103 protein-coding genes, 5 tRNA genes and 7 pseudogenes (1 of these 115 running past the window's edge) are annotated in these 111,175 nt (G+C 66.0%); 69 read left to right on the plus strand and 46 right to left on the minus strand.

Annotated features, from left to right (window positions below; genetic code table 11):
- Window positions 1-36 precede the first annotated feature (36 nt).
- Window positions 37-1,446, plus strand: a complete 1,410-nt coding sequence (locus GCU53_RS19465; RefSeq protein WP_152389074.1) for a circularly permuted type 2 ATP-grasp protein — start codon at window positions 37-39, stop codon at window positions 1,444-1,446.
- A gap of 14 nt (window positions 1,447-1,460) precedes the next feature.
- A complete protein-coding gene (locus GCU53_RS19470; protein ID WP_152389075.1) occupies window positions 1,461-2,411 on the plus strand; it encodes an alpha-E domain-containing protein in 951 nt (316 codons plus the stop codon).
- A 132-nt stretch (window positions 2,412-2,543) separates the two neighbouring features.
- Here GCU53_RS19470 and GCU53_RS19475 read toward each other — a convergent pair whose 3' ends face one another.
- The 3 genes from GCU53_RS19475 to GCU53_RS19485 form a co-directional block, all read right to left on the minus strand.
- Window positions 2,544-2,918 (minus strand): hypothetical protein, encoded by a 375-nt coding sequence (locus GCU53_RS19475; RefSeq protein ID WP_244306858.1) that lies wholly within the window; start codon window positions 2,916-2,918, stop codon window positions 2,544-2,546.
- Between the two features lie 154 nt (window positions 2,919-3,072).
- Window positions 3,073-4,398 carry a 30S ribosomal protein S12 methylthiotransferase RimO gene (gene rimO, locus GCU53_RS19480; RefSeq protein WP_152389076.1) on the minus strand — a complete coding sequence of 442 codons (1,326 nt, stop codon included), beginning with the start codon at window positions 4,396-4,398 and terminating at the stop codon, window positions 3,073-3,075.
- A gap of 152 nt (window positions 4,399-4,550) precedes the next feature.
- Window positions 4,551-5,468 (minus strand): substrate-binding domain-containing protein, encoded by a 918-nt coding sequence (locus GCU53_RS19485; protein ID WP_152389077.1) that lies wholly within the window; start codon window positions 5,466-5,468, stop codon window positions 4,551-4,553.
- A gap of 593 nt (window positions 5,469-6,061) precedes the next feature.
- Between GCU53_RS19485 and GCU53_RS19490 the strand changes: the two genes are divergently transcribed.
- Window positions 6,062-6,487: a LysB family phage lysis regulatory protein gene (locus tag GCU53_RS19490; RefSeq protein ID WP_244306860.1), complete on the plus strand. Its 426-nt coding sequence runs from the start codon at window positions 6,062-6,064 to the stop codon at window positions 6,485-6,487.
- 136 nt (window positions 6,488-6,623) lie between these two features.
- Here GCU53_RS19490 and GCU53_RS19495 read toward each other — a convergent pair.
- Window positions 6,624-6,700, minus strand: a tRNA-Met gene (locus GCU53_RS19495).
- A 103-nt stretch (window positions 6,701-6,803) separates the two neighbouring features.
- Window positions 6,804-7,013, minus strand: a complete 210-nt coding sequence (locus tag GCU53_RS19500) for a hypothetical protein (protein ID WP_152389078.1) — start codon at window positions 7,011-7,013, stop codon at window positions 6,804-6,806.
- A 192-nt stretch (window positions 7,014-7,205) separates the two neighbouring features.
- On the opposite strand from GCU53_RS19500, the gene GCU53_RS19505 reads away from it, so the two are divergent.
- Together GCU53_RS19505 and dinB are read left to right on the plus strand one after the other, a co-directional pair.
- The gene (locus GCU53_RS19505; protein ID WP_244306862.1) at window positions 7,206-7,553 is read left to right on the plus strand and encodes an FxLYD domain-containing protein; all 348 of its coding nucleotides are present in this window, start codon (window positions 7,206-7,208) and stop codon (window positions 7,551-7,553) included.
- 36 nt (window positions 7,554-7,589) lie between these two features.
- Window positions 7,590-8,651, plus strand: coding sequence for a DNA polymerase IV (gene dinB / locus GCU53_RS19510; RefSeq protein WP_152389079.1), 1,062 nt, complete (start codon window positions 7,590-7,592; stop codon window positions 8,649-8,651).
- A 55-nt stretch (window positions 8,652-8,706) separates the two neighbouring features.
- On the opposite strand, the gene GCU53_RS19515 is transcribed toward dinB, so the two are convergent.
- The gene (locus GCU53_RS19515; RefSeq protein WP_208845328.1) at window positions 8,707-11,457 is read right to left on the minus strand and encodes a response regulator; all 2,751 of its coding nucleotides are present in this window, start codon (window positions 11,455-11,457) and stop codon (window positions 8,707-8,709) included.
- A 320-nt stretch (window positions 11,458-11,777) separates the two neighbouring features.
- Between GCU53_RS19515 and cysM the strand changes: the two genes are divergently transcribed.
- The 13 genes and pseudogenes from cysM to mazG all read left to right on the plus strand — a co-directional run bounded on the left by cysM (window position 11,778) and on the right by mazG (window position 25,439).
- The gene (gene cysM / locus GCU53_RS19520; RefSeq protein ID WP_152389080.1) at window positions 11,778-12,677 is read left to right on the plus strand and encodes a cysteine synthase CysM; all 900 of its coding nucleotides are present in this window, start codon (window positions 11,778-11,780) and stop codon (window positions 12,675-12,677) included.
- A gap of 32 nt (window positions 12,678-12,709) precedes the next feature.
- Window positions 12,710-14,074, plus strand: a complete 1,365-nt coding sequence (rlmD, locus tag GCU53_RS19525; RefSeq protein WP_152389081.1) for a 23S rRNA (uracil(1939)-C(5))-methyltransferase RlmD — start codon at window positions 12,710-12,712, stop codon at window positions 14,072-14,074.
- Window positions 14,075-14,187: 113 nt separating this feature from the next.
- A complete protein-coding gene (gene relA / locus GCU53_RS19530; protein ID WP_152389082.1) occupies window positions 14,188-16,437 on the plus strand; it encodes a GTP diphosphokinase in 2,250 nt (749 codons plus the stop codon).
- 89 nt (window positions 16,438-16,526) lie between these two features.
- A pseudogene (locus tag GCU53_RS19535) lies at window positions 16,527-17,233 on the plus strand (response regulator transcription factor).
- Window positions 17,234-18,565 carry a sensor histidine kinase gene (locus GCU53_RS19540; RefSeq protein WP_152389083.1) on the plus strand — a complete coding sequence of 444 codons (1,332 nt, stop codon included), beginning with the start codon at window positions 17,234-17,236 and terminating at the stop codon, window positions 18,563-18,565.
- Window positions 18,566-18,738: 173 nt separating this feature from the next.
- A pseudogene (locus GCU53_RS19545) lies at window positions 18,739-20,777 on the plus strand (FepA family TonB-dependent siderophore receptor).
- A 53-nt stretch (window positions 20,778-20,830) separates the two neighbouring features.
- Window positions 20,831-21,934 carry a class I SAM-dependent methyltransferase gene (locus GCU53_RS19550; protein ID WP_244306864.1) on the plus strand — a complete coding sequence of 368 codons (1,104 nt, stop codon included), beginning with the start codon at window positions 20,831-20,833 and terminating at the stop codon, window positions 21,932-21,934.
- Between the two features lie 169 nt (window positions 21,935-22,103).
- The gene (locus GCU53_RS26255; RefSeq protein WP_244306866.1) at window positions 22,104-22,283 is read left to right on the plus strand and encodes a hypothetical protein; all 180 of its coding nucleotides are present in this window, start codon (window positions 22,104-22,106) and stop codon (window positions 22,281-22,283) included.
- Window positions 22,284-22,371: 88 nt separating this feature from the next.
- On the plus strand, window positions 22,372-22,680 hold the full coding sequence (locus GCU53_RS19555) for an iron transporter (RefSeq protein ID WP_244306868.1): 309 nt from the start codon (window positions 22,372-22,374) through the stop codon (window positions 22,678-22,680).
- Window positions 22,681-22,709: 29 nt separating this feature from the next.
- Window positions 22,710-23,369, plus strand: a pseudogene (locus tag GCU53_RS26600) (PepSY-associated TM helix domain-containing protein); the annotation flags it as partial.
- A 73-nt stretch (window positions 23,370-23,442) separates the two neighbouring features.
- Window positions 23,443-23,679 (plus strand): annotated as a pseudogene (locus tag GCU53_RS26605) (PepSY-associated TM helix domain-containing protein); the annotation flags it as partial.
- A gap of 496 nt (window positions 23,680-24,175) precedes the next feature.
- The gene (locus GCU53_RS19565) at window positions 24,176-24,532 is read left to right on the plus strand and encodes a DUF3325 domain-containing protein (protein WP_152389084.1); all 357 of its coding nucleotides are present in this window, start codon (window positions 24,176-24,178) and stop codon (window positions 24,530-24,532) included.
- 73 nt (window positions 24,533-24,605) lie between these two features.
- Window positions 24,606-25,439 carry a nucleoside triphosphate pyrophosphohydrolase gene (mazG, locus tag GCU53_RS19570; protein ID WP_152389085.1) on the plus strand — a complete coding sequence of 278 codons (834 nt, stop codon included), beginning with the start codon at window positions 24,606-24,608 and terminating at the stop codon, window positions 25,437-25,439.
- A gap of 8 nt (window positions 25,440-25,447) precedes the next feature.
- Here the strand turns inward: mazG and GCU53_RS19575 are convergent, their stop codons facing one another.
- A complete protein-coding gene (locus GCU53_RS19575; RefSeq protein ID WP_244306873.1) occupies window positions 25,448-26,380 on the minus strand; it encodes an aspartyl/asparaginyl beta-hydroxylase domain-containing protein in 933 nt (310 codons plus the stop codon).
- Between the two features lie 316 nt (window positions 26,381-26,696).
- On the opposite strand from GCU53_RS19575, the gene GCU53_RS19580 reads away from it, so the two are divergent.
- A complete protein-coding gene (locus tag GCU53_RS19580) occupies window positions 26,697-27,236 on the plus strand; it encodes a DUF2058 domain-containing protein (protein WP_152389087.1) in 540 nt (179 codons plus the stop codon).
- Between the two features lie 55 nt (window positions 27,237-27,291).
- Here GCU53_RS19580 and GCU53_RS19585 read toward each other — a convergent pair whose 3' ends face one another.
- From GCU53_RS19585 to purM, 3 genes are read right to left on the minus strand one after another with little or no spacing between them, the layout of a single operon-like run.
- Window positions 27,292-28,008 carry a DUF3108 domain-containing protein gene (locus GCU53_RS19585; protein ID WP_152389088.1) on the minus strand — a complete coding sequence of 239 codons (717 nt, stop codon included), beginning with the start codon at window positions 28,006-28,008 and terminating at the stop codon, window positions 27,292-27,294.
- A 13-nt stretch (window positions 28,009-28,021) separates the two neighbouring features.
- A complete protein-coding gene (purN, locus tag GCU53_RS19590) occupies window positions 28,022-28,669 on the minus strand; it encodes a phosphoribosylglycinamide formyltransferase (protein ID WP_152389089.1) in 648 nt (215 codons plus the stop codon).
- Window positions 28,669-29,724, minus strand: a complete 1,056-nt coding sequence (purM, locus tag GCU53_RS19595; RefSeq protein WP_152389090.1) for a phosphoribosylformylglycinamidine cyclo-ligase — start codon at window positions 29,722-29,724, stop codon at window positions 28,669-28,671. Before purM ends, purN begins: the two co-directional genes overlap by 1 nt.
- A 232-nt stretch (window positions 29,725-29,956) precedes the next feature.
- On the opposite strand from purM, the gene GCU53_RS19600 reads away from it, so the two are divergent.
- Genes GCU53_RS19600 through hda form a run of 4 tightly spaced genes read left to right on the plus strand, consistent with a single transcriptional unit; the run spans window position 29,957 to window position 33,359 of the window.
- Window positions 29,957-30,961: a DUF2066 domain-containing protein gene (locus tag GCU53_RS19600; RefSeq protein WP_152389091.1), complete on the plus strand. Its 1,005-nt coding sequence runs from the start codon at window positions 29,957-29,959 to the stop codon at window positions 30,959-30,961.
- Between the two features lie 45 nt (window positions 30,962-31,006).
- Complete coding sequence (locus tag GCU53_RS19605) at window positions 31,007-31,555, plus strand: CDP-alcohol phosphatidyltransferase family protein (protein ID WP_152389092.1); 549 nt, start codon at window positions 31,007-31,009, stop codon at window positions 31,553-31,555.
- Entirely contained in the window at window positions 31,552-32,658 is a 1,107-nt protein-coding gene (locus GCU53_RS19610; protein WP_152389093.1) for an AI-2E family transporter, read from the plus strand. The genes GCU53_RS19605 and GCU53_RS19610 overlap by 4 nt, the downstream gene beginning before the upstream one ends.
- Window positions 32,655-33,359, plus strand: coding sequence for a DnaA regulatory inactivator Hda (gene hda, locus GCU53_RS19615; protein ID WP_152389094.1), 705 nt, complete (start codon window positions 32,655-32,657; stop codon window positions 33,357-33,359). Before GCU53_RS19610 ends, hda begins: the two co-directional genes overlap by 4 nt.
- A gap of 31 nt (window positions 33,360-33,390) precedes the next feature.
- Here hda and GCU53_RS19620 read toward each other — a convergent pair whose 3' ends face one another.
- Genes GCU53_RS19620 through arsC form a run of 3 tightly spaced genes read right to left on the minus strand, consistent with a single transcriptional unit; the run spans window position 33,391 to window position 34,749 of the window.
- Complete coding sequence (locus tag GCU53_RS19620) at window positions 33,391-33,801, minus strand: DUF2069 domain-containing protein (RefSeq protein ID WP_244306874.1); 411 nt, start codon at window positions 33,799-33,801, stop codon at window positions 33,391-33,393.
- Entirely contained in the window at window positions 33,791-34,399 is a 609-nt protein-coding gene (gene wrbA / locus GCU53_RS19625) for an NAD(P)H:quinone oxidoreductase (RefSeq protein WP_152389096.1), read from the minus strand. The genes GCU53_RS19620 and wrbA overlap by 11 nt, the downstream gene beginning before the upstream one ends.
- Entirely contained in the window at window positions 34,396-34,749 is a 354-nt protein-coding gene (gene arsC, locus GCU53_RS19630; protein WP_152389097.1) for an arsenate reductase (glutaredoxin), read from the minus strand. The genes wrbA and arsC overlap by 4 nt, the downstream gene beginning before the upstream one ends.
- A 95-nt stretch (window positions 34,750-34,844) precedes the next feature.
- Here arsC and GCU53_RS19635 point away from each other — a divergent pair, with 95 nt between their 5' ends.
- The 3 genes from GCU53_RS19635 (at window position 34,845) to GCU53_RS19645 (ending at window position 36,927) form a co-directional block, all read left to right on the plus strand.
- The gene (locus tag GCU53_RS19635) at window positions 34,845-36,071 is read left to right on the plus strand and encodes a YihY family inner membrane protein (RefSeq protein ID WP_152389098.1); all 1,227 of its coding nucleotides are present in this window, start codon (window positions 34,845-34,847) and stop codon (window positions 36,069-36,071) included.
- Between the two features lie 108 nt (window positions 36,072-36,179).
- Window positions 36,180-36,650 carry a TlpA disulfide reductase family protein gene (locus GCU53_RS19640; RefSeq protein WP_152389099.1) on the plus strand — a complete coding sequence of 157 codons (471 nt, stop codon included), beginning with the start codon at window positions 36,180-36,182 and terminating at the stop codon, window positions 36,648-36,650.
- 1 nt (window position 36,651) lies between these two features.
- Entirely contained in the window at window positions 36,652-36,927 is a 276-nt protein-coding gene (locus GCU53_RS19645; RefSeq protein ID WP_152389100.1) for an acylphosphatase, read from the plus strand.
- 14 nt (window positions 36,928-36,941) lie between these two features.
- Here GCU53_RS19645 and GCU53_RS19650 read toward each other — a convergent pair whose 3' ends face one another.
- The 3 genes from GCU53_RS19650 to GCU53_RS19660 are packed head-to-tail and all read right to left on the minus strand — an operon-like array spanning window position 36,942 to window position 40,194.
- Window positions 36,942-37,511 (minus strand): lytic transglycosylase domain-containing protein, encoded by a 570-nt coding sequence (locus tag GCU53_RS19650; RefSeq protein WP_152389101.1) that lies wholly within the window; start codon window positions 37,509-37,511, stop codon window positions 36,942-36,944.
- Window positions 37,512-37,521: 10 nt separating this feature from the next.
- Window positions 37,522-38,469 (minus strand): hypothetical protein, encoded by a 948-nt coding sequence (locus tag GCU53_RS19655; RefSeq protein ID WP_152389102.1) that lies wholly within the window; start codon window positions 38,467-38,469, stop codon window positions 37,522-37,524.
- A 9-nt stretch (window positions 38,470-38,478) separates the two neighbouring features.
- On the minus strand, window positions 38,479-40,194 hold the full coding sequence (locus GCU53_RS19660) for a proline--tRNA ligase (RefSeq protein ID WP_152389103.1): 1,716 nt from the start codon (window positions 40,192-40,194) through the stop codon (window positions 38,479-38,481).
- A gap of 138 nt (window positions 40,195-40,332) precedes the next feature.
- On the opposite strand from GCU53_RS19660, the pseudogene GCU53_RS19665 reads away from it, so the two are divergent.
- From GCU53_RS19665 to nadA, 18 genes and pseudogenes are all read left to right on the plus strand, one after another.
- Window positions 40,333-40,455: pseudogene (locus GCU53_RS19665) on the plus strand (FmdB family zinc ribbon protein); the annotation flags it as partial.
- Between the two features lie 43 nt (window positions 40,456-40,498).
- A complete protein-coding gene (aspS, locus tag GCU53_RS19670; protein ID WP_152389104.1) occupies window positions 40,499-42,274 on the plus strand; it encodes an aspartate--tRNA ligase in 1,776 nt (591 codons plus the stop codon).
- Window positions 42,275-42,359: 85 nt separating this feature from the next.
- Complete coding sequence (locus tag GCU53_RS19675; protein WP_152389105.1) at window positions 42,360-43,109, plus strand: YebC/PmpR family DNA-binding transcriptional regulator; 750 nt, start codon at window positions 42,360-42,362, stop codon at window positions 43,107-43,109.
- Between the two features lie 58 nt (window positions 43,110-43,167).
- Window positions 43,168-43,692, plus strand: coding sequence for a crossover junction endodeoxyribonuclease RuvC (gene ruvC / locus GCU53_RS19680; protein WP_152389106.1), 525 nt, complete (start codon window positions 43,168-43,170; stop codon window positions 43,690-43,692).
- A gap of 16 nt (window positions 43,693-43,708) precedes the next feature.
- Window positions 43,709-44,314 carry a Holliday junction branch migration protein RuvA gene (gene ruvA / locus GCU53_RS19685; RefSeq protein WP_152389107.1) on the plus strand — a complete coding sequence of 202 codons (606 nt, stop codon included), beginning with the start codon at window positions 43,709-43,711 and terminating at the stop codon, window positions 44,312-44,314.
- Window positions 44,315-45,373 (plus strand): Holliday junction branch migration DNA helicase RuvB, encoded by a 1,059-nt coding sequence (gene ruvB, locus GCU53_RS19690; protein ID WP_152389108.1) that lies wholly within the window; start codon window positions 44,315-44,317, stop codon window positions 45,371-45,373.
- 52 nt (window positions 45,374-45,425) lie between these two features.
- A complete protein-coding gene (gene ybgC, locus GCU53_RS19695) occupies window positions 45,426-45,869 on the plus strand; it encodes a tol-pal system-associated acyl-CoA thioesterase (protein ID WP_152389109.1) in 444 nt (147 codons plus the stop codon).
- Between the two features lie 2 nt (window positions 45,870-45,871).
- Entirely contained in the window at window positions 45,872-46,567 is a 696-nt protein-coding gene (tolQ, locus tag GCU53_RS19700) for a protein TolQ (protein ID WP_152389110.1), read from the plus strand.
- A gap of 11 nt (window positions 46,568-46,578) precedes the next feature.
- Window positions 46,579-47,031 (plus strand): protein TolR, encoded by a 453-nt coding sequence (gene tolR / locus GCU53_RS19705; protein WP_152389111.1) that lies wholly within the window; start codon window positions 46,579-46,581, stop codon window positions 47,029-47,031.
- A complete protein-coding gene (gene tolA / locus GCU53_RS19710) occupies window positions 47,031-48,353 on the plus strand; it encodes a cell envelope integrity protein TolA (protein ID WP_152389112.1) in 1,323 nt (440 codons plus the stop codon). Before tolR ends, tolA begins: the two co-directional genes overlap by 1 nt.
- A pseudogene (gene tolB, locus GCU53_RS19715) lies at window positions 48,350-49,641 on the plus strand (Tol-Pal system beta propeller repeat protein TolB). Before tolA ends, tolB begins: the two are co-directional and overlap by 4 nt.
- Before the next feature lie 59 nt (window positions 49,642-49,700).
- Window positions 49,701-50,237, plus strand: a complete 537-nt coding sequence (gene pal, locus GCU53_RS19720) for a peptidoglycan-associated lipoprotein Pal (protein WP_152389113.1) — start codon at window positions 49,701-49,703, stop codon at window positions 50,235-50,237.
- Window positions 50,238-50,243: 6 nt separating this feature from the next.
- Window positions 50,244-51,062 carry a tol-pal system protein YbgF gene (ybgF, locus tag GCU53_RS19725; protein ID WP_152389114.1) on the plus strand — a complete coding sequence of 273 codons (819 nt, stop codon included), beginning with the start codon at window positions 50,244-50,246 and terminating at the stop codon, window positions 51,060-51,062.
- Window positions 51,063-51,171: 109 nt separating this feature from the next.
- The gene (gene queE / locus GCU53_RS19730; protein ID WP_208845330.1) at window positions 51,172-51,819 is read left to right on the plus strand and encodes a 7-carboxy-7-deazaguanine synthase QueE; all 648 of its coding nucleotides are present in this window, start codon (window positions 51,172-51,174) and stop codon (window positions 51,817-51,819) included.
- Window positions 51,820-51,865: 46 nt separating this feature from the next.
- Window positions 51,866-52,558: a 7-cyano-7-deazaguanine synthase QueC gene (queC, locus tag GCU53_RS19735; protein ID WP_280115885.1), complete on the plus strand. Its 693-nt coding sequence runs from the start codon at window positions 51,866-51,868 to the stop codon at window positions 52,556-52,558.
- A gap of 63 nt (window positions 52,559-52,621) precedes the next feature.
- Window positions 52,622-52,697: transfer RNA gene (locus tag GCU53_RS19740), tRNA-Lys, on the plus strand.
- 221 nt (window positions 52,698-52,918) lie between these two features.
- On the plus strand, window positions 52,919-53,350 hold the full coding sequence (locus GCU53_RS26260) for a polyhydroxyalkanoate granule-associated phasin (RefSeq protein ID WP_244306875.1): 432 nt from the start codon (window positions 52,919-52,921) through the stop codon (window positions 53,348-53,350).
- A gap of 175 nt (window positions 53,351-53,525) precedes the next feature.
- On the plus strand, window positions 53,526-54,584 hold the full coding sequence (gene nadA / locus GCU53_RS19755; protein WP_152389974.1) for a quinolinate synthase NadA: 1,059 nt from the start codon (window positions 53,526-53,528) through the stop codon (window positions 54,582-54,584).
- Between the two features lie 67 nt (window positions 54,585-54,651).
- Here nadA and GCU53_RS19760 read toward each other — a convergent pair whose 3' ends face one another.
- Window positions 54,652-56,085, minus strand: a complete 1,434-nt coding sequence (locus tag GCU53_RS19760) for a M48 family metalloprotease (RefSeq protein WP_152389118.1) — start codon at window positions 56,083-56,085, stop codon at window positions 54,652-54,654.
- 141 nt (window positions 56,086-56,226) lie between these two features.
- Here GCU53_RS19760 and GCU53_RS19765 point away from each other — a divergent pair, with 141 nt between their 5' ends.
- Window positions 56,227-56,478 carry a sulfurtransferase TusA family protein gene (locus GCU53_RS19765; RefSeq protein WP_152389119.1) on the plus strand — a complete coding sequence of 84 codons (252 nt, stop codon included), beginning with the start codon at window positions 56,227-56,229 and terminating at the stop codon, window positions 56,476-56,478.
- Between the two features lie 26 nt (window positions 56,479-56,504).
- Here GCU53_RS19765 and GCU53_RS19770 read toward each other — a convergent pair whose 3' ends face one another.
- Both GCU53_RS19770 and GCU53_RS19775 read right to left on the minus strand, forming a co-directional pair.
- Window positions 56,505-56,981, minus strand: coding sequence for a peroxiredoxin (locus GCU53_RS19770; RefSeq protein WP_152389120.1), 477 nt, complete (start codon window positions 56,979-56,981; stop codon window positions 56,505-56,507).
- A gap of 9 nt (window positions 56,982-56,990) precedes the next feature.
- Window positions 56,991-57,548, minus strand: a complete 558-nt coding sequence (locus tag GCU53_RS19775) for a glycine cleavage system transcriptional repressor (protein ID WP_041807322.1) — start codon at window positions 57,546-57,548, stop codon at window positions 56,991-56,993.
- A 165-nt stretch (window positions 57,549-57,713) separates the two neighbouring features.
- On the opposite strand from GCU53_RS19775, the gene dapA reads away from it, so the two are divergent.
- The 4 genes from dapA (at window position 57,714) to GCU53_RS19795 (ending at window position 60,926) form a co-directional block, all read left to right on the plus strand.
- Entirely contained in the window at window positions 57,714-58,592 is an 879-nt protein-coding gene (gene dapA, locus GCU53_RS19780; RefSeq protein WP_152389121.1) for a 4-hydroxy-tetrahydrodipicolinate synthase, read from the plus strand.
- 19 nt (window positions 58,593-58,611) lie between these two features.
- Window positions 58,612-59,724, plus strand: a complete 1,113-nt coding sequence (gene bamC / locus GCU53_RS19785; RefSeq protein ID WP_152389122.1) for an outer membrane protein assembly factor BamC — start codon at window positions 58,612-58,614, stop codon at window positions 59,722-59,724.
- A gap of 114 nt (window positions 59,725-59,838) precedes the next feature.
- Window positions 59,839-60,708: a phosphoribosylaminoimidazolesuccinocarboxamide synthase gene (locus GCU53_RS19790; RefSeq protein ID WP_152389123.1), complete on the plus strand. Its 870-nt coding sequence runs from the start codon at window positions 59,839-59,841 to the stop codon at window positions 60,706-60,708.
- Window positions 60,709-60,836: 128 nt separating this feature from the next.
- Window positions 60,837-60,926, plus strand: a tRNA-Ser gene (locus GCU53_RS19795).
- A 210-nt stretch (window positions 60,927-61,136) separates the two neighbouring features.
- Here GCU53_RS19795 and GCU53_RS19800 read toward each other — a convergent pair.
- The 5 genes from GCU53_RS19800 to GCU53_RS19820 all read right to left on the minus strand — a co-directional run bounded on the left by GCU53_RS19800 (window position 61,137) and on the right by GCU53_RS19820 (window position 65,804).
- Entirely contained in the window at window positions 61,137-61,376 is a 240-nt protein-coding gene (locus tag GCU53_RS19800) for a hypothetical protein (protein ID WP_152389124.1), read from the minus strand.
- Between the two features lie 624 nt (window positions 61,377-62,000).
- Complete coding sequence (locus GCU53_RS19805) at window positions 62,001-62,657, minus strand: class I SAM-dependent methyltransferase (protein ID WP_152389125.1); 657 nt, start codon at window positions 62,655-62,657, stop codon at window positions 62,001-62,003.
- The gene (locus GCU53_RS19810; RefSeq protein WP_152389126.1) at window positions 62,654-62,998 is read right to left on the minus strand and encodes a YdbL family probable chaperone protein; all 345 of its coding nucleotides are present in this window, start codon (window positions 62,996-62,998) and stop codon (window positions 62,654-62,656) included. The genes GCU53_RS19805 and GCU53_RS19810 overlap by 4 nt, the downstream gene beginning before the upstream one ends.
- 10 nt (window positions 62,999-63,008) lie before the next feature.
- Window positions 63,009-63,200, minus strand: a complete 192-nt coding sequence (locus GCU53_RS19815) for a YnbE family lipoprotein (RefSeq protein WP_152389127.1) — start codon at window positions 63,198-63,200, stop codon at window positions 63,009-63,011.
- A 12-nt stretch (window positions 63,201-63,212) separates the two neighbouring features.
- Window positions 63,213-65,804 (minus strand): intermembrane phospholipid transport YdbH family protein, encoded by a 2,592-nt coding sequence (locus GCU53_RS19820; RefSeq protein WP_152389128.1) that lies wholly within the window; start codon window positions 65,802-65,804, stop codon window positions 63,213-63,215.
- A gap of 432 nt (window positions 65,805-66,236) precedes the next feature.
- Here GCU53_RS19820 and GCU53_RS19825 point away from each other — a divergent pair, with 432 nt between their 5' ends.
- Window positions 66,237-66,608, plus strand: a complete 372-nt coding sequence (locus tag GCU53_RS19825; RefSeq protein WP_244306876.1) for a tetratricopeptide repeat protein — start codon at window positions 66,237-66,239, stop codon at window positions 66,606-66,608.
- Between the two features lie 224 nt (window positions 66,609-66,832).
- Here the strand turns inward: GCU53_RS19825 and GCU53_RS19830 are convergent, their stop codons facing one another.
- Together GCU53_RS19830 and GCU53_RS19835 are read right to left on the minus strand one after the other, a co-directional pair.
- A complete protein-coding gene (locus tag GCU53_RS19830; RefSeq protein WP_152389129.1) occupies window positions 66,833-68,092 on the minus strand; it encodes an MgtC/SapB family protein in 1,260 nt (419 codons plus the stop codon).
- Between the two features lie 80 nt (window positions 68,093-68,172).
- Complete coding sequence (locus tag GCU53_RS19835) at window positions 68,173-71,658, minus strand: hybrid sensor histidine kinase/response regulator (RefSeq protein ID WP_152389130.1); 3,486 nt, start codon at window positions 71,656-71,658, stop codon at window positions 68,173-68,175.
- Window positions 71,659-71,943: 285 nt separating this feature from the next.
- On the opposite strand from GCU53_RS19835, the pseudogene GCU53_RS19840 reads away from it, so the two are divergent.
- Window positions 71,944-73,287, plus strand: a pseudogene (locus GCU53_RS19840) (MFS transporter); the annotation flags it as partial.
- An 8-nt stretch (window positions 73,288-73,295) separates the two neighbouring features.
- Here GCU53_RS19840 and rdgC read toward each other — a convergent pair.
- Complete coding sequence (rdgC, locus tag GCU53_RS19845; RefSeq protein WP_152389132.1) at window positions 73,296-74,216, minus strand: recombination-associated protein RdgC; 921 nt, start codon at window positions 74,214-74,216, stop codon at window positions 73,296-73,298.
- 156 nt (window positions 74,217-74,372) lie between these two features.
- Here rdgC and GCU53_RS19850 point away from each other — a divergent pair.
- The 6 genes from GCU53_RS19850 (at window position 74,373) to GCU53_RS19875 (ending at window position 77,076) form a co-directional block, all read left to right on the plus strand.
- Window positions 74,373-74,448 (plus strand) — tRNA-Val (locus GCU53_RS19850).
- Between the two features lie 14 nt (window positions 74,449-74,462).
- A tRNA-Asp gene (locus GCU53_RS19855) sits at window positions 74,463-74,539 on the plus strand.
- 247 nt (window positions 74,540-74,786) lie between these two features.
- Window positions 74,787-75,542, plus strand: a complete 756-nt coding sequence (gene bamJ, locus GCU53_RS19860) for a BamJ family beta-barrel-assembly machinery protein (protein WP_152389133.1) — start codon at window positions 74,787-74,789, stop codon at window positions 75,540-75,542.
- Between the two features lie 309 nt (window positions 75,543-75,851).
- Window positions 75,852-76,286: a YkvA family protein gene (locus GCU53_RS19865; RefSeq protein ID WP_208845334.1), complete on the plus strand. Its 435-nt coding sequence runs from the start codon at window positions 75,852-75,854 to the stop codon at window positions 76,284-76,286.
- A gap of 89 nt (window positions 76,287-76,375) precedes the next feature.
- On the plus strand, window positions 76,376-76,717 hold the full coding sequence (locus GCU53_RS19870; RefSeq protein WP_152389134.1) for a helix-turn-helix domain-containing protein: 342 nt from the start codon (window positions 76,376-76,378) through the stop codon (window positions 76,715-76,717).
- Window positions 76,714-77,076 carry a hypothetical protein gene (locus GCU53_RS19875; protein WP_152389135.1) on the plus strand — a complete coding sequence of 121 codons (363 nt, stop codon included), beginning with the start codon at window positions 76,714-76,716 and terminating at the stop codon, window positions 77,074-77,076. Before GCU53_RS19870 ends, GCU53_RS19875 begins: the two co-directional genes overlap by 4 nt.
- A 113-nt stretch (window positions 77,077-77,189) precedes the next feature.
- Here GCU53_RS19875 and GCU53_RS19880 read toward each other — a convergent pair whose 3' ends face one another.
- A complete protein-coding gene (locus tag GCU53_RS19880; RefSeq protein ID WP_152389136.1) occupies window positions 77,190-79,271 on the minus strand; it encodes a carboxy terminal-processing peptidase in 2,082 nt (693 codons plus the stop codon).
- Window positions 79,272-79,395: 124 nt separating this feature from the next.
- Here GCU53_RS19880 and GCU53_RS19885 point away from each other — a divergent pair, with 124 nt between their 5' ends.
- A complete protein-coding gene (locus GCU53_RS19885) occupies window positions 79,396-80,358 on the plus strand; it encodes an NAD(P)H-quinone oxidoreductase (protein ID WP_152389137.1) in 963 nt (320 codons plus the stop codon).
- An 83-nt stretch (window positions 80,359-80,441) separates the two neighbouring features.
- On the opposite strand, the gene GCU53_RS19890 is transcribed toward GCU53_RS19885, so the two are convergent.
- The 5 genes from GCU53_RS19890 to minC form a co-directional block, all read right to left on the minus strand.
- The gene (locus GCU53_RS19890) at window positions 80,442-81,731 is read right to left on the minus strand and encodes a M18 family aminopeptidase (protein ID WP_152389138.1); all 1,290 of its coding nucleotides are present in this window, start codon (window positions 81,729-81,731) and stop codon (window positions 80,442-80,444) included.
- A 78-nt stretch (window positions 81,732-81,809) separates the two neighbouring features.
- Complete coding sequence (locus tag GCU53_RS19895) at window positions 81,810-82,445, minus strand: RluA family pseudouridine synthase (RefSeq protein ID WP_152389139.1); 636 nt, start codon at window positions 82,443-82,445, stop codon at window positions 81,810-81,812.
- A gap of 98 nt (window positions 82,446-82,543) precedes the next feature.
- Entirely contained in the window at window positions 82,544-82,798 is a 255-nt protein-coding gene (minE, locus tag GCU53_RS19900) for a cell division topological specificity factor MinE (RefSeq protein WP_152389140.1), read from the minus strand.
- Entirely contained in the window at window positions 82,795-83,610 is an 816-nt protein-coding gene (minD, locus tag GCU53_RS19905; protein ID WP_152389141.1) for a septum site-determining protein MinD, read from the minus strand. The genes minE and minD overlap by 4 nt, the downstream gene beginning before the upstream one ends.
- A gap of 97 nt (window positions 83,611-83,707) precedes the next feature.
- On the minus strand, window positions 83,708-84,451 hold the full coding sequence (gene minC / locus GCU53_RS19910) for a septum site-determining protein MinC (RefSeq protein ID WP_152389142.1): 744 nt from the start codon (window positions 84,449-84,451) through the stop codon (window positions 83,708-83,710).
- Between the two features lie 228 nt (window positions 84,452-84,679).
- Between minC and GCU53_RS19915 the strand changes: the two genes are divergently transcribed.
- Entirely contained in the window at window positions 84,680-85,603 is a 924-nt protein-coding gene (locus GCU53_RS19915) for a lipid A biosynthesis lauroyl acyltransferase (protein ID WP_152389143.1), read from the plus strand.
- Between the two features lie 11 nt (window positions 85,604-85,614).
- Here the strand turns inward: GCU53_RS19915 and GCU53_RS19920 are convergent, their stop codons facing one another.
- Together GCU53_RS19920 and GCU53_RS19925 are read right to left on the minus strand one after the other, a co-directional pair.
- The gene (locus tag GCU53_RS19920; RefSeq protein WP_152389144.1) at window positions 85,615-86,385 is read right to left on the minus strand and encodes an MlaA family lipoprotein; all 771 of its coding nucleotides are present in this window, start codon (window positions 86,383-86,385) and stop codon (window positions 85,615-85,617) included.
- The gene (locus GCU53_RS19925; protein ID WP_152389145.1) at window positions 86,378-87,676 is read right to left on the minus strand and encodes an alpha/beta fold hydrolase; all 1,299 of its coding nucleotides are present in this window, start codon (window positions 87,674-87,676) and stop codon (window positions 86,378-86,380) included. Before GCU53_RS19925 ends, GCU53_RS19920 begins: the two co-directional genes overlap by 8 nt.
- Window positions 87,677-87,830: 154 nt before the next feature.
- Here GCU53_RS19925 and GCU53_RS19930 point away from each other — a divergent pair, with 154 nt between their 5' ends.
- Window positions 87,831-88,187, plus strand: coding sequence for a hypothetical protein (locus tag GCU53_RS19930; protein WP_152389146.1), 357 nt, complete (start codon window positions 87,831-87,833; stop codon window positions 88,185-88,187).
- Here GCU53_RS19930 and GCU53_RS19935 read toward each other — a convergent pair.
- Both GCU53_RS19935 and GCU53_RS19940 read right to left on the minus strand, forming a co-directional pair.
- Window positions 88,167-89,768: a glycoside hydrolase family 17 protein gene (locus tag GCU53_RS19935; RefSeq protein ID WP_152389147.1), complete on the minus strand. Its 1,602-nt coding sequence runs from the start codon at window positions 89,766-89,768 to the stop codon at window positions 88,167-88,169. The genes GCU53_RS19930 and GCU53_RS19935 overlap by 21 nt on opposite strands.
- 81 nt (window positions 89,769-89,849) lie before the next feature.
- Window positions 89,850-90,059 (minus strand): DUF2061 domain-containing protein, encoded by a 210-nt coding sequence (locus GCU53_RS19940; RefSeq protein ID WP_152389148.1) that lies wholly within the window; start codon window positions 90,057-90,059, stop codon window positions 89,850-89,852.
- Between the two features lie 316 nt (window positions 90,060-90,375).
- Between GCU53_RS19940 and GCU53_RS19945 the strand changes: the two genes are divergently transcribed.
- From GCU53_RS19945 to GCU53_RS19955, 3 genes are all read left to right on the plus strand, one after another.
- Window positions 90,376-90,690, plus strand: a complete 315-nt coding sequence (locus GCU53_RS19945) for a DUF485 domain-containing protein (protein WP_152389149.1) — start codon at window positions 90,376-90,378, stop codon at window positions 90,688-90,690.
- Window positions 90,687-92,342 carry a cation acetate symporter gene (locus tag GCU53_RS19950; RefSeq protein ID WP_152389150.1) on the plus strand — a complete coding sequence of 552 codons (1,656 nt, stop codon included), beginning with the start codon at window positions 90,687-90,689 and terminating at the stop codon, window positions 92,340-92,342. The genes GCU53_RS19945 and GCU53_RS19950 overlap by 4 nt, the downstream gene beginning before the upstream one ends.
- A 244-nt stretch (window positions 92,343-92,586) precedes the next feature.
- Entirely contained in the window at window positions 92,587-92,949 is a 363-nt protein-coding gene (locus GCU53_RS19955; protein WP_152389977.1) for a DUF2784 domain-containing protein, read from the plus strand.
- On the opposite strand, the gene GCU53_RS19960 is transcribed toward GCU53_RS19955, so the two are convergent.
- From GCU53_RS19960 to GCU53_RS19980, 5 genes are all read right to left on the minus strand, one after another.
- The gene (locus GCU53_RS19960) at window positions 92,946-93,173 is read right to left on the minus strand and encodes a YheU family protein (RefSeq protein WP_152389151.1); all 228 of its coding nucleotides are present in this window, start codon (window positions 93,171-93,173) and stop codon (window positions 92,946-92,948) included. The genes GCU53_RS19955 and GCU53_RS19960 overlap by 4 nt on opposite strands.
- Window positions 93,174-93,210: 37 nt before the next feature.
- A complete protein-coding gene (locus GCU53_RS19965) occupies window positions 93,211-95,955 on the minus strand; it encodes a hybrid sensor histidine kinase/response regulator (protein ID WP_152389152.1) in 2,745 nt (914 codons plus the stop codon).
- A gap of 410 nt (window positions 95,956-96,365) precedes the next feature.
- A complete protein-coding gene (locus GCU53_RS19970; RefSeq protein WP_208845336.1) occupies window positions 96,366-97,556 on the minus strand; it encodes an osmoprotectant NAGGN system M42 family peptidase in 1,191 nt (396 codons plus the stop codon).
- A gap of 190 nt (window positions 97,557-97,746) precedes the next feature.
- Entirely contained in the window at window positions 97,747-99,489 is a 1,743-nt protein-coding gene (ngg, locus tag GCU53_RS19975) for an N-acetylglutaminylglutamine synthetase (protein WP_152389153.1), read from the minus strand.
- A 12-nt stretch (window positions 99,490-99,501) separates the two neighbouring features.
- On the minus strand, window positions 99,502-101,271 hold the full coding sequence (locus GCU53_RS19980; protein ID WP_152389154.1) for an N-acetylglutaminylglutamine amidotransferase: 1,770 nt from the start codon (window positions 101,269-101,271) through the stop codon (window positions 99,502-99,504).
- A 169-nt stretch (window positions 101,272-101,440) separates the two neighbouring features.
- Between GCU53_RS19980 and GCU53_RS19985 the strand changes: the two genes are divergently transcribed.
- Entirely contained in the window at window positions 101,441-101,902 is a 462-nt protein-coding gene (locus GCU53_RS19985) for a MarR family winged helix-turn-helix transcriptional regulator (RefSeq protein WP_152389155.1), read from the plus strand.
- 150 nt (window positions 101,903-102,052) lie between these two features.
- Here the strand turns inward: GCU53_RS19985 and mnmC are convergent, their stop codons facing one another.
- The gene (mnmC, locus tag GCU53_RS19990; RefSeq protein ID WP_152389979.1) at window positions 102,053-104,014 is read right to left on the minus strand and encodes a bifunctional tRNA (5-methylaminomethyl-2-thiouridine)(34)-methyltransferase MnmC2/FAD-dependent 5-carboxymethylaminomethyl-2-thiouridine(34) oxidoreductase MnmC1; all 1,962 of its coding nucleotides are present in this window, start codon (window positions 104,012-104,014) and stop codon (window positions 102,053-102,055) included.
- Window positions 104,015-104,078: 64 nt separating this feature from the next.
- Entirely contained in the window at window positions 104,079-104,825 is a 747-nt protein-coding gene (locus GCU53_RS19995; RefSeq protein ID WP_244306878.1) for an EAL domain-containing protein, read from the minus strand.
- 159 nt (window positions 104,826-104,984) lie between these two features.
- On the opposite strand from GCU53_RS19995, the gene pap reads away from it, so the two are divergent.
- A complete protein-coding gene (gene pap / locus GCU53_RS20000) occupies window positions 104,985-106,469 on the plus strand; it encodes a polyphosphate:AMP phosphotransferase (protein ID WP_152389156.1) in 1,485 nt (494 codons plus the stop codon).
- Window positions 106,470-106,817: 348 nt separating this feature from the next.
- Window positions 106,818-107,936 (plus strand): OmpP1/FadL family transporter, encoded by a 1,119-nt coding sequence (locus tag GCU53_RS20005; RefSeq protein ID WP_152389157.1) that lies wholly within the window; start codon window positions 106,818-106,820, stop codon window positions 107,934-107,936.
- Between the two features lie 83 nt (window positions 107,937-108,019).
- On the opposite strand, the gene GCU53_RS20010 is transcribed toward GCU53_RS20005, so the two are convergent.
- Together GCU53_RS20010 and GCU53_RS20015 are read right to left on the minus strand one after the other, a co-directional pair.
- Complete coding sequence (locus GCU53_RS20010; protein ID WP_152389158.1) at window positions 108,020-108,217, minus strand: DUF6316 family protein; 198 nt, start codon at window positions 108,215-108,217, stop codon at window positions 108,020-108,022.
- Between the two features lie 167 nt (window positions 108,218-108,384).
- Window positions 108,385-109,779 (minus strand): class II fumarate hydratase, encoded by a 1,395-nt coding sequence (locus GCU53_RS20015; protein WP_152389159.1) that lies wholly within the window; start codon window positions 109,777-109,779, stop codon window positions 108,385-108,387.
- A gap of 157 nt (window positions 109,780-109,936) precedes the next feature.
- Here GCU53_RS20015 and GCU53_RS20020 point away from each other — a divergent pair, with 157 nt between their 5' ends.
- From GCU53_RS20020 to GCU53_RS20030, 3 genes are all read left to right on the plus strand, one after another.
- Complete coding sequence (locus GCU53_RS20020) at window positions 109,937-110,437, plus strand: DUF2059 domain-containing protein (RefSeq protein WP_152389160.1); 501 nt, start codon at window positions 109,937-109,939, stop codon at window positions 110,435-110,437.
- Window positions 110,434-110,742 (plus strand): BolA family protein, encoded by a 309-nt coding sequence (locus GCU53_RS20025; RefSeq protein ID WP_152389161.1) that lies wholly within the window; start codon window positions 110,434-110,436, stop codon window positions 110,740-110,742. Before GCU53_RS20020 ends, GCU53_RS20025 begins: the two co-directional genes overlap by 4 nt.
- Window positions 110,743-110,927: 185 nt before the next feature.
- Window positions 110,928-111,175, plus strand: the start of a protein-coding gene (locus GCU53_RS20030; RefSeq protein WP_167520091.1) for a DsbA family protein. The gene runs 385 nt beyond the window's last position; 248 of the gene's 633 nt are visible here — the first part of the coding sequence; the start codon lies at window positions 110,928-110,930; its stop codon lies off the right edge, out of view.

Here is a 111,175-nt window from a genome sequence, read left to right on the forward strand (position 1 = left end):
TTGCGAATTCCTTCTGTGCACAGCCGAGGAGCATGCATGGATCGCCAATTTTTTGACGAAATGTACGATGCGAACGGCGTCTGCCGGCCGCATTACCGGGGCTTCGCCAACTGGCTGGAGAACACTCCCCAGGAACTGCTGGCCCAGCGCCGGCGCGAAGCCGATCTTCTGTTTCACCGAGCGGGTATCACCTTCACCCTGTATGGCGACGCACAGGGCACCGAGCGCCTGATCCCCTTCGACATCATCCCGCGCAGCATCCCCGCCAGCGAGTGGCGCGGGATCGAGGCCGGGTGCATCCAGCGGGTCCAGGCACTGAACCTGTTTCTCGCCGACATCTACCACGATCAGCGCATCCTCAAGGCTGGTATCATTCCGCCGGAGCAGGTGCTGTCCAACAGCGGCTACCAGCAGGTGATGCACGGGCTCGACCTGCATCGCGACATCTACGCGCACATCGCCGGGGTCGACCTGGTGCGCGATGGCGACGGCACCTTCTATGTGCTGGAGGACAACCTGCGCACGCCGAGCGGCGTCAGCTACATGCTGGAAGACCGCAAGATGATGATGCGGCTGTTCCCCGAGCTGTTCGCCGCCCAGCGCATCGCCCCCGTCGACCACTATCCGAATCTGCTGCTGGAGACCCTGAAGAGCTCCAGCCCGCTGGACAATCCCAGCGTGGTGGTGCTGACGCCGGGACGCTACAACAGCGCCTATTTCGAGCACGCCTTCCTGGCCCGCGAGATGGGCGTGGAGCTGGTGGAGGGGGCCGACCTGTTCGTCCGCGACGAGCGGGTGTTCATGCGCACCACCGCCGGCGCCAAGCCGGTGGACGTGATCTACCGCCGGCTGGACGACGCCTTCCTCGATCCGCTGGCCTTCAATCCCGAGTCGGTGCTGGGCGTGCCGGGGCTGCTGTCGGCCTATCGCAGCGGCAACGTGGTGCTGGCCAACGCCATCGGCACCGGGGTGGCCGACGACAAGTCGATCTACCCCTATGTCACCGACATGATCCGTTTCTACCTGGGCGAGGAGCCGATCCTGCAGAATGTGCCGACCTGGCAATGCCGCAAGCCGCAGGATCTGTCCCATGTCCTGGCCCACCTGCCCGAGCTGGTGGTCAAGGAGACCCAGGGCTCCGGCGGCTACGGCATGCTGGTGGGACCGGCGGCCACCAAGGCCGAGATCGAGGCCTTCCGCGAGCGTCTCAAGGCGCGCCCCGAGGCCTACATCGCCCAGCCGACCCTGAGTCTGTCGACCTGTCCGACCTTCGTCGAAAGCGGCATCGCGCCGCGGCACATTGATCTGCGGCCCTTCGTCTTGAGTGGCCGTGAAACCCGTCTGGTGCCCGGTGGGCTCACCCGCGTGGCACTGCGAGAAGGCTCACTGGTGGTCAACTCGTCCCAGGGCGGCGGGACCAAGGACACCTGGGTCGTTGAGGATTAAAGGAATTATCGAGCATGTTAAGTAGAACCGCCGCCGATCTGTACTGGATGTCGCGCTATCTGGAGCGTGCCGAGAATCTCGCGCGGATGCTCGACGTCAGCTACTCGTTGTCCCTGATGCCGCAGGATGGCCGCGGCAACGGCCTCGACGAACTGGCCATGCCGCTGCTGATCACCGGCACCCTCGAGGAGTACCTGCAGCGCCATGGCGAACTGCATGCCGAGCGCATGCTGAATTTCTTCGCCCTCGACGCGACCAACCCGGCCAGTCTGTTCAACTGCCTGGCCGGGGCGCGCAGCAACGCCCATGCGGTGCGCGGGCGGATCACCGCCGACATGTGGGAGAACATCAACGCCACCTGGCTGGCCTTGCTCGACCTCGCCGAACAGGGGCTGAGCGGCTACGGCATCAGCCGTTTCTGCGAGTGGGTCAAGGAGCGTTCGCACCTGTTCCGCGGTGCCACCTACGGAACCCTGATGCGCGGTGACGTGTACAGCTTCATCCGCCTGGGAACCTTCATCGAGCGGGCCGACAACACCCTGCGTCTGCTCGATGCCCGCTACGAGCTGCTCGGCGCGGACAGCGAGGACCCCAACGATCGCTCGGCGCGCGCCTATTACCAGTGGAGCGCACTGCTCCGTGCGCTGACTGCCTTCGAGGCCTTCGCCGAGATCTATCGCGGCTCGCCGCGGGCCGGCAAGGTTGCCGAGCTGCTGCTGCTGCGGGCGGAGGTGCCGCGTTCGCTGCGGGCCTGCCTGACCGAGCTGCAGCAGACGCTCGCCGACCTGCCCGGCGACAACGGCCGTCCGGCGCAGCGCTTGGCTGCCGAGCTGGAGGCGCGGCTGCGCTACACGGTGATCGAAGAGGTGCTGGAAACCGGAATGCACGCCTGGATCACCGAGTACATCGAGCAGGTGCAGTGCCTGGGCGACGCCATCCACAAGTGCTATCTGGAAGTGGCCTGACTGCTTGCCGGCATCCACTGGGTGCCGGTGGATCGCGACCCGGGCCATTGGCGTGACGGTGCCGGGCGGGGGCGGGCCTTGAGCCGTTTCCCGTTCACGGCCAGAAGGGCTGACGGGCAGCCTGCAGGCTGTTCAGCGGCAGTCTCCCGCCTCGGCCTGGCGATACTCGATGATCTCGCTCACCCGGAAGCTGCCCGGAAAGTCCCGGCAGCCCCGACAGTCGAGCTGCGGTCCCGGGGTACCGCGCAGGACCGCGAAGGCTTCCTCGTAGGGCTCGCTGACCAGGCTCGCGTACTGGGCTTCGAGGCGGTGGCCGGTGGCGGCGTCCGTGACCAGCCAGAGGGGCGCCTCCGCGTTGCAGGGCACGAAGATGTGCATCTCCGGGAGCATGACCAGATGGCCCTGGTAACGTGCGGCTGACGACAGGCCGCCGTCCCTGGTTGCGGGGCCGCCGGCGCAGCCGGCGAGCAGCAGGACGCCGGCAAGAAGGAAGGAAATCCGGTGCATAAGCCTCCTTGGAGCTGGGTTGATGCGAGATGGCCTGGATGAAGAGGCTGCTACCCGCTTCAGGAGAGATCAAGAGCCAGGCGGGAAAGGCCGGCGTTATTTCCCCGGGAGCACGCCGGCCCGCAAGGGCGGACCGGTCGTGCAGGCCCGGGCGTCAGAGGGTTTCGGCCCAGAGATCGTACTCGTCGGCGGCGGTGATGCGCACGCGCACCTTGTCGCCGGGCTTGAGTGCCTGCTCGCTGTCGACGTAAACATTGCCGTCGATTTCCGGGGCGTCGGCCCAGGAGCGGCCGATGGCGCCCTGGTCGTCGATCTCGTCGATCAGCACCTCCATCTCCTGGCCGATCCGGCGTTGCAGGCGCGCCGCGCTGATCGCCTGCTGATGGGCCATGAAGCGCTCCCAGCGCTCCTGCTTGACCTCCTCGGGCACCGCCCCTTCGAGCTCGTTGGCCGGCGCGCCGTCCACCGCCGAGTACTGGAAGCAGCCGACGCGGTCCAGCTGGGCTTCGCTCAGCCAGTCGAGCAGGTACTGGAAGTCCTCCTCGGTCTCGCCGGGGAAGCCGACGATGAAGGTCGAGCGGATGGTCAGCTCCGGGCAGGTCTCCCGCCACTTCCTGATGCGGGCGAGGGTCTGGTCCTCGAAGGCCGGGCGTTTCATCGCCTTGAGGATCTTCGGGCTGGCGTGCTGGAAGGGAATGTCCAGGTACGGCAGGAGCTTGCCTGCGGCCATCAGCGGAATCAGGTCGTCGACGTTGGGGTAGGGGTAGACGTAGTGCAGGCGCACCCACACGCCCATCTTGCCGAGTTCCTCGCACAGCTCGAGCATGCGCGTCTTCACCGGCTGGCCGTTCCAGAAGTCGGTTCGGTACTTGAGGTCGACGCCATAGGCGCTGGTGTCCTGGGAGATCACCAGGAGCTCCTTGACGCCGGCCTTGACCAGGCGCTCGGCCTCGCCCAGCACCTCGCCCGCCGGACGGCTGACCAGCCTGCCGCGCATGGAGGGGATGATGCAGAAGGCGCAACTGTGGTTGCAGCCTTCGGAAATCTTCAGATAGGCGTAGTGGCGCGGAGTCAGCTTGATGCCCTGCGGCGGTACCAGGTCGACGAAGGGGTCATGGTCGGCCTTGGGCGGCACCACCTCGTGCACGGCGCTGACCACCTGCTCGTACTGTTGCGGGCCGGTGACCGCCAGCACGCTGGGATGCACGTTGCGGATGGCTTCCTCGGACACGCCCATGCAGCCGGTGACGATCACCTTGCCATTCTCCCCCAGGGCCTCGCCGATGGCATCGAGGGATTCGGCTTTCGCGCTGTCGATGAAGCCGCAGGTATTGACCACCACCACGTCGGCATCCTCGTAGGATGGCACGATCTGGTAGCCCTCCATGCGCAGCTGGGTGAGGATGCGTTCGGAGTCGACGGTGGCCTTTGGGCACCCGAGCGATACGAATCCGACTTTTGGCGTGGAGGATGTGGACATATGGCGGCTACCTCTGGGCGCCTGGATGGCGCGCCTGATCAAAAAGTGCGCAATTCTAGCGATGCGCGGCGCGTCTGAGAAGATATCGAAACAGCGCCGGTTGCCGTATGGCTCTCGGCCAGTTATCGGGTGGCGGAGGGCCTGGGTTCGCTTCATGGCTTTGCGGTCATGGTCGGCGGCGCTTTGGGCAGGTAGACGATGTAGCTGTCGATGAGATGCTTCTCGGCGATGGGCTCGCCGCGTGCCAAGCGCTTGAGCATCCAGTAGCTCTGGCGGCCGATCTCGCGGCTGTTCATGTCCAGATAGGCCTGCACCAGCCCCTCGTCGAGCAATGCGCGCTGTCCTGCATCCGGCTCGCTCGAGGCGATGATGATGGCCGGATGACTGTGCCTGGCATCGAGTCCGGCGAGCAGCGGGCCGATCTGTTGGCGGTAGTTGTCGGCGTGCTGGACCGGCCAGCTGCCGAGGCTGATGATGACATCGAAGTGCCGGGTATTCAGCAGGGTGGAGAGCTGGAGCAATGCGCCTTCCGGGGTTTCGGCACGCTCCAGCGGACAGCGATGCGGCTCGCTCCAGCCATGCTCGCCGTTCAGCCGGTCGACGCCTTGATGGTTCGGGATGCCGCTGAGCTGCTGGCGGATACCTTGCAGGCGTTCCTGTTGGTAGATGTCCTGTAGTTCGCCGGTCAGAACGCACAGTTTGCCGCCCTGTGGCCTGAAGTGCTGGGCAAGCCTGCCCAGATGCCGGCCGAACGCCAGGTTGTCGATCCCGACGTAACCCCGGCGAAGGTGCTGCTCTGCGGGGTTCAGGTCTGCGTCGAAGGTGATCAGCGGTATCTTGCTGACCCGTTGCAGGGCATGCTCGGCCAGCCATTTCGAATGAGTCACTGCCAGGGCGATGCCATCCAGGTCCTTTTCCAGGGCCTGCTCCAGGGCCTTGTTCTGCAAGCGGAAATGCGCCGGCCCGGAGGCGCCCAGCAGCAGGCAGGTATCGCCCTGGGTCTGGGCGGCCTCTGCACATCCTTCTCCGGCCAGGATGAAGAAGCGCTGATCGACGCGCTTGGGGACCATCGCAAACTGCAGGGGCTCGGCGGTAGCGGGGGGGGCGGGCAGCAACCCGCAGAGCAAGCCGAAAGTGGGCAGGAGGCGGAGGGCGGGCGGCTTTTTCAAGGTCGATCCTTGCGGGCCCTGGCATCGCAGGCTGGCATGTTATGGAGTCTGGCTGTAACGGGGCCGTCCTGGACGGCCTCTGCTTCACGGCAGTGGATAGGCGGCGCTTGCAGGAGCTTAGTGAATCCGGATTCCTTTTGTTAACACAGCCGGGCAATCATCCGGCGACAGACGGGGACATGCTGACGAGGCAGCATTACTGCATCTGGAATACAGTGCAGGGGAGCTGCCTGCGTCCCGGCACCCAGCACTTTCAGGTTGGTCGATATCCATCATGATGTCATGTTGATGGCTGCGGGCCGTGGACTGCAAGGCCCAGGAAAGGTGCCGCTTGGCGGAGTGCGGCAGACATCCGAGCGGAGCGGCCTATGCTCAGGGGTTGTATGACCCGAAGCCCATCCGCGCCCACAGGTCTCCAAGGAGGAATCTATGCAGCCGGAGCAGCCCCGCAAATCCGCTCCCCGCCATGGCCGTGCAGTGCGGAGGAGTCCTGCATGACCAGATCCTCCCTCCTTGTCGCCGTGCTCATGGCCTTGCTCGTCTGGCTGCTTTCCCGCGAGACCGATACATTGCGCGCCGAGCTGGATCTTGTGGCCGTGCGTGCCGATCAGGCCGAGCAATTGGCGGATCGTCGCCGGGCCGATGTCGAGCGCCTGGCTGCGGAGCTCGGCAGCGAGCGAAGCCTTCAGGAGCGTTTGCGACGCGAGCAGGACGACTTGCGTGCTGCACTGATCGGCCACCAGCAAGCACTCGAAGCGTTGAGGCATGAAAACCAGCGGCTGCGCGACTGGGCGGCCAAACTCCTGCCTGCTGGCCGGCAACTGCGCGAGCAGTCGGCCCTCAGCGATGCCGAGTCTTACGGTGAGCGCCTATCCGGCAATGCTGCCCGGCCGGCGGCCGCAGAATCGCCTGCGCACTAGCATCCGGTACGTGATCATGCCGGCGTACTGGCCGCAGAAGGAGGTTGATGGGAATGAGAGGAACTGCTTGAGTCGCCATTTGGCACATAGCAATCGGCCCGGGCTGCTTGCGCAGTCCGGGCCGATTGTCATGATTTGGTTGCGGGGGCTGGATTTGAACCAACGACCTTCGGGTTATGAGCCCGACGAGCTACCAGACTGCTCCACCCCGCGTCTGTGTGGGTCGTATTCTATAGCTAAGTTATTCGATGTCAAGCTATTTTGCTGAAAAACGGTTCTGACTCAATTATTTAGCTCACAGAGACGGCTGCGGCAGCTAGATGCCTTCGGTGCGCGTGTACTCCTCGGTCGCGCGGATCACCTGCTCGCGCCAGTCGTCGGCCTCCGCGCCGAGCATGGCCACGGCTTGGCACATGGCCATGAAAGCCTCTCGATAGAGGGTCGGATCGTTGTGGGCAGCAGCCTGGTCGGCATGCCGCCGGGCTTGCTCCAGCAGACTGTCGAGGGCGTGCTTGTCGAGGGACATGGTGACTGCTCCGAGGGCTTTTATTAGAGGTTAGATCAACAGTACTCGCTTGAAATGGCGTTTCGTGCTATCCACGCCAGGCGTTACTCCAATCTGGGCAGTATGGAGAGGTACTTGATATGAGACTTTTTCATGGGCGGATGGCCAGGCGTCATGCTGCCCGATTCGGGGGATTCTTCAATGCAGTCAAGAATGAAGATAGCGCTGATGGCGCTACTGTTTTCGACCGGCGCCTTGGCCGAGAATGACATCAAGCTGCGCAACATGCAGTTGATCACCATGAGCCACAAGACCTATCTCCAGGAAACGGGGGTGAATGTCTCGGGGCACGATCTGGAAAACGTAGCCATCGACTTCGATATTCTCAAGAACGGTCAGGTGGCCGGCAGCCGCGTCATCGAGGCGCGGGCAATCGGTGCCGACGAGGCCTGGCGGATCTGGCTGCCCATCGATATCGCTGGCTCCGACGGGTTCCGTGTCCGCGACATCCGCGCGATCCGCGTTTCCAACGGGGACGTGGCGGCACACCGGTCCCATTGAGCTGCCGGCGCCACGCGCCGGGCATCATGCTGGGTCATGAGCGGCAGGAAGATCATTCACGTCGATTGCGACTGTTTCTACGCAGCCATCGAGATGCGCGACGACCCGCGCCTGGCCAGTCGTCCGCTGGCGGTGGGCGGTGCGCCCGATCGGCGCGGGGTGATCGCCACCTGCAATTACGAGGCACGCGCCTATGGCGTACATTCGGCGATGCCCGCACGCCAGGCGCTGAAGCGCTGTCCGGACCTGCTGATCGTCAGGCCGCGGTTCGATGCCTACAAGGCCGCGTCGCGGGAGATCCAGCGCATCCTGCGCGACTACACCGAGCTCATCGAGCCGCTGTCGCTGGACGAAGCCTATCTGGACGTTTCCGCCAGTCCGCACTGTTCCGGCAGCGCCACGCGCATCGCCCAGGATATCCGCCGGCGCGTCTGGCAGGAGCTGCGCATCACGGTGTCCGCCGGCGTCGCGCCCAACAAGTTTCTCGCCAAGATCGCCAGCGACTGGCGCAAGCCCGACGGGCTGTTCGTGATTCCACCGGACGAGGTCGAGGCCTTCGTCGCCGACCTGCCGGTGAGCCGGCTGCATGGGGTCGGCCGGGTCACTGCCGAGCGGCTCGCCCGCCTGGGCATCCGCACCTGTGCCGAGCTGCGCCAGTGGAGCCGGCCGGCCCTGGTGCGCGAATTCGGCAGCTTCGGCGAACGCCTGGGCCTGCTCGCACGGGGGATTGACGAGCGTCCGGTGGAGGTCGACAGCCGCCGTCAGTCGCTGAGTGTGGAGCACACCTACGAGCGGGATCTGCCGGATCTGGCCGCCTGCCTGAAGCAGTTGCCGCTGCTGCTGGAGGAGCTCTACGGACGCCTGGCGCGGCTGGACGGCAGCTATCGGCCGGACAAGCCCTTTGTCAAGGTGAGGTTCCACGACTTCACCCAGACCACCCTGGAGCAGGCCGGCGCCGGTCGGGACCTGGACAGTTACCGGCTGCTGCTCGGCGCTGCCTTCGCCCGCGGAGAGCGGCCGGTGCGACTGCTGGGCGTCGGCGTGCGGCTGCTCGACCGGCGTGGCGGTGGCGAGCAGCTGGAGCTGTTCGCCCCGTAGCCGATCGCCGGGGCTGTCGGCCGCCCAGGCGATCGGCAGGGCGCCCGGTTTCCGCTCAGACGCCGAATTTCGCCTCGCCGGCGAGGCGCTGGATGGCACCATCCAGTTCGTCCAGGGCGGCGTCGGCTTCCGGAGCGTGCTGCTTGAGCAGGGTTTCGCTGTGCTGGCAGGCGGCGCGCAGCTGGGGCACGCCGCAATAGCGGGTAGCCCCGTGCAGGCGATGCACGCGCTCGATCAGCGCGACGCGGTCGCCGTCCCGGCGTGCCTGGCGGATCGCCTGGCGGTCGGCATCCAGCGAGGCCAGCAGCATGCTCAGCATGTCGGCGGCCAGGTCGGGCTTGCCGGCGGCCAGGCGCAGGCCTTCCTCGGGGTCGAGCACGCTGAGATGGCCGATGGATGCCGACAGGGCCTCGTCGGCCTGTGTGCCGGACGAGCGCAGGTGCAGCCTGGTCCATTTGTGCACGACCTGGGCCAACTGGCGCTCGTTGATCGGCTTGGTCATGTAGTCGTCCATGCCGCTCTGCAGCAGAGCGCGCCGCTCGTTGGCCAGGGCATGGGCGGTGAGGGCAATGATCGGCGTATGGCGTTGTTCCGGTTGTCCGGCTTCCCACTGGCGGATCGCCCTGGTGGCCTGGCGGCCGTCCATGCCGGGCATCTGCACGTCCATGAAGATCAGGTCGAAGCGCTCTTGCTGTGCGGCTTCCACGGCAGCCTGGCCGCTGTCCGCCACGCTGACCGTGGCGCCCATGTCGTTGAGCAGGGTTTGCACCAGCAGCAGGTTGGCCGGGTTGTCGTCGACACAGAGCAGGTGCGGCGCGCGGTTGCCCAGCGGGCCAGGCGTCTGCTGGCCGGTCGGCTGGGGGGTGAGCAGTTCGGTGAGAGCCGCCTGCAGCTTGTCGCGGTGCGCCGGCTTGCTCTGCAACTGGATCTGCGCCTCCGGCAGGACCTCCTGGTAGAGCATCTGCTCGGTGGTGGGGCAGAGCACCAGGCACTTGCAGCCGAGCCGGTCGAGGTCGGCGATGCGCTGGGCCAGTTCCTCGGCGCTGGTGTCGCGGCTGGTCACGCCGAGCACCGCCAGGCCGATCGGCCGCTTTTCCTGGCGTGCGGCGGCGACGCCGGCCAGCAGGCTGTCCAGCTCGGCGAAGGGCTGCACCTCCAGGCCGCAGTCCTCCAGCTGGTGCTGGATCGACTGGCGGGCCAGCTCGTGCTGTTCGAGCAGGGCCACCCGATGGCCATGCAGGACGGTCGGCGGCTCGTCCTCGCTGTGGTCGTCGAGCGGTAGGGACAGGCGGATCCAGAACTCGGAGCCCTCGCCCGGCACGCTGTTGACGCCGATTTCGCCGCCCATCTGCTCGATCAGGCGCTTGGAGATGACCAGGCCGAGGCCGGTGCCGCCAGCCTGGCGGGTCAGCGAGTTGTCGGCCTGGCTGAAGGCCTGGAACAGCGCGTTCAGGTCCTCCTGGGACAGGCCGATGCCGGTATCGTGCACGCTGATCCGCAACTGGGCGAATTCCTCGCCGACGTCCTCGACCATGGCGCGCACGGCGATGGTGCCTTCGTTGGTGAACTTGATGGCGTTGCTGATCAGGTTGGTGAGGACCTGGCGGAGCCTTTGGGGGTCGCCGTTCAGCGCCAGGGGCGTGTCGCGGTAGATCAGGCTGACCAGTTCGAGGTGCTTGGCGTGGGCCGCCGGGGCGAGGATGGTGAGGGTGTCCTGGATGAGTTCGCGCAGGTTGAAGGGGTTGTGCTCGAGGACCAGCTTGCCGGCCTCGATCTTCGAGAAGTCGAGGATCTCGTTGATGATGTCGAGCAGGCTGTCGGCGGACTTCTGGATGGTGTTCAGGTAGTCGTGCTGGCGGGGCGACAGCTCGCATTTCTGCAGCAGGTTGGTGAAGCCGATGATGCCGTTCAGCGGGGTGCGGATCTCGTGGCTCATGTTGGCGAGGAACTCGGACTTGATCCGGCTCGCCTCCAGCGCCTCGCGGCGCGCCATGTCCAGCTCGATGTTCTGGATCTCGATGGTTTCCAGGTTCTGGCGGACGTCCTCGGTGGCCTGGTCGATGCTGTTCTGCATCTCTTCCTGGGCGTGCTGCATGACCTCGGCCATGCGGTTGATGCCGGCGGCCAGGTCGTCCAGCTCATGGCTGCGCAGGGGTGGCAGGCGGGTTTCCAGATGGCCGTCGCGCAGTTGCGACACGCCCTGCTGGATGTGCCGCAGCGGATCGCTGATCGAGCGCCCCACGCGCAGGGCGAGGACGGCGCTGACCAGCAGCACGCCGAGGATCAGCAGCAGGCTGGCGAGCAGGTTGCGATAGCCCTGCAACAGGGCGTTGTGGTGCGATATTTCCAGGACGATCCAGCCGAGCAGGCGGTCGTCCTGGCTGCTGCTGCCGCTGGCCAGATTCTGGTGGTAGCCGAGCACCGGCATCAGCAGGTGGGTCGCGTCGTTGTCGCGGACCAGGGTCAGCTGGGTCGGATCCTGGGGTGGCAGCGGGCCGCTGAGGCTCGGCCCGGCATGCACGATGGTATCCAGCTTGCTGTCGAGAAAGCTCACCGCACGGATGTCCGGCTGGTCGAGCACCCGGTTGGCGATGCGCTGCAGGCGATTGTGGTAGTCCTGCGCCAGGGAGGGCGCGGCCAGCGGCGCCAGCTGCTGGACGATCAGCTGGCCACGCCCCACCAGATTGCTGTGCATCTCGCTCAGCTGCTGCCAGGTGAAATAGCTGCCCAGAACCAGTGCCAGCAGGCTGCTGGGCAGCAGGGTGAGCATGACGATGCGGGTCTTGATGCTGAAGTCGTGAAACACCCCGATTCTCCGTAAGGGATTTGGGAAGGCAGTGTAGCCATAGAGCCCGACGGGGCAACAGAAGCGCTCTCATAGCCATTCGGAATAAGCGTGTACCCGTTCCGGATGATGGTCTGCAGCGCTTTGCCGGCTATCATAGGCACCCCCCTGTGGCCTGGATGGCTTCGACTCCGCTCCCATGGACGAGCGAAGCCTGTTGCCAGGCCGGGTGTCGCGGCAGGCCATGAAGGAGCATGGCGAGCGGCGCCCATGCAGCATGGCGGCAGGGATGCCGTCCGGACCGAGCAGCCCATTTCTGATTCAGGATACCGAGCGTTTCCATGACAGTGCATTTCCCCACCATCGCCGAGTGCATCGGCAATACTCCGCTGGTGCGCCTGCAGCGCCTGCCGGGCGAAACCTCGAACACCCTGCTGGTCAAGCTGGAGGGCAACAATCCGGCCGGTTCGGTGAAGGACCGCCCGGCGCTGTCGATGATCACCCGCGCCGAACTGCGTGGCGACATCCATCCCGGCGACACCCTGATCGAGGCCACCTCCGGCAATACCGGCATCGCCCTGGCCATGGCGGCGGCGATCAAGGGCTACCGGATGATCCTGATCATGCCCGACAACATGAGCGCCGAGCGCAAGGCGGCGATGACCGCCTACGGCGCCGAGCTGGTGCTGGTGAGCAAGGCCGAGGGCATGGAGGGCGCCCGCGACCTGGCGCTGAAGATGCAGGGCGAGGGGCGCGGCAAGGTGCTCGACCAGTTCGGCAACCAGGACAACCCGCAGGCGCACTACGAGGGCACCGGTCCGGAGATCTGGCGCCAGACCCGGGGCAGCATCACTCACTTCATCAGCTCCATGGGCACCACCGGCACCATCATGGGCGCCTCGCGCTACCTCAAGGAACAGAACCCGGCGATCCAGATCGTCGGCCTGCAGCCCCAGGAGGGCTCGGCGATTCCCGGCATCCGCCGCTGGCCGCAGGAATACCTGCCGAGGATCTTCGATGCGTCCCGCGTCGATCGGGTGATCGACATGGCCCAGAGCGAAGCCGAAGACTGCATGCGCCGCCTGGCCCGCGAGGAGGGCATCTTCTGCGGCGTGTCCTCGGGCGGGGCGGTGGCGGCCATGCTGCGCCTGTCGCGCGAGGTGGAGAATGCGGTGCTGGTGGCGATCATCTGCGACCGCGGCGACCGCTACCTGTCCACGGGTGTCTATGACCAGCCTTGAGCCGACTTCCACAGCACGCGAGGGCCACCACCGTGGCTAGACGCACTACCGGCCTGCGCTTCCAGCCCAGCGGCGGCGCCCGCTCGGCGCCCCTGCAGGTGGGCAGGAAGCAGGTCCTGACCATCGAGCGCCTGGCTCACGACGGGCGCGGCATCGCCTTCGTCGACGGGCGCACCTGGTTCGTCTCCGGCGCCCTGGCCGGCGAGCAGGTCGAGGCCCGCGTGCTCGGCGCGCGCAACCGCATCGTCGACGCCCGTGCCGAGCGCATCCTGGGCGCCAGCCCGCTGCGCCGCGACGCGCCCTGCGCGCATGCCGGCCGCTGCGGCGGCTGCACCCTGCAGGCATTGCCCCATGCCGAGCAGCTGGCTCTGAAGCAGCGCACCCTCGCCGAGCAGCTGGCGCGCTTCGCCGAGCTCGCGCCGGAGGAGTGGGCGCCGCCGCTGGTCGGCCCGGAGTTCGGCTACCGCCGCCGGGCGCGCATCGCGGTGCGCTGGGAGGCCGCCGCCGGCCGGCTGGAGGTGGGCTTTCGCGCCACGGCCAGCCAGGCGATCGTCGCCATCGACGACTGCCCGGTACTGGTACGGCCATTGCAAGCCGTCCTGCGCGCTCTGCCCGCGCTGTTGCACGGTCTGGCGCGGCCCCAGGCGCTGGGCCATGTCGAGTTGTTCCATGGCAATACAAGCGCCATTCTGGTGCGCCATACTGCGCCCCTTGCGGATGACGACCTGCAGCGCCTGCGCGTCTTCTGCCGGGAGCACGCCGCCCAGCTCTGGCTGCAGGGCAAGGGCGACCCGCAGGCGGACCTGCCGGAGGCCCCGCTGGGCTACCGTCTGGAGCCGTGGGGACTGGAGCTGCAGTACCGGCCCGGCGACTTCGTGCAGGTCAACGCCGCGGTGAACGAGGCGATGGTCGCCCAGGCCCTCGAGTGGCTGTCACCACGGTCGGAAGAGCGGGTGCTCGACCTGTTCAGCGGTCTGGGCAACTTCGCCCTGCCGCTGGCGCAGCGCTCGCGCGAGGTGGTGGCGGTGGAGGGGGTGGCGGCGATGGTCGAGCGGGGCAGGGAAAACGCTGTCCGCAATGGCCTGGCCAACCTGCACTTCTGCCAGGCGGATCTGTCGAAGCCGCTGGCAGGGGCGTCCTGGGCTGCCGCCGGCTTCGCTGCGGTACTGCTCGACCCGCCCCGCGATGGCGCGCTGGAAGCCGTGCGGCAGCTGGGCAGCCTGGGTGCCGAGCGGGTGCTATATGTTTCCTGCAATCCGGCGACCCTGGCGCGGGACGCGGCGGAACTGGCCGGGCAGGGCTACCGGCTGCGGCGTGCCGGCATTCTCGACATGTTTCCGCAGACCGCCCATGTCGAGGCCATGACGTTGTTCGAGAGGGGCTCTGCGGCGCGCTGAGGCGCGGTGCGGAGTCTCGCCGGCCGGAGTGGTTGCATTTTTCGTTTCCGGGCAGCCCGATTCCGGCTGATGTTTGTTCGGCATGGAAGACATGCTGGGGGAAAGGTAGATACATGGTACAGGTGAGAGCGCAGCAGCCGGTCAACACCGACGGCAGCATCAATCTTGAGGCCTGGCTGGATCATGTCCTGAAGATGGACCCGGCCCTGGAGCGCGAGGCCCTGAAGACGGCCTGCGAGTACGCCCGCGAGGCCGAGCGGCAGGCCCGGCCGGACGCGGGGACTCCCGCTGCGGGCACGTCCACGTTCCTGGTCGGGCTGGAGATCGCGGAAATCCTCGCCGATCTCAAGCTGGATCAGGATTCCCTGGTCGCCGCCGTGCTCTATCGCGGCGTGCGCCAGAAGCAGATCGCCCTGGACGAGGTGCAGCGGCGCTTCGGCCAGGTGGTCGCCAAGCTGATCGAGGGCGTGCTGCGCATGGCGGCGATCAGCGACAGCCTCAATCCGCGCGAATCCCTGGTGCTGGATGCCCAGACCCAGGTGGAGAACCTGCGCAAGATGCTGGTGGCGATGGTCGACGACGTGCGCGTCGCGCTGATCAAGCTGGCCGAGCGCACCTGCGCGATCCGCGCCGTGAAGCACGCCAGCGAGGAGCGCCGCCAGCGCGTCGCCCGCGAGGTGTCCGCCATCTATGCGCCGCTGGCCCATCGCCTCGGCATCGGTCATATCAAGTGGGAGCTGGAGGACCTGTCCTTCCGCTACCTCGAGCCCGAGCAGTACAAGCAGATCGCCAAGCTGCTCCACGAGCGCCGGCTCGATCGCGAGCAGTTCATCGCCAAGGTCGTCCAGGAGCTCAAGGAGGCGCTGGCCAGCGCCGGCATCAATGCCGACATCAACGGCCGGGCCAAGCATATCTATTCGATCTGGCGCAAGATGCAGAAGAAGGGCCTGCAATTCAGTCAGATCTACGACGTTCGCGCCGTGCGCGTGCTGGTGCCGGAGGTGCGCGACTGCTATACCGCCCTCGGCATCGTCCACTCGCTGTGGCGGCATATCCCCAGGGAGTTCGACGACTACATCGCCAACCCCAAGGAGAACGGCTACCGCTCGCTGCACACCGCGGTGATCGGTCCGGACGGCAAGACCCTGGAGGTGCAGATCCGCACCCACGCGATGCACGAGGAGGCCGAGCTGGGCGTCTGCGCGCACTGGCGCTACAAGGGCACCGATCTCAAGTCCACCTCCAGCCATTACGAGGAGAAGATCGCCTGGCTGCGCCAGGTGCTCGAGTGGCACGAGGAGCTGGGCGACATCGGCGGTCTGGCCGAGCAGCTGCAGGTCGACATCGAGCCCGACCGGGTCTACGTGTTCACTCCGGACGGCCACGCTATCGACCTGCCCAAGGGTGCGACGCCGCTGGACTTCGCCTACCGGGTGCACACCGAGATCGGCCACAACTGCCGCGGCGCCAAGATCGACGGACGCATCGTGCCGCTCAACTACACCCTGCAGACCGGCGAGCAGGTGGAGATCATCACCGGCAAGAACGGCTCGCCGAGCCGCGACTGGCTGAACTCCAACCTCGGCTACGTGACCACCTCGCGGGCCCGGGCGAAAATCGTCCACTGGTTCAAGCTGCAGGCGCGCGATCAGAACGTCGCCGCCGGCAAGACGCTGCTCGAGCGCGAGCTCGCCCGGCTCGATCTGGTGCCGGTGGATTACGACCGACTGGCGGAAAAGAGCAACCTGAAGACCGCCGAGGACCTGTTCGCCGCCCTCGGCGCCGGCGACCTGCGGCTGGCCCATGTGGTGGGGCTGGCCCAGCAACTGGTCGAGCCGGAGCGCAGCACCGGGCAGCTCGAGCTGATCCCGCGCAAGGCCGGCATCCTGCACAAGCCGGGCAGGCGCGACGACATCCAGATCCAGGGGGTGGGCAACCTGCTGACACAGATGGCCGGCTGCTGCCAGCCGCTGCCGGGCGACCCCATCGTCGGCTACATCACCCAGGGCCGCGGGGTCACCATCCACCGCCAGGACTGCGCCAACGCCCTGCAGCTGGCCAGCCGCGAGCCGGAGCGGATAATCCAGGTCAGTTGGGGGCCGGTGCCGGTGCAGACCTACCCGGTGGACATCTTCATCCGCGCCTACGACCGTTCCGGCCTGCTGCGCGACGTGTCCCAGGTGCTGCTCAACGAGCGCATCAACGTGCTGGCCGCCAACACCCTGTCGAACAAGGAAGACAGCACGGCGCAAATGGTCCTGACCATCGAGATCCCCGGGCTGGACGCCCTCGGCCGGTTGCTGGCGCGCATCGCCCAGCTGCCCAACGTGATCGAGGCGCGCCGCCACCGCGCCGCTCCCTGACGCCCGGGGCCGGCAGCAGCGCCGGCCTTTGGGTAGACGTGCTCCGTAGAATATGAAATAGAATTGTTCTCATTTTGCGGAGCCGCTGGATGACCGCCCTTCCCAATCGCCGCATCCTGGCCATCGAGGACGATCCCTTGCTGGGCGTCCACCTGAGCGAGCATCTGGAGCGCCAGGGCTTTGCCGTGACCCTGTGCGGCGACGGCCGTGAAGGCCTGGCGCTGGCCAGCGCGCGCGACTTCGACCTGGTTCTGCTGGATATCCTGCTGCCCGGCCTCGACGGCCTCGAGGTGCTGGCCCGCCTGCGCCAGCGTCGGCACGTGCCGGTCATCCTGATTTCGGCACTGGGCGACGAGCAGGACCGCATCACCGGCTTCAGCCGCGGGGCGGACGACTACCTGCCCAAGCCTTTCGGGATGGGCGAGCTGCAGGTGCGCATCGAGGCCATCCTGCGGCGCATCGCCTACGAGCGCGGGCAGCCCATGCCCTCGAGCGTTTTTCCGCTGCACTTCGATGAAGGGCGTTGCGACGTCCGCCATGGCGATGCCTGGGCCGGATTGACCCTGACCGAGTATCGTCTCCTGGAAACCTTCTGGCGCCATCCGCAGGAGGTGCTGAGCAAGCCGTTCCTCTACCAGCAGGTACTGCGTCGCGGCTATTCCCAGCAGACCGCAGCCTGGACATGCATGTCAGCAACATCCGACGCAAGCTCAAGCTGGCCGGTCTCGATCTGAACGCTGTACGGCTGGAAGCCGTATGGGGCAGGGGCTACCTGCTGAAGCTGCAGGCGACTTGAATGCCGGGCCGCCATTCCCTGTTCTGGCGACTGGCCGCGCTGCTGGTCATGTTCTGCCTGCTGGTGATTTCCCTGAGCGTTACCTGGGGAAACTGGATCGACCTGCAGACCGCCTATCTTTCCCGCGAGGCTCACCAGACGCTGCAGGCCTACGCCGAAGAGGCCGAGCGTGCAGCTGTGCAGGGACCGCAGGCGGTAGACGAATTTCTCGAGGACGTGCAGCGGCGGGAGCCGGGACTGGTCGACCTGGTGGACGACAGCCTGCAACCGCTGGGGAGCAGGCCGCTGATCGAGGGGGCGCGGCTGACCGCCATGCGCCGGCTCGACTGGCCGATGAGCCGGCGCACGCGGGAGCGGCCCCTGATCGCGATTCCGCTGTCCGGGGAGCGTGGCTATTTCATCATCCAGCTGCCCGAACGCTACCGGCCCTGGCGTTACAGGATGCTGTTCAAGGCGCTGACTCACTATCTGGCTCCTGCGGGTCTGGCGCTGCTGTTCTGTATCGGACTCTACCGGGTGCTGATCGCGCCGCTGGCGCGCCTGCGCGAGCTGGCCAATGCCCTGCACGCGGACAACCTGGGGGCGCGCGTGGATCCGGGGGGCGCCCGGCGGCGCGACGAGCTGGGCGAGCTCGGACGCGCCTTCGATCACATGGCCGGGCGCCTGGATGAGTCGTTGGGCCTGCAGCGCCAGCTGCTGCGCGATCTGTCCCACGAGCTGCGCACGCCTCTGAGCCGCCTGCAGGTGGCCAGCGAGGCAGGGCTGAGTGGCGCCGAGCTGGAGGAGCGGGTCCGGCGCGAGGTCGGAGTCATGCGGACCCTGGTCGACAGCACCCTGGAACTGGCCTGGATGGATACCGAGCGGCCGCAGCCGCCGCTGGAGCCGGTGGAGGTCGGCGCCCTGTGGGAGATCCTGGGCGAGGACGCCTGTTTCGAGAGCGGCTGGAGTCCCGAGCGCCTTCCCTGCCGGTTGCCGCCGGATTGCCGGGTGCAGGGACACCTCAATGGCCTGGCCCGGGCGCTGGAGAACATCCTGCGCAATGCAATCCGCCATTCGCCGGAGGGCGGCTGCGTCTGTCTGGATGGTCGACGTGCGGGCGACCACTGGCTGCTGTGGGTCGAGGACCAGGGGCCGGGCGTGGCGGACAGCGATCTGGAGCGCATCTTTCGGCCCTTCACCCGGCTCAACGCCGCCCGGCCGGGGGGCGACGGATTCGGACTGGGATTGGCGATCGCCCGCCGGCTGGTTGATCAGCAGGGGGGGCGGCTATGGGCGGAGAACGGCCACCCGGGATTGCGGATGATGCTGAGCCTGAAAATGTATAGTTCGTAAATGATCTTTACTCTCAAATAAGAATAAATAGCGACTCTGTCCTGCGCCGCCGTCTTCGGGATTCAGGGGGCCGGCCGGGCCAGGCGTCGAAGCCCTGTGTTTCGTCGCCTCCGGCCAAGCCCGCCTCATCCGGCAGATGGCCGGCTCGCCCATGCGTAGAAGTGAGGTAAGGCATGTGCTCGCGTTTCAGGCTTGCACATCTGCCCCTGGCATTGCTGGCGGTTTCTTCACCCTCCCTGGAAGCGGAGGAGGCTGCCGAGGAGGGCATCCAGAACGGTGGTGCCTATCGGGAGGACGCAGGAAAGGTCGTCGAACTGGACGACGTGGTGGTCACCGCCCAGCAGGAGCTGAAACAGGCCCCCGGCGTCTCCATCATCACCGCCGACGACATCAAGAAGCGTCCGCCGGTCAACGACCTGTCCGACATCATCCGCAAGATGCCCGGCGTCAACCTCACCGGCAACAGCGCCAGCGGCCAGTACGGTAACAACCGGCAGATCGACATCCGCGGCATGGGCCCGGAAAACACCCTGATCCTGATCGACGGCAAGCCCGTGCGTTCGCGCAACTCGGTGCGCATGGGCCGTAGCGGCGAGCGCAACACCCGCGGCGACACCAACTGGGTGCCGGCGGAGCTGGTCGAGCGCATCGAGGTGCTGCGCGGTCCGGCGGCGGCGCGCTACGGCTCGGGGGCGGCCGGTGGGGTGGTCAACATCACGCCGCCGGCCGGCGCAACCGCGATCTCAACGGCCTGCTGCGCTGGGACCTGAATGCGCAGCAGATCCTCGAGGTCGAGGGCAGCTACAACCGCCAGGGGAAGATCTACGCCGGCGACCGGGCCGTCAGCTCCACGGGCACCGCGCTGCTGAACGAGAATATTGGACGGGAAACCAACATCATGTTTCGCCGCGCCGGGTCCATCACTCATCGCGGCAACTGGGACTGGGGCACCTCGCAGCTGGTCTTCTTCTACGAGAACACCCGCAACCGGCGCCTCAACGAGGGCCTGGCCGGCGGCCCCGAGGGCAGCATCAACAGCGGCGACAAGTCCACTTCCGAATACGACAACTATTATGCGCTGAGCGGCGAGGTGAGCATTCCCTTCACCTTCGGTTTCAGCCAGGTGGCGACGCTGGGCTTCGAGTACACCAAGGAGGTGCTGGACGACCCCTACTCGATGAGCCAGAACACCGCGGGCGGAGGCGCGATTGCCGGGGTCGGTTCCGGCACCCGCGACAGCGAGGCGACCAACGAGAACATCGCCTTCTTCGCCGAAAGCAACGTTCATCTCACCGACCGCTGGACCCTGACGCCCGGCGTGCGTTTCGACAACCACACCCAGTTCGGCAGCAACTGGAGCCCGAGCCTGAACACCTCCTACCGGCTGACCGATGCCGTCACCGTCAAGGGCGGTCTCGCGCGAGCCTTCAAGGCGCCCAACCTGTACCCGTCCAACGCCAACTACCTCTACTTCACCATGGGCAACGGCTGCCCGGTCGACTCGCCGAGCCTGGGCGGCGGCTGCTACGTGCAGGGCAACGACAGCCTGGACGCGGAAAAGAGCTGGAACTTCGAGCTGGGCGTGGCCTACGACCAGGCCGGCTGGAACGCCGGGGTGACCTATTTCCGCAACGAATACGAGGACAAGATCGAGGCCGGCCTGAATCCGGTTGCCACGACCAGTGGCGGCACCCAGGGCGGGCTCGGCCAAGTCCTGATGTGGGAGAACGCGCCCAAAGCGGTGGTGGCCGGCTGGGAAGGCACCCTGAACGTCCCGCTGATGGGCTTCGAGGGCGACGTCCTCAGCTGGAGCACCAACTTCACCTACATGATCGAGAACAAGAACAAGAAGACCGGCGAGCCGCTGTCGGTCATTCCCAAGTTCACCGTCAACTCCATGCTCGGCTGGCAGGCCAGCGCGGCGCCCAACCTGAACCTGAGCATGACCCTCTACGGCTACCAGGACCCGTGCCGGCTGAGCACCACGGGGGCTGCGGAAAGTGGCGATGCCCTCAAGCAGCGCAGCGGCTACACCCTGTGGTCGATCAACGGCAACTACGAACTGGACAAGCACTGGAGCTTCGGGGCCGGCATCAACAACCTGTTCGACAAGGAGCTCAAGCGCGAGGGCAATGCCTCCGGCACCGCCGGGGCGGCCAGCTACAACGAGCCGGGCCGGGCCTACTACGCCTCGGCCAAGTTCTCCTTCTGACCGTCCGCAGGAGCCGAGCAGCCACGCCGCAAGACACCGGCTACGTACTGGACGTGCCCTATCCCCATCATTTCCAGCGCGAGTCGACGCCGCTCTGGCTGTCCTTCGTCGCGACCGCGCTGGGGATCGCGGCGCCGGACATCAACCGGCCCTATTCCTGGTGCGAACTCGGCTGCGGGCAGGGGCTGGGCGCGGCGCTCAACGCTGCGGCCAACCCCCAGGGACGCTTCGTTGGCATCGACTTCAATCCGCACCACATCGCCCACGGCCGCAGCCTGGTGCAGGCCGCCGGACTGGGCAATCTCGAGTTCGTCGAGGCCGACTTCGCCTCCCTGGCCAAAACGGCCGAGGCGCAGGGCGCGCAGTACGACTTCATCGTCCTCGGCGGCGTCTATTCGTGGATCTCCGCATCCGACCGCGAGGCGCTGCACCGCTGCGTGCGCCACTGGCTCAAGCCGGGCGGCATTCTCTACCTCGGCTACATGTGCCAGCCCGGCATGGCCTTCCTGTCCGCGCTGCAGCGCTTTCTGCGTTGTCATGGCGACTGCGTGCCGGGCGACTCGGTGGTCCGGATGCAGGCCGGCCTGGGCCTGCTCGAGCGCATGGCGCAGGGCGGCGCCGGCTTCTTCCGCGAACAACCGGCGGCGGCGAGCTATCTGGCGGCGGGGCGGCGGGAAGACCCGCGACAGCTGATCCACGAGCTGCTGAACGCGCACTGGGAGTCGCTGCATGTGGCCGATGTCATCGAGGCGCTGTCCGCCTGCGGCTGCGAGTACCTGGGCAGCGCCACGCCGTTGGAGAACATCGACGCGCTGTCCCTGCCGGGCAACCTGCTGCCCCTGCTGAGCGAGCTGCGCACGTCGGCCGCACGGGAAACCTTCAAGGACCTGGTGCGCAACCAGTCCGAGCGCCGCGATCTCTACCAGCGCGGCGGGCGCCGGCTGGACGAGCAGGCGCATCGCCTGGCGCTGCTCGATCAGGTGCTGGCGGCCGTTCCGGGAGCGCCGCAGGGCGGCGGCATCGACTTCGACACCCGCATCGGCCCGGTGCCGGGACAGGCCGGCCTGTTCGGCCCCCTGCTCGAGGCCCTGGCGGCCGGCCCGTGCTCCTTCGCCGAACTGGCCCGCCTCCGGCCCTGCAGGGGCAGACCGGCCTGATCAGTCCGGCCCTGCAGATGCTCGCCTGGGCCGGGCATGTCCCTCCGCTGCTGCCGGGCAAGGTCGCCGCCGAGCGTTGCCGGAGCCTGAACCGGGTGCTCTGCGAGGGCGCCTTGCAGGGCATCCATTACGGCTGGGCTCCGCGGTGGCCGCCGACCGCCTGCAGAGGGTGGCCCTGCGGGTCCTGCTGGAATATCCGGGCATTGCCGGCCGGCTGCTGCACGAGACGGTCCGGACCCTGCTGGTGGATGCCGGCGGGGCCGGGGAGGCCGACCTGGAGCGGCGCCTCCGGGACTTCGAGGCAGCCGTGCTGCCGCACTGGCGGCAGATGGGGATGCTGGACGCATGAGCATGGGCGATGCCCGCGGGCCGTCGGGCCTTCACCAGCCGGCCATTCATATGCCGGGAGCCGGCATGCAATCTGTAAGGAGAAAAACTTGAGCCGTCGATTATCGTTGCCGCCCGCACGGCGGGCATGGCTGGACGTGGCCTTGAGGGTCACGGCAGCCGTCTTCGGGGGGTACGTCCTAACCTATGCCACCACGGCGGCGCTGGCGCGTCTTCTGCCGCTGGCGCGCTTCAATGCGGTCATGGTTGCCACCCTGCTGTCCTTCGCCCTCTATACGGGGATCGTGCTCTGGGTGTTCGCGGCTGCCTCCATGCGGCGCGTCTGGCTGGGCATCGCCCTGTCGCTGCCGCTGGCCGCCATCGGCTTCTGGCCGGCCTGGTTCGGAGGAGCCTTCTGATGGCCGGGAACAGGACGTTCCGGCAGTCCATGACCTGGCTGCATGGCTGGGCGGGACTGCTGCTCGGCTGGCTGCTGTTCGCCATCTTCCTGACCGGCACCCTGACGGTGTTCGACAAGGAGATCAGCTGGTGGATGCAGCCGGAGCTGCGCGATACGGGTGTCGACCAGCCGAAGGCCGTGCGTTTCGCCCAGCACTGGCTGGCGCGCGAGCACGGCGAGGCCGCGGTCTGGAGCATCGATCTGCCGACCGAGCGTTCGCCGGTACTGAAGGTGTCGACCGGCGAGGACCGCCATGCCGCCCGCCTGGTGCTCGATCCGGAGTCGGAGGCCCAGGTGCCGGTGCGCGACAGCGTGGGCGGCAACTTCTTCTTCCGCTTCCATTACAGCCTCCTCCTGCCGCGTACCCTGGGCATCTGGCTGGTCGGGCTGGCGGCAATGGCCATGCTGGTGGCGCTGGTCAGCGGCATCGTCATCCACCGCCACCTGTTCCGCGACTTCTTCGCCTTCCGCCCGGTCGGCAGCCGGCGCGCCTGGCTGGACGGCCACAACGCGAGCGCGGTCCTGCTGCTGCCGTTCCATCTGATGATCACCTACACCGGGCTGGTGATCTTCTTCCTGATCTACATGCCGGCGGCGCTGGATGCCCTCTACGGCGGCGATCGCATGGCCATGCAGCGCGAGGCGTCGCCCGGCGCCCCCTGCCGAACTGCTGCCGCTGGAGTCGTTCATCGCCCCGGCGGAGGCGCTGTTCGGACCGGGCATGGTGGCGTCCCTGCGGGCCAGGCATCCGGGACGGACGAATGCCCGGGTCGAGGCGAGTCCCCTGCTGGGCAGCCGCATCGCCCTGACCAAAGGTGTGGTGGCAATCTTCGACGGGGTTTCCGGCAGGCTCCTGCAGGCGCAGCCGGAGACGCGTCCCAGTGCCCTGACCCAGCGGGTCATGGCCGGGCTGCATTTTGCGCAGTTCGGTGGCTATCCGATGCGCTGGCTGTATTTCCTCTGCAGCGCGGTCAGCTGCGCGATGATCGCCAGCGGCCTGGTGCTGTTCGTCATCCGCCAGCGCTTCAAGGTGGCCGAGGCGAATGCCGGACAGGGCTTCCTGCGCCTGGTCGAGTGCCTGAACGTCGGCACGCTGGCCGGCCTCATGCTGGGTTGCGTCGTGCTGCTCTGGGCCGGTCGCCTGCTGCCGGCGGATCTGGCCGGGCGTGCCGGCTGGGAGGTGCGCCTGTTCTTCGTCGTCTGGGGCCTGGCGTTCGTCCATGCCTGGTGGCGTCCGCCGATGACGGCCTGGCGCGAGCAGCTGTGGGCGGTTGTCCTGCTGTGCATGGGGCTGCCGCTGCTCGGAGGCTTCAGCGCGCTGTCCCTCGATAGGACCCGTCTGCTCCTGAGCTGTGCGTCTTCCTGGGCGGCGCCGTGCTGGGCTGGGTGGCCTGGCGGGTCGGCCGGGCGGATGCCGCCGATCGACTGTCCCGTCCGCTGCAAGGAGTCGTGCGATGCTGACCGGATTCACTGCGGGCCTGCTGCTCGCCTGCACGGGCATGCTCGGGCTCTGCCTGGGGCTCGAGCGTCACTACCGCCAGGTCTGGCAGCGGGCTCCATCGCTCTGGCTGCGGCGGACCCTGCGCGTCGCCGGCTGGCTGGCGCTGGGGCTGGCCCTCCAGGCCTGCGTTCTGGCCTGGGGCTCGGCGATGGGGCCGGTCGGCTGGTTCGGCCTGGTGTCCCTGACGGGCTTCGCCCTGGTGCTGCTGCTGCCCCATGCGCCGCGTCTGGCGCTCTGGCTGCCGGCCGGGGGCGGACTGCTTTGGGCAGTTTTCCTGGGCGCCGGTCTCTGGCGTGGCGAGCCGTTCTGATTCCCTGGCGGCAGCCGCGGCGGGATCGCGTTATGCTCGCGGCTTTCGCACCCGGACCGAACAGGGAGACTCCATGTATCGACTCGACGACCTGCTGCACCTCATGGCCCGCCTGCGCGATCCGCGGCACGGCTGTCCCTGGGACCTGCAGCAGTCCTACGCGAGCATCGTCCCGCATACCATCGAGGAGGCCTATGAAGTCGCCGACGCCATCGAGCGCGGCGACTTCGAGCACCTGCCGGGCGAGCTCGGCGACCTGCTGTTCCAGGTGGTCTACTACAGCCAGCTGGCGAGGGAGGAGGGGCGCTTCGACTTCGCCGCGGTGGTCGACGGCATCACCCGCAAGCTGATCCGCCGCCATCCCCACGTGTTTCCCGACGGCGACCTGTATGGCGCGCCGGACCAGCCGAAACTGGTCGAAGCGGCCATCCGCCAGCGCTGGGAGGAGATCAAGGCCGAGGAGCGCGCGGAGAAGGCTGCCGCACCCGAGCAGTTATCCCTGCTCGACGACGTGCCGCAGGCCCTGCCGGCGCTGTCCCGCTCGGTCAAGCTGCAGAAGCGCGCCGCGCGGGTCGGTTTCGACTGGCCGGAGGCGCTGGTGGTGGTGGACAAGCTGCGCGAGGAGCTGGACGAGCTGCTGGAGGCGATGAGCGGCAACGATCCGCAGGCCATTGCCGACGAGCTCGGTGATGTGCTGTTCGCCGCGACCAACCTGGCGCGGCATCTCGCGGTCGATCCGGAGGCCGCCTTGCGTGGTGCCAACGGCAGGTTCGAATGGCGTTTCCGCTTCATCGAGCAGGCCCTGCGCGCCGACGGTCGCAGCCCCGAGGGCTGCACCCTGGACGAGCTGGAAGCCCTGTGGGCCGAGGCCAAGCGTGCCGAGCGCGGCGAGCCGGGCTGCGCCTGAGGGAGCCTTCAGTCGGTGAGCCAGAGATACAGCAAGGCCATCAGCAGGGCGGCGAGGAGCGGGCGCAGCGCCCGATAGGCCTTGGGGTGACGGCGCTTCAGCGTCCGGACCCGTCCGCCCAGGGCATCGCCGAGGCGCTTGAAGCCGCCGTAGGCGCGGTTGATCGCGCCGACCCGTTCTCCCGCGACGTTCTGTGGTGCGGTGGCCCGGCCCAGGACGCCGCTGATCCAGCGGTTGAACTGGCGCAGCGGCGTCGGCAGCGGCCGTTCGACATCGCAGAACAGGATCAGGCGCGACTGGTCGGTATCGTTCAGCACCCAGTGCACGTAGGTTTCGTCGAACATCACGTCCTCGCCGTCGCGCCAGGAATAGGGCTCGCCGTCGACATGGATGCGACAGGCGTCGGAATTCGGCGTGGCCAGCCCCAGGTGGTAGCGCAGCGAGCCGGCGAAGGGGTCTCGGTGCGGGTTGAGGTGGCTGCGGGCCGGCAGCATGGCGAACATCGCCCCCTTCACCGAAGGGGCCCGGGCCAGCAGCTCGAGCGTCCTGGGACACAGCCGGCGGGCCGAGGGCAATTCGCCCTCGGTGTACCAGGTCAGGTAGAAGCGCTTCCAGCCCTTCTTGAAGAAGCTGCCGAAGCCGGCCTCGTTGTCGTTGAGGGCAGCGCGGATGTAGCCCTCGTCGAACAGCGCCAGGGCCTCGTCGCGGATGGTCTGCCAGTTGTCGCGCAGCAGGTCCAGCTCGGGGAAGTCGCGGCGCTCGACGTAGGGGCGTGAGGGGATTCGGGAGCAGAGCTGCATCAGGGCGTTGTACGGCATGAACAGCGCCGAGTAGTTGACCATCTGGCGCAGCAGGGGCAGGCGGGCGCGGCCGCGAAAGTGCACGAAGAGGACGCTGGCGAGAAAGGTGCCCAGCAGCGAGACCTTGAAAAAAAGTGGCATTGCCCGGTTCCGTCGAGAATGCTGCGAAGTGTTGAACTGTATAGTCATCGCCCGAAGGCTGCCAGTGAGGGTGCCGTTGGCCATTCCGGGCTTGCACTCCGGGCCGTCAGACCGGAGGATTGACTCCCGGTAGCCCGTCTGGCCGATACGGTCGTCCGACGGAGTCCGGGCTTGAATCAATCGGTCAGCCGTGCAGGCATTGGGCGGCAGGCTGCGGGAAGCGCCAGTCCAGCCATTCCCGGGCCTGCCCGTGTCGCCGAAGTTCGCCCCTGAAAACGAACGCCCGCAGCGGCGGGCTGTTGGAAGATTTCTTACGATGAGCATGTCATTGCGCGACCAGCTGCTGAAAGCCGGGCTGGTCAACGAGAAGCAGGCCAAGCAGGCCGGCAAGCAGAAGCAGAAGCAGGAGCGCCTGGAGCGCAAGGGTCAGGTCGAGAAGGACGATTCGCAGCGCCAGGCGGCGCTCCAGGCCCAGGCCGAGAAGCTCGCCCGCGATCAGGAACTGAACCGCCAGCAGCAGGAAAAAGCCGAGCAGAAGGCGCGGGCCGCGCAGGTCAAGCAGCTGATCGAGGTCTCCCGCCTGCCCAAGCTGAACACCGACGACTACTACAACTTCGTCGACGACAAGAAGGTCAAGCGCCTGCCGGTGAATGCCATGATGCGCGACAAGCTCAGTCGCGGCTCGCTGGGCATCGTCCGCCACGGCGGCGGCTATGAAGTGTTGCCGCGTGAGGCGGCGCTGAAGATCCAGGAGCGCGATCCACGCCGGGTGGTGCTCCTCAACACCCCGACCGAGGCTCCGGACGAGGACGATCCGTATGCCGCCTACCAGATCCCCGACGATCTGATGTGGTAAGGCTGCAGAAACGACAAAGCCGGCGCAAGGCCGGCTTTGCTGTGGAGTGCTGGACTCAGTCGAGCCGGCCTTTCACCGGGCGGCCGTCGACCGTGCCTTCCTTGAGCATGATCTGATACTCCTTGCCATCCTTCTCCACCTGGTGCAGGCGCACCAGCAGATAGTCCCAGTCCTTGGCGAGCCAGAACACGGTCTTGCGGTCGCTCTGGGTGGGGTCGCGCACGCGCTCGACCTTGATCGCCTCGATCACCCCCACGCGGGTACGCACGTTCTCGTTGCCCAGCACCCGGAAGTCGTAGGTTTCGATCTCGTCGCCGTCGAGCACCTGATAGCTCATGCTCTTCTTGCCCTCGGCGACTTCCTTCTGCAGCACCAACTGGTAGAGGGACTTGTCCAGCAGGCCGCGGTTCAGCGGCAGGTTCACGGCCTTGCCGCGGTCGCTGCCCTGGACCTTCTTGGCCTTCCAATCGAAGTCGTGCTCGACTTCCTTGCCCTTGCCCATCCCGCTGCGCTCGTAGCGGTAGGCGAGCGGCACCAGGCGGCCGTTCTCGACGGTGAAGGTGCTTTGCTCGGACAGGCTGGCGACCAGCATGCCGGCCTTGAACTCGTACTCCCAGCGCGTGCCGTCCAGCTGCTTCAGGGTGCGCTCGGCGGAGCCGCTGATCGGCATCTGTTTCCAGTCGGCGGTATAGCTGGCGAAGAACGGCTTCAGCTCGAAGGCATAGGTCGGTACCGCGAGCAAGGCAAGGGCGAACAACAGGGCACCACGCATAACGTCTCCTATCCTAGGTTCGAATGAGATAGCCGGTGGCCGGCAGTTTTTCTCCATCCAGCAGGGCGCCTTCCGGGGCCAGCCGCAGGCGGCCCTCGGCGAACCAGCGCACGGCTTGCGGGTAGATCCGATGTTCCTGCAGGTACACGCGCAGCGCCAGGCTTTCCTCGGTGTCTCCTGGCTGCACCGGGACCACCGCCTGGATGACCAGGGGGCCGCCGTCGAGCTCCTCGGTGACGAAATGCACGCTGCAGCCGTGCTCGCTGTCCAGGGCCTCCAGGGCGCGGCGATGGGTGTGCAGGCCCTTGTGGCGGGGCAGCAGGGACGGGTGGATGTTCAGCAGGCGGCCTTCGTAGTGGCGGACGAAGGCCGGGGTGAGAATGCGCATGAAGCCGGCGAGGATCACCAGATCGGGCTGGAAGACGTCGATCGCCTCCATCAGCGCAGCGTCGAAGGCCTCGCGGCCTTCGTAGGCCCGGTGATCGAGCACCTGGGTGGCGACGCCGGCCTTCTTCGCCCGGGTCAGGCCGTAGGCATCGGCGCGGTTGGAGAGCACCGCGCGGATCTGCAGCGGGTTGCCGTCTCCCTGGCTGTCGATCAGCGCCTGCAGGTTGCTGCCGGAGCCGGAGATCAGCACCACCGCATTGCAGGGGCCGGCCATCAGTGCGCCTTCAGGTTGTTCAGCAGAACGCGCTCGGCACCCTCGCCCTCGGCGATGCTGCCGATCAGCCAGGGCTGTTCGCCCGCCTCGCGCAGCACGGCGAGGGCCTGCTCGACCTTGTCCCGGGCGACGCAGACGACCATGCCGACGCCGCAATTGAGCACGCGGTGCATCTCGCGCTCGTCGACGTTGCCTTTCTCCTGCAGCCAGTCGAACACCGCCGGGCGGGTCCAACTGGCCACGTCGATCAGCGCCCGGGTGCCCTGCGGCAGCACGCGCGGGATGTTCTCGGTGAGGCCGCCGCCGGTGATGTGGGCCATGGCCTTGACCGCGCCGGTTTCCTTGATGAGCTTGAGCAGCGGCTTGACGTAGATGCGCGTCGGCGCCATCAGCAGATCGGCCAGCGGCTGGCCGTCCAGGGCGGTGCCGGCCACGTCGGTGCCGTTCACCTCGAGGATCTTGCGGATCAGCGAGTAGCCGTTGGAGTGCGGACCGGAGGAGGGCAGGGCGATCAGTGCGTCGCCGGCGACGACCTTCGCGCCGTCGATGATCTCACTCTTCTCCACCACGCCGACGCAGAAGCCGGCCAGGTCATAGTCCTCGCCCTCGTACATGCCGGGCATCTCGGCGGTCTCGCCGCCGACCAGTGCGCAGCCTGCCATCTCGCAGCCTTCGCCGATGCCGGTGACCACGCGGGCGGCGACGTCGACGTTGAGCTTGCCGGTAGCGTAGTAGTCGAGGAAGAACAGCGGCTCGGCACCGCATACCACCAGGTCGTTGACGCACATGGCCACCAGGTCGATGCCGATGCTGTCGTGTTTGCCGAGGTTCATCGCCAGGCGCAGCTTGGTGCCGACGCCGTCGGTGCCGGAGACCAGTACCGGCTGCTTGTAGCCGGCCGGGATTTCGAACAGGGCGCCGAAGCCGCCCAGGCCGCCCATCACCTCAGGGCGCGCGGTGCGCCTGGCCACGCCCTTGATGCGTTCGACCAGTGCTTCACCAGCGTCGATGTCGACACCGGCGTCCTTATAGCTCAGGGAGGGTTGCTTGCTCATGGATCAGGCCTTCAGGGAAATTCGGGATTCGACCGGGGCTGAGGGTCGGTCTGCAGGACAGGCGATTCTATCAGGCTTGTCCGGTAGCGACCACCGAGCGCCCCGCCGCCAGCGCAGCGGGCTCTGGCATGCGGCCTGCAGGTCCGGTGCTCGCGGTTGCCGGGGGATCGGCGGCTGTTTAAGGTATACGCCCATTCGCAGTCCCCTGCGCCGTCACCTCGAGATTTTTGTCATGCGCCCGATCGTCCGTCCGCTCCTGCTTTGCCTGTCGCTGTTCAGCCTGCCTGCTCTCGCCGAGCAGCTCGCCGGCCTCTATCAGGTCCGCGAGCCGGTCTCCAGCCAGCAGCCGGCGGCGCGCGACCAGGCCCTGCAGCGGGCTCTCGACGCTCTGCTGGTGCGCCTGACCGGCGATCCCCAAGTGCTGCAGAACCCCGCGCTGGCCGCCGTGCGCCAGGATCCGCAGCAACTGATCCTCAAATATGGCTACGAAGGGCAGACACTGGTGGTCGATTTCGACCCGGCCACCACCCAGAGCCAGCTGCGCCAGGCCGGTCTGCCGCTGTGGGGGGCCAACCGGCCCAGTCTGCTGGTCTGGTGGCTGAACGAGGTCGACGGCAGCGCCCAACTGGTCGGCGACGGCCAGGACAGCGCGCCGCCGCTACGCGCCGCCGCCCAGTACCGCGGGCTGCCGCTGCGCCTGCCGATGGCCGATCTCGACGAACAACTGGTCGCCACCCCGGAGAACCTGGCCGGCGGCACGGGACTGCAGGAGGTGTCCGGACGCTACGGAGCCAATGCCATGCTCACCGTGCGCGCCCGCCAGGAGGGCGGCAAGTGGCTGGCGCAGTGGCGTCTGGCGGCCGATGGCGGTCAGGCGGAGGGGGTTGCCGAGGCAGCGGAAAGCACCGCCCTGGCCGATGCCGTGATGCTGGCGGCGAGCGAGCGGCTGGCCGAGCGCTTCATGGGCAAGCAGGAGGCGACCGAGCGTCTGGTCCTGCAGGTCGCGGGCGCCAACCTGGCCCGCTACGCCGAGCTGGAGCGCACCCTGGAGCCCTTCGGCGCCCGCCTGCGCCGTGTCGAGGGCGACCGGCTGGTCTATCAACTCGAGTCCACGGTTGCCCAGGTGCGCTCTCAGATGGCCTTGATCGGTCTGCGCGAGGAGGGGGCTGCAGGCCCGGCGGCCGGTCAGGCGCCGATGGTGCAGCCGCGCGAAACGACCCTGAGCTTCCACTGGTGACCCCGGCGCGAGGTTGAAGGGGCGAAGCAGCGGCCGGAGCCGTCCATGCATCACTTGCCCAATCTGCTGACTCTGCTGCGTTTTCTGCTGGTGCCGCCGGTCGCCTGGCTGATCCTCGCCGGGGCCTACGGCGAGGCTCTGCTGGTGTTCGTCCTGGCCGGCTCGAGCGATGCCTTGGACGGTTTTCTCGCCCGACGCTTCGGCTGGGGCAGCCGGCTCGGGGCCCTGCTCGATCCGCTGGCGGACAAGCTGCTGCTCATCCTCAGCTTCGTCTGCCTGGGGCTGGTGGGGCTCATCCCCCCGTGGCTGGTGCTGGTGGTGCTGGCGAGGGACGTGCTGATCGTCGTCGGCGCCCTCTGCTACCGCTGGCGGGTCGGCTTCCTGGAAGTCAGTCCGAGCCGGCTGGGCAAGCTGTCCACTTTCCTGCAGACCATCCTGGTCGCTACGGTGCTGCTGCAGGCGAGCCTGCTGCCGGCCGTCGCCGCGCTGCGCCTGCCGCTGATCTGGCTGGTGCTGCTGGGCAGCCTGGCCAGCGCCGTCGACTATGTGCGGGAATGGACCGACAAGTATCGCAGGCACAAGGATTCCACATGACCGATTCAAACCGCTGGCTCTGGCTGGCCGTGCTGTTTCTCGCCGGCTGGCTGATCTATCTGCTGATGCCGATTCTTTCGCCCTTCCTGGTCGGCATACTGCTGGCTTACCTGGGCGATCCCTTGGTGGATCGTCTGGAGGCGCGCGGGCTGTCGCGGACCTGGGGGGTGATTGCCGTATTTGCCCTGTTCGGTCTGCTGATCCTGCTGATCCTGCTGTTCCTGCTGCCGATGCTGGGCCGCCAACTGGTCTACCTGTACCAGCTGGCGCCCCTGATGCTCGACTGGCTGCAGCGGGAGGCCCTGCCGTGGGTCCAGGTGAAGCTGGGGCTGGCCCAGGGGTTCTGGCATCTGGACCAGCTCAAGGCGATGTTCGTGGAGCAGTTGGGCAAGACCACCGATATCGTCAGCCAGCTGCTCAGCCAGGCCTCTGCCTCCGGCCTGGCCCTGCTCGCCTGGCTGGGCAATCTGCTGCTGGTGCCGGTGGTGAGCTTCTATCTGCTGCGCGACTGGGACATCCTGGTGGCCAAGTTGCGCACCCTGCTGCCGCGGCGGCGGGAAGGCATGGTGGTGGGGCTGATCGGCGAGTGCCATGAGGTGCTCGGCGCCTTCCTGCGCGGACAGATGCTGGTAATGTTGGCGCTCGGTATCGTCTATGCGCTGGGGCTGATGCTGATCGGCCTCGATCTGGGGCTGCTGATCGGCCTGCTCGCCGGGCTGGCGAGCATCGTGCCCTACATGGGCTTCGTGGTCGGCATTGGCGCTGCGCTCGTCGCCGCGCTGTTCCAGTTCGGCGGCGATCTGTACCCTCTGATCGGTGTGGTGGTGGTGTTCACCGTCGGCCAACTGCTCGAGGGCATGCTGCTGACCCCGTTGCTGGTCGGCGACCGGATCGGCCTGCACCCGGTGGCGGTGATCTTCGCCGTCCTCGCCGGCGGCCAGCTGTTCGGCTTCACCGGCGTGCTGCTGGCCTTGCCGGTCGCCGCGGTGATCATGGTCCTGCTGCGTCATGTCCACGATTTATATAAACTTTCCGACCTTTACGGAGAGTCCAGCTACGGAGACTCCAGCGGCGGCTCCGTAGAGCCGCCCGGGCCGACATGAAACCGATCCAGCTGCCCCTCGGGGTGCGTCTGCGCGACGACGCCACCTTCGCCAACTTCTATCCCGGCGCCAACGCGGCGGCGCTCGGCTATGCCGAACGACTCTGCGAGCCCGATGCCGGCTGGACCGAGAGCCTGATCTACCTGTGGGGGGCCGAGGGCGTCGGGCGCAGCCATCTGCTGCAGGCCGCCTGCATCCGCTTCGAGCAGCGCCGCGAGCTGGCGATCTACCTGCCGCTGGCCGACGTGGCGGACTACGGTCCGGCGCTGCTGGACAACCTGGAGCAGAGCGAACTGGTCTGTCTGGACGATCTGGAGGCGATCGCCGGGCGAGCCGACTGGGAGGAGGCGCTGTTCCACCTGTTCAACCGCCTGCGCGATTGCGGTCGTCGTCTGCTGCTGTCGGCTTCGGTGCCGCCGCGCGAACTGCCGATCAAGCTGCCGGACCTGAAGTCGCGCCTGACCCTGGCGCTGGTCTTCCAGCTCCAGGGCCTGTCCGACGAGGACAAGCTGCGCGCCCTGCAGCTGCGCGCCTCGCGGCGCGGCCTGCACCTCACCGACGAGGTCGGGCGCTTCATCCTCACCCGCGGCTCGCGCAGCATGGCGGCGCTGTTCGAGCTGCTCGACAAGCTGGATCAGGCCTCGCTGCAGGCCCAGCGCAGGTTGACCATTCCCTTCCTCAAGGAAACCCTCGGCTGGTAAGGCCGGCCTTGGGGCCATACCCGGGCGGTCGCTATTCGCCCGCCAGCTTGCGGTCGTACTGGAAGCGCCAGCGGGTATAGAGCAGGGCGGTACAGAACAGGGCCAGGCTGAACAGGGCCTCCAGCCAGCCGAACAGCTGGCGCGCCGGGTCGATCGCGGCCGTCACTCCCTGGATGAAGTACAGGTTCACCACGAAGCAGGTCCAGGCATGGGCGCGCGCACTGCCGAGCAACAGGCCCGGGGCGAGCAATGCCAGGGGCAGCAGCTGGATGCCGATGACCACCCAGGGACGGGCGCCGTGCAGGTCGGCAAAGCCCAGGTTCCACACCGCCAGCAGGCCGGTCAGGCCGAGGAAGCAGGCGAGGGTGAGGGTGCGGCTGAGCTTCAGGCGCGGGGCCAGCCATTTCAGGCTGGGCAGCGGTTTCGCCCTTCTAGCTGCCACGGCCGCTCTCCAGGCTGCGGGCCGTCTCCGCCAGGCGCCGGCCGAGGGCGCGGCAGAGAGCGGTTTCGTGCTCGTCGAGGGGGCGCTTGCCGTCGCCGCCGGCATGGTGGCTGGCGCCGTAGGGGGTGCCGCCGCCCTGGGTCTCGAGCAGCGCCGCCTCGCTGTAGGGCAGGCCGCAGACCAGCATGCCGTGGTGCAGCAGAGGCAGCATCATCGACAGCAGGGTGGTTTCCTGGCCGCCGTGCAGGCTGGCGGTGGAGGTGAACACGGCAGCCGGCTTGCCGACCAGTTCGCCGGTCAGCCACAGGCCACTGGTGCCGTCGAGGAAGTATTTCAGCGGAGCGGCCATGTTGCCGAAGCGGGTCGGGCTGCCGAGCGCCAGTCCGGCACAGTGGCGCAGATCGTCCAGACTGGCGTAGAGGGCCCCCTCGGCGGGAATGGTCGGCGCCACGGCTTCGCATTCGGTGGATACCGCCGGCACCGTGCGCAGACGCGCCTCGAGCCCGCCGAGTTCGACGCCGCGGGCGATCTGCCGGGCCATTTCGGCGGTCGCGCCGTGGCGGCTGTAATACAGCACCAGGATGTAGGACGCGCTCATGGCAGGAGCTCCAGGATCTTCTCCGGCGGCCGACCGATCACGGCGCGGTCGCCGGCCACCAGGATCGGCCGCTCGATCAGCCGGGGGTGGGCGGCCATGGCCGCGATCAGCTGGGCCTCGTCCAGCGCGGGATCGGCCAGGTTCAGCGTCTTGTATTCCTCCTCGCCGATGCGCAGCAGCTGGCGGGCCGGAATGCCGAGCTTGCCGAGCAATGCCCCGAGCTCTGCGGCGCTGGGCGGGGTTTCCAGGTAGCGCACCAGCTTCGGCTGCAGGCCGCGGGCCTCGAGCAGTTCCAGCGCACCGCGGGACTTGGAGCAGCGCGGATTGTGATAGAGCGTCAGATCGGTCATGGGCAGATCGCATCCAGCGGGGTGGGGCCGCTATTCTAACCACCCCGGCGCATGGGGGAACCCTGTGCCCGTCATCGCTTACATAAGGTAAGGGCATGCGTCAACGCTTCGTCGATACCCTGGATTTCTGGCGCTATCTGTTCGAGCGCTTTCTGGCCGACCACGGCCCGAAGAGTGCAGCGGCGTTGACCTATACCACGCTATTCGCGGTGGTGCCGATCATGACCCTGATCTTCGTCGTGCTGTCGGTCATTCCGGAGTTCCAGGGCATAGGCGAGCAGATCCAGGGCTTCATCTTCCGCAACTTCGTGCCCTCCAGCGGCGCCGTGCTGCAGGATTACCTGAGGACCTTCATCGAGCAGGCGCGGCATCTGACCTGGCTCGGCGTCGGGGTGCTGATGGTCACCGCGCTGCTCATGCTGATGACCGTCGAGCACACCTTCAACACCATCTGGCGGGTACGCCAGCCGCGCCGCGGCCTGTCCAGCTTCCTGCTCCACTGGGCCATCCTCAGCCTGGGGCCGCTGCTGCTGGGCACCGGGTTCGCCCTGAGCACCTACATCACTTCCCTGTCGCTGATCTCCGACCCTTATGCCTTGGCGGGGGCGAGAATGCTGTTGAAGGTCATGCCTTTGATGTTCAGTACGGCGGCCTTCACCCTGCTCTATGCGGCGGTGCCCAACACCTCGGTGCCGCTGCGCCATGCGCTGCTGGGCGGGCTGTTCGCCGCCGTGCTGTTCGAGGCGGCCAAGGGGCTGTTCGGTCTCTATGTCGCTTTGTTCCCCACCTATCAGCTGATCTACGGGGCCTTCGCTGCCGTGCCGCTGTTCCTGCTATGGATGTATCTGAGCTGGATGATCGTGCTGCTGGGCGCCGAGCTGGTCTGCAACCTGTCCGCGTCCCGGGGCTGGCGGCGCAATCCGCTGCCGCGTCTGCTGGTGCTGCTTGGTGTGCTGCGGGTGTTCCACCAGCGCCAGCAGTCCGGCCATGCCGTCCGCCAGTCCGACGTGCAGCGTGCCGGCTGGGCGCTGCCCGATTCGGTCTGGGACGAGATTGTCGATTTTCTCGAACGGGAGCAGCTGGTCTACCGTACCAGCGATGGCGGCTGGGTGCTCTGCCGGGACCTGAACCGCTACAGCCTGGAGTCTCTGCTGAGTCGCTCGCCCTGGCCGCTGCCGCATCTCGATCAGCTTCCCGAGGCTCTCGACGAGCCCTGGTTCCCGGCCCTGCGCAGCGCCCTGGAGCGGCTCCAGCGGGAGCGCGCGGCATTGTTCGGCGACAGCCTGGCCCATTGGCTGCAGCCACCCCTGCCGGAGCCCTGAACGGTCGTTCGGGCGGGGCCGGTTATATTTGTGGGAGAGGCCCGCCTGCCGGCGACGTTGTCTTCGGCAAGCGGTTTGCCGGTCATGAGTCATTGCGGAGGGAGCCTTATGGGAAGGCGAATGGGGATGGTCCTGGCGCTGGCCGCCGGGCTGGCGCTGGCCGGTTGCAGCGAGGATTGGGGCGTCGACCAGCATGGGCGTCCGGTCACTGCGGAACAGCTGGAAGGGCAGTGGCTGGTGATCAACTACTGGGCGGAATGGTGCTCGCCCTGCCGCAGAGAGATCGCCCAGCTGAACACCCTGGACAAGCAGTACCGGGGGCGCGGCGTGCGCGTCGTGGGGGTGAACTTCGATGGTTTGCAGGGAGCCGAGCTGGCGCGTGCCAGCGAGGCGCTGGGCATTCGCTTCGGCGTGCTGGCGCAGGATCCGGCCGAGCGTCTGCAGCTGCCGCCGGGCGAGGTGCTGCCGGTCACCTATATCGTCGATGCCCAGGGGCGTCTGCGCGAGCGGCTGCTCGGCGAGCAGACGGCGGCCGGCCTGACGGCACGGCTGCAGGCGCTGCGCGGGGAGGGCTCCTGAGATGGCGCGTATCGGCTTGCGCGCCCTGGTCAGCGGCAGGGTGCAAGGCGTGTATTACCGGCAGAGCACGGCGCTGCAGGCCGAGCGCCTGGCGCTGGTCGGCTGGGTGCGGAATCTTGCCGACGGGCGGGTCGAGGCCTGGGTCGAGGGCGAGGAGGCTGCGGTGCGCGAGCTGACCGAATGGCTTTGGCGGGGGCCCGAATATGCCCGGGTCGAGAAGGTGGAGCTGGAGGAGGTCGCCCTGCAGGGCTTCGCGGCATTTCGCGTGCGGCGCTGAGCGGGGCTCGACCGTTACTTGACGTACCAGAAGTCGTGCCACAGACCGATCACCTTCGACGGATAGCGGTACTGCCCCAGGCTGCCGTTGTAGCGGGCCAGGGCGCGGCTGAGGTCGCCCCTCTCCTTTTTCAGGTAGTAGCTGAGAATGGTGCAGCCATAGCGCAGGTTGGTGGCGTTGTCGGTGAGATTGTCCTGGGGGCGGCCCAGCTCGGCCTTCCAGAACGGCATCACCTGCATCATGCCCTGGGCGCCGACCGGGGAAATGGCGAAGCGGTCGAAGCGGCTTTCCGCATGGATCACCGCCAGCACCAGATCGGGACGCAGTCCGGCCTTGTTCGCCTCGCGATGCACCGTGCGCAGCAGGTTCAGGCGTTCAGCGTGGTCCGGCAGGTAGCGGCTCAGGCGGGTCGACATGTCCAGCAGCCAGACTTCCGCCTCGAAGCGGTCGCCGAAGCTGTCCGCCTCGGCGACCGTGCGCTGCAGCAGGGCACGCAGCTCAGGCTCCGGTGCCTGCGGCAGGCTGGCGACTGCCGGCAGCGGCAGGGCGAGCAGGGCGAGCAGAAGGAATCGCCGGAGCTGCATATGGTCGCCCTCAGCCGCCGGAAGGCACAGCCGCCTGACGACCGGCCTTCTTTCGCAGGTCGTCGAGAAATTCCTGCTGCAGTTCCGGGTCGTGGCGGGTCAGTTCGATCAGGCTCTGCTCCAGCTCGCTGGCTTCCTCCTCGAGGCCGAGCTCGGCGAGCCGCTTGACCCGATGCACCCATTGCCCGACTTCGTCGCTCTCGAGGTCGGCGTAGACCAGGTCATGGGCCTCGCGTAGCTTGCCGCCCAGGCTGCGGCTGACCGGCAGGACGACCTCTGCGCGGGTGCCATCCTGGGGATCCTCGGCGCTCAGTTGCAGCCGGGTGGCGTGGGCATCCTGCAAGGTGAAAGGGCTGTCGAGCAGGTTCAGGTGCAGGACGCCATGGCGGTCGGTGAGCAGCTCGTAGGTCCGCGCTCCGGTTCTGACCGACACCGGGCGTTCGGCCCAGGGCAGACTGGAGTATTCCGTACGCTCGTCTTTCAGACGCTCGTCGATGCGGGCCAGGCTCTGCTGGGAGCGGCCGTTGGACTCGATGTTCATCGTCGGGTTGAGGCCGGCGAAGCCGTAGTCGATCCAGCCCTTGGTGGCAAGGTCGGGCAGGCTGCCGAGGGCGATCACGTTGAGCACATTGGCAGCGATCCCGGCCACCACCGCCACCGCCCCCAGAGGGATCTCGTAGAGTTCCCGCCAGGGCTGGTAGGGGGTGTAGCGGTCGTAGCGGCGGCTCACCTCGAACTCGCGGACCTCGAAGGTCCGCTGGTCGTGGATGCGGATGCGCCGCTGCGGCAGCTCCAGCATGGCCGGCTCGCCGAGGTCGATCTGCAGGCTGTGGTTCAGCAGTTTGCGTTCGGCGCGCTCTTCGTGCTCGCTGCGCTGAGGCAACTGGTTGGCGCAGCCGGCGAGCAGGAGGGCGCCGCAGAGCGCGGCGCCGAAACGCAGGGAGCTTCGGGTGGGCATGGAGTGGAATCAGCGGCCAATGCGGTTGCTAAGAAAGGTCATGAGATCGGCGGCCGGGATGGCCTTGACCTCGGTCTCGCGGCGGCTCTTGTATTCCAGGCTGCCCTCGGCCAGGCCGCGCTCGCTCACCACGATGCGATGCGGAATGCCGATCAACTCCATGTCGGCGAACTTGACCCCGGGGCTGGTCTTCTTGTCGCGGTCGTCGAGCAGCACCTCGTAGCCGGCGGCGACCAGCTCGGCGTACAGGCGGTCGGTAGCTTCCTTGACCACGGCGCTTTCGTACTTCATCGGCACCAGGGCGATCTGGAACGGCGCCAGCGCCTCCGGCCAGAGAATGCCGCGCTCGTCGTAGTTCTGCTCGATGGCGGCGGCGACCACGCGGGACACGCCGATGCCGTAGCAGCCCATGATCAGGGTCACCGGCTTGCCGTTCTCGCCGAGCACCTTGCAGTTCATCGCCTCGCTGTACTTGGTGCCGAGCTGGAAGATGTGGCCGACCTCGATGCCGCGCTTGATCACCAGCTTGCCCTGGCCGTCCGGGCTCGGGTCGCCTTCCACCACGTTGCGCAGGTCGGCGGTCTCCGGCAACGGCAGATCGCGCTCCCAGTTGAGGCCGAAATAGTGTTTGTCGTCAAGGTTGGCGCCGGCGGCAAAGTCGCTCATCAGGGCAACCGAGCGGTCGACGATGACCGGAATCGGCAGGTTCAGCGGGCCGAGGGAGCCGGGGCCGGCGCCGATGGCGGCACGCAGCTCGGCTTCGGAAGCGAACACCAGGGGGCTGGCGACCTGGGCCAGGTTGGCGGCCTTGATCTCGTTCAGCTCGTGGTCGCCACGCACGATCAGGGCGACCAGTTGGCCTTCCTCGACGCCGTGCACCACCAGGGTCTTGACCGTCTTCTCGATCGGCAGGCCGAACTGCTCGACCAACTCGGCGATGGTTTTGGCGTTCGGCGTATCCACCAGGCGCAGTTCCTCGCTGGCGGCGCCGCGCTCGGTTTCCCGCGGGATGGCCTCGGCCTTCTCGATGTTGGCGGCGTAATCGGAGCTGTCGCTGAAGGCGATGTCGTCCTCGCCGGATTCGGCCAGTACGTGGAACTCGTGGGAGCCGGTGCCGCCGATGGAGCCGGTGTCGGCCTGCACCGGACGGAAGTCGAGGCCCAGGCGGCTGAAGATGCTGCAGTAGGCCTGGTGCATGCGGTCGTAGGTTTCCTGCAGCGACTCCTGGGTCAGGTGGAAGGAGTAGGCATCCTTCATCAGGAATTCGCGGCCGCGCATCAGGCCGAAGCGCGGACGGATCTCGTCGCGGAACTTGGTCTGGATCTGGTAGAAGTTGATCGGCAGCTGCTTGTAGCTGTTCAGCTCGTTGCGCGCCAGGTCGGTGATGACCTCCTCGTGGGTCGGGCCGACGCAGAACTCGCGGTCGTGACGGTCGCGGATGCGCAGCAGTTCGGGGCCGTACTGCTCCCAGCGGCCGGACTCCTGCCACAGCTCGGCCGGCTGGATGGCCGGCATCAGCACCTCCAGGGCGCCGGCCTTGTCCATTTCCTCGCGGACAATCGTCTCGGCCTTGCGCAGGGCACGCAACCCCAGCGGCAGCCAGGTATAGAGACCGGATGCCAGCTTGCGGATCATCCCGGCGCGCAGCATCAACTGATGGCTGATGACCACGGCGTCGGAGGGGGTTTCCTTGAGAGTCGAGAGCAGATACTGACTGGTGCGCATGTTGGGCCGTTCTGTCCGTTGCGGAGGGCGGAAAAAGTGGCGGGCATTGTACGGCGGCGGATAGGGCGCGTACAGAATCGGCGGGGCCTGGGCGGGCTGCGCGGGGGCGATTAACCATATATAATCCCGTGCTTTGCTGCGGGCGGTGGCTGGTACGAGACCGACTTCAAGACCGGCGCGAAGAGGAACCTCGCCAGCGGCGACAATGCGCCCGCCTGTGCGGGCAGTGGTTGCGGCGGCGCCTGCGCGGCGGCCGAGTGACCCGCTCCACCCGAATTCAAGTATCGAGAGAAGAAGCACCATCATGATGCGCAGCCACTATTGCGGCCAACTGAACGAAAGCCTGGAAGGCCAGGAAGTCACCCTCTGCGGCTGGGTACACCGTCGCCGCGACCATGGCGGGGTGATCTTCCTCGACATCCGCGACCGCGAAGGTCTGGCCCAGGTGGTGTTCGATCCGGATCGCGCGGAAACCTTCGCCAAGGCCGATCGGGTGCGCAGCGAATACGTGGTCAAGATCACCGGCAAGGTGCGTCTGCGCCCCGAGGGCGCGCGCAACCCGAACATGGCCAGCGGCGCCATCGAGGTGCTGGGCTACGAGCTGGACGTGCTGAACCAGGCCGAGACCCCGCCGTTCCCGCTCGACGAATACAGCGACGTCGGCGAGGAGACCCGCCTGCGCTACCGCTTCATCGACCTGCGCCGTCCGGAGATGGCCGCCAAGCTGAAGCTGCGCTCGAGCATCACCTCGAGCATCCGCCGCTACCTGGACGAGAACGGCTTCCTCGACGTCGAGACGCCGATCCTCACCCGCGCCACCCCGGAAGGTGCGCGCGACTACCTGGTGCCGAGCCGCACCCACGCCGGCAGCTTCTTCGCCCTGCCGCAGTCGCCGCAGCTGTTCAAGCAGCTCCTGATGGTCGCCGGCTTCGACCGCTACTACCAGATCGCCAAGTGCTTCCGCGACGAGGATCTGCGCGCCGACCGTCAGCCGGAGTTCACCCAGATCGACATCGAGACCAGCTTCCTGGACGAAGCGGACATCATGGGCATCACCGAGAACATGATCCGCAAGCTGTTCAAGGAAGTGCTCGATCTCGAGTTCGGCGAGTTCCCGCACATGACCTTCGAGGAAGCCATGCGTCGCTACGGTTCGGACAAGCCGGACCTGCGCATCCCGCTGGAGCTGGTCGACGTCGCCGATCAGCTCAAGGCCGTGGAGTTCAAGGTGTTCTCGGGACCGGCCAACGATCCGAAGGGCCGCGTCGCCGCCCTGCGCGTGCCGGGCGCCGCCTCCATGCCGCGCAGCCAGATCGACGAGTACACCAAGTTCGTCGGCATCTACGGTGCCAAGGGCCTGGCCTACATCAAGGTCAACGAGCGCGCCAAGGGTGTCGAGGGCCTGCAGTCGCCGATCGTCAAGTTCATTCCGGAGGAGAACCTCAACGTCATCCTCGACCGCGTTGGCGCCCAGGACGGCGACATCGTGTTCTTCGGCGCCGACAAGGCCAGGATCGTCTCCGAGGCCCTCGGTGCCCTGCGCATCCGCATCGGCCATGACCTGAAGCTCCTGACCTGCGAGTGGGCACCGCTGTGGGTGGTGGACTTCCCGATGTTCGAGGAGAACGACGACGGCTCGCTGAGTGCGCTGCATCACCCGTTCACCGCGCCCAAGTGCACCCCCGAAGAGCTGGAGGCCAATCCGGCTGCCGCGCTGTCGCGTGCCTACGACATGGTGCTCAACGGCACCGAGCTGGGCGGCGGCTCGATCCGTATCCATCGCAAGGAGATGCAGCAGGCGGTGTTCCGCATCCTCGGCATCGACGAAGCCGAGCAGCAGGAGAAGTTCGGTTTCCTGCTCGACGCGCTGAAGTTCGGCGCACCGCCGCACGGTGGTCTGGCTTTCGGCCTGGACCGTCTGGTGATGCTGATGACCGGCGCCAGCTCGATTCGCGAAGTCATCGCCTTCCCGAAAACCCAGAGCGCCGCCTGCGTCATGACCCAGGCCCCCGGTACGGTGGATGCCAAGGCGTTGCGCGAACTGAACATTCGCCTGCGCGAACAACCGAAGGCCGAATGATCGGCACCGCTGCGGGAGCGGGCCGGCGCGCAAGCGGACCGCTCCTGCAAGAGCACATCGGACAGACAGAAATACGGAGTGAGTTATGGCTGGTCATTCCAAATGGGCCAACATCAAGCACCGCAAGGAGCGTCAGGACGCCAAGCGGGGCAAGATCTTCACCAAGCTGATCCGCGAGCTGACCGTGGCCGCCAAGCACGGTGGTGGCAACCCGGCGGACAACCCGCGGCTGCGCCTGGCGGTGGACAAGGCCCTGACCGCCAACATGACCCGCGACACCATCGATCGCGCCATTGCCCGTGGCGCCGGCTCGAACGAAGCGGATAACATGGTCGAGCTGAGTTACGAGGGTTATGCGCCGAGCGGCGTGGCGATCATCATCGAAGCCATGACCGACAACCGCAACCGTACCGCCGCCGAAGTGCGCCATGCCTTCAGCAAGTGCGGCGGCAACCTGGGGACCGACGGTTCGGTGGCCTACATGTTCGACCGCAAGGGCCAGATCAGCTTTGCCCCGGGGGTCAGCGAGGAGGCCCTGATGGAGGCGGCCCTGGAGGCCGGTGCCGACGACGTGGTGACCAACGACGATGGTTCGGTGGACGTGTTCACCAGCTTCGCCGACTTCCACGCCGTCAACGAGGCGCTGACTGCCGCCAGCTTCAAGGGCGACGAGGCCGAGGTAGCGATGATCCCGTCGATCACCGCGCCGATCGCCGATCTGGAGACCGCGCAGAAGCTGCTGAAGCTGGTCGACATGCTGGAAGATCTGGACGACGTGCAGAACGTCTATCACAACGCCGAGATTCCCGACGAGATCATGGAGCAGCTCGGCTGATGCCGGGCACGCCGCCTGGAGCCGGGACTCTGCTTCGCCGGCTTCGGGCTGCCTTCTCATGACGCTTATCCTCGGTATCGACCCCGGCTCGCGGATCACCGGCTTCGGCGTGGTGCGCGACAGCGGGCGTGGTTGCGAATACATCGCCTCCGGCTGCATCCGTACCGGCAGTGGCCCCCTGCCCGAGCGCCTGCAGGCGGTGTATCGGGGCGTGCGCGAAATCATCCAGGCCCATGGTCCGGTGACCATGGGCATCGAGCAGGTGTTCATGGCGCGCAATGCCGATTCCGCCCTGAAGCTCGGCCAGGCGCGCGGTGCGGCGATCGTCGCGGCGGCAGAGGCGGGCCTCGAGATCGCCGAGTACACCGCCACCCAGGTCAAGCAGGCCATCGTCGGCAGCGGCGGGGCGGACAAGCAGCAGGTGCAGACGATGGTGATGCATCTGCTCAGACTGGTACAAAAGCCGCAGATCGACGCCTCCGATGCCCTGGCCATCGCCCTGTGCCATGCCCACCACCGGCAGAGCCTGATACCCCATGGGCTGGATGGCGCCAGGCGACGGGGCGGCCGACTGCGCCTGTGAACGAGGAAAACGGATCTTGATCGGACGTTTGCGCGGTACCCTGGCGGAGAAGCAGCCGCCACACCTGCTCGTGGAGGTCGACGGCATCGGCTACGAGGTCGAGGTGCCGCTGAGCGCCCTCTATCGCCTGCCGTCGCTGAACGAGCCGGTCACCCTGCACACCCACCTGGTGGTGCGCGAAGATGCCCATCTGCTCTACGGCTTCTGCGAGAAGCGCGAGCGCGAGCTGTTCCGCGAGCTGATCCGCCTCAATGGCATCGGCCCCAAGCTGGCGCTGGCGCTGATGTCCGGCCTGGAGGTGGACGAGTTGGTGCGTTGCGTGCAGGCTGGCGATATCAAGGCGCTGACCCGGGTGCCCGGCGTGGGCAAGAAGACCGCCGAACGCCTGCTGGTCGAGCTCAAGGATCGCTTCAAGGCCTGGGAAGAGTTGCCGGCTATCGCTCCGCTGGTGCTGGAGCCTGATCCCGGTGTCGCCGTCACGAGTGCGGAAAGCGATGCGCTGAGCGCGCTGGTCGCTCTCGGCTTCAAGCCGCAGGAGGCCAGTCGTGCGGTCGCCGCCGTGCAGGAGGAAGGTTTGAGCAGCGAGGAACTGATCCGCCGGGCGTTGCGGGGAATGGCCTAAATGATCGAAGCCGATCGTCTGATCACCGCGACCAGCCGCGACCGCGAGGAGCAGCAGGACCGGGCCATCCGTCCGCTGAAGCTGGCCGACTACATCGGCCAGCCGGTGGTGCGCGAGCAGATGGAGCTGTTCATCCAGGCGGCCAGAGGCCGTCGCGAGGCCCTCGACCATACCCTGATCTTCGGCCCGCCGGGGCTGGGCAAGACCACCCTGGCCAACATCATCGCCCAGGAGATGGGGGTGTCGCTGAAGAGCACCTCGGGGCCGGTGCTGGAGCGGCCCGGCGATCTCGCCGCGCTGCTGACCAATCTCGAATCGGGCGATGTGCTGTTCGTCGACGAGATCCACCGCCTCTCACCCGTGGTCGAGGAGGTGCTCTACCCGGCCATGGAGGATTTCCAGCTCGACATCATGATCGGCGAGGGGCCGGCCGCGCGCTCGATCAAGCTCGACCTGCCGCCGTTCACCCTGGTCGGCGCCACCACCCGTGCCGGCATGCTGACCAATCCGCTGCGCGACCGCTTCGGCATCGTGCAGCGCCTGGAGTTCTATTCCGTGGCTGACCTATCGACCATCGTCAGCCGTTCCGCCGGGATTCTCGGCCTGCCGATCGAAGCCGAGGGCGCCTTCGAGATCGCCCGTCGCGCCCGCGGCACGCCGCGCATCGCCAATCGCCTGCTGCGCCGGGTGCGGGACTTCGCCCAGGTGCGCGGAGAGGGGCGGATCACCCGGCAGATCGCCGATCTGGCGCTGAATCTGCTGGATGTCGATGAGCGCGGCTTCGATCATCAAGATCGGCGCCTGTTGCTTACCCTGATCGAGAAGTTCGATGGCGGTCCGGTCGGCGTGGACAGCCTGGCGGCAGCGATCAGCGAGGAGCGGCATACCATCGAGGACGTCCTCGAACCCTACCTCATCCAGCAGGGCTACATGATGCGTACTCCGCGCGGGCGGGTCGTCACGCGCCATGCCTATCTGCATTTTGGCCTGAGCCTGCCTGCCCGGATGGCGACCATGACGGTCGATCCGCTCGCCGGCGAATCGGCTGGCGAGGGGTGAAGGGAAATTGTTTTTCCGTCCGATTGGCAACCTTGAGGGCTGGCACTAGAGTATGCGCGCGCAAAGCGGAGTACTGCCGTTCATCCATCGCTGTCGGGTGTACTACGAAGACACCGACGCCGGCGGCATCGTCTACTACGTCAATTACCTCAAATTCATGGAGCGGGCCCGCACCGAGCGGCTGCGTGCGCTGGGCTTCGTCCAGTCCCGGCTGGCGGAGGACGGCCTGCTGTTCGTCGTGCACTCCAGCGAGGCGCGCTATTTCGCGCCGGCACGCCTGGACGACGAACTGCTGGTGAGTGCCGAGATATGCGAGCTGAATCGCGTCAGTCTGCACTTCCATCAGCAGATACGACGTGCCGCGGATGACGCACTGCTCTGCGAGGGGCGGGTTCTGGTGGCCTGTGTGCGCGTCGATAGTTTGAAGCCCCGGGCCATTCCCGGGGCGCTGCGGGCCGCCCTGGCGGGCCCGGATCCATCTTCAGCAGGAGACTAAGCGTGGAAGCCAACGCCGTTGACCATATGTCCATGTGGAGCCTGATCAGCAACGCCAGTCTGGTGGTGCAGCTGGTCATGCTCACCCTGGTGGCCGCCTCGGTCACCTCCTGGGTCATGATTTTCCAGCGCGGCAACATGCTGCGCACCGCCAGGAAATCCCTGGATAGCTTCGAGGAGCGCTTCTGGTCGGGCATCGACCTGGCCAAGCTCTACCGCCAGGCGGGCAGCGAGCCCGATCCGGATTCCGGTCTGGAGCGGATCTTCCGTGCCGGCTTCAAGGAGTTCTCCCGCCTCTGCCAGCAGCCGGGAGTCGTGCCGGATGCAGTCATGGAAGGGGTTTCCCGCTCCATGCGGGTGGCGATTTCCCGCGAGGAGGAAAAGCTCGAGCAGAGCCTGCCGTTCCTCGCCACCGTGGGCTCCACCAGTCCCTATATCGGCCTGTTCGGCACCGTGTGGGGGATCATGAACTCCTTCCGCGGCCTCGCCCAGGTGCAGCAGGCGACGCTCTCCACCGTGGCACCGGGGATCGCCGAGGCGCTGATCGCCACCGCCATCGGTCTGTTCGCCGCGATTCCAGCGGTGATCGCCTACAACCGCTTTTCCGCGCGGGGCGAGACGTTGATCGCCCGCTACTACACCTTCGCCGACGAGTTCCAGGCAATCCTGCATCGCAAGGTGCACACTTCGGACGAATGAGGCACTAGCTGATGGCGAGAATTCGCAACAGGCGCAAGCCGGTCGCCGAGATGAACGTGGTGCCCTATATCGATGTGATGCTGGTGCTGCTGGTGATCTTCATGGTGACCGCACCCATGCTCAATCAGGGCGTCAAGGTCGACCTACCCAAGGTGTCCAGCGAGGTGCTGCCGCAGGACAACAATGCGCAGGTACTGACCATCTCCATCAAGGCCGACAAAAGCTACTACTGGAATATGGGCAGCGAGGTGGACACCGAGACCGTTCAGGATACTGCCCTGAAGCTGGACGAGTTGGTCGGCGCGGTGAGCAAGATCATCGCCCAGACCCGCAGCCAGGGTAAGCAGGTGCAGGTCTTCGTGCGCGGTGACAAGTCCGTCGACTACGGGGCGGTCATGGCCCTGATGGGGGGCCTGCAAGGGGCCAACGTAGGCAATGTCGGGCTGATTACCGAGGCTCCCTGATGCAACGGCGCGAGCGCTCCTCTTCGGAAAGCTATTTCTGGCCGATCGTACTGGCGGTCGGTCTGCACCTTCTCGTCTTCGCCATGCTGTTCGTCAGCTTTTCCATGGCGCCGGAATTGCCGCCGGCCAGACCGATCGTTCAGGCCACGCTCTATCAGATGAAGTCGCAGAGCCAGGCAACGACCCAGACCAACCAGAAAATCGCCGGAGAGGCGAAGAAGACTGCTGCTCGCCAATATGAGGTCGAGCAGATGGAGCAGAAGAAGAACGAGCAGCAGCTGGCCATGGCCAGGGCGGCGGAACAAAGGAAAGACGAAGAGGCTCGAAGGGCGGAAGCGGCAAGACAGGCAGCTGCCGAAGCTGCCAAGCAGAAGGCCGCGGAGGAGGCGAAGAAGCAGGCCGCCGCCGAAGTTGCCAAGCAAAAGGCCGCGGAAGAAGCGAAGAAGCAGGCGGCCGCCGAAGCTGCCAAGCAAAAGGCCGCGGAGGAAGCGAAGAAGCAGGCGGCCGCCGAAGCTGCCAAGCAAAAGGCGGCGGAGGAAGCGAAGAAGCAGGCCGCTGCCGAAGCTGCCAAGCAAAAGGCGGCGGAGGAGGCGAAGAAGCAGGCCACTGCCGAAGCTGCCAAGCAAAAGGCCGCGGAAGAGGCGAAGAAGCAGGCGGCCGCCGAAGCTGCCAAGCAAAAGGCGGCGGAAGAGGCGAAGAAGCAGGCCGCTGCCGAAGCTGCCAAGCAAAAGGCCGCGGAGGAAGCGAAGAGGCAGGCGGCCGCCGAAGCTGCCAAGAAGAAGGCCGCGGAGGAAGCTAAGAAGCAGGCGGCTGCCGAAGAAGCCAAGAAGAAGGCAGCGGAAGAGGCGAAGAGGCAGGCGGCAGCCGAAGAGGCCAAGAAGAAGGCCACCGAGGAGGCCAGGAAGAAAGCGGCGGCAGAGGCCGCGCGCAAGGCCGCCGAGGACAAGAAGGCTCAGGCCCTGGCCGAGCTGCTGTCCGATACCACGGAGCGGCAGCAGGCGCTGGCGGAGAGTCAGGGGAGTCAGGTTGCCGGCAGCTTCGACGACCTGATCATCAGTCTGGTCAGCCAGCAATGGCGTCGACCACCGTCGGCTCGTAATGGAATGAGCGTAGAAGTGCTGATCCAGATGTTGCCGGATGGCACCATAACCAGTGCGCGGGTAGCCCGCTCCAGTGGGGACGCGCCCTTCGACAATTCAGCCGTTGCCGCAGTGCGCAACGTGGGCAGAGTCCCGGAGCTGCAGCAATTGGATCGCGCCACTTTCGATCGGAACTATCGGCAGCGGCGCATGATTTTCAAACCTGAGGATTTGGATCTGTGAATACCCTGATTCGTCTCGCCCTGCTCGGCTTGGCCTTGCTGGCCGGCATTGCCCAGGCGGCCGACCCGCTGGTGGTGACCAGCGGTACCGCGCGTGCCACGCCCATTGCCGTGGTGCCCTTCGGCTGGCAAGGCGGTAGCGTGATGACCGACGACATGGCCGAGATCGTCGGCAACGACTTGCGCAACTCGGGTGTCTTCGAGCCTGTTCCCCGGCAGAACATGATCAGCCAGCCGAGCAATCCGGGCGAGATCATCTATCGCGACTGGAATGCACTGGGCGCCCAGTATGTGCTGGTCGGCAACATAGTTCCTGCGGGGGGCGCCTGCAGGTGCAGTATGCGCTGATGAACGTGGCCACCGAGCAGCAGGTGCTGGCCGGCACCGTCAGCGGCAGCGGCGACCAGGTGCGCGACATGGCCCACTACATCGCCGACCAGGCATTCGAGAAGCTCACCGGCATCAAGGGCGCCTTCTCCACCCGGCTGCTCTACGTCACCGCCGAGCGCATGGGCGGCGGCACCCGCTACACCCTGCAGCGCTCCGACTACGACGGCGCACGGGCAGTGACCCTGCTGCAGTCCCGCGAGCCGATCCTGTCGCCGCGCTTCGCACCCGATGGCCGGCGCATCGCCTATGTTTCCTTCGAGCAGAAGCGCCCGCGCATCTTCATCCAGCACGTCGATACCGGTCGCCGCGAGCAGATCACCAACTTCGAGGGGCTCAACGGCGCGCCGGCCTTTTCGCCGGACGGTTCCCGTCTGGCCTTCGTGCTGTCCAAGGACGGCAATCCGGAAATCTACGTGATGAATCTGGCCAGCCGGCAACTGCAGCGGGTTACCAACCACTTCGGCATCGATACCGAACCTTTCTGGGGAGCGGACGGCCAGACGCTCTATTTCACCTCGGACCGGGCCGGCAAGCCGCAGATCTACAGGCAGAGTATCGGTGGCGGGGCAGAGCGGGTGACCTTCGTGGGTAACTACAACGCCAATCCGAAGCTGTCGGCCGACGAAAAGACGCTGGTGATGATCCACCGGCAGGACGGCTACACCAACTTCAAGGTTGCGGCCCAGGATCTCCAGCGCGGCAGTCTGCGGGTACTGTCGGAGACCAGTCTGGACGAGTCACCCACTGTCGCGCCCAATGGCACCATGCTAATCTACGCCACCCGTCATCAAGGTCGGGGAGTCTTGATGCTCGTGTCGATCAACGGCAGGGTCAGGCTCCCGCTTCCTACCGCGCAAGGCGAGGTTCGCGAGCCGTCCTGGTCTCCCTACCTGAACTGATGCGACATGCCAACCAACAAATCACACAACACACCTGAGCTTCCTTTAGGAGTTCCATCATGCAAATGCTGAAATTCGGTAAATTCGCTGCGCTGGCACTGGCCATGGCGGTTGCCGTTGGCTGTTCCTCCAAGGGCGGCGACGCCTCGGGGGAGGGCGCTGGTGCCGACGGCGGCGTTGACCCGAATGCAGGCTACGGTGCCGGCACCTCTGGCTACGGCTCTGGCTCTGGCTCTTACGATGGCAGCATGGGCGGCGACGAGGCCGCGCTGCGCGCAATCACCACCTTCTACTTCGAGTACGACAGCTCCGACCTGAAGCAGGAAGCCATGCGTGCTCTGGACGTGCATGCCAGGGACCTGAAGGGCAATGGTGCTCGCGTCGTGCTGGAAGGTCACACCGACGAGCGCGGTACCCGCGAGTACAACATGGCTCTGGGTGAGCGCCGTGCCAAGGCTGTCCAGCGCTATCTGGTGCTGCAGGGTGTTTCCCCGGCCCAGCTGGAGCTGGTCTCCTATGGTGAGGAGCGTCCTGCTGCCGGTGGTGCCGACGAGCCCTCCTGGGAACAGAACCGTCGCGTCGACTTGCGCAAGTAATCCGCCATGAAACAGTGCCGTCGCATCATGTCCCTGTTGGCGCTCGGTCTGCCGTTCGCAGCCTGGGCCGCGGCTCCCGTGGTGGATAATTCTGCCGGTTATGGTTATTCCAGTAACGGTTACCCGCAGGCGATACAGGATGCGAGCGGTGCCTATGCCGGGGGGGCGATGAGTACGCCGACCTCGGCCCAGGGCGAGATGTTCCTGCAGTTGCAACAGCTGCAGGACGAGGTTTCGCGCCTGCGCGGCATGGTTGAGGAGCAGCAGTACGAGATCCGTCGGCTGAAGCAGGAAAGCCTGGATCGCTATCAGGAACTCGACCGCCGTCTGTCCACGGGCGCAGGCGCTCCCTCTCAGCAGCAGGCCCCCGCCGGGGCCGTCGATGCAAGTGCTGCTCCCGTACCGCCTGCTGCCAGCCAGGCTCCGGCGAGCGGCGAGCCGGCCGATCCGGAGAAGGAGAAGCTGTATTACGATGCGGCCTTCGACCTGATCAAGGCCAAGGATTTCGAGAAGGCCAGTCAGGCGTTCACTGCCTTCCTGCGCAAATATCCCAACAGCCAGTATGCCGGCAATGCGCAATACTGGCTGGGCGAGGTGAATCTGGCCAAGGGTGATCTGCAGGGCGCAGGTCAGGCCTTCGCTCGGGTCAGCCAGAACTACCCGAAGCATTCCAAGGTGCCCGACTCTCTGTACAAGCTGGCGGACGTCGAACGTCGCCTGGGCAATACGGAGAAGGCCAAATCCGCCTTGCGCCAGGTCATCGCCCAGTATCCCGGCAGTTCGGCGGCCCAGCTGGCTCAGCGCGATCTGCAGACCTTGCGCTGAGGTTCGCCGCAGAAACCCGCGCCTGGCGCGGGTTTTTTCGTTAAAATCCACGCCCCATTTACCGCAACGGAGGCGGATGGCCTGTTTCGCCGTCACGCCCGTGGCCGATATGCAAGAAACCCTGCGAATCACCGAGATCTTCCACTCGCTGCAGGGGGAGACGCGTACTGCCGGCTTGCCGACGGTATTCGTGCGCCTTACAGGTTGCCCCCTGCGCTGTCACTATTGCGATACGACCTACGCCTTCAGCGGCGGGGAGACTCTATCCCTGTCCGTGATCCTCGAGCGCGTGGCCAGCTACAACCCGCGCTATGTGTGCGTCACCGGCGGCGAGCCGCTGGCCCAGCCGAATGGCGTCAAGCTTCTGCACCTGCTTTGCGAGGCCGGTTATGCAGTTTCCCTGGAGACCAGCGGGGCCTTCGACATTTCGGCTGTGGATTGCCGGGTGAGCCGGGTGCTCGACCTGAAAACCCCGGGCTCGGGAGAGGTCGCCCGCAATCGCTACGAGAACATGGCCCTGCTGACGCGCAACGACCAGGTGAAGTTCGTGCTTTGCTCCCGCGAGGACTATGATTGGGCAGTTTCCAAGCTGATCGAATATCGTCTGGCCGAGCGTGCCGGAGAGGTGTTGTTCTCGCCCAGCCATGGGCAACTGGAGGGGCGGGAGCTGGCGGACTGGATCGTCGCCGACAGCCTGCCGGTTCGCCTGCAGCTGCAGCTGCACAAGATCCTCTGGGACGATGCCCGGGGACGCTGAGCAGCTCCACTTCCCGTCAGCCGGCTTTTGCCGGTTCCGCAACTTCCTGGCGAGACGATACGAAATGAGCGAGAAAAAAGCGGTCATCCTGCTGTCCGGCGGTCTTGATTCCGCTACCGTGGCTGCCTTGGCGAAGGCCGAGGGCTATGCCTGCTACAGCATGAGCTTCGATTATGGCCAGCGTCATCGTGCCGAGCTGCAGGCGGCCGAGCGGGTGGCCCGACAACTGGGCATGGTCGAGCACAGGGTGATCGGTCTGGCTCTGGACGGAATCGGTGGTTCGGCGCTGACCGATCCTGCCATCGCGGTACCGGAGTCTCCCTGCGAAGGCATTCCGGTCACCTATGTGCCGGCACGCAATACGGTGTTTCTCGCCCTGGCGTTGGGGTGGGCCGAGGTACTGCAAGCGCGCGACATTTTCATTGGGGTCAACGCGGTGGATTACTCCGGCTATCCGGATTGCCGTCCGGCATTCATCGAGGCGTTCGAGCGAATGGCCAATCTGGCGACCAAGGCCGGGGTGGAGGGGCAAGGTTTCCGCATTCGGGCACCTTTGCAGAACCTCGGCAAGGACGAAATCATTCGTGCCGGTTTGCGTCACGGGGTCGACTATGGAATGACGGTGTCCTGTTATCAGGCCGACGAGGAAGGGCGTGCCTGCGGCAAATGCGATTCCTGTCGTCTGAGGATGGCCGGCTTTGCTGCAGCCGGTGTAGCCGACCCCACTCGCTATATTTGAATTTGAGTTTTTTCGGAGAGGTGTTGAAATTCTGAGATAAATCAGTATTATACGCCTCGCGTTGGGTCGTTAGCTCAGTCGGTAGAGCAGTTGGCTTTTAACCAATTGGTCGTAGGTTCGAATCCTACACGACCCACCATCCTTTCTGTGGATGTGTTCATCGATGCTGGTGGGCATATCGTCAATTTCAGGCAGGGCATGAGCCTTGTTTCGACTTGCGCTTCATTGCGTGTCCATGATTTCTACTCGAAATGACCATCTTCGGCTGGATGCATTTCCTATACTTGTCTCTCTGTCATTGTCCCTGACTGTGGCTTTTGCGGTTGCTTGTAACCTTGCTGCAACCGCTGGCGGCCGTTCATGGCTTGTTTTGTGGAGGGCGGTATGGCTCGGGCTCGTCGTCAAACGAATCGCGTTTCCAGGCAGGCTACCGAGCTTGCGGTGGCAGTGCCTTTGGTTGTGGCTCAGCGCATGGCGCGCATGGCCATGGCGGGGTCGACTCTGACCGCCAGGGATCGGCGCGAGTTTCAGCTGATGGGGGCGGAAAAGCTGGCCGCCTTCGGCGAGTCTTGGATGGCCATGTACCTGCAGATGTTCCATGCCAATCAGGAGCTTGCCTTTTCGCTGATGAAGGCTTGGAATCCGATGCTGGCCGGCAAGGATGCATGGTTCAAGTCGGCGCAGGCGGTTCAGTCCGCCATGCTGGATATCCTGGGCAAGGGTATGGCTCCGCTGCACAAGCGAGCCGTGGGCAATGCCAGGCGCCTGAGTCGATCGGGGGCTAGGCGCTGACTGCGGCAAATCTGGCTTGTCGTGAGTCAGTATCGCAGGGTGTCGTGCCGGCTCTTTTGAAAGCTCTCCTGGGCGATGTGCACCGCCTTTCTCCGTGCCGGTGGCGCTTCCCTTTGTTGCCGAGTCACAGGTGATATACTCGCCTTCCGCGCACGTGCCTGCAGGTCCAGCGAATATGACCCACATTTCCGAACGCCTCCTCGTCCAGGCTCATCTCGATGCCAAGCAGATCAAGCCGTTGAGCGCCGAGGAGGAGGCCTATTACCGCAGTGAGATCGCCGCTGAGCTGCGCAGGCAGAATGCCGTGCTGGTAGCACACTACTACTGTGACCCGGTGCTGCAGGCGCTGGCTGAAGAAACTGGCGGTTGCGTTGCCGACTCCCTGGAGATGGCCCGGTTTGGCAGCCAGCATCCGGCCCAGACACTGCTCGTCGCTGGTGTACGCTTCATGGGAGAGACGGCGAAAATCCTCAATCCGGAAAAGCGTGTGCTGATGCCGACCCTGGAGGCTACCTGCTCTCTGGATCTGGGTTGCCCGGTGGAAGAGTTCTCTGCCTTCTGCGACCAGCACCCCGAGCGTACTGTGGTGGTCTATGCCAATACCTCGGCGGCGGTCAAGGCGCGGGCTGACTGGGTGGTCACGTCCAGCTGTGCCCTGGAGATCGTCGAGAGCCTCATGGACAATGGCGAGAAAATCATTTGGGCGCCGGATCGTCATCTCGGCCGATACATCCAGCGTGAGACTGGTGCCGACATGCTGCTCTGGGACGGTGCCTGTATCGTCCATGAGGAGTTCAAGGCAAAGCAGTTGCTCGACATGAAGCTGCTCTATCCCGATGCCGCTGTGTTGGTCCATCCGGAGTCCCCGGAGGCGGTGATCGAGCTGGCCGATGCGGTGGGCTCGACCAGTCAACTGATCAAGGCTGCACAGACGCTGCCCAATTCGACCTTTATTGTGGCTACCGATCGAGGCATCTTCTACAAGATGCAGCAGCTTTGCCCCGGCAAGCGTTTCGTGGAGGCGCCTACGGCAGGGAGTGGCGCGACCTGTCGCAGCTGTGCTCATTGCCCCTGGATGGCGATGAATACCCTGGAGCGTACCCTGGCGAGTCTGCGTGGTGGCATCAACGAAATTTTCGTCGATCCGGCGCTGATCCCGCGGGCGGTCAAGCCGCTCGCGCGCATGCTCGACTTCACCCATACAGCCCGCCTGAAGCTCGCCGGCAATGCCTGATGAAGAGATTGCCCTCTGAAAAGGAGAGGCCCAGCCAGGCCTCGTCGGGCTTTTTCCTTGCTGGCGATCAGCGCAGCATCTCCTCGATCATCTTTTTTTCCTCCTTCAGGGCCTGCTGTCGGGCATCCATGCGTGCAGCCAGCTGGAAGTTACCGCTGGCGCGCCGCTTGGCAAAGTTCAGTTGCTCGATGGCCTGATCATAATTGCCGACCAGCGCAAAATACTCGGCGCGGGCCTGGTGAACGCCGATGATGTCACCGGATAGGCCACGGACTTCGGCGGCTAGATACCAGATGTCCGGGTCCTGAGGGCGGCTGGCGAGCAACTCGTTGAGTACTTTCTCTGCCGCTGCCGGCTGATTCTGCTTGAGCAGCAAATCAGCCTGGGTCTGGCGCAGCGGGTAGTTGCCCGGATACAACGCGAGCAGGCGCTTGAGCCGCGCTTCGGTCTCCGGAAGACGGTTGGCCGTGATATCCAGGGCAACTGCGGCGAGGTTGTAGTCGATATCGTTGGGCGACTTGTTCAGCAGCGGCTGCAGTGTTTCCCGGGCCTCGTTGAGCTGGCCGCTTTTGGTCAGGGCCAGCACCAGTCCGTAGCGAGCGGCCGTGGAGTCCGGTTTTTCATCGAGCATGGCGCGAAAGCGCTTCACGGCCATGCCGGGAGTCTGCTCGTAGAGGAACTGCACGCGAGCGCGCATCAGTTGATAGCGGTGGTTGTCCTGGCGCCCGCCGGGGCGGTATTGCTCCGCGCGGTTACGGGTATCGGCGATACGCGACTCGGTGACCGGGTGGGTCAGAAGGAACTCCGGCGGCTTGGCATCATAGCGATACTGGCGCATCAGGCGTTCGAACATGCTCGGCATGGCGCGCGGATCGTAACCAGCCTTCTCCAGATTGAGCAGGCCTATGCGGTCGGCTTCCTGTTCATTCTGGCGGGAAAAGCGCCGCATCTCCTGCATCGCCGCCGCCTGGCTGGAGGCGATTGCCGCCATGCCGGCGTCTCCTGCGCCTGCAGCGGCGGCAATGATGCCGGCAAGCATGGTGGCCATCACGGGTATTTGAAGGCGTTGCTGGGCCTCGAGGCCGCGGGCGAAATGGCGCTGCGAAAGGTGCGCCAGTTCGTGAGCCATTACCGCGGCGTATTCGGCCTCTGTCTGCGCGTAGAGAAACAGGCCGCCATTCACACCAATGATGCCTCCGGGGGCGGCGAAAGCGTTCAGCTGCGGGCTGTCGAGCAGGACGAACTCCAGGCGCCGGTCCTGCACCTGGCTGGTTTCGCTCAGCCGGTAGACACTGGTTTCCACATAGTCCTTCAGCTGCGCGTCGGACAGATGGGGAACCTGCCCGCGCAGCAGGCTAAGCCAAGCTCGGCCGAGTTGGTGCTCTTGGGCGGGGGATACGATGGCCGAGCTGGCATCTCCCAGTGACGGTAGATCACTGGCTGTGCCTGGGAGCGCGAGCAGGCAGGCGAGGGCGAGGAGTCCGGGGCGCAGGAGCTTCATGCGGCAAGTTCTGACGTTCAAAGGCATCTTTACTGTGTCCATTCAAGTTTAGGCGCGTCGATGTCGTCGGGCGCGCCCGGCAGGCGACTGGTCAGCTCTCTGCCGGCTTGGTTATCCTTGGGGCCTTTTCTGGAGAGCCCTATGACTGATGCTGAGTGGCAGGCTGACGCCTGCGATGCCGAGCTGGATGCCAGTGGTTTGAGCTGCCCGCTGCCTTTGCTCAAGGCCAAGCTGGAGTTGAATCGCCTGCACTCCGGAGCAGTGCTCAAGGTGACCGCGACGGATCCCGGTTCGCAACGGGATTTTCGCGCCTTCGCCAGGTTGGCTGGCCATTGCCTGCTCCGCGAGGAAGTCGAGGGAGACCATTTCCGCTACTGGCTGCGCAAGGGGTGATGCTGGGTGTCGATCCGGGGGCGGGCTCAGCCGGACTGGTGCAGGGCTCGGGCCGCAGCCAGTACGGCATCGACGTGGCCGGGCACCTTCACGCTGCGCCACGCCTGGCGCAGCACCCCATCGCTGTCGATCAGGAAGGTACTGCGATCGATGCCCAGGTATTCCTTGCCATAAAGCTTTTTCAGCTTGATCACATCGAACAGCTGACAAAGCTGCTCCTCCCTGTCGGAGATCAGCTCGAAAGGGAATGCCTGCTTGCTCTTGAAGTTCTCGTGGGATTTCAACCCGTCCCGGGAGACGCCGAAAACCAGCGTGTTGGCCGCCTGGAACTCCTCGTGGCGATCACGGAAGTCCTGGCCCTCCGTGGTGCAGCCCGGCGTGCTGTCCTTCGGATAGAAGTACAGAACCACCTGTCGGCCTCTGAGTGCGGCAAGCGAAACCAGCTGGCCGCTGGTGGCCTGGGCTTGGAAGTCGGGAACGGGCTGCTCAAGGGCGACGGGCATGAGGGCTCCTTAGGGGTTCTGGGGGCGCCAGGGCTCGATCAGCGCGTCGAGATTCAGGGCATCGGCGAAGTCGAGGAACTGGTCGCGCAGCCAGCTGATCTGGGTACCGGCCGGCAGAGTGACAGTCAGGGTGGCGTTGAGCATGGTGCCACCGGTCTGCGGCGCCTGGTAGGTATCGCAGGTAAGGTTTTCCAGCTCGACACGGTGGTCGATGAAGAACTGGCAGAGCTCGGCGAGAATGTCCGGGCGATAGGCTGCGCTGACATAGGCGACGTAGGGCAGGGCCTGCGGGCGATTGTCCAGGGGCTGGCTACGGGTCAGGTTGTAGGTGAAGTCGTGTCGCTTGGCCAGGGCCGGCAAGCTGGCTTCCATGCGTGCCAGTCCGTCCCAGCTGCCAGCTACCTGCACGACCAGGGCGCAGATTTCGCCATGACGGGTCAGGCGGGTGCTGACAACCGAGCAGCGGCTTTCCTGACTGGCACGACACAGCACGTTGGTCAGCTCCATGGGGGCGCTGCCGAGAACGCTGATGACGAGGAACTGTTCGCGAACGGGGGGGGTGGACATGCAGCTTTCCTAAACGATGGGCCGTCGTCGCAAGAGGCGCCGAACAAAGCCGGAAGGGTAACGAAAAGCAGCGTCGAGGGGAATGCTTGGGCCTTGCAGTCAACTTGTACAAGCCAGATGGCGACAGTACCATTACGACTCATTTTTTCCGGCAGGAGTGGTTGCATGATTGCGGGCAGCATGGTGGCTCTGGTCACCCCCATGGATGCGCAGGGCGGTCTGGACTGGGACAGCCTGGGCAAGCTCGTGGACTTCCACCTGCAAGAGGGTACCAACGCCATCGTCGCGGTCGGTACCACGGGCGAGTCCGCGACTCTGGACGTCGCCGAGCATGTCGAAGTCATTCGTCGTGTGGTCGATCAGGTCAACGGCAGGATTCCGGTTATTGCCGGTACCGGCGCCAACTGTACCCGTGAGGCGATCGAGCTGACGGCGAACGCCAAGAGCGTCGGTGCCGATGCCTGCCTGCTGGTGACCCCCTACTACAACAAGCCGACCCAGGAGGGCCTGTATCAGCACTTCCGTGCCATCGCCGAGGCCGTGGCGATTCCGCAGATCCTCTACAACGTGCCAGGCCGTACGGTCTGCGACATGTTGCCGGAAACCGTCGAGCGTCTTTCGCGGGTGCCAAACATCATCGGCATCAAGGAGGCGACCGGCAATCTGGAGCGTGGGCGCGAAGTGCTGGAGCGCGTATCCAAGGACTTCCTGGTGTATTCAGGCGATGATCCCACCGCCGTCGAACTCATCCTGATGGGCGGCAAGGGTAATATCTCGGTGACCGCCAATGTGGTTCCGCGCGCCATGAGCGATCTCTGCGCTGCGGCCATGCGGGGCGAGGCGGCTATCGCCCGAGCGATGAACGAGCGTCTGATGTCGCTGCACAAGGCACTGTTCCTTGAGTCCAATCCGATTCCCGTGAAGTGGGCCCTGCACGAGATGGGGTTGATTCCCGAAGGTATCCGCCTGCCCCTGACCTGGCTGAGCTCCGCTTGCCACGAGCCGCTGCGCCAGGCTCTTCGCCAGGTCGGTGCCCTGGCTTGATCATCGGGAAGCATTGCGCATGAAGCGACTGGCCGGGCTCTCTGCCCTTGCCGCGATGCTTTCGAGTGTCGGCGGCTGTGGTTGGCTGTGGGGAGAGGAAGGATATTTCCGTGACCGCGGCAGCGATTATCTCGAGGCGCGGCAAACCGCTCCGATGCGCTTGCCGCCGAACGTGGAGGCCAAGCGTCTCGATCCGTTGCTGTCGGTGCCGTTGAGCGTGGCCGATATGCAGCACGGCAGCGAGTTCGAAGTGCCGCGTCCCCAACCCTTGCGGAGCGTACAGGAGGTCAGCGAGTTCAGCCTGCAGCAAAGCGGCGACTCTCGCTGGCTCGTGGCCCAGCGTGCGCCGGCGGAAATCTGGCCGATGCTCCGGCAGTTTTTCGAGGACAACGGCTTCGACATCGCGGAAGAGCGCCTTTCGGGTGGAGAGTTCATCACAGCCTGGCAGCCTCTCGAGGCGCTATCCGCGCCCATGGCGCGCCGCCTTGGCAGTCGTACCGCCGAGCAGGCGGCAGGGAGTGAAGTCCGGGTGCGCGTGCGTGTCGAGCCGGGTGTCCAGCGCAACTCCAGCGAGATTTTCGTGAGCAGCGCGCTGCGTTCGTCCGGCAGTGCCTCCGACACTGGAGTGGTCGGCCGCGGCGATGCGGGTCTGGATGCTGCGCTGCTGGACGAGATGAACGCCAGCCTGACGCGTAGTGCCGAGCGTGGTGGTTCGGTTTCCCTGCTGGCAGCCCGCGACTTCGATGCACCGAGTCGCGTCATGCTCTCGGAGGATGGCAACGGCAATCCTTTCCTGAGCCTGGATGCCGATTTCGACCGGGCCTGGTCGAGCGTCGGTCGTGCCTTGGAGATGGGCGACGTGCGAGTCGAGGACATCAACCGTAGTCTCGGTGTGTATTACATCAATCTCGCCGAGAGGGCAGACAGGAGCGAGAGGCCGGGCTTTATCGGGCGCCTGTTTGGGAGGGGCGAGGATCCGGAGGCCGTGGAGGCTCGTGCCGAGCGCTACCAGGTGCGCCTGACCCGGATTGCGGAGGGTGTCCAGGTCACGGTGGAGAAGGATATGAATACCTTTGCTCCGGAAGAGGTGGCGCGCCGGGTGCTGAACATGCTTCAGGAACATCTCGGTTGAATGAATGGTTGCATGGCCGGGCGCGCTCTGCGGTCGCTTCGGTTATGGCAGATATCGATGGGCGAAACCTTTCCCGGTTTCGCCTATTTTGTTTGACAAAGGCGGAAAGACGCGATGAGTACACCGACCACCCTCGGCCTGAAGAAAATCTATTCGGGCAAAGTCCGCGATCTCTATGAAGTCGATGCCAGGCGCATGCTGATGGTGGCCAGCGATCGGCTGTCGGCTTTCGATGTGATTCTTGCCGAGCCGATTCCGGACAAGGGCAAGATTCTTACCGCCATCTCCAATTTCTGGTTCGACAAATTGGCGGGCCTGGTGCCGAACCATTTCACTGGCGACCGCGTCGAGGATGTGGTTCCGGCCGCCGAGCTGCCGTTGGTCGAAGGGCGAGCGGTGGTCGTGAAGCGTCTCAAGCCGGTGGCAGTGGAGGCCATAGTACGTGGCTATATTGCCGGCTCCGGCTGGAAGGAATACCAGAGGAGCGGTACCGTTTGCGGTATCCCGCTGCCAGCCGGCCTGAAGGAGGCGGCCAAGCTGCCGCAACCGATTTTCACGCCCTCGACCAAGGCGGCGGTGGGTGATCATGATGAAAACATCACGTTCGCACAGTGCGAGGCCATCATCGGCAAGGAGCTGGCGGCAAAGGTGCGCGATACCGCCATTGCTTTGTACAGCGCCGCCGTTGAATATGCGGCCACCCGAGGCATCATCATTGCCGATACCAAGTTCGAGTTCGGTCTGGATGAGGACGGTACTCTGACCCTCATGGATGAAGTACTGACCCCGGACTCCAGCCGCTTCTGGCCGGCCGACAGCTATGTGGAAGGGCGGAATCCGCCAAGCTTCGACAAGCAGTTCGTACGCGACTGGCTGGAGTCCACCGGCTGGAACAAGCAGCCGCCGGCGCCGCCATTGCCGCTCGAAGTTGCGCAGAAGACGGCCGACAAATACCGTGAGGCATTGACTCGCCTCACCTGCTGAAGTTGGGGCAGCTGCGTTGTCACAATGCTTGCCGGGACGAGCCAATCCCAATTGCCTGAAAGCGCACAAAAAATTCCGTTCAGGGGGTTCGCCAAAGACACTCGAGCTGGTATCATGCGCGCCGCCTAGGGGAGATGCCGGAGTGGTCGAACGGGACGGATTCGAAATCCGTTGTATCCGCAAGGGTACCTAGGGTTCGAATCCCTATCTCCCCGCCATAATTCAAAAGCCTTGCGATTTTCGAGTCGCAAGGCTTTTTTGCATGGCGCAGACAATCCTTCCACCCCTATCTTGCGATGAGTGCACGCGGCGACAAGCACCAGCCGATGCTTGGCCAATAGGTCTCGATTCGGACAGTCAGCCAATCTTTTCTGCGCTGCCGGTGGCAGGCCATCCGATGGCCTTCGGAAGATCAAGAGTTCTTCTGTTTACTCGCTGACCTGGCGGACATCAAGCACAGCCCAGACCTCAAGTCCTTTCTTGCGTACGGCCTTTTCCGCTTCGAGCTTTGCTTCCAGGGTGCTGAGCGAGCGAGACTTGTATTCAAAGCGGAATGCCGGGCCTCCGGTCAATTTGCGTACGCTAAGCTCCACCAGAATGTAGCTGGATGGGTGCTTGCGTTTTTCTGGAGTGGGCTTTGCTGGTGCAAGACCCAAGGCTTCGCGCATTTCAGCTTCAGTGATTTGTCGTGAGTTCAATGGGCTTACCCGTCAATTCTGAACATTGAACAAGGAAGAGTTGCCATATGGATTTAAGTGCCCACTCTTATCCCTCGAATGGGACACAAGTTCATAGTCATAGGGCAACGGACTTCGACAGCGCACTTTATCGTTATTCTAGACTGCTGTCGGTATGAGGACCCGCGTCATTACATGCCGGCCCGCCTGGATTTCATCGAGAAGAATGAAGTCCGCTTCTTGCCAGGTTGGGCAGTTATTGTAAGGAGCATTAGTATTGTATACGAATCACGAGCATCGGGTAGTTGCCGCATTTTCCCTGTTTTTCGAGGGGAAATGTGTCTTGAGTGGGCAAGGAGCTGGTAGTGGTTCGCCGCGGTGATCGTGTGTCCTTCAGGGGGCGGAGAGTAGGCGCTGGAAAGCCTGTCGCAGTGCCTGCTGTGGAGGGCCGGGCGTGATCCGATTCATGCCGCCATCCTTGTCGCGGCATTACCCGATTAGCCGGGTTTCGCCAAGTCATCCGTTTCTCGACTGCCTTGCCAGCATATTGCCGACTATCTCCCTCTGGCCGGGGTATTGCCATGACCGACTGGCCCCGTAAGTCATGCGGTTGCGTCAACCTCCTGGCTTGCGCCAGACGCTGGCAAGCCAGGGTTGCTGGTCACGTGGAAGGCCGGCGGGGCGGTAGTAATGTTCGAGTTCGACGAAGCCGGCCGCGTCCAGGTAGCGTCGCCAGGCATCGAGATCGTGATAGCTGCCGTAGCGGTTGCCATTCCAGCCCTCTTCATTGTGTCCGCGTGGATTGGAGCTGAACAGCACGCCACCAGGCTTGAGTGCAGCGTACAGCCTGCCGAGCACCTGGGGGAGCTCCTGAGCGGGGATGTGGAACAGCGAGGCGTTGGTGAAGACGCCGTCGAAGCGCTCGGCCGGCAGGTCGAGTTGCAGAAAGTCCTGTTGCCAGACCTCGCAGCCAGAGTCGCAGCGGGCCATTTCGACGAAGCGGGGGCAGCCGTCAAGGCCGATCGGCTGGTGGCCGAGGGCGCGAAAGGTCTTGAGGTCGCGTCCCGGGCCGCAACCGAAGTCGAGAATGGTGAAGGGTGGCGGTGCCTCGATATGCCGCAGCAGGGCGTCGATGTTCTGGCTAACGTCGTGATCGCGGGTGCCGTCGCGGAAGGCCTCGGCAGATGTCGCATAGTGCCGCAGCGTGATTGTCGTGATCTGCTCGAGGTCGCCGGCATCGAGGGCCGGCGGTGCTTCGTCGGATGGATTCATTTGCGTATCCACTTGCCGTTGAGCTGGATGTACTGGCCTCTTGGCGTCTTCTCCAGGGCCTTTTGTCCGGCGATGGCCTCCACATCGCCCAGCTTGATGCCGTTCTCCCGCGCCAGACGCTGGTATTCGGCACGTCGTGCCTGATTGATCAGACGGGCGATTTCCTCAGCGTGGTCGCCTGCGCCGACCACGCCGATGTAGCCGTTGGGCATCTCGCCCAACTGGCCGCGGGCCTTGGCGCCGGAGAGGGCGCCCATGGCCTCGTTGAGATTCATCGCCAGGGCCGGCAGGGCAAGGCCCAGCACAACCAGCAGGGTTGCGATGCGTGCGCGCATCTTCATGGGAACCTCCTCAGAACAGGCCGCTATCCTTGTCGATGATGTCGTCCAGAGCCTTGTCCACCTTGACGTAGATTTCGTGCTGGATCTTTACGTTGAGATTGATGTTGATCGGCTCGTCGGGGACGGCCAGCTGCACCGTGGGTGTACAGGAGGCGACCAGCAGGCCCAGCAGCGGGACGGCGAGCAGGTGGCGCAGGCGCATGGAGTTCTCCAGTCAGGGGGCGTCGGGATCTTGTCGCAGGCGTTGCTGTACGCGTTGCCGGATCCTTTCGCTAACGCGGTCGGTGAGCTGCAGACTGGTCAGCAGGGCTGGAATATCCTCTTCCAGGTTGATGTTGAAGTGGATCGGCCGGCCCTTTTCCAAGGTGGGATTGCGCCCTTCGAGACGCAGAACCATGTGCAGCGTGCCCTGCTCATCATAACCGAGGTCGCTGGACAGCTGGCTGAAATGGAAGTCTTCCAGGGCCTCGGCCACCAGCTTCATTGCTGGATTGGTGCGGGCCAGGGTACGAATCCTCTCGGAGCGGAACTGCAGTATGCCGGGTCCGCTGTTTGCCAGTCTTCCCTGTTCGATACGCACGCCGGCCGGTCCGGCGAGCAGCGGCAGGTGCCCGTTCAGAGTGCCCTGGCCTGCCAGTCCCTCGGCCGGGTAGAGACGGAACAATTCGCCGAGCTGCAGGCCTTCGAGCCGAACCGGGAAGCGTGCCGAGCCTGTCGAGAGATTCTGATTCGACGGGGACAGCCAGGCGCGTCCGCCGAGCAGGGCGAGCTCCGCCTGCTGCCAGGCGAGTTGGCCTCGCAGCGGCTGCGCCAGGCTCGTCGAATACTGGCCGCGCAGGCGCAGCGGGCCGAGCGGAAGGCCGGGATTGAGATGCGCCACTTCCAGTTCGGTCAGCTGCAGCTCCAGTTGCGATCCGCGCAGCCGTGCCTGCAGGCGCCCGCTCAGGCCGCGCAGCTCACTGCGGTCGTAGATTCCCGAGAGATCCTGCGGTTGCAGCTCCAGCTCGGCCAGCAGCGGCGCACCGGGGCGCAGCCGCAGGCGGGCACTGCCCTGCAGACGCCCCTTGTCCAGCTCGAGTCGTGCGGGCCAGTCGATCAAGGTCGCGGCGAGCGGGTTGCCGGCGTGCAGGAGGATCTCCGTCAGTCGGGCATTCAAGGCCAGTGCGCCGTCAGAACTGCGTTGCAGCTGCAGGCTCATGGTCAGTCCCTGCTCGCTCTGCAGTGTGCCAGCGAGCTGCTGGCGCTCGCCTGCCGCATCAAGGCGGCCTTGCCAGCGCCAACTCTGCGCCTGCAGGCGGGGATGCAGCAGATGTGCCGTCTGCAGGCGCAGCGGACCGCTCAGCTGTGGGGCGCGTAGCGCTCCTCCGGAATGTTCGGCCGCAAGGCGCAGGCCGGCCAGTTGCCCCTTCAGTCCTTCCAGGCGCAGCTCGGCCAGTCCCAGTTGCCCGAGGCTGAAGCGCGACTCTTTCTCCAGAGTCAACTGCAGACGTTCGCGGTCGAGCTGGCCTGTCATCCGCAGACGGACATTCAGTCTCTCCAGATGGCTATCGGCCAGTTGCAGGCGAGGCACGTCGAGCTCGACCCTGCCGGCCTTCAGCTCGAGGCGCCAGTCGGGCAGCCGCGGCGTGATGTCCAGTTCACACTGCAGCAAAGTTCGAGCCTGACCTTGGCTGCGCAGCTGCAGGCTCAGCGGCAGATGCGGCGCGTCGCTCAAGGCATTGACGGGGCGGGGAGCGATCTGCAACTGCAGCGCTTCCGGCCGCAGGAGCTCGGGCATCCCTTCCAGCCAAGTACCCTGCGGCCGGGTCAGGCGGAGATCGGCTTGCACCTGGCGGGGCAGCCAGTCTCCGGCATTGCCGGCCAGGTTCAGGTTCAGGTTGCCCTGCAGCAGGCCGAGTCCTGGCACGGGCCAGGGTTCGGGCACTTGGGCATGGATACGGACCTCGCCCTGCGCCGCCTTGCGCAGCCGCTGCGGCTCCAGCGGGCCCTGTGGCCACTGCAGCTGCCAGTCGGCCTCGAGTCGCATGGCCTGAAGAGAGGGAGTGGCATCCGCTGGCCAGAGCCCCAGCCACTGTCCGAGCCAGTCCCGCAACCAAGGCGCTTCGGGCAGGCCCGGCATGGCCAGCTCCCCCCGCCAGACCTGTGCCGTGCCGTTATCTTTCAGAGTGCTCGATAGCCGGATACGTTGCTCCTCGTTGAATAGCACGCGAATCTGCAGTGCAAGCTCCTGGAGGTCAGGCTGGCCATCCAGATCGGCCTGTAGTGCCAGGCGCTGTCCCTCGTGCCGCAGTCGAAGCTCCAGGCGGGCTGGCAGCAGCTGGGCGCCGGCATGGCTTGCCTGCAACGAGCCCTGCAGGAGACAACGGCCGCTGGCGCAGGGAAGCCAGGTATCGAAGGTATCGATCGCCAGATGTCGGGGGAGGGCAGCCAGGACATGCGGGTCGGGGGAGTGGGGCGCAGGTGGGGGGCCGCTGGAGGGGGACGCTTGCCAGTCCATCTTTAAGTCGGCGATGCGTAGCCGTGGCAAGTGCCAGCCCTGGTCACCGTGCGTTGGCCAATCGAGCTTCAGGTGTTCGGCTGCGATCTGCAGGCGGCTGCCTGTGGCCTGCCGCTGTTCCAATTTCAGGCGTTGCAGGGTCGGACCGCTGAGAGAGAAGTGCAGGCCTTGCCAGGAAAGGTGCTCGATGCCTTGGGCGTGAAGAAACTGCTGCCAGCGATGATTGCCGTAGGCCAGGGCGGCGATCAGGAGGGCGCCGGCCAGTGCGATCCGTCTGGCGCTGCGCCATCTCGGATGGCGAGCCGTCATCCATAAGCTCCATTACGAGCCTGGTTTTGGCGCAAGAGGGAACTCCGCGGATGCAAGACCAGGCCGCGCTTTTATTTCCGATCGATGAAAAATGCCGACAAGGTCCATCCGGGATGCACCGAATTGTCTTGTCGGTGGTTTGATGATGCATCTAAATAGATGAAAATCAAGAAAATTTTCTGGCGAAAAAAGCACCAGTTCGAGCCGAGCCCAGAGAGCATCGACTCTTGGAAAGGCTGAGAGACTGTTGTCCACCGTGTTATCCACAGCTTCTGTGGATTTTCCTTGCAAGGGTACAGTGGAACCTCTTTGTCATACTTTGGCAAGTCTTTACTCGACGGGAAAAAGGAGTACAGTGCGCGCCTTCTCAAAATGAGCCTGCTGTTCGCCATGAGAGTTCGTGCCCAATCCTCTTCGCCTGCCAGTGTCCAGATGCGTCTGCCGGTAAGGGTGGCATCCTGGCTGCTGGACAGTCCAAGTATCGGCAAGACCCACAGTGCCAAGCGCTTTGCCGGACATCTACTCAAGCAGCCGGCACGCCAGGGTGTGGTGGTGGCGCAGAGCCGCCTTGGCCAACTGCTCTGTCGCGACTGCCGCACCCCGCGCGATCGCCGATTCGGCCTCGAGCTGCTGCGTCAGGCCGCGCGCGCCGGTGATGTCCAGGCACAGCTGGAACTCGGGCGCCACTGCTGCGAGGCGGGGCCGCTGGAGATGCAGCAGGGCCGCTACTGGCTGGAGCAGGCAGCAGCCCAGGGCTCGGACGAAGCCCTGCGATTGCTCGGCTGCCTCGCCGCGCATTCCTGAGGATTCGATACGGCTTCTCGCCATCCGGGCCGCGCCCAGGGTGGCGCCCGCAACGGGCTGTAGGCGCGCTTCAAGTCAGTCAGGAACTGCCCGGCAAGTGCTCGATGGCTGCTTCGGCTCCCCGGGCAAGGGGCGCCTGCCCGATCCATGCCGGACCCCAACCCAAGGGAGACTGACTTGTAGTAGCCGGAGCAATCCATGACCGGCAGGCACCGGCAGTCGTTTCACTGCAGCCAGAGTGTTGTCAGCCCGGCGAGCAGGCCTGCGGCCATCAATGGCAGGCAGAGCAGGGCGAGGCGCCTCCCACCGATCATGGCGATCAGCCCGCCCTTGACCAGGCTGTTGCTCATGGCTGCGAGAAAAATGCCCTGTACCGCCACTTGGCTGTCCAGTTCGCCCAGCGCATTGCGCGCCAGCGACAGGGTGATCGCATCCACATCCGTCAGTCCGGCCAGCAACGCCACCAGATAGACTCCAGCATCGCCCAGCCAGTAGCGGCCCGCCTCCACCAGGAAGAGAATCGCTATCAGCAGGGCGGCAAAGCGCAGCGCCGGCCCCAGTTCGAAAGGATTCTGCAGCGGCGGCTCGCCTCTGGCGGCCGGCTCCTGCCCGGAGCCGTGGTAATGGAGGAGGGCGCCGCCGGCGTAGATCAGGGTAGCGACGCCCATTGGCCAGAGCAGGCTGGTCAGCAGGCTGGGGTTGATCAATCCGACCTCCAGCAGCACCCGCGGGAACATCAGCGCCGAGGTGGCCAGGAGACTGCAGGCGAGCAGACGGTGCAGGCGCACCTCCCGGTGCAGGCGGGACAGGGTCAAGGTCATTGCGGTGGAGGACACCATGCCGCCGAGCAGGGCTGTCAACAGCAGTCCGTGGCGAGTGCCGACCAGGCGTATGGCCATATAGGCGGCGAAGCCGATAGCTGCTATCAGCACCACCATCCACCAGGTCTCGTAGGGGTTGAATGCCTCCCAGGGTCCATAGCCGCGGTTCGGCAGTACCGGCAGCAACACCACGGAAATGAACAACAGCTTCAACATGCCGGAGACTTCCTGGGCGGTCAGACGGCGCAGTGCGGCATGCAGGGCCTCCTTGAGGCTGAGCAGCAGGGCTACCACCACTGCACCGGCAGCGGCCAGTGCCTGATATTCTGTGGTCAGGGCCAGGCTGCCGAGCAGAAAGGTCAGCAGCATGGCGATCTCGCTGGTCATGCCCTGATCGCCGGTGTTGCGCAGATCGCCGAGATAGCCGGCCACCACCAGCAGGCCGAATACCAGCAGAAGGGCAATCCAGGCCGCCAGGCCCAGTTGCTGGCCGAACAGCGCCGCCAGGCCACCGAGCAGCCCGCTCAGACCGAAGGTTCGGACGCCGGCGGCCAGATGCGCGTCATCGATCTCGCGCGCGCTCCAGCCGCGCTCGGTGCCGATCAACAAACCGACGCTCAGGGCGATGATCAGGTCGAGAAGCACGTCGGGATTGCTTGACATGGCGGTACTCGTGGCAAGGCAGGCGATGCGGCTCGGAGCGCGGCCGCGGGCGAGTGGGCCGCCCACGGCCGCGTTCCCAATCAGCGCAAGGCCAGATGGCGGTTGAGCAGGGCGCGCAGGGCTGCCGGCTTGACCGGCTTGCCCAGATAGTCGAGGCCGGTGGCGTGGATCTTGGCCACGGTTTCGGGACGTGCATCGGCACTGATGACCACGCCCGGCAGGGGCTTGCCGAGACGGGTGCGCAGCCAGGCCATCAGCTCGGTGCCGGTTTCACCTTGGTCGAGGTGATAATCCACCAGCGCTACCTGCGGACGCAGCTCGCCCTCCAGCAATTGCTCGCACTCCATGCGATTGCGCGCCGTCCACACCTGACAGCCCCAACGCGAGAGCAGGCTGTGCATGGCCGTGAGGATGCTGTCCTCGTTGTCCACGCAGAGCACCTGGGCGCCGGCCAGTGCATGGGCGTTGAGCGGCTGTGTGCCGTCGGGCTTGGCGCTGGCGGCAGGGGCGACGGTGCGGGCCAGTGGGACGGTGACGCTGAACACGCTGCCCTTGCCAAGCCAGGAGCGCACTTCCAGACGGTGGTTGAGTACGCGGCACAGGCCATCGGCGATCGCCAGGCCGAGGCCGAGGCCCTTTTCCGCGCGGGTCTGATGGCTGTCCAGGCGCTTGAATTCCTCGAAGATCTCCTGGCGCTTGTCTTCCGGAATGCCCGGACCACGGTCCCAGACCTCCAGGCGCAGCTGGTCGCCCTGACGGCGCACACCCAACAGCACATGGCCCTTGGCGTAGCGGAAGGCGTTGGTGAGGAAGTTCTGCAACACCCGACGCAGCAGCTTCATATCGCTGTTGATACGCAGTTTGCTGCTGCGCAGGTGGAAGTCGATGCCCTGTTCCCGGGCCAGTGCCTTGAACTCGGTGCCGAGGGTGTCGAACAGGTCGGCGATCGGGAAGTTGGTGCGTTCCGGAGTAATGCGACCGCTTTCCAGGCGGGAAATGTCGAGAAGGTCGGTGATCAGGTCCTCGGCCGAGCGCAGCGAGCAGTCCAGATACTGCACCAGCTTCTGTGCCTCGGGCGGCAGGGGCGGCTCCTGATGGGCAAGGGACGCAGCGAACAGACGTGCGGCATTGAGCGGCTGCATCAGGTCGTGACTGACCGCGGCGAGGAAGCGGGTTTTCGACTGGTTGGCCGATTCGGCATGGGCCTTGGCCTCGACCAGCGCCTGGTTCAGCTTGGAGAGCTCGCGGGTCCGTTCGAGTACGCGCTGCTCAAGGCCCTCGTTGGCTTCCTTGAGGGCGCGTTCGGCTTCACGGAACTCGGTGATGTCGGTGAAGCTGGTGACGAAGCCACCGCCGGGCATGGGATTGCCGATCAGCTCGATGACCCGGCCGTTGGGGAACAGCCGCTCGAAGGTATGCGGAGTGCCCAGGCGCATCCAGTACAGCCGCTTGCTGACGTGCTCTTCCACATCGCCGGGGCCGAGCAGGCCGCGTTCGGCGTTGTAGCGGATCAGATCGGCGATCGGCCGGCCGACGTAGATCAGGCCCTCCGGGTAGTTGAACAGCTCCAGGTAGCGGCGGTTCCAGGCCACCAGGCGCAGAGAGCCGTCGATCACGCTGATGCCCTGGGTGATGTTTTCGATGGCACCCTGCAGCAGAGCGCGGTTGAACTGAAGCACCTCGGAGGCTTCATCAACGATGCGCACGACGTCCTCGACCTGCATTTCCCGTCCCTCGATAGCGGCCTTGACCACCGCCCGGGTCGAGGAGGCGCCGAGCACCCCGGCGAGTAGCCGTTCGGTGTGATCGATCCACTCGCTGGTCGCTGCCTGGTTGGGATTGAACTCCTTGCCCTGGCGCTGGGCGAAGCGTTCGAAGCGCCGGCGAGCGTGCTCCTCGCCGACGAAGCGCGCGGCGAGCTCGAGCAGATCCTGTATCTGGACCGCGAGCAGGGAGCGGCCGCCGGAGCGGCGGTTTATTTCCTGTCCGACGAAGCGGCTGGCCTGCCAGTGCTCGGAAACGCGGGTGCGCGAGAGCATCGATACGCTGGCGAACACGGCCCAGTTGCCGGCCAGCGAGATCAGCATGCCCAGGGTGATCGAGGTGACCGGCAGGCCCAGCGGGCGGCTGGTCAGCCACTCGAGGCCCGGGAATTGGCTCAGCGGCCAGCCCATGCGCTGGGCGATCAGCGGCAGGACCAGGGTATAGCTCCACAGCAGCGCACCGGTGGCGAGCCCGGCGAATACGCCGCGGCGGTTGGCCTGCTTCCAGTACAGCGCGCCGAGCATGGCCGGTGTCAGCTGGGAGATCGCGGCAAAGGCGAGCTGGCCGATGGTCGCCAGGCTGGTAGTAGGGCCGAGCAGGCGATAGATGACATAGGCGAGCAGCAGGATGCCGACGATGCTGGCCCGGCGCACGCTGAGCATCCAGTGACGGAAGGCTTCGAAGGGGCGCTCGGTGCTTTTGCGGCGCAGCAGCCAAGGCAGCATGATGTCGTTGGAGAGCATGGTGGAGAGCGCCACACTGGCGACGATGACCATGCCGGTGGCGGCCGAGGCGCCGCCGATGAAGGCCAGTAGCGCCAGTGCCGGGTGGTGCTCGGCGAGGGGCAGGCTGATCACGAAGGTGTCGGGAATGATTCCGACCGGCAGGCGCAGCTGACCGGCCAGGGCGATGGGAATCACGAACAGGGCAGCGAGCAGCAGGTACAGCGGAAACACCCAGCGCGCCAGGCGCAGGTCTTGCGGCTCGGTGTTTTCCACTACGGTCACATGGAACTGTCGCGGCAGGCAAACGATTGCCATCATCGCCACGCCGGTCTGCACCAGAAGCGCCGGCCAGTTCGTCCCCTTCTCCCAGAACTCCGCCAGTTGCGGGGCAGCTTTGGCCTCCGCGAGCAGATGGTCGAATCCATCGTACAGGCCATAAGTGACGAAGGCGCCCACCGCGAGGAAGGCGAACAGCTTGACCAGCGATTCGAAGGCGATGGCCAGCATCATGCCCCGATGGTGTTCGGTAACGTCCAGGGTGCGGGTGCCGAACAGGATGGTGAACAGTGCCAGGCACAGGGTTACCACCAGCGCCGTATCCTGGGCTCGGGTGCCGATGCTGTCCGGTCCGGCGCCGATCAGCAGGTTGACGCCGAGCACGATGCCCTTCAGCTGCAGGGCAATGTAGGGGAGTACGCTGACCATGCAGATGAGGGTTACCACCACCGCCAGCGGTTGCGACTTGCCATAGCGCGCGGCAATGAAGTCGGCGATGGAGGTAATGTTTTCCTGCTTGCTGATCATCACCATTTTCTGCAGCATCCACGGCGCGAAGAGCAGCAGCAGTACCGGGCCGAGGTAGATCGGCAGGAAGTCCCAGAGCTGCTCGGTGGCCTGGCCGACCGCGCCGAAGAAGGTCCAACTGGTGCAGTACACGGCCAGCGAAAGGCTATAGACCCAGGCGCGCATGCGCGGCGGCAGGGGCGCGTTGCGGCGGTCCCCGTAGAAGGCGATGGTGAAGAGTGTGGCCATGTAGGCCAAGGCAGCCAGGGCGATCACTCCGATGGACAACGACATGTTAGCTCCAAACAAAACGGTAGCTCCCTGGATGACTTGACTACATCAAGTGTTGGCTCGCCGAGCATTTTCGGCAATGGCGAAAAATCATCCGGGAATCGAGAGTCTTGCAGCAAAATGCCCCGTGATCCGCGGTTTGCGACCAAGGTAGCAAGCGACCTGCTGTCGCTTGCGGGGATCTGTCGCACCCCGTGAGCCCATACCTGCCGAAGCCTCTGCGCAGGTGCTTTCGTGGCGTCCGGTAAGACTGCGACATCTGCGATTCATTTCAGGAGTTCGACGAGGATGAGCCCTCATTCGCAATTCGCACTGTTATGCAGGCGGCGTTTCCTGCCTTTCTTCGTGACCCAACTGCTCGGGGCGTTCAACGACAACCTCTTCAAGCAGTCGCTTGTGCTCGCGATCCTCTACCGGATCGCCACGCAGCAGGAGGCGAGTCTGTTGGTCAACCTGTGCGCCCTGCTGTTCATTCTGCCGTTCTTCCTGTTCTCCGCCGTCGGCGGACAACTGGGCGAGAAGTTCGCCAAGGACGCCCTGATGCGGGCGCTGAAGTTCGCGGAGATCCTCATCATGCTGGCCGGTGCCGGCGCGCTGCTGCTGGGCAATCTGCCGTGCATGCTGGCGGTGCTGTTCTGCATGGGGACGCAGTCGGCGCTGTTCGGGCCGGTCAAGTATTCGATCCTGCCGCAACATCTGGAGAGCCATGAACTGATCGGTGGCAACGCCCTGGTGGAGACGGGAACCTTTCTGGCCATCCTCGGCGGCACCATTGGAGCTGGACTGCTGATGTCCCAGCCGGACTACGCGATGCTGGTGGCGGTTTCCGTGGTGCTGGTAGCGGTGCTCGGCTACCTCGCCAGTCGCTGCATTCCGCATGCTCGGGCGGCCCTGCCGTCGCTCGGCCTGGACTGGCACATCTTCCGCCAGTCTTGGGTGATCCTGCGTCTCGGATTGGTAGAGCAGTCGCGCGCCGTATCACGCTCGCTGCTCGGCAATTCCTGGTTCTGGTTCCTCGGGGCGACCTACCTGACGCAGATCCCGGCCTATGCCAGGGACTGGCTGCATGGCGACGAAAGTGTGGTCACGCTGATCCTCACCCTATTCTCGATCGGTATTGCGCTGGGCTCGATGCTCTGCGAGCGGCTCTCGGGGCGCAGGGTGGAAATCGGTCTGGTGCCCCTTGGCGCCATTGGTTTGAGCTTTTTCGGTCTGCTGCTCTGGTGGCATTCCGGCGACTTTCCCGAGGCTGCCGCTGCCCATGACTGGCAGGGCGTGCTGGCCCATGGGCAGGCTTGGTGGGTGCTGGGCGATATTCTCGGGCTCGGTCTGTTCGGCGGCTTCTACATAGTGCCGCTCTACGCCCTGGTCCAGGCGCGTACCGCGGAGCAGCAGCGGGCGCGGGTGATTGCCGCGAACAATATCCTCAACGCCCTGCTGATGGTCATGTCGGCCCTGCTGGCAATCTTCCTGCTGGGAGTGGTCGGACTGTCGATTCCTCAGCTGTTTCTGGCCGTTGCACTGCTGAACATCGCGGTGAACGGTTATCTCTTCACCGCTGTTCCCGAGTTCATCCAGCGCTTTCGCGGCTGGCTGCCGGGCTGGAAGCGCCGGCGCACGGCCGGCGCCGGCCGATAGGGTCAAAGGCCCTGGGGGATCTCCTCTCCACCCAAGGCCTCGAACAGGGCTGGCAGGTATTCGGCGAAGGTCATCATCATCAGGGTGAAGCTGGCATCCAACTGGGCAAGGGCATCGTCGCCGCCATCCTGCGCGGCCTGCTCCTGTAGCAGATCCTCGAAGCGCAGGCGCTTGATCGCCAGCTTGTCATCGAGCATGAAGGACAGCTTGTCCTGCCAGGCAAGCGCCAGTTGGGTGACCTGCTTGCCGGCGCTCAGGTGTAGCTGGATCTCTTCGCCGGTCAGATCCTGGCGCTTGCAGCGAACCACGCCGCCGTCCTCGTGGGTGTCGCGCAGTTCGCACTCGTCGAGCAGGTGGAAGTCCGCTGCAGCCTGCTGGGCCTTGACCCAGTCGGTGAGGGTGGCGCTCGGTGCGAGCTTCACGCCCAGCGGGCGCACAGGCAAGGAGCCGATGGCCTCGCGCAGGGTGGAGAGCAGGTCCTCGGCTTTCTTGGCGCTGGCCGTGTCGACCAGAATCAGCCCCTGCCTGGGCATGATCGCCGCAAAGGTGCTGGAGCGGCGGATGAAGGCGCGGGGCAGGAGGGTCTGGACGATGTCCTCCTTGATGCGGTCGCGCTCCTTCTTGTAGACCTTGCGCATCTGTTCGGTCTCGATCTCCTCGACCTTCTCCTGGAGGGCGTCGCGCACCACGCTGCCAGGCAGAATGCGTTCCTCCTTGCGTGCCGCGATCAGCAGGAAATCCTGGCTGGCATGGACCAGGGGGGCATCTTCGCCCTTGCCGAAGGGGGCAGCGAAACCGTACGTGGCCAGTTCCTGGCTGGCGCAGGGACGGGCCGGCTTGGCTGCCAGCGCTGCTTCCAGCGCTTCGACGACGAAGGGAACATCCTGGGTGAGGCGATAGACGAGCAGGTTGCGGAACCACATGGGGTTGGCGATCTCCATTGCGCAAAGCGCGCATTATTCTCTCCCTGACCTTGGGGGCCAACCCTAACCCCTTGGAACATTTGAAAATTTTTTTTCGTCGAGGGCTTGCCAAGGCGAAATCGCCTCTCTAGAATGCGCCCCACTTCGAGAGCAAACGGGTGGTTAGCTCAGCTGGGAGAGCATCTGCCTTACAAGCAGAGGGTCGGCGGTTCGATCCCGTCACCACCCACCATCTTGAAGTTAAGCGCAGCGGTAGTTCAGTCGGTTAGAATACCGGCCTGTCACGCCGGGGGTCGCGGGTTCGAGTCCCGTCCGCTGCGCCACATTGATCTGCAGGGCTGGACAGAGCCAGGCAGAAAGAGAAAAGCGGCCTTGGGCCGCTTTTTTCGTTTTCGGGCATCCTGCCCGGTACGTCTCGCTGGAGGGTTTCCAGCCTCCTGCCAAGAGCTCCTCGAAAACCTGAACTTATCGCTGTAGCCGGGCTCCTATCTCCGTAGCCAGTGGTTGCGGCCGCCTGTTAAGCTTTCGCCTTCACTGTATAGCCCTAGGGCGAATGAACAAGGAAACAGCATGAGACAACATCGGTTGACCGCTGCGATGGCCTTGGTGGGTCTGGTTCTTTCAGGTTGCGATTCGCAAACCAATGTGGAACTCAAGACTCCCGCACAGAAGGCCTCCTACGGTATCGGCCTGAACATGGGCAAGAGTCTGGCCCAGGAGGGCATGGATGATCTGGACTCGAAGGCCGTGGCCCTGGGTATTGAGGATGCCATTGGCAAAAAAGACCAGCGCCTGAGCGATGAGGAGTTGATCGAGGCTTTCGCTGCCCTGCAGAAGCGTGCCGAAGAGCGTATGGCGGCCCTTGGCGAGGAGAATGCCAAGGCCGGCAAGAAGTTCCTCGAGGAAAACGCCAAGCGTCCAGGCGTGGTGACCACGGCATCCGGTCTGCAGTATGAAGTGCTGAAGAAGGCCGACGGCGCCCAACCCAAGCCCAACGATGTAGTAACCGTGCACTATGAAGGGCGTCTGACCGATGGCACGGTGTTCGACAGCTCCATCGAGCGGGGCAGCCCCATCGATCTGCCGGTCAGCGGCGTCATCCCCGGGTGGGTCGAAGGTCTGCAGCTGATGCATGTCGGCGAGAAGCTCAAGCTTTACATCCCCAGTGAGCTGGCCTACGGCGAGCAAAGCCCGAGCCCCTCCATCCCGGCCAATTCGGTTCTGGTTTTCGAACTGGAACTGTTGGGGATCAAGGATCAGCCGGCCGAGCAGTTGGGCGGTGAATCCGAATCTGAACCAGAGGCGGCCGAAGCGCAAGGCGAGTAAGCCAACGCTTTCAGGACAACGCCCCACTCCCTGTGGGGCGTTTTCGTTTCTGCAGCACGGTCAGGTCCGCGCTCGTGGAGTTATACACATTGTCCGGTTATTTGCTGGTCTTTCTTGAGACCGCTTCAGTCTATTCTCGATGGGCCTCAAGTTTTTGATTCAGGTGTATTTTTTACAGATCAGAAAGTGTCCAATTTGTTGCGGAGGCGCAAAGAGCTGCTTTTGGCCAAGCTGTTATAGGCTTTGCCCACATGGTTATCCACAGATTTTGTGAGTAAGCCAGAAAACCGCACGCTGCGGAGGTCGATCATGAAAGCACCTTGGTTCTTCTTTCGATTTTTTCGCCTTGCTCGATCCCTGCTGGCCGATGGGCGACTGAGGGAGTTCTTGCTGGATGTGGCGCGCAAGAAGGAGCGCAGGGGGCAGTGGCTAGGTGGTTTCCGAGAGGAGCTGCACCTGTTGCAATTGCTCTGTCTGGCCTGGTGGCGTGGACAATACCGGCAGGTCAGTCAGCAGGCATTGCTCGCGTCGATCGCCGGGTTACTGTATTTCCTGTCTCCCCTGGACGCGCTGCCCGACTGGTTCCTGGGTTTGGGATACCTGGACGACATCGCGGTGCTGGCCTGGGTGGCACGCAGTTGGCGGGGCGAACTGGATGCCTTTCGCGCCTGGCTGGCCGCCCAGTCGCCACAAAGCCTGGCCGATCTGGAGCGCCTGCCGGCTCCCGGGCCGGAAGGGCGCTGAGGTCCGCTGGCGCTGCCTTCCGACCCCGGGAGGCGGCAGGACCTGGGAGTTTTGGTGACAGGCAAACTGTCGATATATGGATAGGATCGATGCACGAGAAAAAAAGTACGAACGTTCAGATGATCATGCGTGATGGGCAGGCGGAGTATGCGGTGCTGCCCTGGGCCGACTATCAAGCACTGCTGCAGGCAGCAGGACAGGCTGGAGGGATGTCCGAACTGCCCGAGCGGCCTGCCGCGGCTCCGGCCCTTGCGGAATTGGCTGCCCTGCGCGAAGCTCAAAATATGTCGCAGGAGCAATTGGCTAGAGCCGTGGGCATCAGCCCGTCCTATCTGGGCATGATCGAGGCGGGTGAGCGACAGCCGGATTCCGCGATCCGGCGTGCCTTGGCGCAGGCCTTGGGCATTGCGGAGTGGGAGGTGGATTCTTGACCATTCGCATCAGTCGCCAGCATTGGCAGGCGTTGCTGGGCGAACTGGACGACGCGCGTCAGAGTCGGCATTTGTTGACCTATCGCGCGCTGATCGAGCGCCTGCAACTGCCACCGCCAGCCATGCAGACGCTGACTGCCGCGCTGGAGCATCTGGCGGTCCTGGATGCACGTGCCGAGAGACCGCTGCGTAGTTCGCTGGTCATCAGTCAGGGAGCAAGCCGTTTGCCGCGCCCCGGCTTCTTCGATTGCGTGGCGCGGCTTGGCCGCTTTTCCGGGGCTCCCGATGGTGCAGCGGCAGCGTCGTGGCATGCCGCAGAAGTGGTGCGGGTCTTCGAATTCAGTTACGAGGAGCGGTGAGGGGCTGCCTGTTCCGCTTGTCGCGGATAGCTGGGGTGGATCCCTGTCCGGGTTGCGAAAGCCAAAGGGGCCGCATGTGCGGCCCCTTTTTTCGTGCTGTCTGCCCGAGCGGATCAGTGCTTGGCCACTGAGGCCCTCAGGCCCAGGTAGTCGAGCAGGATGCGTCCGGTTTCCGCCAGATAGGCATCGTCCTCGGGCTTCTTGCTCTTGTCGTCCGCCAAGGGCAGAGCGTTTTCGTCCTCATCCTTCAACTTGGTCAGCAGCTCCTCGCCCTTGGCCTTGCGCCGCTCGTTCTCGATGGCCAGCTGTCTGGACTCGATGGAGCTGTGCTGGGCACGCCGCTTGCCCTCATTGAGGCTGACGGTGGTCTCCTGCATCAGCTGTCGGCTCAGATCAAGGCGGTTGCGGGTAAAGACAAAGTCGGGATCCCGGGCCGTACGCTGGTCATGGCGTGCCTTGAGCTCGCTCAGGAACGGCTTGAACGGATCTACTTCCGGGCGGATCGCCGGGCGGATGCTGTCCCAGGGCATGGCTTCCGGCAGGGCGCTCTCGCCGATTTCCTGAGTGTCGACCTCGTCGGGATAGCTGATGTCCGGAATCACGCCCTGGTGCTGGGTGCTCTGTCCGGAAACCCGGTAGAACTTGGCCAGGGTCAGCTTCAGCTCGCCATGGTTGAGCGGCTGGATGGTTTGCACCGTGCCCTTGCCGAAGGTCTGGCCGCCGATGATCAAGGCGCGATGATAGTCCTGCATGGCGCCGGCGAAGATTTCCGAGGCCGAGGCGGAGAGGCGGTTGACCAGGACCGCCATCGGGCCGGTGTAGTAGGTGCCACCGTTCTCGTCGGCGAGCACGTCGACCCGGCCGTCGTTGTTGCGCACCAGTACGGTGGGTCCCTGGTCGATGAACAGGCCAGTCAGCTCGGTGGCTTCCTGCAGCGAGCCGCCGCCGTTGTTGCGCAGGTCGATGACCACGCCGTCGACCTTCTCCGCCTTCAGTTCGCTGAGCAGGCGCTTCACGTCGCGGGTAGTGCTCTTGTAGTTGGGGTCGCCGGCGCGGAACGCCTTGAAGTCCAGGTAGAAGGCCGGGATCTCGATCACCCCGAGCTTGTAGGTGTGCCCTTCGTGGGGCAGTTCGAGCACGGACTTCTTGGCGGCCTGTTCTTCCAGCTTTACCGCTTCCCGGGTGATGGCGACCACCTTGCTGGTCTCGTCGTTGGGAGCGTTGCTGGCCGGAATGATCTCCAGGCGCACTACCGAGCCCTTCGGTCCGCGGATCAGCTTGACCACCTCGTCCAGGCGCCAGCCGATCACGTCGACCATTTCGCCGTTGGCCTGGGCGACGCCGACGATCTTGTCGGCGGGGGCGATCTGCTTGCTCTTCTCCGCCGGGCCGGCGGGGACCAGGCGGACCACCTTGACGTGCTCGTTGTCGCTTTGCAGCACCGCGCCGATGCCCTCGAGCGACAGACTCATGTTGATGTCGAAGTTTTCCGCATTGTCAGGCGACAGGTAATTGGTGTGCGGGTCATAGGTCTGCGCGAAGGCATTGATGTAGGTCTGGAAGATGTCTTCGCTGCGGGTCTGCTCCAGGCGCGACAACTGGTTGCGGTAGCGCTTGATGAGCAGCTCCTGGATGGCCTTCGGCTCCTTGCCGGCGATCTTCATGCGAAGCGCCTCGTCCTTCAGGCGCTTGCGCCAGAGGTCGTCTAGGGCAGCCTTGTCCGCCGCCCAGGGAGCGTTCTCGCGGTCGACCAGCAGGCTCTCGTCGCGCTCGAAGTCGAAGCTGTCCACGCCTTTCTCGAGCAGGCCCAGGGTGAAGTGCAGACGCTCGGCCAGACGGGTCAGGTGGCGCTTGTAGATGGTGAAGCCGGGTTGCAGGTCGCCGCCTTTCAGGAAGTCGTCGAACTGGGTGCGCCAACGGTCGAACTCGGCGATGTCTGCCGCGGTGAAGTAGCTGCGGGCCGGATCGAGCAGCTTGAGATAGCTCTCATAGATCTTTTCCGAGCGCGCATCGTTGAGTGGTGGCTTGCTGTAGTGATGGCGCTTGAGGAGCTCCACCACGTTCAGGCTGGCGATCACCTGGTCACGGTCCGGTTGCAGGGTGTCCCAGTTGCCGGCATCAGCCGTCTGGGCCAGCAGCGAAGCACTGAGGCCGAGGGTGAAGGCGAGGAAAGTGCTGGGGAAAAGGCGCTTCATGTCATTCGACTAGTGGGGAGTGATAACGCATATTAGGCCGTCAGGTGGGGTACCGGGTTCCTTTCTTGATGGAAGGGAGCGGATCCGACGGCGAAATGACTCAGGAATCTACTATGGAGGTAGCATGAAGGCATTGCAAGGCATCGAGGGAAGTGTGGAGTGGGTCGAGCGGCCTGCGCCTTCCTGTGACGCGGGACAAATCAGGATTCGTGTGGCAGCCGCCGGTCTGAATCGGGCCGATCTGCTGCAGCGTGCCGGACTCTATCCGCCACCGCCCGGTGCCAGCGACGTGCTCGGCCTGGAGTGCGCCGGAGTGGTCAGCGAGGTTGGCGCAGGCAGTCGCTGGCAGGTCGGCGACCGGGTCTGCGCACTGCTGGCCGGTGGCGGCATGGCCGAGGAAGTGGTGGTCGACGGGCGGCATGTGATGCCGGTTCCGGAGGGGATGTCCCTGGTCAAGGCGGCCGTGTTGCCGGAGGTCTATGCCACGGCTTGGCTCAACCTGTTCAAGCTGGGTGCCCTCAAGTCGGGCGAGAAGGCGCTGATCCACGCCGGGGCCAGCGGGGTCGGCTCGGCGGGCATCCAGTTGTGCAAGGCATTCGGCAATCCCTGCTGGGTCAGCGTCGGCTCTCCCGAGCGCCTGGCCTACTGCGAATCGCTCGGTGCCCAAGGCGGCGTGCTGCGCACCCAGGATCTCGAGGGGCTGCGCGACTTCGCTCCCTTCGACGTGATCCTCGATCCGATCGGCGCGCGCTATGCTGCGCTGGATCTGGATCTGCTGGCCCGCGACGGACGTTGGGTGATCATCGGCCTGATGGGCGGACGCGAAGCACAGCTGGATCTGGCCAAGTTGCTGGGCAAGCGGGTGCAACTGATCGGCTCGACCCTGCGCAACCGCGACGACGCCTTCAAGGGCGAACTGATCGATGAGCTGCGTCGGCACGTCTGGCCGCTGTTCGCCGAGGGGCGCCTCGATCCGCGCCTGGAGTACAGCTTCGCCGCCAAGGATGTCGGCGCGGCCTTCGAGATGCTGGCCAGCAACACCGTATCCGGCAAAGTGGCGCTGGTGATCGACGACAGCCTGGCTTGATCCGAGGGCGGTCGGCCCTGCGCGGGGGCCGGCCGCCGAGTTCGCCTTCGCCCTGCCTCAGGAAGGCAGGGCGGTGGCCCTTGTCAAGGCAGCAGCGGGCTCGAGTAGAAGGCGGTCAGGACCTTCACCAGATGTGTGAGGTCATGGCTGCCGGCCAGCTCGCGGATGGAGTGCATGGCGAAGGTCGGCAGACCGATGTCGACGGCGCGCACGCCGAGCCGGCTGGCAGTGATCGGACCGATGGTCGAGCCGCAGCCCATGTCGCTGCGCACCACGAAGCTCTGCACCGGTACCTCGACGTCGAAGCACAGGTGGCGGAAGAAGCCGGCGGTCTCGCTGTTGGTCGCATAGCGCTGGTTGCTGTTGACCTTGATCACCGGGCCGGCGTTGAGCTTCGGACCGTGGTTGGCGTCATGGCGGTCGGCATAGTTGGGATGCACGCCGTGGGCGTTGTCCGCGGAAACCAGCAGCGATTTCTGCATGATGCGTGCGAAGGCATCGCCTTCCGGCAGCAGGCGGTCGAGTACCTGTTCGAGGAAGGGACCGTCGGCACCGCAGGTGGAGCAGGAGCCGATCTCCTCGTGGTCGGTACAGACCAGCACGCAGCTTTCCGTGTCGCCGGCGGCGAGCAGAGCCTGCAGGCCGGCGTAGCAGGACAGCAGGTTGTCCAGACGGGCGCCGGCGATGAAGTCCTGGTTCAGGCCGATCAGCGCGGCACCCTGGGTATCGTAGAAGCAGAGCTCGAAATCCAGCACCACGTCGGCATTGATCTCGTGCTCGCGCTGCAGCTGCTCGGCCAGCAGGGCACGGAAGTCGCCACGCTCGTCACCGGCGATCTGCGCGAGGATGGGCGGCAATTCGTTCTGCGCGTTGATCGCCCAGCCTTGGTTGGCCTCGCGGTTGAGGTGGATGGCCAGGTTGGGAATGATGGCGATCGGCTGCTTGAAGTTGATCAGCTGGCTTTCGACGCGGCCGGCGCGGCGGAAGGTGACCCGTCCGGCCAGCGACAGGTCGCGGTCGAACCAGGGGGCGAGCAGGACGCCGCCATAGACCTCCACGCCGAGCTGCCAGAAGCCCTGGCGGTTCAGCTCCGGCTGCGGCTTGACGCGCAGGCAGGGGCTGTCGGTGTGGGCGCCGACCAGCCGCAGGCCTCCCTCCAGCGGCGAGCGTCGGCCGAGCTGGATGGCGATGATCGAAGAGTCGTTGCGGGTGACGTAGTAGCGTCCGCCGGGCTGGGTCGGCCAGGCTTCGCGTTCGTCGAGACGCTGGTAGCCGGCGGATTCGAGGCGCTGAGCCAGACTGGCGCAGGCGTGGAAGGGAGTGGGGGAAGCCTTGAGGAAGTCGATCAGGCCCTGGTTGAGTTCTGTACGCATAGTGGACTCCGGACAGCGTTGCAGCGGAGTGTATCGAAAAGGGCGCCGGGCTGCAGGCGGGCGTCTGGCTCGCCGGGTTCAGAAAGGCGCGGTGCTCTCGAAGCGCAGGCGCTCGCCGCTCTGCGGGTGGCTGAGGACCAGCAGGCTGGCATGCAGGCACAGGCGTTCGGCGGCAGCCAGGGCCTCGCCATGGGCGTAGAGGCGATCGCCCAGCAGTGGGTGGCCGATGGATAGCATGTGTACGCGCAGCTGATGGGAGCGGCCGGTGATCGGGGTCAGCTCGACGCGGCTGTAACGGCCGCAGCGCTCCAGTATCCGCCAGAAGGTCAGGGCATGGCGCCCCTGTTCGTGGTCGACCACGTGGCGCGGCTTGGTCGGTGGGTCATAGCGAAGCGGCAGTTCGATGCGCCCGCTATCGGCCTCGGGCTGGCCCCAGCAGAGCGCGGTATAGGCCTTCTCGGTCTCCCGGTCGTGGAACTGGCGGGACAGCTCGCGGTGGCTGTCGGCGTCGCGGGCCAGCACGATCAGGCCGGAGGTTTCCCAGTCGAGACGATGCACGATGCGCGCCTCGGGATAGCCGTTCTCCTGCAGGCGCGTGACCAGGCAGTCCCGGTTGTCTTCGGCGCGACCCGGCACCGAAAGCAGCAGGGTGGGCTTGTTGACCACCAGCAGGGCGTCGTCCTGGTGGACGATTTCGATGTTCGACAGGGGCATGGGGATATCCGGAAGCGACGACGGCGACCGCCAGCCTCGTGAAAGCGACTGCATTCTCACCGGACCTGCGGGTTCGCCATCGTTGCAGGGCGAACCGCTCAGCGATCCGGCAGGGTGACGTTGAGCTCCAGGATCGAGCAGTTGCCCTGGTCTTCGAGGATCACTTGTACCTGATCGTTGTCGATGTTGACGTACTTGCGGATCACCTCGATCAGCTCCTTTTGCAGGTCCGGCAGGTAGTCCGGCGCACTGCGCTGGCCGCGCTCGTGGGCGACGATGATCTGCAGACGCTCTTTCGCGATGGACGCAGATGTTTGTTTCTTGCGCTCGCGAAAGAAGTCGAAAATATTCATTCACGGCCTCCAAACAGGCGTTGCAGGAATCCCTTCTTCTGCACATCGAGGAAGCGGTGCGGCGTGTCCTTGCCCAGCAGCCGCTCCACGGCGTCGCTATAGGCCAAGCCGGCATCGCTCTGTTCGTCGAGGATCACCGGAATGCCCTGGTTGGAGGCCTTGAGGACCGACTGGGACTCGGGAATCACCCCAAGCAGGCGGATGGCGAGGATCTCCTCGACGTCTTCCACCCCGAGCATCTCGCCCTTGTTCACGCGGTCGGGGCTGTAGCGGGTCAGCAGCAGATGCTCCTTGATCGGCTCCTCGCCATTCTCGGCGCGCCGCGACTTGCTGGCGAGCAGGCCGAGCATGCGGTCGGAGTCGCGCACCGAGGACACTTCCGGGTTGGTCACCACGATCGCCTCGTCGGCGAAATACATGGCCAGGTGCGCACCTTTCTCGATTCCTGCCGGCGAGTCGCAGATGATGTACTCGAAGGACTCGCGCAACTCGTCCATCACCCGGCCCACGCCCTCGGTGCTCAGGGCATCCTTGTCGCGGGTCTGGCTGGCCGCCAGCACATAGAGATTTTCCAGGCGCTTGTCCTTGATCAGGGCCTGGCTGAGCGTGGCATCGCCTTGGATGACGTTGACGAAGTCGTACACGACCCGACGTTCACAGCCCATGATCAGGTCGAGGTTGCGCAGACCTACGTCGAAATCGACGACGACGGTCTTGTGCCCGCGCAGGGCGAGGCCGGTACCGATGGCGGCGCTGGTCGTGGTTTTGCCGACGCCACCCTTGCCGGAAGTGACTACGAGGATCTTGGCCAAGATGATTCACCCCAAGTGAAGAGGAACGGGAGCGTTGAGCCGTGCGGGTGGCTTGGAGTCCAGTCCGTTAAAGCCCCTGAAAGCGCGCGAGTATCCGTTAAAGGCGAGTGATGTTCAACACGTCGCCAGCCAGATGAATGTGCACGGCCTCGCCCCAGTTCGGATCGCGCCGGAGGTCTTCGGCCACCTTGTAGCGGCCGGCGATGGAGATCAGCTCGGCGGCCAGCGTCCGGCAAAAGATCCGGGCCTGGCTGTTGCCCTTGATGCCGGCCAGGGCGCGGCCCCGCATCGGGGCATACACATGGATGTTGCCGTCGGCGAGCAGTTCCGCACCGGCGCTGACCGGGGCCAGGACCAGCAGGTCGCCCCCCGGGGCGTAGATCTGCTGGCCGCCGCGTACCGGGACGGTGACCACCCGCGTCGGACGTACGGCCGGCTCGGCCGGCTTCTCGGCTTTCGGGGCCGGTGCAGCGGCCGGGGTGCCGGGCGTGATCGGCCGCTCCCGCGCGCTGGAGGGCGGCAGGATCGGCAGGTCCAGCGCCTGGGCGGCGGCGATGTGTTCGGCCAGGCTGGCGCGGATCGCCAGGGTGCGCAGGCCATGGCGCCGGCAGACCGCCAGCAGGGCGCGCAGGTCGAGCCGTTGCGCGCCGGGCTGGAGTTTGTCCAGGGCGAGGACCAGTGGCGTGTTCTGGAAGAAGTTGGGGGCCTGCGCCACCTTTTCGCTCAATTGGCGGTCGAGACGGGCCAGGTCGTTGTGTGCCAGTTCCAGCACGGTGATGGCGAGCATGCTGCCCTTGAGCTGGAACACGGGGGCTGGGTCGAGGAGGTCGGCTTGGCTCATGATCTGCCCATTGCAATGAATGGCGGTCTTATAGCGGGAAACGTGGCGCCAGGCTAGCCGGACGGAGGAAAACCGCCCCCTGGGCCGACGATGCGCCTGACAAGCCCGCAGTGCATTGCCACGGGGCCGGGCGCCGGACAAAAGTGATCCTGACGACCGCCCTGCACCGAGGTCGCGAACAGCTTTTTCCCGCTAGAATGGCGGCTTTTGCCGCTTTCGGGGCCGTCAATGGATCGTCCGCGCTTTCGCAGCTGTTTTCTCCATCCGCGTTTCTGGGGCCTCTGGCTGGGACTGGGGCTGTTCTGGCTGGTCGCCCAGCTGCCCTATGCCTGGCTGTTGCGGCTCGGCCGATGGCTGGGTGCACTGACCTATCGTCTGGCAGGTTCGCGTCGGCGCATCGCCAGGCGCAATCTGGAGCTGTGCTTTCCCGAGCTGTCCGCCGCAGAGCACGAGCGTCTGCTGAAGGAGAACTTCGCCTCGATGGGCATCGCCTTCTTCGAGATGGCCATCAGTTGGTGGTGGCCACGCCGGCGCCTCGCCCGGCTGGCGCACATCGAGGGGCTCGAGCATCTGCAGCGGGCCCAGGCCGAGGGCCGGGGCGTGATCCTCATGGCCCTGCACTTCACCACCCTGGAGATCGGCGCCGCCCTGCTCGGCCAGCGGCAGACCATCGACGGCATGTATCGCGAGCACTCCAACCCGGTCTTCGACTATGTCCAGCGACGCGGTCGCGAGCGGCACAATGCCGATGCCACCGCCATCGAGCGCGAGGACATCCGCGCCATGCTCAAGGTGCTGCGTGCCGGACGCGCCATCTGGTACGCCCCGGACCAGGATTACGGGCGCAAGCAGAGCCTCTTCGTGCCGCTGTTCGGCATCCCGGCGGCGACCGTGACGGCGACGACCAAGTTCGCCCGCCTCGGCAAGGCGCAGGTGATGCCCTTCATCCAGACCCGTCTGGCCGACGGCTCCGGCTACCGGCTGACGATCCATTCGCCGCTGGCGGATTTTCCCGGCGAGAGCGAGGAAGCCGACTGCCTGCGCATCAACCGCTGGGTCGAGCAGGCGGTGCGCCAGCAGCCCGAGCAGTACCTGTGGGCGCACCGGCGCTTCAAGAGCCGGCCGGATGGCGAGCCGAGCCTCTACCAATAGCGAACCGGCCACTACTCCTCGATCTGCAATTGGCGGGCGCGGGTGTAGACGTAGCGAATCTTGTTGTACTCGAACGGCGAATTGAGCTGTCCGTAGCGGAACGGAGTGCCGTCGCGCTTGTCGATGGCCTTTAGCACGGATATTTCCGGGTGGGCGCCGCTGACCGTGGCGACGCTCAGGTAGTCGATCCGGTCGGCGGCGAGCAAATCCGCCAACTGGCCGCCGGCATCGCGCAGATTGGACGGGCCGAGGACCGGCAGCATCAGATAGGGGCCCGCAGGCACGCCGTAGGCACCGAGGGTCTGGCCGAAATCCTCGCTCTGCCTGGGCAGTCCCATGCGGCTGGCCGGGTCCCACAGGCCGGCGACGCCCAGGGTGGTGTTGAGCAGCAGGCGGGTTCCGGTGTCCAGGGCGCGCCTGCCGCGCAGCTGCAACAGGCTGTTGAGCAGGCTGGGGATCTCGGCGAGATTGCCGAAGAAGTTGTGCACGCCGCTGCGCACGAATCCCGGAGTGATGACGCGATAACCGCGCACCACCGGCAGCAGTACCCGCTCGTCGAAGCGCTGGTTGAAGTGGTAGACCCGCCGGTTCCAGCGTTCCCACGGATCCTGAACATTCAGGATGGCGAGGCTGGCGCGTTCGAACTCGCGCTGGTCTCGGTCGGTGTTGAACTGCAGGCTGTCCAGCGGATGCTTGAAGCCGTCCGCATCTACCGGAGCCGCAGCAGCCTGAAGCGTGCCGGCGAGCAGTACGGCGGCGAAGAGCCATGTGCGTTCAGCCACGAAAGAAGTCCAGCATGGCCTGGCTGTTGACTCGGTAGTTGAGGTTGCCGCAGTGCCCGCCGAACGGATAGAGCGTCAGCCGTTCGCCGAAGGTGCGGCGCAGGAAGGCGAGGTCGCCGGGGCCGAGGATGAGGTCGTCGGCATTGTGCATCACGGCGATCTTGCGGCTGCCGGCCAGGTATTCCTGCAGGACCTGCAGGCCGATCTGCTCGATCAGCTGGGACAGGCTGCCGCCGTTGTGGTGCAGGCGCCACTGGGGGATCAGCTGTTCGTCCAGGTAGCAGCCGAAGTTGCACTGCAGGGCGCGGATGAAGAAGGGCGCGAGCGGGGTGTCCTCCTCGACCGGGTAGTTCGGTGGCGTGATCAGCCCGCGGCGGTTGATGAGGTCCGAGGTATAGGCGATGTCGGCGGCGGCGAAGCGAAACACCGAGCCGATCAGCATGGCCATTTCCTCGTCCGTCAGGCGTTCCTTCGACTGCTGCAGGTCGTACAGCAGGGCCTCGTTGAGGTCGATGTAGCCGCGGCGCTGGAAGTAGCGGGTCAGCTTGCCGAGGATCAGCTCGTAGAAGGTCAGGTTGCCGGTGATGCCCGGAACATCGGTCTGTACCAGGCGGTCGAGGTTGCGGATCGAGTTGTAGGGATTGACCGGCGGATTGAGCAGCAGCACGCGCTTGAAGCCGAAGCGCCCGCGGCTCTCGTCCAACTGGCTGACGAAGGCCGCGTGAAGGGCGCCGAGGCTGTAGCCGGTCAGGTGGTAGGCAGTGACCGGCAGATCCGCCTGCTGTGCCCGCACCGCCTCCATGACCCGGTACAGGTCGTCGGCATCCTCGCGGCTGAGGCCGGGCGTGGCGGCGCGCGAGGCGGCGGTCATAAAGTCGTAGCTGGTCGGCGAGGACAGCTGCACCACATGGAAGCCGGCGCCGTAGAACAGTCGTTTCAGGTGTTCGGTGAGACTGCTGGCATAGTGCGCACCGGTGCCGGAGATGATGAAGATCAGCGGTGCGGCATGCGCCTGGCGGGCCAGTCGATAGCGCAGATCCCGCACCTGGCGCAGGTTGCCCGGCAGCGCGAACGGACGCTCCGGGTGCAGCGACAGGCTGTAGTCGTGCTGATCGATCTCGCTGTCGAGCGGCAGGGCGGGGCGCAGTTCCGGCGGCGTGGTGGCAATGGTAGCCTCGAAGGGGTTGTGCAGCGGAAAGCCGTAGCTCGCCGGGTCGATGTCGGCCGCCGACAGGCGACTGCAGAGCAGCAGGCCGCCGAGCAGAACGGCGATGGATGGCAGGCGGGGCATGCAGGATCCAACCTCGTGGGTGAGCGGGCCATGGAACTGCTTGTAATGCAGGTAGGGTCCCGATGGAACCCCCGTGCGCCGAGCGGACGCAGGGGCGCTTGCTTCCGGGCCGCCGCTGGTTATGCTGGCGGGCATTTGCCCCCGGAGATCCCCCATGTCCTCGCGCCTGCCCCTGATCGTCCTGCTGCTGTTCCTGCCGTTCTGGCTGGCGGCCAGCTACGGGTTGCGCTTCGCCCTGATGGAGGATGGCCAGTGGGTCGGCCTGTGTGTCGAGCAGGCGCAGCGCTGGGAATGCCAGTTGCGCGCCGGGCTGGGACTGATGATCCATTTCCGCCTGCTGGCGTGGAGCGCCCTGGCCGCGGCGCTGGCTGCCTTCCTGCTGCCCGGGCGCGCCGGCTGGCGGCTGGCGCTCGCGGGCCTGTGCCTGGGGATTCCGGCGCTGGTGCTCTACACCGCCAGCCTGGCGGTATTCGCCGTGGTCATCGCCGGGCTACGTCTGGTTCGCCGCTGAGGCGGCCTCTGCCGCCGCGGCGGCAGAGGCCGGGCTGCGCAGCCGCAGGCTGCGGCCGAGGGCGACCGCCAGCAGGAGGCTGACCAGCGCCCAGCCGAGCGCCTGCTGGTTGAGCAGGGTTTCTTGATACAGCTGCGGCAGGATGCCGGCTCCGATCAGCGCCAGCAGCAGGGCGATTTCCCGGCGCGGGCCGGCCGCCGGCCGGCAGCCATAGAGCAGCGCCGGCAACAGCAGGGCCGCGCTGGGAAAGCTGCGGTAGCGGGCATCGAACACCAGCGCCAGCATCATCACCGCTCCGGCGAAGCCGGCGGCGGCCAGCCACCAGCCGCCGCGCGCATCCAGCCAGGCGAGCAGCCGGATGCGAAAGCCCTCGCGGGCCGACAGCAGCAGCACGCCGTGGAGCAGCACGATCAGGTTCAGGCCGATCAGCAGGGCGGCCCACAGCCATTCACCGGGGTAGCGGCTGGTGATGCGTGCCAGTTCGCCCCACAACCCTATGCAGGCGCCGCCGAGCGCGGCCAGTGGCGGCAGCAGCAGGGCCGCGGCGGTGGAGGCCGGGCGGCCGGCGACGACCAGCGCGCCGGCCGCGATCAGCACGCCGATGCCCAGCCAGATCGGCCAGTGCGGCAGGTTGGAGATCGGACCGGCGAGGATGTGCTTGTCCTCGCGTTCGGCATCCAGCAATCCCCAGTAGCCGCCCACCGCACCTTCGCTCTGGCGCTTCCAGGGTTGGTCGAAGGCCTCGATCAGGTTGTAGCGCCAGCCGTGCTGCTCGGCCATGGCGACGAAGCCGCGGACGAACAGCGCCTGGTTGACCCGGCTGGGCAGGGCGGTTTCCCGCTGGCGGCCCTCGCTGGGCCAGCCGGTCTCGCCGATCAGGATGTCCTTGGGGGCGAAGCGCTGGCCGAACTCCTGGCGGACGCGGGCGACCTGGGCGAGCGCCTGGTCGATTCCGCTCGGATCGTCCTCCCAGTAGGGGAGCAGATGGATGGTCAGGAAATCCACTGCCGGGGCGACCTCCGGATGTTTCAGCCAGAACTCCCAGACGTCGGCATAGGTGACCGGCTGGTCGATGCTGTCCTTGACTCGCTCGATCAGCGAGGCCAGATGGGTGGCGGTGACCTCCTTGCGCAGCAGGGTCTCGTTGCCGACGATCACCGCCTCGACGATATCCGGGTTGGCCTTGGCCGCATCGATCAGCAGTGCGATTTCGGCCTCGGTATCCACCGGGTCGGGGCTCACCCAGGCGCCGAGCATCAGCTTGAGGCCGTGCTTGCGGGCCAGGGCGGGGAGTCCCTCCATGCCGGTCATGGAATAGGTGCGTACGCACTGGAAGCGTTCGGCGAGCAGCGCCAGATCGGCATCCATGCGCGCCTCGCGCAGCACGAACGGCTTGTCGAAGGGCGACTGGTCCTTGTCGAACGGGCTATAGGACACGCATTGCAGCTTGTGCGTGGGGCTGACTACGTCCGCCAGCATGACTGGCTGGCCGGCGCTGTACCAGATGCCGCTCAGGGCCAGCAGGGCGAGAAGGGTGGCGAACAGGTAGGGCGGTAGCGGAAAGCGCGAGGTGGCAGGCATGGTTCGAGATCATCCGTCGGCCGAGCCGCGCATCTTAACCGCTCCCGGCCCGACATCGCACCGGCTTCAGGCGTGGCGATGCTACCAGAGGGATTGCGAACGCCCGTCCGGCTTGTCGCGGGCCCGTTCCAGACGTTGCCAGAGCTTCTCGTGAACATAGAACCCCACCGAGTTGCACAGGGGCTCGACCGCCGCCACCAGTCCGCCGACCGTTACGCTGCCGGTCAGTGCATAGGCAACGCCGAAAGCGATGCAGAAGTGCATCAGCGTGAAGGTCAGGGTCTTGAGCATGGCACACCTCGCAGGCGGATCGCAGGCGGATCGTTCCTTGATGATTTCAGGATAACGAGCGGATGGATGGTGCGGAAATGGCCGCTTTGCATGGCGCCGATAGGCGCCGTCAATCCTGGGCGCGCCTTGCGCTGTCGCCGACGGCCGGCCGCTTCTGCCGGACCGTCCTTGCGGGCCCGGATACGGCTCTGGGACGGACTTCCCATCTCGCCTCCGAGCCGGGGAGACGACCGGCTAAGACTAAGGTCGTCTGTTGTCCGTTGGGGGGCGATCTAGAGTGTGCCTACCCCGCAATCCCGTGAGGACAATAAAAGAAATGAACGACGACGGTATCTACAAGCGGATCGGTGAGAATCCGCGCTTCAGAGAACTGGTGGCAAGGCGCGAGCGGTTCGCCTGGCTGCTTTCCTCCATCATGCTGGGCCTCTACTTCGCCTACATCCTGATCATCGCCTTCGTGCCGCAGGTGCTGGGCACCAAGCTCAGTGCCGACTCCGCCACCACCCTCGGCATGCCCGTCGGTATTGGCCTGATCCTCCTCGCCTTCGTGCTCACCGGTGTCTACACCCACCGCGCCAACGGCGAGTTCGATCGTCTGAACCAGGAAGTGCTCGACGAGGTGCAGAAATGATGAAGCGTTTCTTGACCGCTGCCGCCTTGATGGCAGCCTCCCCCCTGCTGATGGCCGACGCCCTGACCGGCGAGGTGCAGAAGCAGGCGACCAACTGGACCGCGATCATCATGTTCGTGGTCTTCATCTTCGCCACCATGGGCATCACCAAGTGGGCGGCCAAGCGCAACACCTCCACTTCCGACTACTACACCGCCGGCGGCAGCATCACCGGCTTCCAGAACGGCCTGGCGATCGCCGGTGACTTCATGTCCGCGGCGTCCTTCCTGGGTATTTCCGCCCTGGTGTTCACCTCCGGCTACGACGGCCTGATCTACTCGATCGGCTTCCTGGTCGGCTGGCCGGTGATCCTCTTCCTGATGGCAGAGCGCCTGCGCAACCTCGGGAAGTTCACCTTCTCCGACGTGGCCTCCTACCGCCTCGGGCAGACCCAGATCCGCGTCCTGTCGGCCTTCGGCTCGCTGATCGTGGTGGCCTTCTACCTGATCGCCCAGATGGTCGGTGCCGGCAAGCTGATCCAGCTGCTGTTCGGTCTGGACTACATGGTCGCCGTGGTGCTGGTCGGTGTGCTGATGGTCATGTACGTGCTGTTCGGCGGCATGCTGGCCACCACCTGGGTGCAGATCATCAAGGCGGTCCTGCTGCTCTCCGGTGCTACTTTCATGGCCATCATGGTGATGAAGCACGTGGGCTTCGACTTCGGCACCCTGTTCACCGAAGCAGTGAGCATCCATACCAAGGGCGCTGCCATCATGAGCCCCGGCGGTCTGGTTTCCGACCCGATCTCCGCGATCTCCCTGGGCCTGGCCCTGATGTTCGGTACCGCCGGCCTGCCGCACATCCTGATGCGCTTCTTCACCGTGAGTGATGCCAAGGAAGCCCGCAAGAGCGTGTTCTACGCCACCGGCTTCATCGGCTACTTCTACATCCTGACCTTCATCATCGGCTTCGGCGCCATCCTGCTGGTCGGTACCAATCCGGAGTTCAAGGATGCGGCAGGCGCCATCGTCGGCGGCACCAACATGGTGGCCATCCACCTGGCCAGCGCCGTCGGCGGCAACCTGTTCCTCGGCTTCATCTCCGCCGTGGCCTTCGCCACCATCCTCGCGGTGGTAGCCGGTCTGACCCTCGCTGGCGCCTCGGCCGTGTCTCACGACCTGTACGCCTGCGTGATCAAGCAGGGCAAGGCCAAGGAAGAGGACGAGATGCGCGTGACTAAGATCACCACCCTGTCCCTGGGCGTCGTGGCGATCCTGCTCGGCATCATCTTCGAGAAGCAGAACATCGCCTTCATGGTGGGTCTGGCCTTCTCCGTCGCCGCCAGCTGCAACTTCCCGGTCCTGTTCCTCTCCATGTACTGGAAGGACCTGACCACCCGCGGTGCGCTGATCGGTGGTGCGCTGGGTCTGGGCGTCGCTCTGGTGCTGACCATCCTCAGCCCGACCGTCTGGGTCGACGTCCTGGGTAACGCCGAGGCGATCTTCCCCTACAAGTACCCGGCGCTGTTCTCCATGGTTGCAGCCTTCGTTGGCGTGTGGTTCTTCTCGATCACCGACAAGTCGAAGTCTGCCTCGGAAGAGCGTGAGCGCTTCCTGCCGCAGTTCGTCCGCTCGCAGACCGGTCTGGGAGCCAGTGGCGCAGTAGCCCACTGATCCTTCCTACGCAGGTCGGAAAGGCAGCCTTCGGGCTGCCTTTTTCATTTCCGGAACGGCCCTGTCCGAAGCCGGGCGCCGACGGGCGATGCTAAAGTTGTTGCAACGAGTCGGGGCCGGGAAGAAAGATGACAGCGGGCCTGCTTCGGCTCGATCCTGCCCAGAGGCATCTTGCAATGGCATGAATTGCCGTCGTCTCTCGCGCAGTGCCTACATGCGCCAGCGGCCCGAGCGGGGAGCCTGCATGCTGTATCGGTTGGCTGCGGATGCGCTGCTGGTGACGCATCTGCTGTTCATTCTCTTCGTGCTGCTGGGCGGCCTGCTGCTGCTGCGCTGGCGCGCTCTGGTCGCGGTGCACCTGCCGGCGCTGGCCTGGGGGGCGGCGACCGAGTTCTTCAGCCTGCCCTGTCCGCTGACCGACTGGGAGAACGCCCTGCTGCGGGCAGCCGGGGAGTCCGGCTACAGTGGCGGCTTCATCGAGCACTACCTGTGGCCGCTGATCTACCCGGGCGGCCTGACGCCGACGGTCCAATTCTGGCTGGGAGTCCTGGTGCTGCTGGTCAATGCGCCGGTCTATCTCTGGCTGCTGTTCGGGCGGCGGCGCTAGTCCAGCCACTCCTTCGGCACGTCCCGTTTCGCCATCAGCTGGCACTGCTGGCTGTCCGGCTCGAAGAGGATCAGCGCCTCGCCGCGCTCCAGCGCCTGGCGGACGCGTTGCACGCGGGTTTCCAGCGGGGTTTCGTCGCCGTTGTCGGTACCTTCGCGGGTCACGAAGTCCTCGATCAGTCGGGTGAGGGTATCGGTCTCCAGCAGGTGGTGGGGGATGAGCATGGGCGTACTCCAGGGCAGGGCGGGCGGATCGCCCGTCTCAATTGTCCACCAGCGTCCGGGTCGACAGGTAGCGCTCCACGGTGGCGTGCAGCAACTGTTTGTCCACCGGTTTGCCGAGGAAGTCGTTCATGCCCACCTCGAGCCCGTATTCCCGGTGTTCATCGAGAGTATGCGCGGTGAGCGCGATGATCGGCACCGCCGGCCATTTGCGCAGACGCTCGAGCAGGCGGATCTGCAGGGTGGCCTCGAAGCCGTCCATTTCCGGCATCTCGCAATCCATCAGGATCATCTGGATCGAGTTGGGCGCGCGGTGGTATTCGGCCACCGCCTCGGCGCCGTTGCCCGCCAGGCGCACGTTGTAGCCGCGCTTCTTCAGCAGCTCCTGGACCACCAGCTGGTTCACCGGGTTGTCCTCGGCGATGAGGATGCAGGGCACATGGCTCTCGCCCGCGTGGTCCTCGATCGGCACCAGCGCATGGCTGGGCTCCATGTGCAGTTCCAGCAGCTTCTTGCGCAGCGCCGCGACGACGACCGGCTGGGGCAGGCCGAGCATGTGCAGGCTGCTGCGGCTGGCCGGCAGTTGCCGGCACTGCTCCGGCGGGCAGATCAGCAGCAATCGCTGGCCGGGCGCCAGGTGCGGATAGAGGGCGTCCAGCCAGTACTCGACGCTGCCCGGCCAGGGCGCGATCAGCAGCAGCAGCGGCGGCTCGTCGAAGCCGGCCAACTGCTCGGGCAGCTTCTCCGGAATCCGGCAGCGCTCGGTGTTCATGCCCCAGCGGCCGAGCAGACGGCCGATGGCGTCCAGCGCGAAGCCGTCCAGCGAGGCGAGCAGCGCGGTGCGCCCGGCCAGCAGCTGGAACAGCTCGTCGCGCGTCTCGCCACCGCGCTGCAAGGGGATGTTGAAGGTGAAGCGGCTGCCCAGGCCCGGGGTGCTCTGCACCTCGATGTGGCCGCCCATCATTTCCACCAGCTCCTTGCTGATCGCCAGGCCCAGGCCGCTGCCGCCGTAGCGGCGGGTGGTGCTGGAGTCGCCCTGGCTGAAGGACTCGAAGAGCCGCGCCTGGGCCTCCTGGCGAATGCCGATGCCACTGTCGCTGACCCCGAAATACAGGTGTTCGGAGCCGTCGCTCTTGTGCCGGCGGCTGACGTCGAGCCGTACCTGGCCTTCGGAGGTGAACTTCAGCGCATTGCTCAGCAGGTTGGTCAGCACCTGCTTGAGGCGGGTCGGGTCGCCCTGGATATGGCGCGGCACCCCTTCGTCGAGGCTCATGTGCAGGCGCAGGCGCTTTTCCATCGCCTGGGCGGTGAACAGGTTGAGGGTGTCGGACAGCATCTCCTCGAGGTCGAACTCGATGTTTTCCAGGCTGAGCTTGCCGGACTCGATGCGCGCGTAGTCGAGAATGTCGTTGATCACCGCCATCAGAGTGCTGCCGGAGCTGGCGATGGTGTCGACGTAGAAGCGCTGGCTGTGGTCCAGGCGGGTTTCCTTGAGCAACTGCAGCATACCCAGCACGCCATTGAGCGGGGTGCGGATCTCGTGGCTCATTTTGGCCAGGAAGCGGCTCTTGGCCTGGTTCTGCAGGAGCGCCTCCTCGGCGGCCCGATGCGAGTACAGCCCTTCCCGGCGCAACTGCTGGAAGCGGTCGGCCAGGCCGACGGCAAGGATCAGCAGGTTGACCGCGACGCCGACCTTGGCCAGCACCATCGCGTGCTCGCCGAGCAGGTCCAGGCCCAGCTCGGCACAGGCCTGGCCTCCCAGCGAAACCAGCAGCAGCGCCCAGGCAGCGAGGTGGTAGGCACCGGCGCGCAGGCTCTTGCGCCACACATGGGCGCCGCAGCCGGGCAGCAGCAGGGCACCGATCAGGGTGGCGAGATGGGCGAGGGTGCTCCACACCGACAGGCCGATCATCGGGGCGGCGAGCAGCGCGGCGCCGAGGCCCAGCATCCACAGGCGCAGGGCACGGTCGAGCAGGGGAAAGTACTGCGGGATGTTCAGGAAGTGCCGGGTGAGCTGGGTCGCGCTCAGCCAGAAGGTGAAGATCAGCAGGTGTACGGCGGTGTGCTGCAGGCCGGGTGGCCAGTGGAGCAGGTAGCCGTCGAAGCTGAGGGCGAGCAGGATGGCGTTGAGGCTGTAGACCAGATACCAGCCCTGGCTGGGTTCGCGCAGGAACAGGAAGAGGAACAGCTGGCAGCAGAACAGGGCCAGCAGCACGCCGTAGAAGACGCCATTCAGGCCCTCCTGCCGCTCCTGGGCGGCCAGGCTGGCCCCGGTGGTGCCGAAAAACAGCGGCACGGTGATAGAGCTGCTGCTCTTCACCCGCACCAGAAGAGTGCTGGTGCCCGGTGGCAGCTCCAGGGGAAACCAGAGATTGCGGATCGGCACCGGCCGCAGCTCGAACGGCCGGGCATCGCCGCTCTCCTGTCGGTGCTGCTGGCCGTCGGGGGTCAACACGGTCAGCCGGACATCGTCGAGCAACGGATAGTTGACCTCGAGAAAGCCCTTCAGGGACTGGCTGCGGGTATTCTGCAGGTCGACCCGGAACCACCAGACCGAGCGGCTCTGGCCCAGATTGGCCTGATCGCCCTCGACCGGCCGGAAGGCCTCGTCGGGCATGGCCAGTAGCTGGGCGGCATCGAGGCTGGCATCGTCGTCCTCGAGGTAGCGGGTGTGCGGCCCCAGCGGCAGGCGGGCTTCCCGATCGGCAAGTACGGCTGGCTGGACGGCCCAGGCCGGCGCGCTACACGACAGCAGCAGCAACAGCGTCCAGACAATGCGAACCATACCCACTCCTCTGCTAGCAGGGCTTGTCATCTTGTTGTATTCCCGATTGCCGTGCCACCTGCGGGCACCCGGGGCAAGGGGCCGTCTGCAAGCAGGGTCATTTTCTGTGCGAAGACGGCAACGCGGCTCCGCCTGTCCCGACCGGGCCCGGCTCGGCTGCAAGCCGAGGGACGCGTCGGGCGCAGGGCCGCGTTGCCCATCGTTCTTGGGGGAATGACCAAACCGCGCTTCTCATACGATCCACAGGGAGATGTGGATGCAACAAGCCTGCCGGGGCGAGCGCTGCTTGTCCCATGGCCAAACAGGACCCCTGCAACGCAGAAAACCTTGATGACGAGCCTGGCCGGCGCGAGTTTCTCGGTTGGGAATTCCGTCTCAAGAGGAGACTTTGCCCGGATGCGGCGAGCGCTTCAAGCGTTCGGTTCGTGCTTGAGCAGACTGTCCACGGCCGGAACGCGCGTTTCGCTTTCCATCTGGGTCTCGTGTTCGAGCTGGCGGCTGAACCGTTTCAGGGAGTTGCTCTGCGGTCTGGCATCGCTGGCGAACACCGGCGGGCTGAGCAGATAGGCGCCGATCAGGCGGCTCAGCGCGGCCAGGCCGTCGAGGTGGGTGCGCTCGTAGCCATGGGTGGCATCGCAGCCGAAGGCCAGCAGCGCGGTGCGGATGTCGTGACCGGCGGCCACCGCCGACTGGGCATCGCTGTGGTAGTAGCGGAACAGGTCGCGGCGCACCGGAATCGCGTGGTTTTCCGCCAGGCGCAGCAGGTGGCGCGTCAGGTGGTAGTCGTAGGGGCCGCCGGAGTCCTGCATGGCGACGGTCACCGACCGCTCGCAGGACTGCTGGCCGGGAGCGACCGGCGCGATGTCGATGCCGACGAACTCACTGACGTCCCAGGGCAGCGCGGCGGCCGCGCCGGAGCCGGTTTCCTCGGTGATGGTGAACAGCGGATGGCAGTCGATCGGCGGCTCCTGGCCGCTGTCGAGCACGCTCTTCAGCGCGGCGAGCAGGGCGGCGGCGCCAGCCTTGTCGTCCAGGTGGCGGGCGCTGATGTGGCCGCTCTCGGTGAACTCCGGCAGCGGGTCGAAGGCGACGAAATCGCCGACCTCCACCCCCAGGGCCAGTGTATCGGCCTGGCTGGCGGTCATGGCGTCGAGGCGCAGCTCGACGTGGTCCCAGCTGATCGGCATCTGGTCGACCTGGGTGTTGAAGGTGTGCCCCGAGGCCAGCAGTGGCAGCACGCTGCCGCGCAGCACGCCGTGGTCGCTGAACAGGCTGACCCGGCTGCCCTCGGCGAAGCGGCTCGACCAGCAGCCCACCGGTGCCAGACCGATGCGGCCGTTGGCGTGGATCTCGCGGACGATGGCGCCGATGGTGTCGAGATGCACCGCGAGCGCCCGGTCCGGGCTGTAGCGGCGGCCCTTGAGGGTCCCGCGGATGGTGCCGCGGCGGGTCAGCTCGAAGGGAATGCCGAGCTCCTTCAACTGCTCGGCGACGTAGCGCACGATGGTGTCGGTGAAGCCGGTCGGGCTGGGGATGGCGAGCATTTCCAGCAGCACGCGCTGCAGGTAGTCGAGATCGGGTTCGGGAAGGGGTCTGGACATGGGGACTCCAAGGGCATGGTCTCGCATGGCGAGCGTCTGTTGCACGGAGGGCGCTCGGATACCTCGCTGGTCAAGACGGTGGCTGTGGCAAGCGGTCTCTCCACGCTTGGAGGGCGCGGGCCGCCGAAAGATCCGTGCCGCGCGAGGCCGGCGGAGCCCGCACGGGCTTCCGCCGCAGGGCTGTCCCTGCTCAGGAAGGCGATTTGCTGAGCGGGAACAGCAGGTCGACGAAGCGCTCGGCGGTGGGCTGGGGTTCGTGGTTGGCCAAGCCGGCCCGCTCGTTGGCCTCGATGATCACGTATTCCGGGCGGTCGATCGCCTCCACCAGCAGGTCGAGGCCGACCACCGGGATGTCCAGAGTGCGGGCGGCGAGCACGGCGGCCTCGGTCAGCGCCGGATGCAGCCGGCTGGTCACGTCTTCCAGGCAGCCGCCGGTGTGCAGGTTGGCGGTGCGCCGTACCGCCAAGTGCTGGCCCTCGGGCAGCACGCTGTCGTAGTCGTAGCCGGCCTGGCGCAGGACACGCTCGGTCTCGGCATCCAGCGGAATGCGGCTTTCGCCACCGCTGGCGGCCTGGCGACGCCGGCTCTGGGCCTCGATCAGCGCGCGGATGCTGGCGCGGCCGTCGCCGATCACCTCGGCGGGATGGCGCAGTGCGGCGGCGACCACCTCGAAGCCGATCACCAGGATGCGTAGGTCCTGGCCGGCATGGAAACGCTCCAGCAGCACCCGGCTGTCGAAGCGGCGGGCCGCCTCGATGGCCTGTTCCAGGTCCTCGACCGTGCCCAGGTCGACGGCCACGCCCTGGCCCTGCTCGCCGTTCACCGGCTTGACCACCAGGCGGCGGTGCTCGGCGAGGAAGGCCGCATTCTCCTCGCGGCTGCCGGCCAGGCGCTGGGCCGGCAGCCGCAGCCCGGCGCGGCTCAGCCAGCGGTGGGTCAGCTGCTTGTCCTGGCAGAGGGTCATGCTCACCGCACTGGTCAGGTCGGACAGCGACTCGCGGCAGCGGATCCGCCGTCCGCCGTGGATCAGGGTGAACAGGCCGGCTTCGGCGTCGTCCACCTGCACCTCGATGCCGCGGCGGTTGGCCTCGTCGACGATGATCCGCGCATAGGGGTTGAGTTCGGCGGCCGGGCCGGGGCCGAGGAACAGCGGCTGGTTGATGCTGTTCTTGCGCTTCACCGCGAAGGTCGGCAGCCCGCGAAAGCCCAGCTTGGCGTAGAGGTTCTTCGCCTGGCGGTTGTCGTGCAGCACCGACAGGTCGAGATAGGCCAGCCCGCGGGACATGAAGTGCTCGATCAGATGGCGCACCAGGGCCTCGCCGACCCCCGGGCGCGTGCAGGTCGGCTCCACCGCCAGGCACCAGAGGCTGCTGCCGTGCTCGGGATCGTGGTAGGCCTCGACGTGGTTGAGCCCCATGACGCCGCCGATCACCGCCTTGCTGTCGCTGTCCTCGGCCAGCCAGTAGACCGGGCCGCCTTCCTCGCGCGGGGTCAGCCGTTCGGGCTCCACCTGCAGCATGCCGCGGGTCTGGTAGAGGCGGTTGAGGCCGTCCCAGTCCGTCTCGCTTTGCACCCGGCGGATGCTGAAGCCGCGGAAGGTGCGCCGCGCCGGGCGGTAGTCGGAAAACCACAGGCGCAGGGTGTCCGACGGGTCGAGGAACAACTGTTGCGGCGCCTGGGCCAGCACCTGATGGGGGGCGGCCACGTAGAGTGCGATGTCGCGTTCGCCGGGCTGCTCCTGGAGAAGATCCTGGGCCAGCACGGCGGCGTCGGGGTAGGTATGGCCGATCAGCAGACGGCCCCAGCCGCAGTGCAGTGCCACTGGCGGCTGCCGTTCGCTCTGGCCATCCTCGGCCATGAGCGCCTGCAGGCGCTGGTAGGAGGGCGTCTGGCCACGCAGTACGCGCTGGCCGTAGGCAGGTGACTTCTGCATCGATCTGATTCCTTATAGGCCTTGTTCGCTGAGCCAGAGGTTGAGGGCCGCCAGCTGCCAGAGCTTGGAGCCACGCAGCGGCGTCAGCTGTCCCTGCGGGTCGCTCAGCAGCCGGTCGACTGCGGCCGGCTCGAACAGGCCGCGGTCCTGGCTGGGATCGAGCAAGAGCTCGCGCACCCAGTCCAGGGTCGCGCCCTGCAGATGCTTGAGACCGGGCACCGGAAAATAGCCCTTGGGCCGGTCGATGACCGCCGCCGGGATGACCTGGCGGGCGGCTTCCTTGAGCACGTACTTGCCGCCGTCCGGCAGCTTGAAGCGCGAGGGGATGCGCGCCGACAGCTCGACCAGGCGGTAGTCCAGGAACGGCGTGCGCGCCTCCAGGCCCCAGGCCATGGTCATGTTGTCGACCCGCTTGACCGGGTCCTCGACCAGCATCACGGTGCTGTCCAGGCGCAACGCCTTGTCCACCGGGTCCTCGGCGCCGGGCTGGGCGAAGTGCTCGCGCACGAAGGCCCCGGCATGGTCCTCGCCATGCCACTTCGGCTGCACGGTGGCCAGGTATTCGGCGTGGTCGCGGTCGAAGAAGGCGGCCCGGTAGGCGGCATAGGGATCGCTGGCGCCTGCCAGCGGCGGATACCAGTGGTAGCCGGCGAACAACTCGTCGGCACCCTGGCCGCTCTGCACCACCTTGCAGTGCCGGGCGACCTCCCGCGAGAGCAGGTAGAAGGCGATGCAGTCGTGGCTGACCATCGGCTCGCTCATGGCGCGGAAGGCCGCCGGCAACTGCTCGATGATCTCCCGCTCGTCGATGCGCAGCTGATGATGGCGGGTGGCATAGTGGTGGGCGATCAGGTCCGAGTACTGGAACTCGTCGCCGCGCTCGCCGCCGGCGTCCTGAAAGCCGATGGAGAAGGTCGAGAGATTCTCCACGCCGGCCTCGCGCAAGAGGCCGACCAGCAGGCTCGAGTCGACCCCGCCGGAGAGCAGCACGCCGACGTCCACCGCCGCCCGCTGGCGGATCTCCACCGCTGCACGCAGGCTCTCGAGCAGGATGTCGCGCCATTCCACCAGCCCGAAGCCGCGCTCCTCGTCCCGCGGACCGTAGTCGAGCTGCCACCAGGTGCGCTGCTCGCGCCTGCCGTCGGCATCGACGCGCAGCCAGGTTGCCGGCGGCAGCTTCTCCACCTCGGCGAGCAGGGTGCGCGGCGCCGGTACCACGGCGTGGAAGCTCAGGTAGTGGTCGAGTGCCACCGGATCCAGCGCCGCGCCGATGTCGCCGCCAGCCAGCAGGGCCGGCAGGCTCGAGGCGAAGCGCAGGCGATGGCCGCTGCGCGCCAGGTACAGCGGCTTGATGCCGAGCCGGTCGCGGGCGAGGAACAGCCGCTGGCGATCACGCTCCCAGATGGCGAAGGCGAACATGCCGTTGAGCCTGGGCAGCAGCGCCTCGCCCCAGGCGTGATAGCCCTTGAGCAGCACTTCAGTGTCGCCGTCGGAGAAGAAGCGGTAGCCGAGGCCTTGCAGCTCGTCGCGCAGTTCCGGGTAGTTGTAGATGGCGCCGTTGAACACCAGGTCGAGGCCGAGGTCGCTGTCGACCATCGGCTGCCCCGAGGCCTCGGCCAGATCCATGATCTTCAGCCGGCGATGCCCCAGGGCGATAGGCCCACGGGCGTGCACGCCCCAGGCGTCGGGTCCGCGGGAAGTGAGATGATGGGTGATCCGCTCGACCGCCGCGAGATCGGCCGGACGCTTGTCGAAACGCAGTTCTCCAGATATGCCGCACATGAGTCCTTACCGGTTTTGCCGTTGGGGAATGTCTCCGCGCCCTGCGGGGCGAGGCCGTGGCCAGCCTGGCGAGGTTGTGACACGAATCGCGCCGGCCGGTTGCAGACCTTTACACCAAAACAAGAAAATACTTTGATGTCAAAGATTGATTGCCGATGTCTACGACGCTATGAACGCAGAAAAAGTTTTATATCAAAGTGATATTTCAGCCTTCGAGGTGCCGCTGTTTCAGGCTATGAGACGCCTTCAGCAGGCTGGGGAAGTGCATGCCAAGCGGGTGGCGCGCTACGGCGGGCTGACCCCGATGCAACTGCTGATCCTTGGGGTGCTGGCCGACGAGACGCGGCTGACGGCGAGCGCCCTGAGCCGGCGGGTCAGCCTCACCGCGGCGACCCTGTCCGGCCTGCTCGACCGGCTGGAGGAGCGCGGCCTGCTGCAGCGCCAGCGCGACGAGCAGGACCGCCGCCGGCAGTGGCTGGTGCTCGCCGAGGCCGGCCGCACCCTGCTCGAGGAGGCGCCGCCGCTGCTGCCGCCGGAGTTCCGTCTGCGCTTTGCCGCGCTGCCGGAGTGGGAGCGGCATGCGCTGACGGCGGCGTTGTTGCGGGTGGCGGAGTTGTGTGGGGGGGAGTAGGAGGGGGCGGTAAAGCGTCTTTGGCTTCGTTTATGGCGTGGCAACTCGGCATCTTCATATCGAAAACGAGGCCCATACCTAACATGGCCCATGCCCGGCGCTCTACATCGCGACGAGGGCCGCTCCCACAGGGAGCGGAGTAGCCCTGCCTCACTTCCCCCGAATCAGCTTCCGCAATCCGAACCGGTTGGGATGACAGGCCTCCGCCACCGCCCTCGGCACCGGCAGTGGCTCGTCGTCCAGCCAGGCGGCCAGCAGCTCCCCGGCCAGCGGCGCGCTGAGCAGGCCGCGCGAGCCGTGGCCGCTGCTCACGTACAGGCCCTCCAGCCAGGGGCAGGGGCGCTGCGGCACCTGCCGGGCGTCCTTGCCGAGCACGGCGTAGGCCTCGGCGAAGGCCGCGGCGTCGGCCAGGGGGCCGACGATCGGCAGGTAGTCCGGGCTGGTGCAGCGAAAGCCCGCGCGACCTTCCAGCTCCGCCGCCACCAGCCGGTCAGCCTGAAGCCGCTCGGCCAGGTCGGTGGAGATCTCCCGCAGCAGTTGCAGGTTCTCCGCATGTTCCTCGGCAGTCAGCTCCAGCTCGGTACTGTCGAAGCGAAAGCTGGCGCCCAGGGTGTGCTCGCCGTCGCGCACCGGGGCGACGTAGCCCTCGGCGCAGAGCACGGTCTTCAGATCGCGGCTGGCCGCGGTCGCCGGCAGGCGGCTGATCTGCCCGCGGATGCGCTTGAGCGGCAGTCCGGCAGTCTCCGGGAAACGGGCGATGTCCGCCGCGCCGCAGAGCACCGCGACCGGCGCGGCGGCGAGCGGCGTCCCGCCGCTGCGGGCGTGCCACTGGCCGTCCTCGCGGCGCAGGTCGAGGACCTCCCGGTGAGTCAGCAGGCGGATGTTCGGATGTTCGGCCAGACACGAGCAGAGTGCCGGCGGATGCACCCAGCCGGCGTCGGGGTAGAACAGCCCGCCGCTGTCCAGGCCGATCCCGGCCAGGGCCTCGGCCTCCTCGCGGCTCAGATTGACCAGCAGGTCGCTGGGGAAGGCCGCCGCCAGTTCCGCCTGACGCGCCGCCTCCCGGGCGTCGAAGGCCAGCTGCAGCACGCCGCAGGGGGACCAGTCGCGGCCCGGTTCGAGGCGCTGCAGCAGCCGGCGGGTGAAGCCGAAACCGGCAACGATCAGCCGCGAGAGCGCCGTGCCGTGGGCCGACAGCTTGAGGTAGAGCACGCCCTGCGGATTGCCGGAGGTTTCCTCGGCGACGGCGGCGCGGCGCTCCAGCAGAGTCACCTGCCAGCCGCACCGGGCCAGGCTGGCCGCCACAGCGCAGCCGGCCAGGCCGGCGCCGATCACCAGCGCTTCGCGGGTACCTGCAGGGCGAGGCGGGCGGGCGAACCAGGGCTTGGCGGCAGCCTGCGCGGCTCCCTCGAAGCGTCCGGCGAGCATTTCTCGTTTTTGCCCGAAGCCCTTGACCCGCTGCATGGCGAAGCCCACCTCGTTCAGCCCGCGGCGCACGAGGCCGGCGCTGGTGAAGGTGGCCAGGCTGGCGCCGGGGGCGGACAGCCGGGCCAGTTCGGCGAACAGCGTGGGCGTCCACATCTCGGGGTTCTTCGCCGGGGCGAAGCCGTCGAGGAACCAGGCGTCGATGCGCGCGTCCAGCTCCGGCAGGCGCTCCAGCACGTCGCCGATCAGCAGGGTCAGCACCACCCGGCCGCCGGCGAAGACCAGGCGCTGGAAGCCCGGATGCACGGCGATGTATTGGTCCAGCAGCGCCTCGGCATAAGCGGCCAGTTCCGGCCAGAGCGCCAGGGCCCGCTGTAGGTCGGCGCGGGTCAGGGGGTATTTCTCGACGCTGACGAAGTGCAGCCGGGCGTCGGCCGGGGCCGTGCGCTCGAACAGTTGCCAGGCGCAGAGGAAGTTCAGCCCGGTGCCGAAGCCGGTCTCGCCGATGCTCAGCCGCCCGCCGGCCGGCAGGGCGGCGAAGCGGTCCGGCAGGTCGTTGTGGCCGAGGAACACGTAACGGGTTTCCTCCAGTCCCGAGGCGCGGGAGAAGTACACGTCGCCGAAGCCGCGCGACAGCGGCTGGCCTTGCTCGTCCCAGTCGAGCTGGGCATGGGATTGATCGGTCATCGGGTAGTGCGGATGGCGGAATGAGGGCAGCATTCTAGCCCGCCGGCCGGCATTCCGGGCGGCGTCAGGCGAGCGCTCCGGCCCGCTGCGCCGGCGCCCAGAACTGCACGAAGCGGGGGCGGAACAGGTAGCCCTGGACCAGGCCGATGCCCAGCCGGCGGGCCAGCTGCAGGTGCTCGGCGGTTTCCACGCCCTCCAGGATCACCGTCTTGCCGCTCTGCCGGGCGAAGTCGAGGAGGCCGTTCAGCAGGGGCTGGCCGTGCGGGCCGGCCAGGCGGTCCAGCCAGTCCCGGGCCAGCTTCAGGTAGTCGACCCGGGCCAGCACGTCCAGGGACACCAGGCTGTCGTGGGCGCCGATGTCGTCCAGGGCCATGGGGATGCCGGCGCTGCCGAAGTGGCCGAGCATGGCGATGCTCACCTGGGCGTCGGAGGTCGAACTGTTCTCGATGAGCTCCACCACCGCCCGGGGATGTCCGGCAAGCAGCTCCACCAGGGGATGGCGCTCTTCGCCGAGGAAGGTGGCGAACGCATCCTGGTCGATGTTGAGGAACAGCAGGCCGCTCGGCGGGGCGTGGCGGATCTGCAGCTGCTTGATCTTCAGCTCCAACTGGAACAGGCTCAGCGGACTGTCGTGCAAGGTGCAGAAGACCCGTTCGGGCGGCAGGCAGCGACCGTCGGCGCAGCGGAAGCGGGCCAGGGCTTCGTGACCGATGGTGCTGCCGCTGGCGACGTCGACGATCGGCTGGTATTCCACGCCCAGCCCTTGGCCTTCGAGCAGGGCCAGCAGGTGGGTTGGCGACAGAGTGGGCATGTGCGCTTCGATGTAGTTGAGATTTTTTCTCGATAATACTCCTGCCCTCCCTTCCGGGGGAATCTCCATGGCCTCTCGCGAGGCTCTGTTCCGGGCCTTTGCGCAAGGCAGTGGAGATTCCGCCGGGGCGTTGTCCGATGATTTTCCGAGAGGTTCCGCATGTTCGAATCCGCCGAGATCGGCCACCAAATCGACAAGGATAGTTACGAGGCGGCCGTGCCGGCACTGCGCGAGGCACTGCTCGAGGCCCAGTACGAACTCCGCCAGCAGGCGCGCTTCCCGGTGCTGGTGCTGATCTGCGGCATCGAGGGTGCCGGCAAGGGCGAGACGGTCAAGCTGCTCAACGAGTGGATGGACCCGCGGCTGATCGAGGTCAGCACCTTCGACCAGCAGACCGACGAGGAGCTGGCGCGCCCGCCGGCCTGGCGCTACTGGCGGCAGCTGCCGCCGAAGGGGCGGATCGGCGTCTTCTTCGGCAACTGGTACAGCCAGATGCTGCAGGCGCGGGTGCACGGGCGGATCGACGATGCCCGTCTCGACCAGGCCATCGACGGTGCCGAGCGCCTGGAGCGGATGCTCAGCGACGAGGGCGCCTTGATCTTCAAGTTCTGGTTCCACCTCTCCAGGAAGCGCATGAAGGAGCGCCTGGCGCTCCTCAAGGACGACCCCCTGCACAGCTGGCGGCTGAGCCCGCTGGACTGGCAGCAGTCGAAGACCTACGACAAGTTCGTGCGCCACGGCGAGCGGGTGCTGCGGCGCAGCAGCCGGGACTTCGCGCCCTGGTACGTGATCGAGGGGGCCGATGCCAACTACCGCAGCCTGAGCGTCGGGCGCATCCTCCTCGACGGCCTGCAGGCGGCCCTCGGACACCGCGGCCGGGTGACCCACCGCCCGCATGCGGCGCCGCTGGTGTCCAGCGTGGACAACCGCGCCCTGCTGGATTCCCTGGACATGAGCCAGGCCCTCGCCAAGCCCGACTACCAGCGTCTGCTGATCGCCGAGCAGGCACGCCTGGCCCGGCTGATGCGCGACAAGCGCATGCGCCGGCATGCCCTGATCGCGGTGTTCGAGGGCAACGATGCGGCCGGCAAGGGCGGGGCGATCCGCCGTGTCGCCGCCGCCCTGGACCCGCGCCAGTACCGGATCGTGCCGATCGCCGCGCCGACCGAGGAGGAGCGCGCCCAGCCCTACCTGTGGCGGTTCTGGCGGCACATCCCGCCGCGCGGCAAGTTCACCGTCTTCGACCGCTCCTGGTATGGCCGGGTGCTGGTGGAGCGGGTCGAGCGCCTGTGCAGCGAGGCCGACTGGCTGCGCGCCTACGGCGAGATCAACGATTTCGAGGAGGAGCTGACCCGCGCCGGGGTGGTGCTGGTCAAGTTCTGGCTGGCCATCGACCAGCAGACCCAGGTCGAGCGTTTCAAGGAGCGCGAGGCGACGCCCTTCAAGCGCTTCAAGATCACCGAGGAAGACTGGCGCAACCGCGACAAGTGGGAGGCCTACAGCGATGCGGTGGGCGACATGGTCGACCGCACCAGCAGCGAGATCGCCCCCTGGACCCTGGTCGAGGCCAACGACAAGCGTTTCGCCCGGGTGAAGATCCTGCGCACGCTCAACGAGGCGCTGGAAAAGGCCTTCCGCGGCTGAGGCCCGCCTTCGCTGCAACCGCTCGTCGGATAATCGCGGCTCCAGCTGCGTGCCGACGAGCGGGCACCCCGCCTGCCTGCGGCGGAGGCCGTTGGGCTGATTCCGGCCAGGCAATCGGCCGTCAAGTCGGCAACTATGCTTACGCGGGTTGACTGACGCTGGACATGGCAAGGCGATATCGCTTCGCCAGCGACTTTGCCCACACGAGGTCGACGGACTGCCAGTCCGTGTTCCGGAGGATTTTCGGGAGGGGCAGGTGGGCTTGCTGCGTTGCCCTGGCCAAGACCGCTCAGTCTGCACGGCTGGTACACCCTCAACAGTCGGATGGATGCGAGAGAGGTGGCTACCATGCCAACCCGTCAGGTTCTGTTCGGGATCGCTCTGCTCGGTGCTGCTGGCGCCGTCTGGGCGGATGACTCCATGTTCCCTGCCGCTGTCGGGCGCAGCGCTCCGGCTGGCGCCGGCTCCGGCGCTGCCGTTCCGCCGACGGGCAAGCCGGTCGTGCTGGCCGTGCGTCCCGGCAGTCCCGGCACCTTGCCGGTGCCGGTCGGCTTCGCCCGTGCGAGTCGCCCTGGCGGGGCTGCCGAGGGGGGAGCGCCCATGGCGGGGAGCGGCGAGCCGGGCACGAGCCGCCTGATCCCCGAATCCGGGCTGACCGGCCTGAGCGTGCAGCCGACCTTCTCCTACCAGATCAACGATACCCTCTCCGTCGGCGTCGGTCCGCGCTTCGTCCACGGTGCCGTGGTCGGCGGTGCGGTTCCCGGCAGCGATCCGGCCGATGCGCCAGCGGCCTATCACGACAGCGACACCGACGCCGGGCTCAATCTGGGCCTGCTGTACCGGCTGGGCGACAGCACCTGGCTGGGACTGGCCTATGCCAGCGGCTACGAGCTGGAGCTCGACGAGCGCGCCGGGGTCGCCGATCCGGTGGCGAACATTGTCCAGGGGCGTCCGGAGACCAACCGGCTGATTGCCGAGACGCGGGCGCCAGATAGCGTCACCGCGAGCATTTCCCACCGGCTCGACAACGGCTGGATGCTGTCGGCCAGCCTCGGCTGGATGGGCTGGAGCGGGCTGGAGCGGGCCGTCGGCGAAGCGCCGGCCCTCGGTGCCGCGGGTGCCGGCAGCGAACATCAGTACCGCGACACCTGGCGCCTCGCCCTGGGGGCGGAGCAGCAGCTCGGCGAGCGCCTGCGCTGGAGCATGGGCGTGAGCTACGACTCGTCGCCTTTGCCCGGCAATCAGCGGAATCTGGACGATCCGCTGCCGGAGAACCTGCGCCTGGCCGCCGGACTGAGCTACCAGATGGACGAGGGGGTGGAGTTGCAGCTCGGCTACAGCCTGGTCTGGCTGGGCGAGTCGGACTCCCGGCAGAACAACCGGACGCGCAACGACAGCCTCCTGTCCGCCGAGCCGCCCAGCAGCACCCTGCACGTCATCGGCGGAGGCATGGTCTGGCGTTTCTGAGCTTCAGGCGGTATGGCAGCCTGCGGGACACAGTGTCCTCCACCCGGTGCGGCGGCCGGTCGCCAGCGCACCGGGAGCGCTTCTCACAGGGAGGGCTGTTGCGCCTGGCACTGGCGGATGTATTCCTGGACGGCCTGCTGGGCCTCCTGGCGAGTGCGGTAGGGGCCCATCAGCTGGCCCTCGCGGGTGTCGAAGAAGTATTCGTGGTTGATGGCGCAGATGCGCTCGCTGCGAAAGCGGGTGACAGGGGCCGTCGGATCGGTTGCGCGTTGTGCGGGCATAAGGTGCTCCTTGCAGGGGTTGAGGCGGACAAAGGAGGGCGGATCGGAAGCGGTGCGCCTCCGATGTGGCACTATGCTATCAGAATGGCAGAGCCGCCGTCCCGCCGGGCAGAGAGGGGCGGCGGGGCCCCTTTCGCGACTGCATGGCCGAGGCCGCTGGCGCTCCTTCACTCGTGCCGGCCGGCCTCCAGCATATCCTGCGGACGCACCCAGGTGTCGAACTCCTCGCCGCTGACGTATCCCAGGGCCAGCGCGGCCTCGCGCAGGGTGGTGCCCTCGGCGTAGGCCTTCTTGGCGATCTCCGCGGCCTTGTCGTAGCCGATGTGCGGGTTCAGCGCGGTCACCAGCATCAGGCTGCGCTCGAGGTGCGCGGTCATCCGCTGCGGGTCCGGCTCCAGTCCCTCGATGCAGTGCAGGCGGAAGTTGTGGCAACCGTCGGCAAGCAGGCGCACCGACTGCAGCAGGTTGTGGATGATCACCGGCTTGTAGACGTTGAGCTGCAGGTGTCCCTGGCTGGCGGCGAGGGCGATGGTGCTGTCGTTGCCCAGCACCTGGCAGGCGAGCATGGCCAGGGCCTCGCACTGGGTCGGGTTGACCTTGCCGGGCATGATCGAGCTGCCCGGCTCGTTGGCCGGCAGGCGCACCTCGGCGAAGCCGGCGCGCGGGCCGGAGCCGAGCAGGCGCAGGTCGTTGGCGATCTTCATCAGCGCCACCGCCAGGGTCTTCAGCGCGCCGGAGAGATGCACCAGGGGCTCGTGGCCGGCGAGGGCGGCGAACTTGTTCGGCGCCGAGACAAAGGGCAGGCCGGAGAGGGCGGCCAGTTCAGCGGCGATGGCTTCGGCGAAGCCCGGCGGCGCGTTCAGTCCGGTGCCGACCGCGGTGCCGCCCTGGGCCAGTTCGCAGACCGCCGGCAGCGCCGCGCGGATCGCCCGCTCGGCGTAGTCGAGCTGGGCGACGAAGGCCGAGAGCTCCTGGCCGAAGGTGATCGGCGTGGCATCCATCAGATGGGTGCGGCCGGTCTTCACCAGATTGATATGCCGCGCCGCCTGCTCGGCGATGGCGCCGCTCAGCTCGTCGATCGCCGGCAGCAGGTCGTGCTGCACGGCGCGCACCGCGGCGATGTGCATGGCGGTGGGAAAGCAGTCGTTGGAACTCTGGCCATGGTTGACGTGGTCGTTGGGGTGCACCGGACTCTTGCCGCCACGCTGACCGCCGGCCAGTTCGTTGGCGCGCCCGGCGATCACCTCGTTGACGTTCATGTTGCTCTGCGTGCCGCTGCCGGTCTGCCAGACCACCAGCGGGAACTGGTCGTCGTGCCTGCCGGCGAGGACCTCGTCGGCGGCCTGTTCGATCAGCCGGGCGATGTCCGGCGGCAGCTCGCCGATGCGGTCGTTGACCCGTGCGGCGGCCTTCTTGATCAGCGCCAGGGCATGTACCACCGCCAGCGGCATGCGCTCCTGGCCGATGGCAAAGTTGATCAGCGAGCGCTGCGTCTGGGCGCCCCAGTAGGCCTCCTCGGGAACCTCGATCGGCCCCAGGCTGTCGGTTTCGGTGCGACTCATGCGGCGAATCTCCACGAAAGTTAGGGGTCTAGCGAAGTGTAGACGCCGCCTCCGCCAGCCTCCCTTGAGCCCCCACCGGCTTGGGCGCAGAATGCTCCGGCCGGGGAGGCCCGACCGGGGGCTTTTCCCCTTTTGCCTTGCCTAGAAGGATGTCCTAATGTTCCGTTTTCGAGTGCTCTGTGCCGCGACCCTGCTGCTCTGTGCCAGCGGCCAGACACTGGCCGATGCCGCCAGCCATGCCGCCACCGCGGAGAAGTTCCTCCAGGTGGTGCGGGCCGACAAGCTGACCGTGCCCGTCTATGCCCAGGTGCAGCAGATGTTCGCCCAGCGCTTCGCCGAGGCCAAGGCGCCGCAGAGCAAGCAGCCACTGCTCGAGCGCTACCAGGCCCGGGCCAATACCGCGCTGGACCGGGCGGTCGGCTGGGACAAGCTCAAGCCCGAGATGATCAGGCTCTACACCGGCACCTTCAGCGAGCGCGAAATGAAGGAGCTGCTCGAGTTCTACCAATCGTCGCTGGGCCAGAAGGTTTTGCAGAGCATGCCGGCGCTCACCGCGCAGTCGGCGCAGATGACCCAGGCGGCCCTGGAAAAGGCGGTTCCGGAAGTGAACCGGCTGCTTGACGAGATGCAGAAAGAACTGGGAGAGACCAAGAAATGACCGCCAAGATCGAGCGCATCAAGAGCGCCCTGGCAGCCCTCGAGCCCAGCCATCTGGAGGTGCTCGACGAGAGCCACATGCACAGCCGCGGTCTGGAGACCCATTACAAGGCGGTGGTCGTCAGCCCGCAGTTCGCCGGCCTGGGTGTGGTCAAGCGCCACCAGAAGGTCTACGCCACTCTCGGCGAGCTGATGGGACAGATGCATGCCCTGGCCCTGCACACCTACACCCCCGAAGAGTGGGCGGAGCGCGGCAGCGCGCCGGATTCGCCGCTCTGCGCCGGCGGCAGCAAGCACGACCACTGAGAGGGCGGCAATTCGCCGCATGTCTGCCTGTCCGTTTCCGCTGCGGTAAACTCCCCCTGCGCCGGCCTCCGCCGGCGCAGCCATTTTCAGGGTATCGACAGCTTTTTTGCCGGCCAGGGGCCACCCCCTCGGCCCGGCTGACTACGATCAGAAAACGCACCCTCCACACGCGCTACGGAGTTCGTATGAGTGAGCGCCTGCTCTATGTAATGGATCCGATGTGCTCCTGGTGCTGGGGTTTCGCCCCGGTGGTCGAGGAGCTGGCCAGTCAGGCGGCACGGGCCGGCGTGCGCCTGGACTGGGTGGTCGGCGGCCTGCGCCGGGAGAGTTCGCCGCTGATCGAGCCGGCCCGCTCGCGCATCCTCGCCCACTGGCAGGCGGTTCACGCCAGCACCGGCCAGCCCTTCAACTTCGCCGAGGGATTGCCCGAGGG

This window comes from Azotobacter salinestris, assembly GCF_009363155.1.
Lineage (GTDB): Bacteria > Pseudomonadota > Gammaproteobacteria > Pseudomonadales > Pseudomonadaceae > Azotobacter > Azotobacter salinestris.

Coding starts and splice junctions, on each gene's coding strand:
- GCU53_RS19980 (WP_152389154.1), bottom strand. CDS start 101,271: ATGTGCGGCATATCTGGAGAACTGCGTTTCGACAAGCGTCCGGCCGAT.
- GCU53_RS19950 (WP_152389150.1), top strand. CDS start 90,687: ATGATGAAGCGTTTCTTGACCGCTGCCGCCTTGATGGCAGCCTCCCCC.
- GCU53_RS19965 (WP_152389152.1), bottom strand. CDS start 95,955: ATGGTTCGCATTGTCTGGACGCTGTTGCTGCTGCTGTCGTGTAGCGCG.
- hda (WP_152389094.1), top strand. CDS start 32,655: ATGAAACCGATCCAGCTGCCCCTCGGGGTGCGTCTGCGCGACGACGCC.
- GCU53_RS19815 (WP_152389127.1), bottom strand. CDS start 63,200: ATGCGCCTGCGCCACCTGCTCGCCGTCCCGCTGCTGGGCCTGCTGGTC.
- rimO (WP_152389076.1), bottom strand. CDS start 4,398: ATGTCCACATCCTCCACGCCAAAAGTCGGATTCGTATCGCTCGGGTGC.
- GCU53_RS19790 (WP_152389123.1), top strand. CDS start 59,839: ATGAGTACACCGACCACCCTCGGCCTGAAGAAAATCTATTCGGGCAAA.
- pap (WP_152389156.1), top strand. CDS start 104,985: ATGTTCGAATCCGCCGAGATCGGCCACCAAATCGACAAGGATAGTTAC.
- GCU53_RS19960 (WP_152389151.1), bottom strand. CDS start 93,173: ATGCTCATCCCCCACCACCTGCTGGAGACCGATACCCTCACCCGACTG.
- GCU53_RS19885 (WP_152389137.1), top strand. CDS start 79,396: ATGAAGGCATTGCAAGGCATCGAGGGAAGTGTGGAGTGGGTCGAGCGG.
- GCU53_RS19575 (WP_244306873.1), bottom strand. CDS start 26,380: ATGCCACTTTTTTTCAAGGTCTCGCTGCTGGGCACCTTTCTCGCCAGC.
- pal (WP_152389113.1), top strand. CDS start 49,701: ATGCAAATGCTGAAATTCGGTAAATTCGCTGCGCTGGCACTGGCCATG.
- nadA (WP_152389974.1), top strand. CDS start 53,526: ATGACCCACATTTCCGAACGCCTCCTCGTCCAGGCTCATCTCGATGCC.
- GCU53_RS19810 (WP_152389126.1), bottom strand. CDS start 62,998: ATGAAGATGCGCGCACGCATCGCAACCCTGCTGGTTGTGCTGGGCCTT.
- queE (WP_208845330.1), top strand. CDS start 51,172: ATGCAAGAAACCCTGCGAATCACCGAGATCTTCCACTCGCTGCAGGGG.
- GCU53_RS19945 (WP_152389149.1), top strand. CDS start 90,376: ATGAACGACGACGGTATCTACAAGCGGATCGGTGAGAATCCGCGCTTC.
- GCU53_RS19935 (WP_152389147.1), bottom strand. CDS start 89,768: ATGCCTGCCACCTCGCGCTTTCCGCTACCGCCCTACCTGTTCGCCACC.
- GCU53_RS19675 (WP_152389105.1), top strand. CDS start 42,360: ATGGCTGGTCATTCCAAATGGGCCAACATCAAGCACCGCAAGGAGCGT.
- GCU53_RS19585 (WP_152389088.1), bottom strand. CDS start 28,008: ATGCGTGGTGCCCTGTTGTTCGCCCTTGCCTTGCTCGCGGTACCGACC.
- GCU53_RS19660 (WP_152389103.1), bottom strand. CDS start 40,194: ATGCGCACCAGTCAGTATCTGCTCTCGACTCTCAAGGAAACCCCCTCC.
- GCU53_RS19995 (WP_244306878.1), bottom strand. CDS start 104,825: ATGCCCACTCTGTCGCCAACCCACCTGCTGGCCCTGCTCGAAGGCCAA.
- GCU53_RS19770 (WP_152389120.1), bottom strand. CDS start 56,981: ATGCCCGTCGCCCTTGAGCAGCCCGTTCCCGACTTCCAAGCCCAGGCC.
- GCU53_RS19565 (WP_152389084.1), top strand. CDS start 24,176: ATGCTGACCGGATTCACTGCGGGCCTGCTGCTCGCCTGCACGGGCATG.
- GCU53_RS20025 (WP_152389161.1), top strand. CDS start 110,434: ATGACCGCCAAGATCGAGCGCATCAAGAGCGCCCTGGCAGCCCTCGAG.
- GCU53_RS19830 (WP_152389129.1), bottom strand. CDS start 68,092: ATGTCAAGCAATCCCGACGTGCTTCTCGACCTGATCATCGCCCTGAGC.
- GCU53_RS19465 (WP_152389074.1), top strand. CDS start 37: ATGGATCGCCAATTTTTTGACGAAATGTACGATGCGAACGGCGTCTGC.
- dinB (WP_152389079.1), top strand. CDS start 7,590: ATGAGCGGCAGGAAGATCATTCACGTCGATTGCGACTGTTTCTACGCA.
- GCU53_RS26260 (WP_244306875.1), top strand. CDS start 52,919: ATGGCTTGTTTTGTGGAGGGCGGTATGGCTCGGGCTCGTCGTCAAACG.
- bamC (WP_152389122.1), top strand. CDS start 58,612: ATGAAGCGACTGGCCGGGCTCTCTGCCCTTGCCGCGATGCTTTCGAGT.
- GCU53_RS19650 (WP_152389101.1), bottom strand. CDS start 37,511: ATGCAGCTCCGGCGATTCCTTCTGCTCGCCCTGCTCGCCCTGCCGCTG.
- GCU53_RS19645 (WP_152389100.1), top strand. CDS start 36,652: ATGGCGCGTATCGGCTTGCGCGCCCTGGTCAGCGGCAGGGTGCAAGGC.
- ybgC (WP_152389109.1), top strand. CDS start 45,426: ATGCGCGCGCAAAGCGGAGTACTGCCGTTCATCCATCGCTGTCGGGTG.
- minE (WP_152389140.1), bottom strand. CDS start 82,798: ATGAATATTTTCGACTTCTTTCGCGAGCGCAAGAAACAAACATCTGCG.
- GCU53_RS19800 (WP_152389124.1), bottom strand. CDS start 61,376: ATGCGCGAAGCCTTGGGTCTTGCACCAGCAAAGCCCACTCCAGAAAAA.
- minC (WP_152389142.1), bottom strand. CDS start 84,451: ATGAGCCAAGCCGACCTCCTCGACCCAGCCCCCGTGTTCCAGCTCAAG.
- GCU53_RS19820 (WP_152389128.1), bottom strand. CDS start 65,804: ATGACGGCTCGCCATCCGAGATGGCGCAGCGCCAGACGGATCGCACTG.
- mazG (WP_152389085.1), top strand. CDS start 24,606: ATGTATCGACTCGACGACCTGCTGCACCTCATGGCCCGCCTGCGCGAT.
- GCU53_RS19865 (WP_208845334.1), top strand. CDS start 75,852: ATGAAAGCACCTTGGTTCTTCTTTCGATTTTTTCGCCTTGCTCGATCC.
- rdgC (WP_152389132.1), bottom strand. CDS start 74,216: ATGTGGTTCCGCAACCTGCTCGTCTATCGCCTCACCCAGGATGTTCCC.
- GCU53_RS19970 (WP_208845336.1), bottom strand. CDS start 97,556: ATGTCCAGACCCCTTCCCGAACCCGATCTCGACTACCTGCAGCGCGTG.
- GCU53_RS19580 (WP_152389087.1), top strand. CDS start 26,697: ATGAGCATGTCATTGCGCGACCAGCTGCTGAAAGCCGGGCTGGTCAAC.
- arsC (WP_152389097.1), bottom strand. CDS start 34,749: ATGACCGATCTGACGCTCTATCACAATCCGCGCTGCTCCAAGTCCCGC.
- GCU53_RS20010 (WP_152389158.1), bottom strand. CDS start 108,217: ATGCCCGCACAACGCGCAACCGATCCGACGGCCCCTGTCACCCGCTTT.
- GCU53_RS19805 (WP_152389125.1), bottom strand. CDS start 62,657: ATGAATCCATCCGACGAAGCACCGCCGGCCCTCGATGCCGGCGACCTC.
- ruvC (WP_152389106.1), top strand. CDS start 43,168: ATGACGCTTATCCTCGGTATCGACCCCGGCTCGCGGATCACCGGCTTC.
- GCU53_RS19485 (WP_152389077.1), bottom strand. CDS start 5,468: ATGGTCCCCAAGCGCGTCGATCAGCGCTTCTTCATCCTGGCCGGAGAA.
- GCU53_RS19475 (WP_244306858.1), bottom strand. CDS start 2,918: ATGCACCGGATTTCCTTCCTTCTTGCCGGCGTCCTGCTGCTCGCCGGC.
- GCU53_RS19955 (WP_152389977.1), top strand. CDS start 92,587: ATGCTGTATCGGTTGGCTGCGGATGCGCTGCTGGTGACGCATCTGCTG.
- GCU53_RS19940 (WP_152389148.1), bottom strand. CDS start 90,059: ATGCTCAAGACCCTGACCTTCACGCTGATGCACTTCTGCATCGCTTTC.
- GCU53_RS19775 (WP_041807322.1), bottom strand. CDS start 57,548: ATGTCCACCCCCCCCGTTCGCGAACAGTTCCTCGTCATCAGCGTTCTC.
- GCU53_RS19635 (WP_152389098.1), top strand. CDS start 34,845: ATGCGTCAACGCTTCGTCGATACCCTGGATTTCTGGCGCTATCTGTTC.
- GCU53_RS19500 (WP_152389078.1), bottom strand. CDS start 7,013: ATGTCCCTCGACAAGCACGCCCTCGACAGTCTGCTGGAGCAAGCCCGG.
- GCU53_RS19915 (WP_152389143.1), top strand. CDS start 84,680: ATGGATCGTCCGCGCTTTCGCAGCTGTTTTCTCCATCCGCGTTTCTGG.
- GCU53_RS19925 (WP_152389145.1), bottom strand. CDS start 87,676: ATGCCCCGCCTGCCATCCATCGCCGTTCTGCTCGGCGGCCTGCTGCTC.
- dapA (WP_152389121.1), top strand. CDS start 57,714: ATGATTGCGGGCAGCATGGTGGCTCTGGTCACCCCCATGGATGCGCAG.
- ruvB (WP_152389108.1), top strand. CDS start 44,315: ATGATCGAAGCCGATCGTCTGATCACCGCGACCAGCCGCGACCGCGAG.
- GCU53_RS19540 (WP_152389083.1), top strand. CDS start 17,234: ATGCCGGGCCGCCATTCCCTGTTCTGGCGACTGGCCGCGCTGCTGGTC.
- GCU53_RS19890 (WP_152389138.1), bottom strand. CDS start 81,731: ATGCGTACAGAACTCAACCAGGGCCTGATCGACTTCCTCAAGGCTTCC.
- GCU53_RS19640 (WP_152389099.1), top strand. CDS start 36,180: ATGGGAAGGCGAATGGGGATGGTCCTGGCGCTGGCCGCCGGGCTGGCG.
- GCU53_RS19835 (WP_152389130.1), bottom strand. CDS start 71,658: ATGTCGTTGTCCATCGGAGTGATCGCCCTGGCTGCCTTGGCCTACATG.
- GCU53_RS20020 (WP_152389160.1), top strand. CDS start 109,937: ATGTTCCGTTTTCGAGTGCTCTGTGCCGCGACCCTGCTGCTCTGTGCC.
- purN (WP_152389089.1), bottom strand. CDS start 28,669: ATGGCCGGCCCCTGCAATGCGGTGGTGCTGATCTCCGGCTCCGGCAGC.
- ngg (WP_152389153.1), bottom strand. CDS start 99,489: ATGCAGAAGTCACCTGCCTACGGCCAGCGCGTACTGCGTGGCCAGACG.
- GCU53_RS19505 (WP_244306862.1), top strand. CDS start 7,206: ATGAAGATAGCGCTGATGGCGCTACTGTTTTCGACCGGCGCCTTGGCC.
- cysM (WP_152389080.1), top strand. CDS start 11,778: ATGACAGTGCATTTCCCCACCATCGCCGAGTGCATCGGCAATACTCCG.
- tolR (WP_152389111.1), top strand. CDS start 46,579: ATGGCGAGAATTCGCAACAGGCGCAAGCCGGTCGCCGAGATGAACGTG.
- tolA (WP_152389112.1), top strand. CDS start 47,031: ATGCAACGGCGCGAGCGCTCCTCTTCGGAAAGCTATTTCTGGCCGATC.
- ybgF (WP_152389114.1), top strand. CDS start 50,244: ATGAAACAGTGCCGTCGCATCATGTCCCTGTTGGCGCTCGGTCTGCCG.
- GCU53_RS19490 (WP_244306860.1), top strand. CDS start 6,062: ATGACCAGATCCTCCCTCCTTGTCGCCGTGCTCATGGCCTTGCTCGTC.
- GCU53_RS20015 (WP_152389159.1), bottom strand. CDS start 109,779: ATGAGTCGCACCGAAACCGACAGCCTGGGGCCGATCGAGGTTCCCGAG.
- aspS (WP_152389104.1), top strand. CDS start 40,499: ATGATGCGCAGCCACTATTGCGGCCAACTGAACGAAAGCCTGGAAGGC.
- GCU53_RS19985 (WP_152389155.1), top strand. CDS start 101,441: ATGAACGCAGAAAAAGTTTTATATCAAAGTGATATTTCAGCCTTCGAG.
- bamJ (WP_152389133.1), top strand. CDS start 74,787: ATGAGACAACATCGGTTGACCGCTGCGATGGCCTTGGTGGGTCTGGTT.
- GCU53_RS19825 (WP_244306876.1), top strand. CDS start 66,237: ATGCGTCTGCCGGTAAGGGTGGCATCCTGGCTGCTGGACAGTCCAAGT.
- purM (WP_152389090.1), bottom strand. CDS start 29,724: ATGAGCAAGCAACCCTCCCTGAGCTATAAGGACGCCGGTGTCGACATC.
- GCU53_RS19610 (WP_152389093.1), top strand. CDS start 31,552: ATGACCGATTCAAACCGCTGGCTCTGGCTGGCCGTGCTGTTTCTCGCC.
- GCU53_RS19895 (WP_152389139.1), bottom strand. CDS start 82,445: ATGCCCCTGTCGAACATCGAAATCGTCCACCAGGACGACGCCCTGCTG.
- GCU53_RS19600 (WP_152389091.1), top strand. CDS start 29,957: ATGCGCCCGATCGTCCGTCCGCTCCTGCTTTGCCTGTCGCTGTTCAGC.
- wrbA (WP_152389096.1), bottom strand. CDS start 34,399: ATGAGCGCGTCCTACATCCTGGTGCTGTATTACAGCCGCCACGGCGCG.
- GCU53_RS20005 (WP_152389157.1), top strand. CDS start 106,818: ATGCCAACCCGTCAGGTTCTGTTCGGGATCGCTCTGCTCGGTGCTGCT.
- GCU53_RS19930 (WP_152389146.1), top strand. CDS start 87,831: ATGTCCTCGCGCCTGCCCCTGATCGTCCTGCTGCTGTTCCTGCCGTTC.
- GCU53_RS19765 (WP_152389119.1), top strand. CDS start 56,227: ATGACTGATGCTGAGTGGCAGGCTGACGCCTGCGATGCCGAGCTGGAT.
- GCU53_RS19470 (WP_152389075.1), top strand. CDS start 1,461: ATGTTAAGTAGAACCGCCGCCGATCTGTACTGGATGTCGCGCTATCTG.
- GCU53_RS19880 (WP_152389136.1), bottom strand. CDS start 79,271: ATGAAGCGCCTTTTCCCCAGCACTTTCCTCGCCTTCACCCTCGGCCTC.
- GCU53_RS19870 (WP_152389134.1), top strand. CDS start 76,376: ATGCACGAGAAAAAAAGTACGAACGTTCAGATGATCATGCGTGATGGG.
- mnmC (WP_152389979.1), bottom strand. CDS start 104,014: ATGACCGATCAATCCCATGCCCAGCTCGACTGGGACGAGCAAGGCCAG.
- GCU53_RS19760 (WP_152389118.1), bottom strand. CDS start 56,085: ATGAAGCTCCTGCGCCCCGGACTCCTCGCCCTCGCCTGCCTGCTCGCG.
- GCU53_RS19605 (WP_152389092.1), top strand. CDS start 31,007: ATGCATCACTTGCCCAATCTGCTGACTCTGCTGCGTTTTCTGCTGGTG.
- GCU53_RS19655 (WP_152389102.1), bottom strand. CDS start 38,469: ATGCCCACCCGAAGCTCCCTGCGTTTCGGCGCCGCGCTCTGCGGCGCC.
- relA (WP_152389082.1), top strand. CDS start 14,188: ATGGTACAGGTGAGAGCGCAGCAGCCGGTCAACACCGACGGCAGCATC.